Raw genomic sequence first — 113989 nt, 5'->3', positions numbered from 1 at the left:
GCTCACCGCGCTGCTGCTGGCGCGTGCTGCCGCCGGCGGTGCGGGCGAGGCCGCGCACACCGCGCCGGTGCGTTCCACGGCCGGCTGGCGCCGTCTCGAGCGCACCCCGGGCTTCCGCGCCCCCCACTCCTGGCAGGGCTGAGGGCGCCTGACCCCCCGGCTGCCCCGTCCTGCGTGACACGGGACCTCGCGGTCCGCGGTGGCTGGTCGCGCGGTTCCCCGCGGCCCTGAAACAAGTGCGGCTCCCTCCATGCTCAGCATGGAGGAAGCCGCATTACTGCGTCGGGTCAGGCCAGCTTCGCCAGAGCCGCGTCGATACGGGTCAGGGTGCGGTCGCGGCCCAGGACCTGGAGGGACTCGAAGAGGGGCAGGCCGACCGTGCGGCCGGTGACCGCGACGCGGACCGGCGCCTGGGCCTTCCCGAGCTTGAGACCGTGCTCCTCGCCGGCCGCGAGCACCGCGTCCTTGAGCGACTCGGGGGCGGACCAGTCCGCCCCAGCCAGCTTCTCCCGGGCCGTGCGCAGCAGCGCGTCGGAGCCCTCCTTCATCGCCTTCGCCCACGACGCCTCGTCGTCGACCGGCTCGTCGAGGAAGAGGAAATCGACGTTCGCGGTGATGTCGGAGAGCACCGTCACCCGGGTCTGGGCGTACGGCGCGATCGCCTGCCACGCGGCCTCGTCGAAGGACTCCGGCGCCCAGGGCGCGAAGGGGGCGCGCAGCCACGGCGCGCACGCCTCGGTGAACTCCTTCACGCCGAGCCGCCGGATGTGGTCGGCGTTGATCGCCTCGGCCTTCTTCAGGTCGAAGCGGGCCGGGTTGGCGTTGACGTCGGCGATGTCGAACTTCGCCACCATCTCCGCGATCGAGAAGACGTCCTGGTCGGCGGAGTACGACCAGCCCAGCAGCGAGAGGTAGTTGAGCAGCCCCTCGGGCAGGAAGCCGCGCTCCCGGTACAGGTTGAGCGACGCCTGCGGGTCCCGCTTGGAGAGCTTCTTGTTGCCCTCGCCCATCACGTACGGCAGATGGCCGAAGGCCGGGACGGCCTTGGCGACGCCCAGTTCGATCAGCGCGTCGTACAGCGCGATCTGCCGCGGGGTGGAGGAGAGCAGGTCCTCGCCGCGCAGCACGTGGGTGATCTCCATCAGCGCGTCGTCCACCGGGTTGACCAGGGTGTACAGCGGCGCGCCGTTGGCCCGCACGATGCCGTAGTCCGGCACGTTGTCCGGCGTGAAGGTCAGCTCGCCGCGGACCAGGTCGGTGAAGACGATCGGGCGGTCCGGCATCCGGAAGCGGACGATCGAGGCGCGGCCCTCGTCCTGGTACGCGCCGATCTGCTCGGCGCTGAGGTCCCGGCAGTGGCCGTCGTACCCGGAGGGGCGGCCGGCCGCGCGGGCGGCCTCACGGCGGGCCTCCAGCTCCTCGGTGGTGCAGTAGCAGTCGTACGCGTGCCCGGCCTGCTTCAGCCGCAGCGCGACGTCGGCGTACAGGTCCATCCGCTGGGACTGCCGGTAGGGCGCGAACGGGCCGCCGACCTCGGGGCCCTCGTCCCAGTCCAGGCCGAGCCAGCGCATCGAGTCCAGCAGCGCCTGGTACGACTCCTCGGAGTCGCGGGCCGCGTCGGTGTCCTCGATGCGGAAGACCAGGGTGCCCTGCTCGTGCCGGGCGAAGGCCCAGTTGAACAGCGCGGTGCGGACCAGCCCGACGTGCGGGTTGCCGGTCGGGGAGGGGCAGAACCGGACGCGGACGCCGGTGCCGCCGGAGGTGGGGGAGGAGGGTGCAGGAGCGGATGCGCTAGCCACGCGAGATCACCTTGTTGGTGAGAGTGCCGATGCCTTCGATGGTGACGGCGACCTCGTCGCCGGGGAGCAGCGGGCCCACGCCCGCGGGGGTGCCGGTGAGCAGGACGTCACCGGGCAGCAGCGTCATCGCCTCGGTGATGTTGACGATCAGGTCCTCGACCGAGTTCAGCATCTGCCGGGTGCGGCCGGCCTGGCGCAGTTCGCCGTTGACCGTCGCGGTGATCGCGAGGTCGCCGGCGGCGTCGAGGTCGAGGCCGGTCTCGATCCACGGGCCGAGCGGGCAGGAGGAGTCGAAGCCCTTCGCCCGCGCCCACTGCTTCTCGGTGCGCTGGGTGTCGCGGGCCGTCACGTCGTTGGCGCAGGTGAAGCCGAGGATCACGTCCTTGACCCGGTCCCGCGGCACATCCCGGCACAGCCGGCTGATCACGACGGCCAACTCCGCTTCGTGGTGCACCTCGTGGGAGAACGAGGGGTACACGATCGGGTCGCCGGGGCCGATCACCGAGGTCGACGGCTTGAAGAACGCCCAGGGCGCGTCCGGCACCTCGTGGCCCAGTTCCGCGGCGTGGGCCGCGTAGTTGCGGCCGATGGCGACCACCTTGTTGGGCAGGACGGGCGACAGCAGCCGCACCTTGTCCAGCGGGACCTTCGTGCCGGACAGCTCGAAGTCCGCGAAGGGCACGCCCTTCATGATGTCGACGACAAGACCCTCGGGGCCGCCGGTGGGGTCGCCCTCGACCGCTCCGAACGCCACGTTGCCGTCGATGGAGAACCTGACGATGCGCATGCGCCCAGCCTAGCGGCCGGCCCGGCCTCCGCTGACTCGGTGATCGCCGCAGGTCAGCGTCGGACTCAGGGGGCGACGGGCGTCTGCGGCAGTTCGTTGAGTACCGTACGACGCGGGTTCGCGGTGCGCTGCGGCAGCGTGTTCACCGCGGGTTCGGCGGATTCGCCGGCGGTCGGGTCCGCCACGGCCGGCGTGCCGGTCAGTTCGGACGCGTCCTTGAGGTGCGCGAGAGTGGTGCGCCGCGGGTTGGCGATCATCTGACGGAACATCAAGGTGGTCTTCATCTGCCGTGTGGACCTCGGGTCTCGGTGGTGGGAGCGGGCCGCGGTTGACATCACCGCGACTTCTGTAAAGCACCAGGCTAGTGCCGCCCATTCCCGCCGTGGCCGGGCGCAGACATCTGACGCTCTGTGATTTTGCTCACGAACTACGGATCATTTCCCGCCATTCGGACAATCGGCGCGCGCGAGCGAATCGGGCAAAGCGTACGGCGGTGCGGAAATGGTCGTTTGTCGCCGGGGTGGACGCGGCCTGACACCGGTGCAACCAGTTACCATCGCGGCCCGTAATCGCCCCATATCGCCGCCCTGGCGCTCGACGCTGTGTGTATGGACCATCGCGACGAGTGACACATTCCAAGAGGACGGCTGCGGGCCTTGTTGGGAGATCCGGCACTGTGCTGGAATTCCCCGGACCGCCGCATCACAACGAACCGGCGCGCAGGGGGCGCGGACGGAACACCGAGCGGCGGTGAAGGGCACATCAGCCGTCCCGCGACCCGGGTCGGCCTGAGCCCCCATGACTCGACACCGTCCCTTCAGCCTTACGGCGAGGGGCGCCTGGTCCAGAGGTTGCGACGCTAGTGCAGGGACGTTTCAAGAGGGACAGCGGCGCTGCGGGCGACTCGGAGCGGCAGCCCGGCGGGGCCGGCAACGGCTCCCAGGCCGCGGCCGACTCCGGAACCGCCACGCCGGGTACCACTGCGGCCCCCGGGCGGATGAGCATGCCCAGCGGCCTCGAAGCCGGCAAGATCACCGGCCTCGACGGCAAGCCCGGCCCCCGAATAGCCATGCGCAACTGGCGCATCAGCACCAGACTCATCTCGCTGCTCGCCCTCCCCGTGGTCACCGCCTCCGCCCTCGGCGGCCTGCGCATCAACAACTCGGTGGACAACATCCACCAGCTCGAGCACATGAAGACCCTGACCGACATCACCGAGCAGGCCACCAACCTGGCCGCCGCCCTCCAGGAGGAGCGCGACAGCTCGGCGGGCCCGCTGTCGGCCAACCAGAAGAGCAACGACGCGGTGGCCGCCTCCCGCCAGGCCACCGACCGCGACCTCAAGCTCTACGAGCAGTCGACCGACAACATCTCGGACTCCGACCCGGTCTTCAGCGGGGTCCGCGCCACCCTGGTCGCCATCGGCGGCCAGCTCGCCAACCTCAACGAGATCCGCAGCGAGGCGTACACCTCCCAGTCGGGCATCGCGCAGACCGTCTCCGAGTACGACGGTCTGGTCACCTCGCTGCTGTCGCTCTCCCAGGACATGGCGCAGGCCACCAGCAACTCCCAGATGATCAAGGCGACCCGCGCGCTGTCGGCGTTCTCCTCCGCCAAGGAGTACGAGTCGATGCAGCGCGCGGTGATCAGCGCCGCGTTCGCCAGTGGCGGCAAGCTCAACGCCGACGAGTACCAGTCGGTGAAGTGGGCGGCCGTCGACGAGAACACCGCGATCACCCGGTTCATGAAGGTCTACGGCACCGACGCCGCCGCGCTGCTGCGCCCCATCCAGGGCGACAACGACACGATCGCCGCCCACGACAACGAGCGCGAGCGGATCGCCAGTTCGCAGACCGCGATCACCAAGATCAACAGCTCGTACCTGGACTGGGACGACGCGGCGAAGACCAAGATCGACGCGATGAACCAGATCGAGCGCTCGCTGCTCAGCGAGATGCAGCAGAAGTCGCTGCACCTGCAGAGCGAGGCGAAGCGCGAGGCGCTGATATCCGGCGCGATCATCCTGCTGGTCCTCGGCGTCGCCGTGGTCGGCGCGTTCGTCGTCGGCCGCTCGATGGTCCGCTCGCTGCGCCGGCTGCAGCAGACCGCCCAGGACGTCGCCCAGAAGCGGCTGCCCGAGCTGGTCAAGCAGCTCTCCGACACCGACCCGCAGGACGTCGACACCTCGGTCGAGTCGATCGGCATCAACAGCCGCGACGAGATCGGCCAGGTGGCCCGCGCGTTCGACGAGGTCCACAGCGAGGCGGTCCGGCTCGCCGCCGAGCAGGCGCTGCTGCGAGGCAACGTCAACGCGATGTTCACCAACCTCTCCCGCCGCAGCCAGGGCCTCATCCAGCGCCAGCTGTCGCTCATCTCCGAACTGGAGTCGCGCGAGGCCGACCCGGACCAGCTCTCCTCGCTGTTCAAGCTCGACCACCTCGCGACCCGCATGCGCCGCAACGGTGAGAACCTGCTGGTCCTCGCCGGTGAGGAGCCCGGCCGCCGGTGGACCCGCCCGGTCCCGCTGGTCGACGTGCTGCGCGCCGCCGCGTCCGAGGTGGAGCAGTACGAGCGGATCGAGCTGACATCGGTGCCGTCGGCCGAGGTCACCGGCCGCATCGTCAACGACCTCGTGCACCTGCTCGCCGAGCTGCTGGAGAACGCCACCTCGTTCTCCTCGCCGCAGACCAAGGTGCGGGTCACCGGTCACTCGCTGCCCGACGGCCGCGTGCTGATCGAGATCCACGACACCGGCATCGGCCTGTCCCCGGAGGACCTCGCCGACATCAACGAGCGGCTGGCCAACCCGCCCACCGTGGACGTCTCGGTCTCCCGCCGGATGGGCCTGTTCGTGGTCGGCCGGCTGTCCCTGCGGCACGGCATCCGCATCCAGCTGCGCCCGTCGGACTCCGGCGGCACCACCGCGCTGGTCATGCTGCCGGTCGACGTCACGCAGGGCGGCGCCAACGCGAACGCGAAGAACGCGGGCCCCGGCGCGCGTCCCGCGGGTGCCGTCGCGGGCGGTGCCGGCACCGGCATCGCGGGTGCGTTCGGCAACGCGGGCCAGGCCGGCGGCAGCCGCGCAGGGCAGCGCGGCCAGGTCGGCGCGGGCGCGGCACGCCCCGCGCTCCCCGGCGCCGGGCGACCGGCCGCCGGCCCTGGCGACCAGGGCGGCACCGGCGGTCCCGGTGGCCAGCAGGGCGGCCCGCGCTGGGCCGCGCAGGACAACCAGCAGCAGGGCTTCGGCGAGGACACCCCGCGCGGCCACGAGGACGTCGAGGCGCCCGCGTTCGACGCCTTCGACCAGTCCGGCCCCGCCGGGCGGCCGCAGTCCGGCCCCGGCCGGCACGGCCAGCACGGGCAGCCGAACGGTCCCGGCGCCCCCGGGCCCCAGGGCCCCGGCGGCTTCCCGGTCCCGCAGCCGCAGAACACCGGTCCCTCCGGCTTCCGCTCCGACGTCTTCGGCGGCCGCTCCGGCCCCGCGCCGCGGCACAGCGGCGGCCCCGGCGCCGGGGAGTCCCCGGCGGCGGCCCCCGGCGGTCCCGGCGACACCAGCCAGTTCCCGGCGGTCCGCGCCGACGGTGGCGCGCCCACCGGCCAGGACGACGGCTCGCAGAACCGCCTCCCGCAGCGCGGTTCCCGCGGCCCCCAGGGCACCCCCGGCTGGAACTCCGACGACCAGCGCGGCGGCCGCCCGGGTGACACGGGTTCCTTCCCGGTCCCCGGTGGCTCGGGTGGTCCCGGCGACACCAGCCAGTTCCCGGCGGTCCGGAACGACGGTTTCCCGCAGGGTCAGGGTGGCGGTCGTCCGGGTGACACGGGTTCCTTCCCGGTCCCCGGCGGTCCTGGTGACACCAGCCAGTTCCCGGCGGTCCGCGCCGAGGACGGTTTCCCGCAGGGTCAGGGTGGCGGTCGTCCCGGTGACACGGGCTCCTTCCCGGTCCCCGGCGGTCCTGGTGACACCAGCCAGTTCCCGGCGGTCCGGAACGACGGTTTCCCGCAGGGTCAGGGCGGCGGTCGTCCGGGTGACACGGGTTCCTTCCCGGTCCCCGGCGGTCCTGGTGACACCAGCCAGTTCCCGGCGGTCCGCGCCGAGGACGGTTTCCCGCAGGGGCAGGGCGGCGGCCGTCCCGGCGACACCGGTTCGTTCCCGATCCCCGGTGGTCCCGGCGACACCAGCCAGTTCCCGGCCGTGCGCAGCGACGGTTTCCCGCAGGGGCAGCGTCAGGGTGGCGGTCGTCCGGGTGACACGGGCTCCTTCCCGATTCCCGGTGGCTCGGGCGGTCCCGGTGACACCAGCCAGTTCCCGGCGGTCCGCGCCGAGGACGGCTCCGGCTCGTACCCGGCGCAGCAGCCCGGGCCCGCGCGGCCCGGCGGGATGCCGCAGCGCGGGCCGCGCGGCCCCCAGGGCACTCCGGGCTGGAACCCGCAGGGCCAGGGCGGCCAGCCGCAGCAGCGGCCGGACGCGTACGACACCGGCTCGCAGCCGATGCCGGGCCTCGGCGACACCAGCGGCCAGTACCCGATGCCGCACCAGCCGCAGCAGCACAACGGGCAGCCGTACCAGGGCCAGCCGGGCGGGCCGCAGCACGCGCCGCGCCCCGAGCCGCAACTCCCCGGCCCGGCCGAGCCGATGGCGCTGCCGCCGGCCCCGACCCGGGGCGACGAGCCGACGCCGATCTTCGCGTCGATCGAGTCCGACTGGTTCCGTACCGGCCAGGCCGAGCGGATGCAGCAGATCCACGTCGAGCAGAGCGCGCGGGGCCAGCAGGCGCCGCCGCCCCGCCCGGTGGGCCGCACCGCCCCGCCGCAGCGCCCGCGTACCGACCGGCCGGGACCGAACCCCGCCGGCGGCCCGCAGCGCCTCACCGGCGGCCCGCAGCCGGCCACCCAGGCCACCGCGCCGGCCGGCCAGGGCCAGCAGACCCAGAGCCAGGGCCAGGACCCCGCGGCACACCACAGCGCGCAGAGCGGCGCCCACATGCCTGCCGCACCGAGCGCCCAGCCGCTGCCGCGGGAGACCCCGAACTGGCGTACCTCGCCCAACGACGCACTGCGCCAGCGGGCCGAATCCATCCGGGAACCCACCGCGGGCGGGGTCACTCCCTCCGGCCTGCCGCGGCGGGTCCCCCGGGCGAATCTCGTCGCGGGCGGCGCGGCTCCCCAGCAGGCCCCCCAGGGCGGCCCGCAGGTCTCCCGCTCCCCCGACGACGTGCGCGGACGTCTGACCAACCTCCGCAGGGGCATCCAGCAGGGCCGCCAGGCCGGCGGTACCGGTACCACCGACGGCCGTGGTCTCGGCATGAACAACCAGGAGCGCTAGTTGAGTGCGATGAGCCAGGCGGCACAGAATCTGAACTGGTTGATCACCAACTTCGTGGACAACACCCCGGGGGTGTCCCACACGGTGGTGGTCTCCGCCGACGGCCTGCTGCTCGCGATGTCTGATGGTTTTCCGCGTGATCGTGCGGATCAGTTGGCGGCGGTGGCCTCGGGGTTGACGTCGTTGACCGCTGGTGCCTCCCGGATTTTCGAGGGGGGCAGTGTGAACCAGACGGTGGTGGAGATGGAGCGGGGCTTCCTCTTCATCATGTCGGTGTCGGATGGTTCGTCGCTGGCGGTGCTGGCGCATCCGGAGTGCGACATCGGTCTGGTCGGCTACGAAATGGCCCTGCTCGTCGACCGCGCGGGTGCCGTGCTGACCCCCGACCTTCGGGCCGAACTCCAGGGCAGCCTGTTGAACTGAGCACCGCACCCCGCCGCCGGGTGGCCCGCACGCAGCCGCGGACAACCGCCCGCACAACAGAACGTTCCCGTACTTCCGCACCAGCCATAGCACTGCCCGGACACGGAGGACCCTCATGACCCCGCCACCCGCCTCGCCGGGCCCGTACGGCGCGTCCCACCACGCGCCGTACGGGGTGGAAGGCGACCAGCCGCTGGTGCGGCCGTACGCCATGACCGGTGGCCGTACCCGGCCTCGCTACCAGCTCGCGATCGAGGCGCTGGTCAGCACCACCGCCGACCCGGCGCAGTACGCGGGACTGCTTCCAGAGCACCAGCGGATCTGCCATCTGACGCGTGAGATCAAGTCGGTGGCCGAGATCTCCGCGCTGCTCGCGATACCGCTCGGTGTGGCCCGGATTCTTGTGGCCGACCTCGCCGAGGCCGGCATGGTCGCCATCCACCAGCCCGGCAGCGGCGAATCGGGCGGCCAGCCAGATGTGACATTGCTTGAGAGGGTGCTCAGTGGACTTCGGAAGCTCTAGGCCGCAAGCGCAGCAGCCGGCGTACGGCGCGCCGCCGGTGCGGTCGACCACCTCCGCGAAGATCGTGGTGGCGGGTGGCTTCGGCGTGGGCAAGACCACGTTCGTGGGTGCGGTGTCGGAGATCAACCCGCTGCGCACCGAGGCCGTGATGACCTCGGCGTCGGCCGGGATCGACGACCTGAGCCACGTGCAGGACAAGACCACCACCACCGTGGCGATGGACTTCGGGCGCATCACGCTCGACGACGACCTGATCCTCTACCTGTTCGGCACCCCGGGCCAGGACCGCTTCTGGTTCATGTGGGACGACCTGGTGCGCGGCGCGATCGGCGCCGTGGTGCTGGTGGACACCCGGCGGCTGGCGGACTGCTTCCCGGCGGTGGACTACTTCGAGAACAGCGGGCTGCCGTTCGTGATCGCGCTCAACGGTTTCGACGGCCACCAGCCGTACCGGCCGGAAGAAGTGCGCGAGGCGCTGCAGATCGGTCCCGAGGCGCCGATCATCACCACCGACGCCCGGCACCGTGGCGAGGCGAAGAGCGCGCTGATCACGCTCGTCGAGCACGCGCTGCTGGCACGTCTCAAGTAGCTTGTGCCGCCGGCGATTTCGCCGGCCGGTAACGCGAGGACCCGTTATGTCGCACGACGTAACGGGTCCTTGGTCTTCATAACATTTCGAGAGAGTTTCCGGGAGGTCGCGAACACGGCTCGCGCTCGGCCGGTGCCACCGCGTGTACGTCTGTCTTATGGTTTGCTCAGCCTTTGGACTTATGCCCTTTTTATCTCTAGCCTTCTCACGGAGCCCGCCGGACGCCAGACGTTTGGCGTGCACCTGTATGACGTGCTGGAATTCGCAGAACCTGAGCGTAGGAACGGCCGTCGTTGTTGCGCCGTCGCCGAGAGGTTGTTGGTCCAGTGAGGAACACGAGGCGAGCTGAGGCGGGTACCGGGCAGGGCCCGCGTGGGAACTTCACTCCGCCACAGCGTCCGGGCAGCAGCCCGGAGCCGGTGGCCGAGGACGTGCCGGGGCCGGGCGGCCGGTTCAGCGCGCGCAACTGGCGGATGGCCACCCGGCTGAACGCCATCCTCCTCATCCCGGTCCTCGTCGCACTCGTGCTGGGCGGCTTCCGCGTCAACAGCGCCGTCAGCACCTGGCAGCAGGCCGACGACGCGGTGCACATCGCCAACCTCGTCCGCGCCGCCGCCACCTACGGCAACGCGCTGGAGAACGAGCGCGACACCACCGTGGTGCCCCTGCTGGAAGGCCACCGCGACGCGCAGGAGGTGTCGTCCGCCTACGCCACCACCGACGCCGCCGCCCGCGCCTTCGACAAGGCCGCGATCGGCATACCCGACGGCGCCGACCTCAAGCGCCGGATGGCCAGCTTCCGCAGCGTCGAGCCACAGCTCCCCTCGCTCCGCAAGTCCGCCTTCACCGGCCAGCTCTCCGGGGTGCAGACCGAGGAGTGGTACGTCAGAATCCAGCACCCGCTGAGCGAGCTGTCCAACGAACTCGGCTTCGGCACCGGCAACAGCGCCTCCTACGGCCGCACCCTGTACGCCATCTCGCTCGCCAAGGCCGCCGAGTCGCTGACCCGCTCCATCGGCGTCCACATCCTCGTCGAGAAGCACCCCTCCGCGCAGGAACTCGCCCTCCAGAAGACCGCGCTCGGCTCGTACCAGTACCTGGAGGGCATCGCGCTGGAGGAGTACGACGGCGGTGGCAGCACCGCGGACCAGGCCCGGCTCAAGGCCGCGCAGGACAACGCGGTGAAGCAGGGCCAGGCGCGGATCACCACGGCGCTGAACAAGGCGAAGGCCGCGCACACCGCCTACGTCGTGCCGCCGGACCTCACCAAGATGGTCACCGACCTGACGGACCCGGCGTACACCGTCGCCCGGCTCGACGCCGAGGGCGTCACCCCCGCGTCCTACCTCTCCGCCGCCACGCTCTCCTTCGACGCCTACCGCTCGGTCGAGACCCACCTCGCCGACCAGGCCGCCGCGGACGCCTCGCACCTGGCCTCCCACGCCAAGCGCGACGTGTTCATCAACTCCGCGATCGTGCTGGTCGCGCTGATCATCGCGTTCATCGTGGCCGCGCTGATGGCCCGCTCGATGTCCCGCAACATGCGGCGGCTGCGTGCGGCCGCCTTCGACATCGCCGAGACCCGGCTGCCCGCACTGGTCGACCAGCTCTCCCGCACCGACCCGGGCCGGGTGAACACCCAGGTCGCGCCGATCCCGATCAACACCCGGGACGAGATCGGCGAGGTCGCCCGCGCCTTCGACCAGGTGCACCGCGAGGCGGTCCGGCTCGCCGCCGAGCAGGCGCTGCTGCGCGGCAACGTCAACGCGATCTTCACCAACCTCTCGCAGCGCAACCAGGGCCTCATCCAGCGCCAACTCAGCCTGATCACCGAGCTGGAGAACAACGAGGCCGACCCCGACCAGCTCGAGAACCTCTTCAAGATGGACCACCTCGCCACCCGTATGCGGCGCAACGGCGAGAACCTGCTGGTGCTCGCCGGCGAGGAGCCCGGCCGCCAGTGGAACCAGCCGGTGCCGCTGGTGGATGTGCTGCGCGCGGCGGCCTCCGAGGTGGAGGCGTACGACCGGATCGAACTGGTCGGCATCCCCGAGACCGACATCCACGGCAGCGCGGTCAGCGACCTGGTGCACCTGCTCGCCGAGCTGCTGGAGAACGCCACCTCGTTCTCCTCGCCGCAGACCAAGGTGCGGGTCACCGCGACCCGGCTGCCGGACGGCCGGGTGATGGTCGAGATCCACGACAAGGGCATCGGCCTGACCGCCGAGGACTTCGCGGACATCAACCACAAGCTCGCCGACCCGCCCACGATCGATGTCGAGATCGCCAAGCGGATGGGCCTGTTCGTGGTCGGCCGGCTTTGCGAGCGGCACGGCATCCGGGTCCAGTTGCGCCCCTCCGGCGAGCAGGCCGGCACCACCTCGCTGGTGATGCTGCCCGAGCCGATCACCCACGGCGGTGGCGGCGACCCGGTCGAGCCCGACAGCGACTTCACCGTCTCCCGGATCGTCCCGGAACACGCGGCCGACCAGCCCGGCCGGCCCGGCGAGCCCGGCCTGCTGCGGCCCGAGGTCAACGGGCAGCGCACCGCGGCCGAACTCGGCTTCGACGACTCCCGCTACGACGAGAACGGCCCGCGCGCGCTCGACCCGGTCGGCCGCTCGCTGCTGCGCGAGGAGCGCCGCGCCCAGCTGGAGGCCGCCGCCTCGGACCGTCAGGACGGCGAGCAGCCGGTCGAACTGCCCCAGCAGCGAAGGGAACCGGCCGACTTCGACCCGACCGGCCAGGACCTCGGGAACCAGAACCTCGGCAGCCAGAACCTCGGGGGCCAGGACCACCTCGGCGGACCGGACTTCGGCACCCAGCAGCCGGCCGCCGGGGACTTCGCCGGCCAGGGCGGCTACCCGCAGGGATACGCCCAGGAGTACCCGCAGGGATACACCCAGGGGTACGACCCCAGCTTCGACCCGGCCTACCAGCAGCAGGCGTACGAACAGGGCTTCCAGCCCGGCTACCAGCAGCAGGGCTACACCGAGCCGGCGGGCGGATGGGGTCAACCCCCGGCCGAGACCCCGGCGGAGAACGGCTTTTCGGCCGGTCCCGCGCAGAACGGTTTCTTCGAGCAGCCGTACGGGACCGGTTCCGGCCAGACCTACGACCCCGCGGCGCCCTATGCCGAGCAGCCCGGATACGGCACGGAGTACCAAGACGGCGGTCAGCAGGCCGGGTTCCCGGGGGCTCCTGGTTACGGCCCTGCTCAGGAGGGATGGCCGCAGGACACACCGGAGGTAACGGAATCCGTTCCGCCGCTCCCCGAGGGACCCTCCGAGAGCGTAGTCTCGCCTTCGCTGACGGACGCCGGTCTACCGCGCCGCGAACGGCAGCGCACCAGCCCCTCCGACCAGCAGTCCGATCAGCAGCCCAGCGAGCCGAGCCGGCAGCCGGGTCCGAACCCGCAGGCCGCGCCGCCCGCGGGGGAGCAGCCCGCCCAGGAGTCCACCGATCCCCACGAGCAACCCCAGCCGGACGGCACCGACTGGCGGTCGACGAACGACGAGCACTGGCAGCGGGCCGAGTCGGTCCGCGAGCCCAAGGCAGGCGGGGTCACCCCCTCCGGCCTGCCACGGCGGGTACCCAAGGCCAACCTGGTCCCGGGTGCCGCGGCACAGACCCCGCAGGGCGGCCCACAGGTCTCCCGCGCACCGGAGGACGTACGTGGCAGGTTGAGTAATCTGCGACGTGGCGTCCAGCAAGGGCGCACTGCTGGAACTGACACGAACGGACAGGCCACCGACAGCCGATTCGGCGGCCCCCAGAACCAGGAGCGCTAGTTGAGTCCGATGAGCCAGGCGGCACAGAATCTGAACTGGTTGATCACCAACTTCGTGGACAACACCCCGGGGGTGTCCCACACGGTGGTGGTCTCCGCCGACGGCCTGCTGCTCGCGATGTCTGATGGTTTTCCGCGTGATCGTGCGGATCAGTTGGCGGCGGTGGCCTCGGGGTTGACGTCGTTGACCGCTGGTGCCTCCCGGATTTTCGAGGGGGGCAGTGTGAACCAGACGGTGGTGGAGATGGAGCGGGGCTTCCTCTTCATCATGTCGGTGTCGGATGGTTCGTCGCTGGCGGTGCTGGCGCATCCGGAGTGCGACATCGGTCTGGTCGGCTACGAAATGGCCCTGCTCGTCGACCGGGCAGGAAGCGTACTCACCCCCGACCTTCGGGCCGAACTTCAGGGCAGCTTGCTCAACTAACGCATGGGCGGCGGGCACGCCCGGGCACCTGCCAGGTGCTCGGGTGGCAGCGCGGCCGTTTCAGGAGGAGGACTCGTGAGCACTTCCCCCGGTGGAGACCCGTACGGCAACCAGCCCCAGCAGCCGGCGAACCCGTACACCTACCCGTCGGCGCCCGACCCGGAGCAGCAGCCCGGGCAGCCCGGCACGCCCTACCGCCAGCCCCGCATCCAGCCGTACGCCCCGCCGCAGGCCCCGCCACCGCAGGGCCAGGCGCCGGGGCAGCGCCAGGGCCAGCACGGCCGCCCGCCGGCGCAGGGCCAGGGATACGGCCAAGGTCAGGGCCAGGGGTACGGCCAGGGGCAGGGCCGGCACGACGCGGGCCGCTCACGCACGCCCTCAGGACTGGTCCGCCCCTACGCCATGACCGGCGGGCGGACCCGGCCGCGCTACCAGCTCGCCATCGAGGCACTGGTCAGCACCACCGCCGACCCGGAGCGCCTGCGCGGGCAGCTCCCCGAGCACCAGCGGATCTGCCTGCTGTGCCGCGAGGTCAAGTCGGTGGCCGAGATCTCCGCGCTGCTGACCATCCCGCTCGGTGTGGTCCGCATTCTTGTCGCCGACCTGGCCGAGGCCGGACTGGTCGCGATCCACCAGCCCGGCGGCGACGAGGCCGCGGGCGGCCAGCCAGATGTGACACTGCTTGAAAGGGTGCTCAGTGGACTTCGGAAGCTCTAGCGGTCCGGCCCGCGCCACCACCTCCGCGAAGATCGTGGTGGCGGGCGGCTTCGGCGTGGGCAAGACCACGTTCGTCGGTGCCGTCTCGGAGATCAACCCGCTGCGCACCGAAGCCGTGATGACCTCCGCGTCAGCCGGCATCGACGACCTCACGCACGCGCCGGACAAGACCACCACCACGGTGGCGATGGACTTCGGCCGCATCACGCTCGACGAGGACCTGATCCTCTACCTGTTCGGCACCCCGGGGCAGGACCGGTTCTGGTTCATGTGGGACGACCTGGTGCGCGGCGCGATCGGCGCGATCGTCCTGGTCGACACCCGGCGGCTGGCGGACTGCTTCCCGGCGGTCGACTACTTCGAGAACAGCGGGCTGCCGTTCGTGATCGCCCTCAACGGCTTCGACGGCCACCAGCCGTACGGCCCCGAGGAGGTCCGTGAGGCGCTGCAGATCGGTCCCGAGGCGCCGATCATCACCACCGACGCCCGGCACCGCGGCGAGGCGAAGAGCGCGCTGATCACGCTCGTCGAGCACGCTTTGATGGCCCGGCTGCGCTGACGCCGGCGGGTCCGCCGGTGCGTCCGAGGGGCGCACCGGCCCGGTTCCGGGGGGACTTGGCGATACTCGTTTTGGAGCGCCGTCCCGGATCGGGTAATGTTCTTCCTGCGCCGCCGGACAGGGCCAAGGCCCGAACCGGAGACGCACACCGAACAAGATCCCTTACCGGGATTGCGTTTTGGTGGGGTATGGTGTAATTGGCAACACGGCTGATTCTGGTTCAGTTGTTCTAGGTTCGAGTCCTGGTACCCCAGCAGCACTTCAGCAAGTGCGAGCCCCCGTTGTGTAGCGGCCTAGCACGCTGCCCTCTCACGGCAGTAGCGCCGGTTCGAATCCGGTCGGGGGTACAGATCCTTTCATTCCGTCCACGTCGGGTCGCTCCCGGCCTGGACGACGCGAGGATCGCCAGGGCCCCCGTTGTGTAGCGGCCTAGCACGCTGCCCTCTCACGGCAGTAGCGCCGGTTCGAATCCGGTCGGGGGTACAGAGTTCGACCCGAAGCCCGCCGCGGTCCGCGGCGGGCTTCGTCGTTCATCCGGAGCGGCGCAGTGCCTCGCTGAGCCGGCCGGCGGCGTCGACCACGGCCTGGGCGTGCATCCGGCCCGGGTGCCGGGTGAGCCGCTCGATCGGCCCGGAGACCGACACCGCGGCGACCACGCGGTTGGACGGCCCGCGCACCGGCGCGGAGACCGAGGCGACCCCGGGCTCGCGCTCGCCGATCGACTGCGACCAGCCCCGGCGGCGCACCCCGGACAGCGCGGTGGCGGTGAAGCGGGCGCCCTGCAGGCCCCTGTGCAGCCGCTCGGGCTCCTCCCAGGCCATCAGGACCTGAGCGGCCGAGCCGGCCTTCATCGGCAGCGTGGAGCCGACCGGCACGGTGTCCCGCAGCCCGGACAGCCGCTCCGCCGCGGCCACGCAGATCCGCATGTCGCCCTGGCGGCGATAGAGCTGCGCGCTCTCGCCGGTCATGTCGCGCAGGTGCGTCAGCACCGGCCCCGCGGTGGCCAGCAGCCGGTCCTCGCCGGCCGCGGCGGCCAGCTCCGACAGGCGCGGGCCCAGGATGAAGCGGCCCTGCATGTCGCGAGCCACCATGCGATGGTGTTCGAGCGCGACCGCCAGGCGGTGCGCGGTGGGGCGGGCCAGGCCCGTGGCACCGACAAGCCCGGCCAGGGTGGCCGGACCCGACTCCAGCGCACTGAGCACCAGAGCCGCCTTGTCGAGAACGCCGACGCCGCTAGAGTTGTCCATGAAACGATACTTGCGTCTCAGAGTGTGAAACGCAAGTTCAATTTTCCCGGGAACGCGTCACGCTGGGAGCACAGCGCAGGACCAACACCTAGTGGGCCCCGCGACGACGCGGGCCGGAGGGACAGCGATGGGTAGGACACTCGCGGAAAAAGTCTGGGACGACCATGTCGTCCGCCGCGCCGAAGGCGAACCTGATCTGCTTTTCATCGATCTCCACCTCCTGCACGAGGTGACCAGCCCCCAGGCGTTCGACGGGCTGCGGATGAACGGCCGGCGGGTGCGCCGTACCGACCTCACCATCGCCACCGAGGACCACAACACCCCGACCCTCGACATCGACAAGCCGATCGCCGACCCGGTCTCCCGGACCCAGTTGGAGACGCTGCGCAAGAACTGCGCGGAGTTCGAGGTGCGGCTGCACCCGCTCGGTGACGTCGAGCAGGGCGTGGTGCACGTGGTGGGGCCGCAGTTGGGCCTGACCCAGCCCGGCACCACCGTGGTCTGCGGCGACTCGCACACCTCCACGCACGGCGCTTTCGGCGCGCTGGCGTTCGGTATCGGCACCTCGCAGGTCGAGCACGTGCTGGCCACCCAGACGCTGCCGCTGGCCCCGTTCCGCACGATGGCGGTCACCGTCGACGGCGAACTGCCCGACGGCGTCACCGCCAAGGACCTGATCCTCGCGGTGATCAGCCGGATCGGCACCGGCGGCGGCCAGGGCTACGTCATCGAGTACCGCGGCTCGGCGATCGAGAAGCTCTCGATGGAATCCCGGATGACCGTCTGCAACATGTCGATCGAGGCGGGCGCCAGGGCGGGCATGATCGCCCCGGACCAGACCACGTTCGACTACCTGGAGGGCCGCGCGCACGCCCCCAAGGACGCCGACTGGGACGCGGCCGTCGCGTACTGGAAGACGCTCAGGACCGACGACGACGCCGTCTTCGACCACGAGGTGCGGATCGACGCGGCCGAGTTGGCGCCGTTCGTCACCTGGGGCACCAACCCGGGCCAGGGCGCGCCGCTGAGCGCGTCCGTGCCGGACCCGGCGTCGTACGCCGACGCCGGCGACCGGATCGCCGCCGAGAAGGCCCTGGAGTACATGGGCCTGACCGCGGGGCAGCCGCTGCGCGAGGTCGCCGTGGACACCGTCTTCGTCGGCTCCTGCACCAACGGCCGGATCGAGGACCTGCGCGCGGCCGCCGCCGTCGTGCAGGGCCGCCGGATCGCCGACGGGGTACGGATGCTCGTGGTCCCCGGCTCGGTGCGGGTGGCGCTGCAGGCCGTCGAGGAGGGCCTGGACAAGGTGTTCACCGCCTCCGGCGCCGAATGGCGGCACGCGGGTTGCTCGATGTGCCTGGGTATGAACCCCGACCAACTCGCGCCCGGCGAGCGCTCCGCGTCCACCTCGAACCGCAACTTCGAGGGACGGCAGGGCAAGGGCGGCCGTACCCACCTGGTCTCCCCGCAGGTGGCCGCCGCCACCGCGGTGCTCGGCCACCTCGCCTCGCCCGCCGACCTGTCCGACGCCCCTGTCCTGACGGAGGTCTGAGCCGCCATGGAAGCCTTCACCACCCACACCGGCCGGGCCGTGCCGCTGCGCCGCAGCAACGTGGACACCGACCAGATCATCCCCGCGCACTGGCTGAAGAAGGTCACCCGCAACGGGTTCGAGGACGGCCTGTTCGAGGCGTGGCGCAAGGACGACTCGTTCGTGCTCAACGCGCCGCAGTACGCGGGTGCCACCGTCCTGGTGGCCGGCGCCGACTTCGGCACCGGCTCGTCCCGCGAGCACGCCGTCTGGGCGTTGCAGAACTACGGCTTCAAGACGGTGATCTCGTCCCGCTTCGCGGACATCTTCCGCGGCAACTCGCTGAAGAACGGGCTGCTGACGGTGGTGCTGCCGCAGGAGACCGTCGAGGAGCTGTGGCAGCTCGTCGAGGCCGACCCGACCGCGGAGATCACCGTGGACCTGGTCGCCCGAGAGGTGCGCGCCGACCGCCCGCAGGGGCCGCTGACCGCGCCGTTCGAGCTGGACGACAACGCCCGCTGGCGGCTGCTGGAAGGGCTGGACGACATCAGCCTGACGCTCGCCAACGAGCCGGACATCGCCGCGTTCGAGAGCACCCGGCCGTCCTGGAAGCCCAGTACCGCAAGGGTCTGACGCCCCTGGCCGGGCCCCTGGGTCCGGCCGCCGCACGCACCGCGCAAGCGCCCCTCACGTCCTCGTGGGGGGCGCTTTCGCGTGTCCGGACGACCCGGACACCACCCCGCCATGGGTACTGGAAAACAGGCTCGGAACACCCGGTTGGCCCTGTCGCGCTCGACAACTCGCCGCAGATGGCACAATCGACGCATGGAACGCGACGGCCAACTGGAGCTCTACGGGGTCCTCGCCGCGCGTTTGAAGCAGGCGCACACGCGCGTCGCCAATCCCGAAGTCCCGGACGGGACAAGGCGGGAGTTGACCCGGCGACTGCTCGCGGTGACCGCGGTGGCGAAGCACGATCTCGCCGACGCGGCACGGCGCCTGGAGGTGTTAACGGCTGAGTTGGACGAGCTCGGAATCCCCGATCACTGATCACGCGGAGTACCGAGTTCGTTGCGGCACAAGGGTGATTCGCCCGTTTCGTATTTGATTTGCGGTATATATCCGCCTAGCGTGCGAAATCAGCCCGTACTCATTCGCCGGGCAAGTTTCCGAAGGGGAAGACGTGAACAAGGCGCAGCTCGTAGAAGCGATTGCCGACAAGGTGGGCGGCCGGCAGGCCGCCGCGGACGCGGTTGACGCGGTTCTCGACGCGATCGTCCGCGCGGTGGTCTCCGGTGACCGGGTCTCGGTCACCGGGTTCGGTTCGTTCGAGAAGGTCGAGCGTCCCGCCCGTTACGCTCGCAACCCCCAGACCGGGGAGCGGGTCCGGGTCAAGAAGACCTCCGTGCCGCGGTTCCGTGCGGGGCAGGGCTTCAAGGACCTGGTCAGCGGGTCGAAGAAGCTTCCGCGTGGCGGCGAGGTCTCGGTCAAGAAGGCGCCCAAGGGCAGCCTGAGCGGCGGTGCCTCCACCACCGCCCGCACCGCGACGAAGAAGGCCGCCGCGAAGAAGGCGACCACCGCGCGGAAGGCGGCCACCGCCAAGACCGCGGCCGCGAAGAAGACCACGGCGGCCAAGAAGACCACCGCGAAGAAGGCGTCCACCGCGAAGAAGTCCGCCACGAAGAAGGCCACCACCGCGAAGAAGGCCGCCGCCAAGAAGGCGCCCGCCAAGAAGACCACCGCGAAGAAGGCGCCGGCCAAGCGCTCCGCCCGCAAGACCGCGAAGCGCGCCGCCGCCAGGTGACAGCCGCGTTACGGCTCCACCGCTCCACCCGCTCCACCCGTTTCACCGCGCCGGGCCGGGCCCCCTTCCCACGGGGCGCCCGGCCCGCGCTATTTCGCGTCCGCGGGTCGGACGGGATCGGGCTCCGGCTCGGACGGGGTCGGGCTCCGGGTCAGGCCGGGTCGGGACCCGGGTCCGGGAAGGTCTGCAGGGTCAGGAACGTCACGCGGCGGGCCGAACCCGCGCCCTCGGTGCGGATACGGACCCGCTGGCCCGGGCGCAGCAGCAGCAGCCGCCCCGCGTCGAACGCCGCGGCGTCGAACTCCAGCGGGGTGCCGTCGTCCAGCAGCACACTGCCGGCGCGGCTGACGGGATCGAACGTGAACGCGGTGGCCTGCATGGTGGCAAGCCTAGACCGGACCCTCCGGGGCGGTGCGTTCTGTCGGTTCCGGGACCCCTTGCCGGTGGACAGTTGGCCCGCGCGACAAGCCACCCACCGACAGCTGGTCCCGGAACCGGCGGGACTACCCGCCCTGGGGGGTCAGGCTCGCCGCAGCCGCGGCCGTGTGCGGGCCGACGCCCAGCGCGAGCGCAACGGCGAGGTCTTCCAGGGTGTCCACGTCCTGCCGCACCGAGGGCGCCGCGGGGAGCGTGATCTCGGCGGCCCCGGACGCGAGGTGCCGCGCACGCGACGCCCCGCCGAACCCGGGAGCGAGCGGCAGATACGGCACCGTGGTGAGCAACGTTGTCCCCACGCCGGTCGCATCGGCGAGGAACGCCCGCTCACAGGCCCCCGCGGCCGCGCGCAGCACTTCCGCCAGTTCCCCCGGCCGCAAGGCCGGGAGATCGCCGTTCAGGGCCGCGACCGGAGCATGCGGCCGGCGCGCCCTGACCGTCTCCGCGCCGTGCCGCAGCGCGGCGTTCAGCCCGGCGGCGGGGGAGTCCGCCACGACGAAGGCGCCGAGCCCGGCGAGTTCGGCACCGGCGGTCGCGTCGTCGGTGACCACCGTGACGTCCTCGACCTCGGCGCAGGCCAGCGCGGCGCCCACCGTGTCCAGCGCGAACGCCAGTGCCAGCGCGGGTCGTACCGCCCCCGCCGCCGCCAGCCTGCTCTTGGCCACCGCGAGCGGCTTCAACGGCACGACCAGCGACCACCTCGCCTCATCCACGTCGTCCATTGTGCGGGCCACCACCGACAAAGCCGCCGGGCCAGGGCGCGGCCGGCCCCGCGGCACCGTCGGCGCCCGGTACCAACCCGGTACCCGCCCGGTGACAGAGGTGCCCCGCCGGACGTGAACCGCTGGCGTTAACCTCTCGGTAGCCGCGATCCTTGAGCGGCGCCACCGGCAACGAAGAGGAGTCCCGGGTGTCCCGCCGCAGAATCGGTTTCTGGTACCGCCTGGCGGCCGCCATCGCCAAGCCGCCGCTCATCGTGCTCTTCAAGCGGGACTGGCGCGGAATGGAGAACATTCCGGCCGAGGGAGGATTCCTCACCGCGGTGAATCACAACTCCTACCTCGACCCGCTGCTGTACGCGCATTTCCAGTACAACACCGGTCGGCTTCCGCGCTTCCTGGCGAAGGCGGCGCTGTTCAAGCCGTTCTTCGTCGGCGCGGTGATGCGCGGCACCGGGCAGATCCCGGTGGTGCGGGCCACCGCCGACGCCGCGGCGGCGTACCGCTCGGCGGTCGAGGCGGTCAACAAGGGGGAGTGTGTGGCGTTCTACCCCGAAGGCACCCTCACCCGGGACCCGGACCAGTGGCCGATGGTCGGCAAGACCGGCGTCGCCCGTGTCGCGCTGCTCACCCGGGCACCGGTGATCCCGATCGCCCAGTGGGGCGCCAACGAGTTCCTGCCGCCGTACGCGAAGAAGCCGAGCTTCCTGCCGCGCAAGACGCACCGCGTGCTGGTCGGCCCGCCGGTCGACCTCAGCGCCTGGTACGGCAAGGAGCCCACCGCCGAGGTGCTGCGCGAGGTCACCGGGGCCATCATGTCCGATGTGAAGCAACTCCTGGCAGAAGTCCGCGGCATCCCCGCCCCGGCCGGCCTGTACGACCCGCGCAAGGCGGCCAAGGACGCCAAGGGCAACGACGGCAAGGGGGCGGCGTGACGGCTCGCTGCGCCGTGTACGGCACCGGGTCCTGGGGCACCGCGTTCGCGATGGTGCTGGCCGACGCGGGCTGCGAGGTGTCCTTGTGGGGGCGCCGGCCCGACCTCGCCGCCGCCATCAACACCACCCGGATCAACCCGGAGTACTCCAGCGAGATCACGCTGCCGCCGGCCGTGACGGCGACCACCGACCCGGCCGAAGCCGCGGCCGGCGCCGAATTCGTCTTCCTGGCCGTGCCGTCGCAGGTGCTGCGCGCCAACCTCGCCGACTGGGCACCCCTGATGCGTCCCGACGCGGTCCTGGTCAGCCTGATGAAGGGCGTCGAACTCGGCACCGCCAAGCGGATGAGCGAGGTGATCGAGGAGGTCGCCAAGGTCGATCAGGACCGCGTCGCGGTGCTGACCGGCCCCAACCTCGCCCCCGAGATCGCCGCCCGCCAGCCCGCCGCCGCGGTGGTCGCCTGCCGTGACGAGTCCGCCGCCCGCCGCATCCAGACCGCCTGCCACACCGCGTACTTCCGGCCGTACACCAACACCGACGTGACCGGGTGCGAACTCGGCGGCGCGGTGAAGAACGTGATCGCGCTTGCGGTCGGCATCGCCGGCGGCATGGGCATGGGCGACAACACCAAGGCGTCCCTGATCACCCGCGGCCTCGCCGAGACCACCCGGTTGGGCCTGGCGATGGGCGCGGACCCGTACACCTTCGCCGGCCTCGCCGGGATGGGCGACCTCGTCGCCACCTGCTCCTCCCCGCTGTCCCGCAACAACACCTTCGGCCACAACCTCGGCCGCGGCATGAGCCTCGCCGAGACCATCGCCGCCACCAGCCAGACCGCCGAGGGCGTCAAGTCGTGCGAGTCCGTCGCCGACCTCGCCCGCAGGCACGGCGTCGACATGCCGATCACGGAGACCGTGGTCGACATCGTGCACAACGGGAAGTCACCCGTCGTGGCCGTCAAGGAGTTGATGTCACGTTCCGCGAAACCCGAACGGTAAGGTCAACGCGACATGAGCAACCTGCCATCGCCCCAGAGCCCGGATCAGCACTCCGAGCGGCCGAGTTACGACCGCAAGCCGCGCGTCGCCGTCGTGTTCGGCGGGCGCAGCTCCGAGCACGGCGTGTCCGTGGTGACCGCGGCCAGCGTGCTGCGCGCCATCGACCGCGACAAGTACGACGTCCTGCCGATCGGCATCACCACCGAGGGCCGTTGGGCGCTCACCGCCGACGAACCCGAGCGGATGGCCATCGCCGACCGGCGGATGCCCAGCGTCGAGCAGGTCACCGACCACGACGGCGCGGTCCTGCTGCCCGTCGACCCGGGCAACCGGGAGGTCGTCTACACCGAGGTCGGCGCGGTGCCGAAGGCACTCGGCGAGGTCGACGTCGTCTTCCCCATGCTGCACGGCCCCTACGGCGAGGACGGCACCCTCCAGGGGCTGCTGGAACTGTCCGGCGTGCCGTACGTCGGCGCGGGTGTGCTCGCCTCCGCGGTCGGCATGGACAAGGAGTACATGAAGCGGATCTTCACCTCGTTCGGGTTGAAGGTCGGCCCGTACACGGTGATCCGCCCGCGCGAGTGGGAGCAGGACCAGGCCGCCGCCCGCCGCAAGGTGCTGGACTTCGCGCAGGTGCACGGCTGGCCGCTGTTCATCAAGCCGACCCGGGCCGGCTCGTCCATCGGCATCAGCAAGGTCGAGGGCCCCGACGAACTCGACGCCGCCCTCGCCGAGGCCCGCAGGCACGACCCGAAGGTGCTCGTCGAGGCGCTGCTGCGCGGACGCGAGATCGAGTGCGGCGTGCTGGAGTTCGCGGACGGCCCGCGCGCCTCGGTGCCCGCCGAGATCCCGCCGGCGTCCAGCAGCGACTTCTACGACTTCGACGCGAAGTACATCGACTCCGCCGAGGGCATCGTGCCGGCCCCGCTCACCGAGGAGCAGACCGAGCGCGTACGGCGGCTGGCCGTCGAGGCGTTCGAGGCCGCGTCCTGCGAGGGCCTGGTCCGCGCGGACTTCTTCCTGCTGGACAGCGGGGAGTTCGTGATCAACGAGATCAACACCATGCCCGGCTTCACCCCGATCTCGATGTACCCGCGGATGTGGCAGGAGAGCGGTGTCGGCTACACCGAACTGATCGACCTGCTCATCCAGGCGGCGCTGCGCCGCTCCACCGGCCTGCGCTGACCGCGGCGCCGGCCCCGACCCGCCGTCCGCACCGATCCCCGCCGAGCCGAGCGTGCCGCGCTCAGATTCCGGCGGGGATCGTGTGCTTGACCGCCGAGGCCAGATCGGTCAGCGGCCCGAGGTCGGTGGCGTACTTCTTCGGCAGCACCACCTCGACGTACGCCTTGCGCAGCGTCGTGGTCAACCGGAAGGAACCGTCCGACTGCGGTTCGATGGACCAGCCGACACCGTCGACCTCCACCCCGTCGGTGTTCTCCGAGTCGTCCGCGGCCGGACGCGGCACACCGCAGCGCAGCACGATCGTAGGATCACCCCATCCGGCGGTCAGCGGGGACACCGGCTTGAGATCATGGCCGGGCAGTCCGTTGACCTTCTTCGGCAACTGCGCGTGCAGCGCCTTGCAGTAGGCGGTGACCTGGGAGTCCGGAACCGGGACGGCGACCGACTCGTCGTCGCTACCGGAAGCGGTGAACACGTAGACCGCCGCCGCGGACAGGCACGCGGCGGCGGACACGGAGATCAGCACGACCCGGCGGTAGAACATCACCGGGAAAGCATAGGGAGAGCCCCGCTTCCAGGGCTCGGCGGGGGCTATATATGGACGACCGGGCAGGTCAGCGTGCGGGTGATGCCTTCCGCCTGCTGGACCTTGGCGACCACCATGCGGCCGAGTTCGTCGACCGTGTCGGCCTGGGCGCGGACGATGACGTCATAGGGACCTGTGACGTCCTCCGCCTGAATGACTCCGTCGATCTTGGAGATCACCTCCGCTACTGCCGAGGACTTCCCGACCTCGGTCTGGATCAGGATGTACGCCTGTACCACGGAACCTCCAGGGCGGCTTCGAGGATCATGTGGGAGGGGAGACGCCACGTTATCGCGTCGCCGCGCGCAGCGGGGAGACCCGCGCGGTACCAGACCCCCGTATTGGCGGGAAACACGCAGTGGAACGGACCGGAGCACGGGCACCGGCCGAGAATCGAGGGGACGACGATATGAAGGGGACTGTGGGCGAGCTGGGGGAGTTCGGGCTCATCAGGGAACTGACCTCCCGCCTCACCTCTACCCCCGCGGTGCAGATCGGCCCCGGCGACGACGCCGCCGTGGTCGCCGCACCCGACCGCCGGGTGGTGGCCACCACCGACGTGCTCCTCGAAGGACGGCACTTCCGCCGCGACTGGTCCACCGCCTACGACGTGGGCCGCAAGGCCGCCGCGCAGAACCTCGCCGACATCGCGGCCATGGGCGCGGTGCCCACCGCGGTGCTGCTCGCCCTCGTGGTGCCCGCCGAACTGCCCGTCACCTGGCCGGTCGAGTTGATGGACGGCATCAGGGACGAGTGCCAGGTGGCCGGTGCGGCGGTGGTCGGCGGCGACGTGGTGCGCGGCGACACCATCACCGTGTCCATCACCGCGCTCGGCGACCTGCGCAACCGCGCCGCCGTCACCCGCGCCGGCGCCCGCGCGGGCAACCTGATCGCCGTCACCGGCTGGCTCGGCTGGTCCGCCGCCGGACTCGCCGTGCTCTCCCGCGGGTTCCGCTCGCCGCGCGCCTTCGTCGAGGCGCACCGCCGGCCCGAGCCGCCGTACCACGCGGGCCCGGCCGCCTCGGAGCTCGGCGCCACCGCGATGACCGACGTCAGCGACGGCCTGGTCGCCGACCTCGGCCACATCGCCGCCGCCAGCGGCGTGGACATCGACCTGCGCTCCGCCGCCATCGACGTACCCGCGCAGATGACGGACATCGGCCAGGCCGTCGGTGTCGATCCGCTGCACTGGGTGCTCACCGGCGGCGAGGACCACGCCATCGTGGCCGCGTTCCCGCGCGACGTGAAACTCCCGGCCCGCTGGCGGATCATCGGCGACGTCACCGCGCCCGCCGGGCGCACCCCGCGGGTCACCGTCGACGGCGCTCCCTGGGACAAGGCCGGCGGCTGGGACCACTTCGGGTCCGACGCGTGAGCGGCCCGGACGCGGCCGGCGCCACGGGTGAGCCGGCCGCGCCCCGGCAGCAGCGCACCGCGCCACCGCGGGTGCTGACCGTGGCCGGCTCCGACTCCGGCGGCGGCGCGGGCATCCAGGCCGACCTCAAGACGATGCTCGCGCTCGGCGTGCACGGCATGAGCGTGCTCACCGCCGTCACCGCGCAGAACTCGCTGGGCGTACAGGGTGCCTGGGAACTGCCGGTCGACGCGGTCCGCGCGCAGTTCCGCGCCGTCGTCGACGACATCGGGGTGCAGGCGGTCAAGACCGGCATGCTCGCCTCCGCGGCGACGGCCGGCACCGTCGCCGACCTGCTCGGCGGGCTCGACCGCGACGTACCCGTGGTGGTCGACCCGGTCGCCGTCTCCAAGCACGGCGACGCGCTGCTGGGCGAGGAGGCGGTCGACGTGGTGCGCGGCCGGCTGCTGCCGCTGGCCACGGTGGCCACCCCGAACCTCGACGAGGTGACCCAGCTCACCGGTGTCGTGGTCGCCGACGAGGCGGGGATGCGCGTGGCGGCCCGCGCGGTGCTCGGGTACGGCCCGCGCTGGGTGCTGGTCAAGGGCGGGCACCTGCCCGGCGCCGAGCGGCACGCGGAGGCCGTGGACCTGCTCTCCGACGGCCGCACCGAGCGGTGGTACCGCGCGCCCAGGTACGCCAACCGCCACACCCACGGCACCGGCTGCACCCTGGCCAGCGCGCTCGCCTCGTACCTGGCGCTGGGGCACGACGTGCCCGCGGCGGTCGGCTACGCCAAGGAGTACGTCAGGGGCGCCATCGAGGCGGGCTTCCCGCTCGGGGCGGGCATCGGCCCGGTCGACCACGGCTGGCGGACCCGCACCGGGTAACGCTGAAAAGCCGATCCACCGTGAGGTGGATCGGCTTCAGGTAGCCACCAGGACTGCGCTGCGGTCAGCGCGTGACCTTGCCGGCCTTGATGCACGAGGTGCAGACGTTGAGGCGCTTCGGCGTCTTCCCGACAACCGCACGCACGCGCTGGATGTTGGGGTTCCAACGACGCGGAGTACGGCGGTGCGAGTGGGAGATGCTGTTGCCGAAGCCCGGCCCCTTGCCGCAGACGTCGCAGTTAGCAGCCACGGGTCACTCCAAAGACTTCAGATGCTCAGATGCATTTACGGTGAGAAAACCCGGGAGAGCCCCAGGCAACCGGAGCAGCATACAACGACCGCTCCCGTAGAACGAAACTACCACGGTCCGGACGCCCTCCCGGCCGGTGGCCGCCCGGACCCCGCCGGTGACCACCCGGTGACCGTACGGGAGATCGGCAGGTGACGGCCAGGTTGCCGGCAGGGAGCGCGCCCGCCGGCCGCCGGACGCCCGCACCACCCGGCCGTCGCCTTCTGCCCGCCCTCCCGCCCGGCAGTACGCTCACCAGCAGCCCCATCCCAGGACGCCGGACCCCCGGCCCCCGACGCCCGGACCGCCGACGTCCGAACGGCGCCGACCGCAGAACCGCCCGTCCGCTCGACCGCCCGACGTCCGAACCGCCTGACCGCCGAACTCCCGACCCCGGCGCCCCCGGTGCCCCGCAAGGAGGACCTGTTGCCCCCCACGCTCGACGCGGCCGCGGTGCGTTCCTGGTGCCGGCTCTCGCTACGGGCGCTGGGGCGGGCCCGCGAGGAGATCGACGCGATCAACGTCTATCCGGTCGCCGACGGGGACACCGGCACCAACCTCTACCTGACCGTCGAGTCGGCCGCCCAGGCCGTCGAAGCGGTCTTCGACGCGCACGCCGCCGGCCGCGCCGACCCCGACGGCGCCCCCGCGCCCACCCTCACCGAAGCGTTCCGCGCCCTGTCGCACGGTGCCCTCATCGGCGCCCGCGGCAACTCCGGCACCATCCTCGCCCAGTTGCTGCGCGGCGTGAACGAGGCGCTCTCCGCGCCTCCGGGACCGGACGGCCGGATCGCGGCGGACGACCTGCGCCGCGCGCTCGCGGCCGCCGCGGAGGCCGGTTACGCGGCCGTGGCCCGGCCGGTGGAGGGCACCATGCTCACCGTCGCCACCCGCGCCGCCGAGGCGGCCCGCGCCGCCGAGGGCGGCATGACCGAGGTGGCACGGGCCGCCCACGCCGCCGCTCTCGCCGCGCTGGCCGCCACCCCCGGCCAACTCGGCGCGCTGCGCAGGGCCGGTGTGGTGGACGCGGGCGGCCTCGGCCTGGTCGCGCTGCTCGGCGCGCTCTGCGAGGTCGTCACCGGCGAGCCCCCCACCGACCGGCCGGTCTCCGGCACGGGCACCTCCTTCCGCCACGCGCACGTACCGGAAGCCGGCGACCCCGACGCCGAGCCCTGCGCCGACGGTTCCGCGTTCGGCGCCGACGGACCCGCGTTCGAGGTGATCTTCCTGCTGGAGGGCACCGACGCCACCGTGGACGTGCTGCGCGGCCGGCTCGACGCGCTCGGCGACTCGCTGGTCGTGGTCGGCGGCGACGGCCTGTGGAACGTCCACGTCCACGTGGACGACGTCGGGGCCGCGCTGGAGGCCGCGATCGACGCCGGGCGGCCGTACCGGATCAGGGTCACGCACTTCGGCGACCAGGCCCGGCGGCCGCGCGGCGAGCGAGCCGTACGCGCCGTGGTCGCCGTCGTCCGCGGCGACGGCCTCGCCGAACTGTGCGCCCAGGCCGGCGCGACCGTGGTCGCCCTACGCCCGGGGGAGCGGCCCGCCAGCGGCGAGATCGCCGCCGCCATCCGCCGCGCGCACGCCCGCGAGGTCGTCCTGCTGCCCAACGACACCGAGTTGCGGCACGTGGCGGGCGCCGCCGCCGAACAGGCCAGGGCCGACGGCGTACGGGTCGCCCTGATCCCCACCCGCTCGGCCGTGCAGGGCCTGTCCGCGCTCGCCGTCCACGAGCCGAGCCGCCGCTTCGACGAGGACGTGGTCGCCATGACCGCGGCCGCCGGCGCCACCCGCTACGCCGAACTCGCCGTCGCCGAGCACCAGTCCTGGACCACCGCCGGGATCTGCCAGGCCGGCGACATCCTCGGCCTGATCGAGGACGACGTCGCCGTCATCGGCGCCGACCTCGCCGAGACCGCGGTCGCCACGCTGGAACGGATGCTCACCGCCGGCGGCGAACTCGTCACCCTCGTCCTCGGCCCCACCGCCCCACCCGACCTCGCCGACCGCCTCCGCGCCCACGTCCACGACCACCACCTCGCGGTCGACACGGTCACCTACGAAGGCGGCGACACGGCCACCCCTCTCCTCATCGGCGTGGAATAGGTCCGCCGTCACCGGCAGGTGGAAGGGTTCCGGGAGCGGGCACCCGCAAATCGGGTGGAGTAGCGAGGGTCCTACGGTGGTCAGGACCGGTTCCCGGAGTGGGCGCCGTTACGTGCGAGCCGTTCTTACGTGTGGGGCACCCGCTCAGCCCCTTTTTTGCCGCCGGCTCGCCTCCGGGCGCTTAGACCCGGTGTCGACGGTCGATCGTGCTCGATCGCTCGTTCCTCACGATCTCCGCGCGTTCTCCACTTTCGACACCGGCGCGCCCTTTGGCTCGCCGGCTACAACGGCGAACCGTTCTTACGCGTAGGCACCCGGTCCGGGGCGGCGCAGCGTAAGAACGGCTCCCCACGTGAGGGTGCCCCACACGTAGGAACGGCACCCCCGTCACCGGGCCGGCCCGTGTGGCTCGTGCCGTTGTCGGCGCGGTGCGCAAAGATTGGGCGTGATGACTGGGAACCCGCTGGACGACCCGCTGCGCAAGCTCGTCGGTGACCGTACGGCCAAGGTGCTCGACGAGCACCTCGGGCTGCGCACGACGGGGGATCTGCTGCACCACTACCCGCGGCGGTACGCGGAGCGCGGCGAGCTGACGCGGCTGGCGGACCTGCCGGTCGACGAGTACGTCACCGTGGTCGCGCAGATCGCGAAGGCGGACAAGCGGACGTACGGCGGAGGGTCCGGGGTGCGGTTGGAGGTCGTGGTGACCGACGGCAGCGGCTCGCTCACCCTGGTCTTCTTCAGCAAGGCCGCGCACGCCCACGCGCACCGGCTGCTGCCCGGCCGCCGCGGAATGTTCTCCGGCAAGGTCTCGGTCTTCAACCGCACCCGGCAACTCGCCCACCCGGACTACCAGTTGCTCGACGCGGAGGCCGATGACGGCCCGGACGCGAAGGACGCGGTCGACGCGTTCGCGAACCGGCTGATCCCGCTGTACCCGGCGGTGAAGCAGATCACGTCCTGGCGGATCGCCCAGGCCGTGGACACCGCGATCGACTCGCTCGGCGCGATCGGCTGGGCCGGGGTCGGCGAGCCGCTGCCGGCGGAGCTGCGGGCCGGGCGGGACCTGGTGGCGCTGCCCGAGGCGCTGGAGAAGGTGCACCGGCCGCGCACCAAGCGGGACATCGAGGTGGCCCGGCAGCGGCTGAAGTGGGACGAGGCGTTCGTGCTCCAGGTGGCGCTGGCCCGGCGCCGGGCCGACGAGTCGGCGCTGCCCGCGGTGCCGCGGGTGCCGTGTGAGGACGGGCTGCTGACGGCGTTCGACGGGCGACTGCCGTTCACGTTGACCGAGGGCCAGCAGGCGGTGTCGGCCGAGGTCTTCGCGGACCTGGCCACCGACCACCCCATGCACCGGCTGCTCCAGGGCGAGGTCGGCTCCGGCAAGACCCTGGTGGCGCTGCGCGCGATGCTCGGTGTGGTGGACACCGGCGGCCAGGCGGCGATGCTCGCGCCGACCGAGGTGCTCGCCCAGCAGCACCACCGCTCGATCACCGAGATGATGGGCGACCTGGCGGAGTCCGGCATGCTCGGCGGCTCCGAACTGGGCACCAAGGTGGTGCTGCTGACCGGCTCGATGGGCGCGGCGGCCCGCAGGCAGGCGCTGCTCGACCTGATCAGCGGGGACGCGGGCATCGTGATCGGCACCCACGCCCTGATCGAGGACAAGGTGAAGTTCCGCGACCTGGGGCTGGTGGTCGTGGACGAGCAGCACCGCTTCGGGGTGGAGCAGCGCGACGCGCTGCGCGCGAAGGCCGAACAGCCGCCGCACCTGCTGGTGATGACGGCCACCCCCATCCCGCGCACGGTCGCGATGACCGTCTTCGGCGACCTGGAGACCTCGGTGCTCGACCAGTTGCCCGCCGGGCGCTCCCCGATCGCCACCCACGTGGTGCCGGCCGCGGAGAAGCCGCACTTCCTCGCGCGGGCCTGGGAACGGGTCCGCGAGGAGGTCGAGTCCGGCCACCAGGCGTACGTGGTCTGCCCGCGGATCGGCGACGAGGAGGACGCGAAGGCCGTCGCGAAGGCCGCGGGCGGCAGCGGGAAGGCGAGCGGGAAGGCAAGCGGCAAGTCGGCCGCGAAGGGCGCCGCCGACGAGGGCGAGGAGCGCCGCCCGCCGCTGGCCGTGCTCGACGTCGCCGACCAGCTCGCCAAGGGCCCGCTGAGCGGCCTGCGGGTCGAGGTGCTGCACGGCAGGATGGCCCCCGACGCCAAGGACGACGTGATGCGCCGGTTCGCCGCCGGCGGCGTCGACGTGCTGGTGGCGACCACCGTCATCGAGGTGGGGGTCAACGTGCCGAACGCCACCGCGATGGTGATCATGGACGCCGACCGGTTCGGCGTCTCCCAGCTGCACCAGCTGCGCGGCCGGGTCGGCCGCGGCAGCGCCCCCGGGCTGTGCCTGCTGGTCTCCGAGGCGCCCGAGGCGAGCCCGGCCAGGACCCGGCTCGACGCGGTCGCCCGCACCCTCGACGGCTTCGAGCTGTCCCGGATCGACCTGGAGCAGCGCCGGGAGGGCGACGTGCTCGGCCAGGCCCAGTCCGGTAGCCGCTCCAGCCTGCGGGTCCTCGCCGTCATCGAGGACGAGGACGTGATCGCCGCGGCCCGCGACGAGGCCACCGCGCTGGTCGCCGCCGACCCCGACCTGGCCGGACACCCCGACCTGCGCAGCGCGCTGGAGAGCCTGCTCGACGCGGACCGCGAGGAGTACCTGGAGAAGGGCTGACGACCCCGCGCACCAGGTCGTACGCCGGAAGGTTCAACCGCCGCCTCCCGGGGCCGCGACCGCCCGGACCGCGATCCCCGGGCGGCGCCCGCACACCCGACGGGTAGGGTCGGAGCTGTGAGCAAGTCATGACCCGCGTGATCGCCGGAGCGGCCGGCGGCCGGCGGCTGGCCGTCCCCCCGGGCAACGGCACCCGCCCCACCTCCGACCGGGCCAAGGAGGCGCTCTTCTCCACCTGGGAGTCGCTGCGCGGCACCCTGGAAGGGGCCAGAGTGCTCGACCTGTACGCGGGTTCGGGCGCGGTCGGCCTGGAGGCGCTGTCCCGCGGCGCCGCCCACGTCCTCCTGGTCGAGGCGGACCCGCGCGCCGCCCAGGTGGTCCGGGAGAACGCCACCGCCCTGAAGCTGCCCGGCGCCGAGGTGCGTCCGGGCCGCGCCGAGAAGGCGGTGGCCGGGCCGCCGTCCGGCCCCCCGTACGACACGGTTTTCCTCGATCCGCCCTACGACGTGCCGGACGACGAGCTGCGGGAGATCCTGCTCACACTCCTGGCCAACGGCTGGTTGACCACGGACGCACTCGTCACCGTGGAACGCAGGACGCGCGGCGGTGTCTTCGGCTGGCCCGACGGCTTCGCCGGGCTGCGCTCGCGCAAGTACGGCGAGGCGACTCTTTGGTACGGTCGCGCCGCCGAAGTTACCGCCGGGTCATGAAGTCGTGCGCCCGGCAGCGCAGATGCGGGTCGGCCCGGCCCGCACGAGTCCCTGTGAGCCCGCCATGAACCGCAGCACCCGCCCGACCGGTACGGAGAGCGAGGAGCCAGTCTTGCGCCGCGCAGTCTGTCCGGGGTCCTTCGACCCCATCACCAACGGACACCTCGACATCATCGCCCGCGCCTCCCGGCTGTACGACACCGTGTACGTCGCCGTGATGATCAACAAGGCCAAGCAGGGCCTGTTCGACATCGACCGGCGGATCGCGCTGATCGAGGAGGTCACCGCGGACCTCGGCAACGTCCGGGTGGAGTCCTTCCACGGCCTGCTCGTCGACTTCTGCAAGCAGCGCGAGATCCCCGCCATCGTCAAGGGACTGCGGGCGGTCAGCGACTTCGACTACGAGTTGCAGATGGCCCAGATGAACATCGGCCTGTCCGGCGTGGAGACGCTCTTCGTGCCCACCAACCCCGCCTACAGCTTCCTGTCCTCCAGTCTGGTCAAGGAAGTCGCCCAATGGGGCGGCGACATCTCCCACTTGGTCCCCCCGCCGGTCCTCGACGCGCTCAACGCCCGGCTCCGGCAGCAGTAGGCTTTGCCGCTGTGGACGTCCAGAAGAAGCTCGATGAGATCACGGCGACCGTCAGCAGTGCGCGGTCCATGCCGATGTCGGCCTCCTGCGTGGTGAACCGGGCCGAACTGCTCGCGATGCTCGAAGAGGTCGCCGCGGCGCTCCCGGACTCTCTGTCCCAGGCCCAGGAACTCCTCGGCGACCGCGAGCAGATGGTCCAGCAGGCCCGCGCCGAGGCGCAGCGGATCATCGAGTCCGCGCACGCCGAGCGCGGCTCCATGGTCTCGGACACCCAGATCGCCCGGCAGTCCCAGGACGAGGCCGAGCGGATCATCGCCGAGGCCCGCCGCGAGGCCGACGAGATCCGTGCCGAGGCGGACGACTACGTCGACAGCAAGCTCGCCAACTTCGAGGTGGTCCTCACCAAGACCATCGGCTCGGTCGACCGGGGCCGCGAGAAGCTGCTCGGCCGCGACCCGTACGCCGAGGACGGCCAGGGCGGCGCGGGCTTCGCGGAGGACGACCCGGAGGCCCCCGAGCGCAGCTCCGACCCGGAGACGCTGCGCCGCCGCGCCGACGAGTACGTCGACACCAAGATGCGCGCCTTCGAGGCGGTGCTCAGCAAGACCCTCCAGGCGGTCGGCCGGGGCCGGCTCAAGCTCACCGGCCACAACCCGATCGACGACCTCGCCGCGCAGATGGCCGCCGCCGACGCGGCCGAGGGCGGCCCCGAGGTCCACCGGCAGTCCGACGACGAGTTCATGGCCGGCCTCGCCGCGCCCTCCGCCGACGGCCAGGCCGACCTGTCGCAGTACGGCTACACCCCGGCCGCGGCCGCCGCCGCTGCCGCGCAGCCGGCCCCGCCGCAGCAGGCCGAGCCGGGCTACGACCCCGAGCCGGGTTACGAGCCCGACCCCGCCTACGAGCCCGACCCCGCCTACGGCTACCAGCAGCAGGACGTGTACGCGCAGCAGCCCCAGCAGGGCGCCTATCCGCAGGTCCCGCAGCCGCTGCCGCCCCAGCAGGGCCAGCAGGAGTACGCGCAGGCCGGCTACGACCCGTACGGCGGCCAGCAGCAGGGCTACGACTACCCGCAGCTGGGGGTCCCCCCGACGGAGGCCGGGGGATACGACCCGCAGTACCCGCAGCAGCAGCCGCAGATCCCGTACCAGCAGCAGGGCCAGGAGTACGGCCAGCAGCAGCCGGGCCAGCAGCCCGGGCAGCAGCCCGCCGCGCTGGACGAGACCAGCTTCTTCGACACCGGGATGATCGACCTCAACCGGCTCCGGGAGCTGGAACAGGGGTTGTGAGCAGCCCGCCGAGCAGGGGCTGAACCCTCCGGGACCGCTCTGTTTGGGTCCGGGCGAAGTGTCCAGTATCCTGTTGGCTCCAGCCGTGTCACGCACCGGCGCTTCGGCCTGCCCGTCCATCCGGGCCCCCTCACCGGGGTTCGCGCGGACGCGGCCGTATCGTTGCAGGCCGTACCGATGAAAGCAGGAAGCCCTGAACACCCGCCTCGACCACCGCAACCCCCTCGTGTTCGACACACACGAGCTGGGTCGGCGTCCTGGTGCGATGAAGAAGGTCTCCCGCACGGTCTCCGCGCCCAAGGACCTCGGTATCGCCGATGTCATCTGGGTGCCGGAGGGCAATGACGTCGAGCTGGAGCTCCGCCTGGAGTCGGTCATGGAGGGTGTGCTGGTCACCGGCACCGCCCATGCACCGCTGACGGGGGAGTGCACCAGGTGCCTGGAGCCGCTAGAGCGCGAGCTGGACGCGGAGTTCCAGGAGATGTTCTCCTACCCCGACGCCGACACCCGGACCGCCCGCAGGGACGAAGCCGGTGACGACGCCGCGGCCTCCGAGGAGGACGACGTGCTGTATCTCGAGGACGACCTGTTCGACCTCGAACCCGTGCTGCGGGACGCGGTGGTGCTCGCACTGCCCATGCAGCCGGTGTGCCGGGAGGACTGCCCGGGCCTGTGCTCCCAGTGCGGAGCGCGGCTCGCCGACGACCCGGACCACCACCACGAGGCGACCGACATCCGTTGGGCCGCCTTGCAGGACTTCCAGCAGAACGGCACCGGAGACGGTGCCGACGAGAACCAGGAGAAGTAGCCGTGGCTGTTCCGAAGCGGAAGATGTCGCGCAGCAACACGCGCCACCGCCGTTCGCAGTGGAAGGCTGCGCCCGTGAGCCTGGTGGCATGCGAGCGCTGCCACGAGCCGAAGCTCCAGCACATCGCGTGCCCGAGCTGCGGCACCTACAACCGTCGTCAGGTCCTCGAGGTCTGATCGGCAGGTGACAGGCTCAGTGTCCTCCACGTCCTCCACGCCCGACGCTCCGGTGTCGAAGAAGGCCGCCACGGACAAAGCCTCGTCCCACACGCTTCTGGAAGGGCGGCTCGGGTACCACCTCGAGCCCGCCCTTCTGGTGCGTGCGCTGACCCACCGCTCGTACGCGTACGAGAACGGCGGGCTGCCCACCAACGAGCGGCTGGAGTTCCTGGGGGACTCCGTGCTCGGCCTGGTGGTCACCGACACCCTCTACCGCACCCACCCCGATCTCCCCGAGGGCCAGTTGGCCAAGCTCCGGGCAGCGGTGGTCAACTCGCGGGCCCTTGCCGGGGTCAGTCGCGGGCTCGACCTGGGCGCGTTCATCCGGCTCGGCCGTGGTGAAGAGGGAACCGGTGGACGGGACAAGGCATCCATCCTGGCGGACACCCTCGAAGCGGTCATCGGCGCGGTCTATCTCGACCAGGGCCTCGACGCGGCTTCGGCTCTTGTCCATCGACTCTTCGACCCCCTGATCGAGGAGTCCTCCAATCTCGGCGCCGGCCTGGACTGGAAGACCTCTCTCCAGGAACTCACCGCCGCCGAAGGTCTCGGCGTCCCCGAGTACGTCGTCTCCGAGTCCGGCCCCGACCACGAGAAGACCTTCACGGCTGCCGCCCGCGTCGGTGGTGTCGAGTACGGCACCGGCACCGGCCGCAGCAAGAAGGAAGCGGAGCAGCAGGCCGCGGAAGCGGCATGGCGCTCCATCCGAGAAGCGTCCAACTCGCCTGCGGGCTGAACCGCGTCTCATCCGCCGGGCGGGCTGATCCTCATCAGCCCGCCCGGCGTCTGAGGACCAAGGGGCGGGCGGGGAAGGAAACCGTGCCCGAACTACCAGAGGTGGAAGTCGTCCGCCGCGGCCTCGCCAAGTGGGCCGCCGGCCGTACCGTCGCCCGGGCCACCGTCCTGCACCCGCGTGCCGTCCGCCGCCACCCCGCGGGCGCCGACGACTTCACGCACCGCCTCACCGGTGTCACCCTCGCCGCCCCGCACCGCCGCGGCAAGTACCTCTGGGTCCCGCTCACCGAGGACACCGCGATGGTCGCCCACCTCGGCATGAGCGGCCAGTTCCTGATCCGCCCCGAGGACGCCCCCGCGGAGAAGCACCTGCGGGTCCGCCTGGAGTTCGAGGACACCGAGGGCACCGACCTGCGCTTCGTGGACCAGCGCACCTTCGGCGGGCTCTCCGTGCACGACACCGTCCCGGGCGACCCGGAGCAACTGCCGCAGCCGCTCGCGCACATCGCCCGCGACCCGATCGACCCCGCCTTCGACGACGACGCCTTCCACGCGGCGCTGCGCCGCAAGAAGACCACGATCAAGCGGGCGTTGCTCGACCAGACGCTGATCAGCGGCGTCGGCAACATCTACGCGGACGAGGCGCTGTGGCGCACCAAGCTGCACTACGACCGCCCGACCGCCACGCTGACCCGCCCGCGCACCGCCGAACTCCTCACCCACATCCGGGAGGTGATGGGTGACGCGCTGGCCGCCGGCGGCACCAGCTTCGACAGCATGTACGTCAACGTGAACGGCGAGTCGGGCTACTTCGACCGCTCCCTGGACGCGTACGGCCGCGAGGACGAGCCGTGCCGCCGCTGCGGCACCCCGATCCGGCGCAGGGCGTGGATGAACCGCTCCAGCTACTTCTGCCCGCGCTGTCAGCCGGTGCCGCGCGCCTCGTCGTAGCGCCCGCGTGCGGCCAGCACGTCGGGCATCCGGTCCTCGACCAGCGTGATGAGGGCGAGCAGCCGGTCGGTGGTCTCCCGCCCGAGCGGGCTGAGCCGGTACTCGACGTGCGGCGGGTTGACCGGCTGCGCGTCGCGGATCACCAGCCCGTCGCGCTCCAGTGCCTGGAGGGTCTGGGAGAGCATCTTCTCGCTCACCCCGTCCACCCTGCGCCGCAGCGCGTTGAACCGCAGGGTGTCGTGGGCGAGCGCGGTCAGCGTGAGGATGCCCCAGCGCCCGGTGACGTGCTCCAGCGTGGCGCGCGAGGGGCAGTTCCGCGAGAACACGTCGAAGGCGTCCGGCGGCCCGCCCCGCTCGGTCCCGGGCTCTGCCGCCTGCTCCACCACCTCGCTCATGGCTCCCAGCTTAACCGGGTCGGCGCTTTCCGCCAGGTTGCGCTTTCGCCGGAGCAGCGTGTCCGATCGCGGGCGGAGGGCGGAGGGCGGAGGGCGGAGGGCGGAGGGCGGAGGGCGGCGGGCGTGGCGGGTGAGTGCGAGGGGCCGTCTGCGGGTGGCGGGGGCCGTCCGCGGCGCGGGCATGCCGTTGCCCCCGGCGACAAGCCGCCAGGGGCAACGCGGTGGGACGCGAGAGGCGGCCGAGGCGGGCGCACGCCCGCGGCGGTCGCGTGGCTACTCGGCGCCGAGCACCTTGAAGCTCTTGCTGACGAAGACGTGGTGCGGCCAGTTGATGCTGATGTTGTGGACTTCGTACTCGCCGTCGGCCAGCTTCACCACGCGGTCGACGATGCCGCCGGCGAAGACGGACTGCGCGGCCGTGGTCGCCTTGTCGGCGGCCGTGCCGCTGACGACCGTTCCCTCGCCCTCGGTGTAGTCCGACGGGACCTTGCCATCCGACTTCGTGGGCGACGGCGTCCCCTGCTGGAAGGGGATCACCCCGGACTTCTTGGCGGCCGCGGCCCCGCCGTCGCCACCGGGCTGCACCACGACCCGGGTGGCCGTGATGGTCGCGGTGTCGACCGTCCCCAGCACCAGGACACTCGAGCCCTTGTGCACGGCGCTCGCCGAGGTGGGGTGGGTCCCCCGCAGGTAGGCCGTACCGGCCGTCTCGTCGACGGTCACCTTCACACCGGTCGCGGTCGCGAAGGTGAAGCCCGATGCGGAGGTGGTGTCGACGATGCCGGTGGAGCCTCCGGCGGTCGGCCCGGACCGGGCGCCGCCACCGGAGCCCGGCGCGGTCGGCGTCGCCGTCGGGGTGGACGTGGCGGCGGCCGAGGTGCCGGACGCCGAGGTGCCGGACGCCGACGCGGCGGACGACGTCGACGCCGAGAAGACGCCGAGGCCGGCCACCGCGCAGGTCATCCCGGCGGCCACGATCCACGTCCCCTTCTTCTTCGGCAGCGATCGCCAGGCGCTCGGCCGGTGCGCTTGCGCGGCGGTGGTCGCCGGGTCCGAACCGGCGGTCGAGCGGCCTGTCGTGTCGTGGTCGTTCATGATGGCGCTCCTCTTCGCTTGGTCAACACGCAGAACCTGGCAGCCGCCGATATGAGGAAGCTGTGATGTGAGGGGCAGCTGTGCCCGGTGGGCCGTCGCCGCCGGACGTTGTGGCAGGTCAGACGGAGGAGGGTGTGCGGGGGCGGTCAGGGATTCCCAGCGGATTCGCAGCCGGCACCTAGGGTCTGCCAGGGAGCTGTCGGGCGGGCGTCGTCCGATTACCCCCGGGCTCCCGGGTCAATCCCGAGCGGAACGCGCGGAGCCGAGCAGGGCGGAGTCGGTGCCTGATCCCCGGGCTGTGCCCGCGCCGCGTCCGATCCCGAGCGCGCCCGATCCCGATCCCGACCCGCGCCCGAACCGTTCCTGCCCCGCCGCGGACCGACGGACGATCAGCACCCGAACGCGATCAGTATCCGAAGTCCTGGGTCCACCAGGGGCCGCCGGTGCCGAAGTGGATGCCGACGCCGAGGGTCTTGTAGTCGCAGTTGAGGATGTTGGCGCGGTGGCCGGGGCTGTTCATCCAGGCGGTCATCACGGCCTGGGCGTCGGCCTGGCCCATGGCGATGTTCTCGCCGCCGAGGTTGGTGATGCCGAGCTTCTTCGCGCGGTCCCACGGGTCGTTGCCGTCGGGGTCGGTGTGGTCGAAGAAGCCGCGGGCGGCCATCTCGTCGCTGAAGTTCTGCGCGAGGGTGTCGAGGGAGGAACTGGCGGTGAGCGGCTGGCAGCCGGCGGTGGCGCGCTGCTCGTTGACCAGGGTGAGGATCTGGGCCCGCGCGGAGGTGACCGCGTTGGTGGTGGCCGGGCGCACGGTGGAGGGCGCGGTGGTGGTGTGCGGCGCGGTCGTCTTCACCGGGGTGGTGGGCGCGGCGGTGGTGCGGGTGGGGGAGGGCGCGGCGGCCTTGGTGGTGGCCGGGTGGGACGGCGAGGCGCCGCGGGTCGTCGACGGGGAGCCGCCGGGCGTGGTCGCGGTGGGCGAGCCGGGCGCGGTGGTGCTGGTGCCGTCGGACGTCGGGGTGTTGGTGTCGGTGAGGGAGGAGGGCGAGTCGCCGCCGTCCGGGCCGGCCCCGTCCGCCTGGGTCACCCCGCCGTCGCCGTCGAGGTGCCCCAGCTCGCCGCTGATCTCGGACAGCAGACCCGAGGACGCGGCGACCGCGCCCACCGCGAGCGCCGCCGACGAGGCCAGCAGCCCCGTCCGTACCGGGTGGTGCCTGCGGCGGCCGCGGTGGCCGCGCGGCCCTGGCTGCGGGGCCGCGGGCTGGGCATGTCGGCTGTGACGCCCCATCGCCGCACTCCTCACTGCTCTCACTGCTCGCCTGGACTACTCCGAACGGGTGAAGCCGTTGAGGGGGGACTGTAGCGAATGTTGGCCATGGCGGACGAGGTTCGGAGGTCAGGCGGCCGCGACCGGGTGGATCGGGGCGGGATAGCGTGCCCTCATGAACGAAGAGGTCCGGCTCACCGCCTGGGTCCGCGGCCGGGTGCAGGGCGTCGGCTTCCGCTGGTGGACCCGGGCGACCGCCCTGGGGATCGGCGGCCTGGCCGGCTACGCGGGCAATCTCTCCGACGGCCGGGTCCAGGTGGTCGCGGAAGGCGCCTTCGAGCAGTGCGAGCGGCTGCTGGAATGGCTGCGGCACGGCGACACGCCCGGGCGGGTCGACGGGGTGACGGAAATCTGGGGGGTCACCCGGGGTGGATATCAAGGATTCGAGATCCGATGACCACAACCCGTTGCCTTCCGGCGATCGGCGTGTCAGGCTGCCCCCAAGCGAGGATGATCGTCAAGCCTCGCGAACCCCCACGCGGGCAGCCCGCGGCGCACGTCGGCGCCGTGTTTTCTGAGGCGGACCCGACGGCTGGGCTGTGATCGTGTTGACCGTCCCCCGTTTTGGTGAGACGCTGGAAGCCCCGCGCATCGCGGCACCAATGAATGATATGGAAGCCGCGGCATCGAGCTTTGTGCGGGAGTGTACCCCTCACCCACGACCCACCCGCCCCGGTCGGTCACTCAGCGTGGAGGACCATTCATCATGGCAAAGGCGCTTCTCGGTTACGTCGGCGGTCCCGACCCGCGACTCCTCGCCGAGATGCGAAGGCTTCAGCAGCGCGTCCAGGACCTGGAGTCCGAGCTGATCCGCATGCAGGCGGAGAACGACGCCCTGACTGTCGCATCGCGTGAAGAGTCGCTGCTCAACAGCATCGACGTCACTCGCGCGGAGCCCGCGCTCGCCTGATCCGGCGGGTGACGGGTCACTTCCCCCACCGATATCGCCGGACGGCGTCCCCAGGACCCGCCGCCCCTTTCACCACGGCTCTCATCACGGTTGTGATCACGGCTTTCACCGTGGTGTTCACCGTGGTTCTCACCCGCGGTTGTTTCCTCGGTTCTGCCCCACCGCGTTCGCGGTCGGCTTTCACCGCTGGAACTCCCGCGCCGGACGTTCATCGCGTGTACAGACCACGCGACATGCCCTCGCCTGTCACCGCTGCGCATCGCCGCAAGGAGATATGACTACGGCACTTCAAGGGACGCCTTCTCGGCGTCCCTTCGTCGTGTCGCGAACTGCTCGCCGCCCCGGCTCTTCCTTACCCCTGGCCTCCCCTTGGGAACGCTTCCCATGCTCGACGATCACCCGTTGCCCCGGTTCTACGTCTGATCTGCCCTGCATATTCCTCGGTGAAACCGCACCCGGCGGGTAGAGTCGACCGGCGTGCATCTCAAGAGCCTCACGCTGCGCGGATTCAAGTCGTTCGCCTCCGCGACGACGCTGCGCTTCGAACCCGGAATCACCTGCGTCGTCGGGCCCAACGGCTCCGGCAAGTCCAATGTGGTGGACGCGCTGTCCTGGGTGATGGGCGAGCAAGGTGCCAAGTCGCTGCGCGGCGGCAAGATGGAGGACGTGATCTTCGCCGGCACCACCGGCCGCCCCCCGCTGGGCCGCGCCGAGGTGTCGCTGACCATCGACAACACCGACGGCGTGCTGCCCATCGAGTACGCCGAAGTCACCATCACCCGGATCATGTTCCGCAACGGCGGCAGCGAGTACCAGCTCAACGGCGACACCTGCCGGCTGCTCGACATCCAGGAACTCCTCTCCGACTCCGGCATCGGCCGCGAGATGCACGTCATCGTCGGCCAGGGCCAGCTGGACTCGGTGCTGCACGCCGACCCGATGGGCCGGCGCGCCTTCATCGAGGAGGCGGCCGGCGTCCTCAAGCACCGCAAGCGCAAGGAGAAGGCGCTCCGGAAGCTCGACGCGATGCAGGCCAACCTTGCCCGCGTCACCGACCTCACCGGTGAACTGCGCCGCCAGCTCAAGCCGCTGGGCCGCCAGGCGCAGGTCGCCCGCCGCGCCGCCGTCATCCAGGCCGACCTGCGCGACGCCCGGCTGCGGCTGCTCGCCGACGACCTGGTGACGTTGCGCGAGGCGCTGCGCGCGGAAGTCGCCGACGAGGCCGCCCTCAAGGAGCGCAGGGACGCCGTCGAGAGCGAACTGGCCGCCGCGGTGCAGCGCGAGGCCCGCCTTGAGGAGCAGGTGCGGGCGCTGACCCCGCGGGTGAACGACGCCCAGGCCACCTGGTACGCCCTGTCCCAGCTCACCGAGCGGGTGCGCGGCACCATCGGGCTGGCCGAGCAGCGCCACCGGCACGCCGTCGGCCAGCCCGCCGAGGAGCGGCGCGGCCGGGACCCGGAGGACATGGAGCGCGAGGCCGCCCGTATCCGGGAGCAGGAGGCCGAACTCACCGAAGCGCTCGACGCGGCCGAGCGTGCCCTGGAGGACACCGTCGGCCACCGCGCGGAACTCGAACGGCGGCTCGCCGAGGAGGAGACCCGGCTACGGGTCGCCGCCCGCGCCATCGCCGACCGCCGTGAGGGCCTGGCCCGGCTGAACGCGCAGGTCAACGCGGCCCGTTCGAAGGCGGGTTCGGCCGAGGCCGAGATCGGCCGGCTCGCCGCCGCCCGCGACGAGGCCCGCGACCGCGCCGAGTCCGCGCAGGCCGAGTACGAGGAACTGCGCGCCCAGGTGGAGAGCCTGGACGCCGACGACACCGAACTCGAAGCCCGTTTCGAGGCCGCCCGCGCCGCCCAGGCCGCCGCGGAGGAGGAGTTCAGCGCCGCGCGGGAGGCCGCCACCACCGCCGAGCGCCGCCGCGCCGCGGTGGCCGCCCGCCGCGACGCCCTCGCCCCGTCGCTGCGCCGCAAGGACGGCACCGGTGCGCTGCTCGCCCGGGCCGGCGCCCCCGACGGGCTCGCCGGCGTGCTCGGTTCCGCCGCCACGCTGCTGCGGGTCACCCCTGGGTACGAGGTCCCGGTCGCCGCCGCGCTGGGGGTCGCGGCCGACGCGGTCGCCGTCACCGGTCCGGCCGCGGCCGCGGAGGCGCTGCGGCTGTTGCGCAAGGAGGACGGCGGCCGGGCCGCGCTGCTGCTCGCCGCGCCGCCCGCGACCCCCGAGGCGGTCCTGCCCGGCCAGACGGCGGGGGACCGTACGGACCCCGGCCGTGACACGGGCCGCGATGCGGCTCGCGCCTCCGGCGGGGGAGTTGCCGCACCTGACGGCGGGGACGCGGACCGCAGGGTCCAGGAGTCCGGCGCGCCGGCCCACGCGGCGGGCGATCGTACCGCCGCGGATCGTACCGCCGCGGACCGTACGGCATCGGCTGTCGCCGCGCCCGGGCTGCCGGCGCCGCGACCCGAAGGCGCCGGGCTGCCCGCGCAGGCGCGCGACGCCGTGGACCTGGTGGCCGCGGACGCCGGTCTGCTGCCCGCGGTGCGGCGGTTGCTGCACGGGTTCGTGGTCGTGCCGACCCTGGAGGACGCCGAGGCGCTGGTCGCCCGGCACCCGGAGCTGACCGCGGTGACCGCCGAGGGCGACGTGCTGGCCGCGCATCTCGCGCAGGGCGGTTCGGCGAAGGCGCCCAGCGTGCTGGAGGTGCAGGCGCAGGTGGACGAGGCGAGCGCCGAACTGGAGCGGCTGGCGGAGGAGTGCGCGGAGCTGGCCGAGCGCCAGCAGGCGGCCAAGGAGCGCAGGGCCGAGGCGGCGCGGGAGGTCGACGAGTCGGGGCAGCGGCGCCGGGCCGCGGAGAAGGCGAAGTCGTCGGTGGCGCAGCAACTCGGCCGGTACGGCGGCCAGGCGCGGGCGGCGGCGGGGGAGGCGGACCGCGCGGCGGCGGCCGTGGTCCGTGCCGAGGAGTCGCTGGCCGCCGCGCGTGAGGAGTTCGAGGAACTGTCGTACCGGCTGAGCGAGGCGCAGCAGGAGCCGGGGGAGGAGGAGCCGGACACCTTCGCCCGGGACCGGCTGGCCGCCGACGGCGCCAACGCGCGGCAGACCGAGATGGAGGCGCGCTTGCAGGTGCGCACCCACGAGGAGCGGGTCAAGAGCCTGGCCGGGCGGGCCGACGGACTGGACCGGGCGGCCCGCGCCGAGCGGGAGACCAGGGCGCGGGCCGAGCGGCGCCGGGCCCGGCTGGCGTACGAGGCGTCGGTGGCGGCGGCCGTGCTGGCCGGTGCGCGCGGGTTGCTGGAGTGCGTGCAGGTCTCGCTGGGCCGGGCCGAGGCCGAGCGGCTGGCGGCCGAGCAGGCCAGGGCCGAGCGGGAGGCGGAACTCGGCGCCGAGCGGCGGCGCGGCCGGGAGCTGAAGTCCGAGCTGGACCGGCTGACCGGTGACGTGCACAAGGGCGAGGTGCTGGGCGCCGAGAAGCGGCTGCGGATCGAGCAGTTGGAGGCGAAGGCGCTGGAGGAGCACGGCATGGAGCCGGCCGGGCTGGTCGCCGAGTACGGCCCGGAGCTGCCGGTGCCGCCCTCGCCGCCCGCCGAGGGCGAGGTGCTGCCCGACGACCCGGAGCACCCGCGCAACCAGCCCGTGCCGTATGTCCGTGCCGAGCAGGAGAAGCGGCTCAAGGCGGCGGAGAAGGCGTACGCGCAGCTCGGCAAGGTCAACCCGCTGGCGCTGGAGGAGTTCGCGGCCCTGGAGGAGCGGCACAAGTTCCTCACCGAGCAGTTGGAGGACCTGCGCAAGACCCGCGCCGACCTGCTCCAGGTGATCAAGGACGTCGACGAGCGGGTGGAGCAGGTCTTCGCCGCCGCCTTCCACGACACCGCCCGCGAGTTCGAGGGCGTCTTCTCCCGGCTCTTCCCCGGTGGTGAGGGCCGGTTGCTGCTGACCGACCCGGAGAACATGCTCACCACGGGGGTGGAGGTTGAGGCGCGGCCGCCGGGGAAGAAGGTGAAGCGGCTGTCGCTGCTGTCGGGTGGTGAGCGCTCGCTGACCGCGGTGGCGATGCTGGTGTCGATCTTCAAGGCGCGGCCGAGCCCGTTCTACGTGATGGACGAGGTCGAGGCGGCGCTCGACGACACCAACCTGCAACGGCTGATCCGGATCATGGAGGAACTCCAGGAGAGCTCGCAGCTCATCGTGATCACCCATCAGAAGCGCACGATGGAGGTCGCCGATGCCCTGTACGGAGTATCGATGCAGGGTGACGGTGTGTCCAAGGTGATCAGCCAGCGGCTCCGGGACGGCAAGCGGACGGCCGCCCAAGCCGTCTGATCGTTCACAAGCCGAAGTCGCCAGCCGTCTTTTCCTTGCTTTCCATGGTGAGATCCGCCACTGACGCCTCTTTGCCAGCCTTCTCGGTTTTTTATCTTCCAAACATGTAGGCATAATCTCCGAACGCCTGACCATACGTTCGGGTGGTGGCCGCTACGTCGTCCGCCAACACTGGAAGATCCGAACCCTCCATGTGAGGGCTCACCGCCGAGCCCGAGGAGCGCACTTTGACCAGCACCACGACAGCGGCCGGCACGTCGGGCCAGGTGCCGCCGCCGACCGAGCACCTCGGCCACGTCATCTTCATCACCGCGGCCGCTGCGATGGGCGGCTTCCTCTTCGGCTACGACAGTTCGGTGATCAACGGCGCGGTTGAGGCGATCCGCTCCAAGTACGACATCGGTTCGGCGGCCCTCGCCCAGGTGATCGCGATCGCGCTGATCGGCTGTGCGATCGGAGCCGCCACGGCGGGCCGGATCGCCGACCGGATCGGCCGCATCCGCTGTATGCAGATCTCCTCGGTGCTCTTCACCATCAGCGCGATCGGTTCCGCGCTGCCGTTCGCGCTGTGGGACCTGGCGATGTGGCGGATCATCGGCGGTTTCGCGATCGGCATGGCCTCGGTGATCGGCCCCGCCTACATCGCCGAGGTCTCGCCGCCCGCCTACCGCGGCCGGCTCGCCTCCTTCCAGCAGGGCGCCATCGTGCTCGGCATCGCCATCTCCCAGCTCGTCAACTACGGCATCCTGCAAGCCGCGAACGGCGACCAGCGCGGCCATGTGATCGGCCTGGAGGCATGGCAGGTCATGCTCGGCGTGATGGTCATCCCCGCGGTGATCTACGGGCTGCTCTCCTTCGCCATCCCCGAGTCCCCGCGCTTCCTGCTCGCCGTCGGCCGCGACAAGGAGGCCCGGTCGGTGCTCGCCGAGGTCGAGGGCAAGGGCACCGACCTCGACGCGCGCATGAACCAGATCCGCACCGCGATGCACCGCGAGCACAAGGCGAGCTTCCGCGACCTGCTCAGCTCCAAGCGCGGCCGGATGCCGAACTTCATGCCGATCGTCTGGATCGGCATCGGGCTCTCCGCGTTCCAGCAACTCGTCGGCATCAACGTGGCCTTCTACTACTCCGCCACGCTCTGGCAGTCCGTCGGCATCGACCCGACCAGCTCGTTCCTCTACTCCTTCACCACCTCGATCGTGAACATCATCGGCACGGTGATCGCCATGATCTTCGTGGACCGGATCGGCCGCCGCCCGCTCGCCCTGATCGGCTCCACCGGCATGACGATCGCGCTCGCGCTCGAAGCCTGGGCGTTCTCCTCCAAGCACGGCGCGACCCTCCCCAACGCCGAGGGCACCGTCGCCCTCGTCGCCGCCCACTGCTTCGTGCTCTTCTTCGCGCTGTCCTGGGGCGTGGTGGTCTGGGTCTTCCTCGGCGAGATGTTCCCCAACAAGATCCGCGCGGCCGCCCTCGGGGTCGCCGCCTCCGCGCAGTGGATCGCCAACTGGGCCATCACCGCGAGCTTCCCGAGCCTGGCGGACTGGAACCTGTCGGGCACGTACGTCATCTACACCTGCTTCGCGCTGGCCTCGATCCCCTTCGTGCTGCTCTTCGTGAAGGAGACCAAGGGCAAGTCCCTGGAGGAGATGGGCTGACCGGCTCCCGTGGGGGCGCGCGTTCGGCCGTACCGGGTGGGGATTCGGCCGTACGTGCGGGGATTCGGCCGTACGTCAGCGGCGGCCCTCGATCGTCAGGCCACCCGCGGTCACGTTGCGGATGTGGTCGCCGGAGAGCACGTCGTGCGGGTAGCCGAGGTCGATCGCGCTGACCTCGTCGAGGCGGGCCAGCTGGCCGGCGGTGAAGTCGACCTCCAGGGCGGCCAGGTTCCCCACCAGCTGCTCGTGGGTGCGCGCGCCGATGACAGGCGCCGTCACGGCCGGGTTGCGCAGGGTCCAGGCCAGCGCGACCTGGGCGGGCGTGTGCCCCACCTCCTCGGCGACCTCCCGTACGACGTCGGCGATGTCCAGCGTGCGTTCGGTGACCATGCCCAGTCCGGCGTTGAAGCTCTTGCGGGTGCTCTCAGCGGAGTCGGGGTTCGTCGCGGTCAGGTCGGCGCGGCTGTACTTGCCGGAGAGCACGCCGCCGCCCAGCGGCGAGTACGGGGTCACGCCCAGGCCCATCGTCCGCGCCATGGGCATCAGGTCGCGTTCCCCGCCCCGGTTGATCAGGCTGTACTCGATCTGCAGCGAGACCAGCGGCGACCATCCGCGCAGGTCGGCGATGGCCTGCATGCGCGAGATCTCCCAGGCCGGGGTGTTGGACATCCCCACGTACAGCACCTTGCCCTGCCGGACCAGGTCGTCCAGGCCGCGCAGGATCTCCTCGACCGGGGTCGTGAAGTCCCACACGTGCAGCAGGAGCAGATCGAGGTAGTCGGTGTCGAGCCGCCGCAGGCTGGCCTCCACCGACGCGAACAGGTTCTTGCGGTGGGCGCCGCCGGAGTTCGGGTCACCGGGCCGGCGCAGCGTCGTGTACTTCGTCGCCAGCACCAGGCTTTCGCGGCGGTCGCGGGTGAACTCGCCGAGCATCCGCTCGGAGCCGCCGTAGCCGCTGGCGGTGTCGATGAAGTTGCCGCCGCGCTCGACGTAGGTGTCGAAGAGCCTGCGCGCGTCGTCCGGGTCGGCGGCCCAGCCCCACTCGTTGCCGAAGGTCGCCGTGCCCAGGGCCAGCGGTGACACCCGCAGTCCTGAGCGGCCCAGCAGCCGGTAGGTGTCGAGGGTGAGTGACATCAGGTACTCCCGTGCTCGTGAACGTCGCCGTCTCCGCCAGCCTGCGACCCCCGCGGGCCAGGGGTAAGGGAGGGATCTTCCTGGGAATAGCAGTCCCAGTCAGCCGGTTGGCCCGACCATGACCCGTGGCACCGTGGACGCGACGCAGGAGCTGGCCGCGTTCCTGCGGACCCGGCGCGAACGCCTGGACCCGGGGGACTTCGGCCTGCCGACGCGCCGGCAGGCCCGGCGCACCCCCGGACTGCGCCGCGAGGAGGTCGCCGAGCTGGCCGGGGTCAGCACCGACTACATCGTGCGACTGGAACAGGCCCGCGGGCTGCGCCCCTCAGCGGGCGTGGTGGAGGCGCTGGCACAGGCGCTGCGCCTGGCCCCCGACGAACGCGCCTACCTCTTCGGCCTGGCGCAGCAGCGCCCCCGCGGCGCCGACAAACCCGCCACCGCCGCGGACCCGTCGCTGGCCCGGTTGGTCGCCGACCTGTCGCCGCGACCGGCCATGCTGATGAACCACCGCTACGACATCCTCGCCTGGAACGGCGAGATGGCGAGGCTGCTGCCGGCCTTCGACCGGCTGCCGCCGAACGAGCGCAACGCGATGCGGCTGTGCCTGCTGGACCCGGACATGCGGGAGCTCTACGACGACCGCGAACGGGTCGTGCGGGACGGGATCGCCCACCTGCGCGCCGCGTGGGCCACCCACCCGGAGGACCCGGCGCTGAGCGCCCTCATCAGCGAATGCCTCGCCGGCGACGAGGAGTTCGCGCGGCTGTGGGCCGAGCGGGACATCAAGGCCAACGGGCGTGGCCGCAAGGTGCTGCGGCACCCCGACGTGGGTGTGGTCGCCCTGCACTTCGAAGTGCTCGTGCCACTCCAAGACCCGGATCAGCGGTTGCTGATCTACCGCGCCGCGGACGACGAGAGCCAGGCGGCGTTGGACCGGCTGTTTACGGGGTGACCTCGCGGCTCGGCCGTTCGCGCACTGAGCCGCGTCGTCATTCCGACAGCGCGGCGCGCTCCGCGGACCGTTCTCCGGTTGCCTCCGCACGGTAGTCGGCCGCGGCGTTCTCGATCAGGGCGAGCGACTGGGCCGGGGGCAGGGCGGCGCCGGCGAGCAGGTCGTGGGTGAGGTGGGCGAGGGCGACGGCGGCGGGGTCGGTCTGGTGGGTGCCGGTGTGGTGGGCCGTGAAGTGCAGCGTGGGGTTCTCCTCGGCGTACGTCATGACGCGCAACGCCCCGTCGGTGGCGGCGGGGTGCGGGGTGGCGGTCAGCGGGAGGACGTACAGCGTGATGCGCTCGCGGCGGACCAGATCGGCGAGGTGGTGGAGTTGCCCGGCCATGGCGGCGGGACCGCCGAGCGGGCGGCGTAGCGCGGCCTCGCCGAGCACCCCGGTGTAGCGGGGGCCGCGCGGGTCCAGCAGGACGGGGGTCCGCGACAGCCTCGCGTCCCAACGGTGCCGGGTGGGGCGGTCCGCCAGCAGCGCGGCGTACGTCTTCGCGACGGCCTCGGCGTATGCGTCCGTCTGGAGCAGGCCCGGCACGAGCGCGGCGTCCCACTCCCGGATGGCGGTCGCCAGCCACTCCCACTCCGCGAGCGGGGTGAGCCGCCCGGGAGCAGGCGCGGAGCGGGCGACCACCAGGTTCCGTGCGAAGAAGCCGCCGGTGCCGAGGATGTCGTCCACCGCCCGCGCCAACTCGTCGGACAGCCGTCGCTCCCCCTGCTCGATCCGGGCGAGGAACGACATCTCGATGTGCAGCCGGTCCGCCAACTCCTCCAGAGTCAGCCCGGCCCGCTCCCGGTAGTACCTCAACTCGGCCCCGTACAGCGACCGCGCGGACAGCGTCGGGTCCAACAACTTCGCCGAAAATCGGCCGGCGTTCAGAGACATGACAGGGCTCCTTCGGATGGGTTTCGGGTGCGGGAGGCGCGTGGATGTGGCCGTTGGCCAGGACTGATGGCGTCCCATTTGCATGACGCCGGTCCCTGACTCAACGTCAACTACGTTGGCGCATGTGCGAATTACTGTGCAAGCGAGTCGGCTGTTTGGCTAAAATTGGCAATTGCTCGATCGGGGGCAGCCACACAGCCAGTACCGAGCTACGGATGGAGCGCACCCCGGCACGACCCACGTCGGCACCCGACAGACGCCTTCCGGGGTACCCGCACGAGCCCTGCTGGGCCTGACATGGAAAGGAGGGGATGTCGCGTGGCGGCCAAGCGCGGAGCGACGTTCCGACGGCGAGAGCTGGGCAAGGAGTTGCGCAAGCTCCGGGAGAAGAGAGACCTCACCATCCAAGAGGTCGCCAGGGAGCTGAAGTTCTCCCACAGCAAGCTCGCCAGGGTCGAGATCGGGGAGAACGACCTGCCCCGCGTCGGCGCGGAGGCGATGCGGGCATACCAGCCGAGCTTCGTGTTCGGGTTCTTCCAGACGGAGGCGTATGCCCGAGCTCTCTATCAGCTCGCCAAACCGATCGACGAGACGACGACGGAGTATGTCGATACGAACGTACAACTGCGCATGGAGCGCAAGGAGTTGATTACGCGCTCGGTGGACCCCGTCAAGTTGCGCGTCATCATGGACGAGTCGGCGGTCCGTCGTATGGTGGCGAGCCGGGAGGTGATGCGCGAGCAGTACGCGGAGATCGTGGCGATGGGCGAGCTGGAGAACGTGACCATCCAGATCCTGCCGCACGATGTGCTGACTTACCGCACAGAAAGTAACTTCGTTCTCATCGACTTCTCTGAGACGCTCGCACCCGTCGTGCAGATCGACCAGTGGAACACGATCAGTGTGTCCGACGAGCGCAGTGACGTGCTGCGGACCATCCGCCGGTTCGACGCGATGCGCGACAGCGCCCTCCCGCCGGCTCACACGGCCGGTTTCCTGAAGAAGCTCACGACAGAATGGACGTAGTCATCAACGCGAACATCCTGGCCCCCGAACTGGCCGACGAGTCCGTCTGGTTCAAGTCCTCCTACAGCAACGACTCGGGCGGCGTCTGCGTCGAGGTCGCGCCGCTCGCGCACGCGGTCGGCATACGGGACTCCAAGGACAAGGCGGGCCCCGCCCTCCTCGTCGCCCCCGCGGAGTGGGCTTCCTTCGTGGACCTGGTCCGTTCCGGCGCCGTCGATTTTGGGGTGGTCTGAGGCCGGCCGGGCGGGCAACGGCCGTGTCGTACGGTTTTGGCGCGTTCGGTGCTCCCCGCAAGGGCGTTGTGCCGTCACGGTCGAAGCAGCGCCTTTCGCGCGGACGGAGGAGTGGTGATGGAGATGCCGAGGAACGAGTACATGCGCGGCCCTTCGACGGAGGTGGTCCCGGAACGGGCGTGGCGGAAGTCCTCCTACAGCAATGACTCCGGGGGTGCCTGCGTCGAGGTGGCGCCGCTCGCGCACGCGGTCGGCGTACGGGACTCCAAGGACAAGGCGGGTCCCGCCCTCCTCGTCACCCCTGTGGAGTGGGCCTCCTTCGTGGAGTTGGTCCGTTCCGGCGCCGTCGACTTCGGCGTCGTCTGAAGCCGGGCGGGAACGAGTACATGCGCGGCCCTTCGACGGAAGCGGCCCTGGAACGGGCGTGGCGCAAGTCCAGCTACAGCGGCAGCACGAACAACTGTGTCGAGATAGCGGACGTGCCTGGTTGTGTCGGCGTGCGCGACTCCAAGGACAAGGCGGGCCCCGCCCTCCTCGTCACCCCTGTGGAGTGGGCCTCCTTCGTGGAGCTGGTCCGTTCCGGCGCCGTCGACTTCGGCGTCGTCTGAAGCCGGGCGGGCGCCCGCAGCGCGGGCATGGGAACGGGAGGAGCCGGGCTGATGGGCGCCGGAGAAGAATGGGTGCACGGGTCGGCGCCTTACGTGCGGGCGCGGGGGGAAGGTGAGCGGGACGCGTGGAGCGAGGAGACGGCGGCGCGCGGCCGGAGCGGCTCGCAGCGGATCGTGCGGGCCGGGGAGACGGCGGCGCCCGCGGAGGTGGCGAGACTCCTCGGCGTGGGTGAGGGCGAAGCCGTGGTCGAACGGTGCCGGGTGATCCTGCTGGACGGCGAACCCACCGAAGTGACCGTGACCTACTACCCGGTGAGCGTCGCGCGCGGCACCGCGCTGGCGGGCACCGCGAAGATCCGCGGCGGCGCCGTCACCCTGCTTGCCGCGCTCGGCCACCGCGCCCGCACCGTACGCGAAGACGTCCGTGCCCGGCTGCCGCTGCCGGCCGAGCGGGAAGCCCTCGGCCTCACCGCGGCCGACCCCGTCCTCGAACTGGTCCGCGTCACCCTCGACGCCGACGGCACCGTCTTCCAAGTCGACGTATCGGCATTCTCCGCCGCCACCCAACGGCTCCACTACGAGTTGAGGGTCGACTGAGGCACCCGAGCCTCGCGGAACGCCGTACGGGCCGCCGAGGCGTTAGCGGGCGAGGGTGTGCGTCTTGCGCGTCCCCGGGTGCCGGATCTGCCGCCGGCGGCGCTGTGACCTGCGGGTTCGCCGGGTGGGGTGCGGGGCGGGACGCTGGGAGAGGTGGATCGTCGTGGGGGGCGTTGACAAGGTTGGTTAATGAGATTAGCTTTTAGCTAACGGAATTAGCTAGATCCGAGTGTCAGGGGATGCCATGACCGAGTACCTCGCTGTCGACGGCGGCACGATCGCGTACGAAGTGGCGGGAGACGGCCCGCTGATCGTCCTCGCGCACGGAATGGGGAACAGCCGCGCCGCGTACCGCAAGGTGATGCCGGCGCTGGTGGCGGCGGGCTACCGGGTCGCCGCCGTGGACCTGCGGGGCAGCGGCGAGTCCAGCGTCGCGTGGCCGGCCTGGAGTCGTACCGCCATCGCCGGTGATCTGCTCGCCGTGATCCGGCACCTGGGCGGCCCGGCCGTACTCGTCGGGCACTCGATCTCCGGCGGCGCCGCCACCATCGCCGCGGCCCAGGAGCCCTCGCTGATCAGCGCGGTCGTCGAGCTGGGGCCGTTCACCCGCAAGCAGTCGATCCGCCTGGGCGACCTGCGGGTGAAGCGCTTCCGGCGGGGCATGCTGCGGCTGGTCGGCGCGGGGATGTTCGGCAGCGTGCGGCTGTGGAAGGCGTACCTCGACGTGGCCTACCCCGGCGTGAAGCCGGCCGGCTGGGACGAGTACCTCGGCCGGATCGACACCATGATGCGCGAGCCGGGCCGGATGAAGGCGATGCAGGGCATGGGCCGCAGCGCCCCGACCGACGCCGGCGCGCAACTCGGCCACGTCAGCTCCCCGGTCCTGGTCGTGATGGGCACGCTCGACCCCGACTGGGCCGACCCGCACGCCGAGGGCACGGCGATCGTCGAGGCCCTGCCGGCCGGCCTCGGCCGCCTGGAGATGATCGAGGGCGCCGGGCACTACCCGCACGACCAGTTCCCCGACCAGGTCGTGTCGCTGGTGCTCGACTTCCTCCGTACGGTCACCGCCCGTGCCTAGGGCCGGCCTGGACCGGGCGACCGTGGTCGCGGCCGGCGCCGCCCTCGCCGACGAGGTGGGCCTCGCCCAGCTGACCATGGGTTCGCTGGCCGAGCGGCTGGGCGTGCGCACCCCGTCCCTGTACAAGCACGTCGCCGGCCAGGACGACCTCAACCGGCGCATCGCGGTCCTGGCGCTGGGCCAGGCCGCGGACGTCATCGGCGGCGCGATCCAGGGCTACGCCGGCCGCGACGCCCTGGCAGCGGCGGCACGCGCCTTCCGCGCGTTCGTCGTGGAGCACCCCGGGCGGTACGCCGCGACGATCGGCGTGGAACCGTCCGGCCCGGACGACCCGCTGGCGGTCGAGGGCCAGCGGTCGCTCGACGCGTTCAGGGCGGTGCTGCGCGGCTACGACGTCGCGCCGGCCGACGTGGACCACGCGCTGCGGATGCTGCGCAGCCTGTGCCACGGGTTCGCCACCTTGCAGGCGTCCAACGGCTTCCAGTGGAGCGCCGACATCGACGAGAGCTTCGAGTGGCTGATCGCCTTCGCCGACCGGGGCCTGCGGCCAAGTTGAGCGCACGGGAGTGGCAGGCCGTGGTCCGGAACCCGTGGGCCGCCAGTGTCCGGAGCCCGGGGTCCGGCTGAGGCCGCTTCCGTCGGGCACCCCGTCTCCGCCGCGCTCCTCGCTTCCGCTGAGCACCCTGTTTCCGCCGCGCCCCCTGCTGCCGCCGCTTCTCCGACGCACCCGTGCTCGTCGCCCGGCCGTTTCCGCCACCTCCGCGGCGCGGAAGAACCCGGGTGAGACGGCGGCGACGCCGGAGTAGGGATACTAGGGAGGCTATGGAAACCGTCATCCTTGTCGTCGTCATTGCCCTGGTCGTGCTCCTTGGGGCCGGCGGGCTGGTGGTCGGCAGCCGCCGCAAGAAGAAGCAGCAGCTGCCGCCGTCCCCGCCGAGCACCCCGACGATCACCAAGCCTCCCGCCGAACCGCACGTCGGGGATGAGGCCGAGACCCCACGGGACGAGTCCCGCAGGACCATCGAGGAGGTCGAGCTGCCCGGCGCGACCGCCGCGCCCGAGGCCCCCGAGGAGGTGGGGGTCCCCGAGCAGCTCGTTGTCGAGCAGCCGGAGCCGACCGCGGGCCGGCTGGTACGGCTGCGCTCCCGCCTGTCCCGTTCGCAGAACTCGCTCGGCAAGGGCCTGCTCACCCTGCTGTCGCGGGAGCGGCTGGACGACGACACCTGGGAGGAGGTCGAGGACACCCTCATCACCGCCGATGTCGGTGTGACCCCGACCCAGGAACTCGTCGAGCGGCTGCGTACCCGGGTGCGCGTGCTGGGCACCCGCACCCCCGACGAACTGCGCACGCTGCTGCGGGAGGAACTGGTCACGCTGGTCGACCCGACCCTGGACCGTACGCTGCGCACCGAGAGCCACGAGGAGTCCCCGGCCGTCGTGCTGGTCGTCGGGGTCAACGGCACCGGCAAGACCACCACCACCGGCAAGCTCGCCCGGGTGCTGGTCGCCGACGGCCGCAGCGTGGTGCTGGGCGCGGCCGACACCTTCCGGGCCGCCGCCGCCGACCAGCTCCAGACCTGGGGCGAACGCGTCGGGGCGCGCACCGTGCGCGGCCCCGAGGGCGGCGACCCCGCGTCGGTCGCGTTCGACGCGGTCAAGGAGGGCATCGCCGAGGGTGCCGACACCGTGCTGATCGACACCGCCGGGCGGCTGCACACCAAGACCGGCCTGATGGACGAGCTCGGCAAGGTCAAGCGCGTGGTCGAGAAGCACGGCCCGGTCGACGAGGTGCTGCTCGTCCTGGACGCCACCACCGGCCAGAACGGCCTGGTGCAGGCCCGCGTCTTCGCCGAGGTGGTGGCCATCACCGGCATCGTGCTCACCAAGCTCGACGGCACCGCCAAGGGCGGCATCGTGGTCGCCGTCCAGCGCGAACTCGGTGTCCCGGTCAAGCTCATCGGCCTCGGCGAGGGCGCGGACGACCTCGCCCCGTTCGAGCCGGAGGCGTTCGTCGACGCGCTGATCGGCGAGTAGCCCGCCCGGGTCCGGCCGCGGGTGTCGGCCGCTCGGCCACTCGATCGCTCGCCACGCCAGCCCACGTGTAAGGGGCGCCCACTAGGAGTGGGCGCCCCTTACACATGAGCCGAGCGCGTATACGTCCGGTACGTATACGCCGAGCACGTATCCGAGGACGCGACAGCCTTAAGCCTTACGCGCAGGCCCGCGCGCGGTGGGACACGTACGCCAGGGTGCCCAGGAGGAGGCGGGCCTCGGGGGGATGGGGCATCGAGTCCAGCCGGGGCTCGCGCAGCCAGCGGACCGGGCCGAGCCCGCCGAAGTCCGAGGGGGGAGCGGTGACATGGTCGCCGGGGCCGAGGCAGCGCAGGTCCAGCCGCGCGTCGTCCCAGCCCATCCGGTAGAGCAGGTGCGGGAGTTCGGCGGCGGCCCCCGGGGCCACGAAGAACTGCGCCCGCCCGGTGGGCGTCAGCAGCACCGGCCCCAGGTGCAGGCCCATCCGCTCCAGCCGCACCAGCGCTCGCCGGCCCGGCAGTTCGGCCACGTCGATGATGTCGAACGTCCGCCCGGCGGGCAGCAGCACCGACGCGCCCGGCATCCGCTCCCACATCCGCGCGACCGCCTCCGGCCCCGCGCCGGCCGGCACTTCGGCCGCCGGGTCCAGCGGGTGGGCGCCCGGCTCCTTGCAGCGCGGCTCCCCGCACGAGCACACCTCGCCGCCGCGCGCCGCCCGGGTTCCCGGCACCACCGCCCAGCCGCACAGCCCGGTGTACTCGGCGACCGTGCCGCACACCGTGGTGCGCGCCCTGCGGCGCGCCGCACTCCACGCGCCGGGGAGCGCTGCCATCCTGGCGGCGTGCCGCACGACGGTCCGGTGCTGCCGCATCTCACGCATTGTGCCGATCGTGAACACCATGACCCCTCCAACTGATCGCGCCCGCCGTTGGTTACGCACTCGCGAGCGCCGCTCCCAGCGGCATGTGTCAAGTGAATCGCCTGCGGCCGCAACAGAGTTCATCCGAAGGGGTGGCGAATGGTGGCGTTTCCGCAATTGCGGTCGCAGGAGGGGTGACCGTGGCGCTACTTTACGTTGGTAGAAGAGGCGGGATGGGGGCGTGGCCGTGACCGGTGCAGCGGACAAGCAGCCCAACGCGCAGTTGACCTCGTGGTTCGTGCGCAGCGGCTGGTCCAAGGGCGAACTCGCTCGTCAAGTCAACCGCCGGGCACGCCAGTTGGGCGCACACCACGTCAGCACGGACACGTCAAGAGTGCGGCGCTGGCTGGACGGCGAGCAGCCCAGGGAGCCCATCCCGCGCATCCTGTCCGAGCTGTTCTCCGAACGCTTCGGATGCGTCGTCCCCGTCGAGGACCTCGGCCTGCGCTCCGCCCAGCAGCCGCCCTCCGGCGGTGACATCGACCTGCCGTGGGCCGGCCCGCAGACCGTCCAGCTCATCAACGAGTTCTCCCGCAGCGACCTCATGCTCGGCCGCCGCGGATTCCTCGGCGCCTCCCTCGTCCTGTCCGCGGGACCCGCGCTGCTCGAACCCATGCAGCGCTGGCTGGTGCCCACCTCGTCGCCGGCCCGTCCCGCCGCCGCGCCGACCGCGGGCCGCGACGCCGGCCGCCCGTCCCGGCTGTCCGAGCAGGAGCTGCAACTCCTGGAGTCCACCGCCGCGATGTTCCGCGAGTGGGACAGCCAGTGCGGCGGCGGGCTGCGCCGTAAAGCCGTCGTCGGCCAGCTGCACGAGATCACCGACCTGCTCCAGGAGCCGCACCCCGAGCCCGTCGCCCGCCGGCTGTACCGGATCACCGCCGACCTCGCCGCCCTCGCCGGCTGGATGAGCTACGACGTGGGGCTCCAGCCCACCGCGCAGAAGTACCTGGTCCTCGCGCTGCACGCCGCCAAGGAGGCCGGCGACCGGCCGCTCGGCGCGTTCGTGCTCTCCTCCATGAGCCGCCAGATGATCCACCTGGAGCGCCCCGACGACGCCCTGGAGCTCATCCACCTCGCCCAGTACGGCAGCCGCGACTCGGCCGGCGCCGCCACGCAGGCGATGCTCTACACCCTGGAGGCCCGCGCCTACGCCAACATGGGCCAGGTCAACAAGTGCCACCGCGCGGTCCGGATGGCCGAGGACACCTTCGCCGACGCCCGCCCGGGCGAGGAACCGGCCTGGATCAACTTCTTCACCGAGGCCGAGCTGCACGCCGAGAACGCGCACTCCTACCGCGACCTCGCCTACGTCGCCGGCCGCAGCCCCACCTACGCCTCCCTCGCCCAGCCCGAGATGCTCGAAGCCGTCGACGGCTTCCGCGACGACCCGGTCCACCAGCGCGCCTACGCGCTCAACCTGGTCGGCATGGGCACCGTCCAGCTGCTGATGCGCGAGCCCGAGCAGGCCGCGCACTACACCGTCGAGGCGATGGAAGCCGCCAGGCGGGTCCGCTCCGAGCGGGTCAACACCCGCATCCGCAAGACCACCCACGCCGCCGTCCGCGACTTCGGCGACGTGCCCGAGGTGGTCCAGCTCGCCGAGCGGCTTTCCGAGGAACTCCCGGAAGTCGCCGAGTCGGCATAACCGCGAAACCGCCCGGCGCCGTCACCGCGTCGCCCGGCCGGTCGTCTTCTTTCCCACCCGTATACATCCTTCACCGAACACCCGGATGGTTCATCTCCGCGTAACACGGGTGACTTCTTCGTCACGGCGGTGAAACATCCTATGGCATCGGGTGAAACCCGCTTCGGCCAACCTCAAGGCCAATACCGGCCCACCCCTGCACCGCCCGCACGGGCCGTTCGGATGACGAGGAGACGCCGATGGCACCAGCCATCATCACACTGGCCGCGGATGCGCCCAAGCTCGACTCCGGTAATACCGCATTTCTGCTTCTGAGCTCCGCGCTCGTGATGCTGATGACACCGGGGCTGGCGTTCTTCTACGGCGGCATGGTCCGTGTGAAGAGTGCCCTGAACATGCTGATGATGAGTTTCATCAGCCTCGGGATCATAACGCTGTTGTGGACCGGTTACGGATTCAGCTTCGCCTTCGACGGCGACAACGGCGGATTCCTCGGCGGCACGCGCTGGCTGGGCCTTCGGGACATCGCACCGGACGACCTCTGGGGCGCGACCGGCACCCCGATCTTCGCGTTCGCCGCGTTCCAGCTGATGTTCGCGATCATCACCCCCGCACTGATCAGCGGCGCGCTCGCCGACCGGGTCAAGTTCACCGCCTGGTCGCTGTTCATCGCCGTGTGGGCGACCGTCGTGTACTTCCCGGTGGCCCACTGGGTGTGGGGCGGCGGCTGGCTCGGCCAGAAGGGCGTGATCGACTTCGCCGGCGGTACCGCGGTCCACATCAACGCGGGCGCCGCGGCCCTCGGCGTCATCCTCGTCATCGGCAAGCGGGTCGGCTTCAAGCGCGACCCGATGCGCCCGCACAGCATGCCCTGGGTGATGCTCGGCGCCGGCCTGCTGTGGTTCGGCTGGTTCGGCTTCAACGCCGGCTCGGAGATCACCTCCGACGGCGTCGCGTCGACGGTCTTCATCAACACCCAGATCGCCACCGCCGCGGCCATGGTCGGCTGGCTGGCCTACGAGCGGCTGCGGCACGGCTCCTTCACCACCCTGGGCGCCGCCTCCGGCGCGGTCGCCGGCCTGGTCGCGATCACGCCCTCCTGCGCCTCGGTCAGCCCGCTCGGCGCGATAGCGGTCGGCGTCATCGCCGGCGTGATCTGCGCGGCGGCGGTCAGCCTGAAGTACCGCTTCAACTACGACGACTCCCTCGACGTGGTCGGCGTCCACATGGTCGGCGGCATCGTCGGCTCCCTGCTGATCGGCCTGCTGGCCACCGGCGGCGTCGGCCAGGACGTCAAGGGCGTCTTCTACGGCGGCGGCTGGCACCAGTTCGGCATCCAGGCGATCGGGGTCTTCGCGGTCCTCGGCTACTCCCTGGTCTGCTCCGCGATCCTCGCCAAACTGATCGACATGGCGATGGGCTTCCGGGTCCCGGAGGAGGTCGAGATCAGCGGCATCGACCAGGCCGAGCACGCGGAGACCGCGTACGACTTCACCGGAGTCGGCAGCGTCTCCCACGCGGCCCCCGCCGGCCTCGAGACCGGCCTGACCAAGAAGGTGGACGCGTGAAGCTCATCACCGCCGTCGTCAAGCCGCACCGGCTCGACGAGATCAAGGAAGCCCTCCAGGCGTTCGGCGTCCAGGGCCTGACCGTCACCGAGGCCAGCGGCTACGGCCGCCAGCGCGGCCACACCGAGGTCTACCGGGGCGCCGAGTACACCGTCGACCTCGTGCCGAAGATCAGGATCGAGGTCCTGGTCGAGGACGCCGACGCCGAACAACTCATCGAGGTCGTGGTCAAGGCGGCCAGAACGGGCAAGATCGGAGACGGGAAGGTGTGGAGCCTGCCGGTCGACACGGCCGTCCGGGTCCGTACCGGCGAGCGCGGGCCCGACGCGCTCTGACGACCATCGCACCCCCGGTCGCAAGCCCCGGCCACCCCGAGCCGCGGCTCGACGACAAGACAGCGGAGCACCAGTGACCGAAAGCGTCGAAGCGCAAGGCCACGGTTACGCGGCGGCCCGGCTGCACCTCCTCACCGAGGAGGGGCAGTCCGGGCCGCCGCGCCGTGCCGCCCTGGCCACCCTCACCGACCGGTGGCTGGCCGCGCTGGCCACCGAGGCCGCCCAGGCGGTCGACACCACCGACTGGGCACTGGTCGCGGTCGGCGGTTACGGCCGCGGCGAGCTGTCCCCCCGCAGCGACCTCGACCTGGTGCTGCTGCACGACTCCCCGAAGTCCGTCGCCGCCCTCGCCGACCGGGTCTGGTACCCGGTGTGGGACCTCGGGCTGGCCCTCGACCACTCGGTCCGCACCCCGGCGGAGGCCCGTAAGACCGCCGCGGACGACCTGAAGGTCCAACTCGGCCTGCTGGACGCCCGGCACATCGCCGGCGACGCGGCCCTCACCTCCGGGCTGCGCAGCGCCGTCCTGGCCGACTGGCGCAACCAGGCACCCAAGCGGCTGCCCGCCCTGCACGAACTGTGCGCCGAACGCGCCGAACGCCAGGGCGAGCTGTCCTACCTGCTGGAACCCGACCTCAAGGAGGCCCGCGGCGGGCTGCGCGACGCCACCGCGCTGCGCGCCGTCGCCGCGTCCTGGCTCGCCGACGCCCCCCGCGAAGGGCTCGAAGAGGCCCGCACCCGGCTGCTCGACACCCGCGACGCCCTCCACCTGGTCACCGGCCGCGCCACCGACCGGCTCGCCCTCCAGGAGCAGGACCAGATCGCCGACGCCCTCGGCCTGCTCGACGCCGACGCCCTGCTCCGCCAGGTCTACGAGGCCGCCCGCCGCATTTCCTACGCCGCCGACGTCACCTGGCGCGAGGTCGGCCGGGTGCTGCGCGCCCGCGAGTCCCGCCCGCGCCGCCGCGGCCTGCTCGGCCGCGGCCGTACCCCCGCCCCGCAGACGGCGGCCGAGCGGGTCCCGCTCGCCGAGGGCGTCGTGGAGCAGGAGGGCGAGGCGGTGCTCGCGATGGCCGCCAAGCCCGACCGCGACCCCGTGCTGCCGCTGCGCGCCGCCGCCGCGGCCGCACAGGCCGATCTGCCGCTGTCCCTGCACGCGGTACGGCGGCTGGCGGCCGCATCCCGGCCGCTGCCCGTGCCGTGGCCCGCGGAGGCCCGTGAACAGCTGCTCACGCTGCTCGGCGCGGGCGAGTCCACCGTGCCGGTCTGGGAGGCCCTGGAGGCCGAGGGGCTGGTCACCCGGCTCATCCCCGACTGGGAGCGGGTGCGCTGCCGCCCGCAGCGCAACGCCGTGCACCGCTTCACCGTCGACCGGCACCTGGTGGAGACGGCCGTCCAGGCGTCCGGCCTCACCCGCCGGGTCGGCCGCCCCGACCTGCTGCTGACCGCGGCCCTCCTGCACGACATCGGCAAGGGCTGGCCCGGCGACCACAGCGCGGCCGGCGAGGTGATCGCCCGCGACGTCGCCGCCCGGATCGGCTTCGGCGCCGCCGACGTGGACACCCTCGCCCTGCTGGTCCGCCACCACCTGCTGCTGATCGACACCGCCACCCGCCGCGACCTCGACGACCCGGAGACCGTCCGCATGGTCGCCGAGGCCGTCCGGGACACCTCCACCCTCGAACTGCTCGCCGCCCTCACCGAGGCCGACGCCCTGGCCACCGGCCCCGCCGCCTGGAGCACCTGGCGTGCCTCGCTCCTGGCCGACCTCGTGGACCGCGTCGCCGGCGCCCTGGACACCGGCGACCTGCCCGACAACGGCGACCGCGAGTCCACCGCCGAGGAGGAGCGGCTGGCGATCGAGGCCGCCCGCACCCGCGGCCCCGTACTGGCCCTGCACGCCAAGGCCGAGCCGCAGCCGGAGGGCGACGCCCAGGACGAGGCGCTGGGCGTCGAACTGCTCGTCGCGGTGCCCGACCGGCCCGGTCTGCTCGCCCACGCCGCCGGGGTGCTCGCGCTGCACCGGCTCACCGTGCGCGCCGCCGACCTGCGCTCGGTCGACCCGGTGGGGGAGGGCCCGGTGGCCCTGCTGAGCTGGCGGGTGTCCGCGGCATACGGTGCGCTGCCCGAGGCGGCCCGGCTGCGCGCCGACCTGGCCCGCGCCTTCGACGGCTCCCTCGACATCGAGGCGCGGCTGGCCGAGCGCGAGACCGCCTACCCGCGCCGCCGCGGCATCGTGCCGCCGCCGGCCCGGGCCACCATCGCCCCCGGGCACACCTCGCACACCGCCACCGTGCTGGAGGTCCGCGCGCACGACGCTCCCGGGCTGCTGCACCGGATCGGCCTCGCGCTGACCGCGACCGCCGTCACCGTCCGCTCGGCGCGTATCTCCACCCTGGGCGCCAACGCGGTCGACGCCTTCTACCTCGTCGGCAAGGACGGCAACCCGCTGCCGCCGGCCCGTGCGGCCGAGGTGGCGAAACAGGTGGAGGCCGCCCTGCGGTGAGCGCCGATTCCGGCAGCTTCCGCCCGGGGCATCCGGCTCGGCGCGCGGGCCGGATACCCTGGAAGGCGACTGTCTCCGCCCCCGACCCCTGAGGACCTGCGACCACCGTGTTCGACACTCTGTCTGATCGCCTCGCGAATACCTTCAAGAGCCTCCGGGGCAAGGGCCGCCTGAGCGAGGCGGACATCGACGCCACCGCGCGCGACATCCGTATCGCGCTGCTGGAAGCTGACGTCGCGCTCCCCGCGGTGCGGGCCTTCATCGCCAACGTCAAGCAGCGTGCGCTCGGCGCCGAGGTCTCCCAGGCGCTGAACCCGGCGCAACAGGTGATCAAGATCGTCAATGACGAGCTGGTCACCATCCTGGGCGGTGAGACCCGGCGGCTGCGCTTCGCCAAGCAGCCGCCGACCGTGATCATGCTGGCCGGCCTCCAGGGCGCCGGCAAGACCACGCTCGCCGGCAAGCTGGGCCAGTGGCTGAAGAAGGAGGGCCACACCCCGCTGCTGGTCGCCTGTGACCTCCAGCGCCCGAACGCGGTGAACCAGCTCTCCGTCGTCGGCGAACGCGCCGGCGTCGCGGTCTACGCGCCCGAGCCGGGCAACGGCGTCGGCGACCCGGTCAAGGTCGCCCAGGACTCCATCGAGTTCGCCAAGACGCAGCAGTACGACATCGTCGTGATCGACACCGCCGGCCGGCTCGGTGTCGACCAGGAGATGATGCGGCAGGCCGCGGACATCCGCGACGTCACGCACCCCGACGAGATCCTGTTCGTGGTCGACGCGATGATCGGCCAGGACGCGGTGAACACCGCGGAGGCCTTCCGCGACGGCGTCGGCTTCGACGGCGTGGTGCTCTCCAAGCTCGACGGCGACGCCCGCGGTGGCGCCGCCCTGTCGATCGCGCACGTGACCGGCAAGCAGATCATGTTCGCCTCCAACGGCGAGAAGCTGGACGACTTCGACACCTTCCACCCGGACCGCATGGCGTCGCGGATTCTGGGCATGGGCGACGTCCTGTCGCTGATCGAGAGGGCCGAACAGACCTTCAGCCAGCAGCAGGCCGAGGAGATGGCCGCCAAGCTGGCGAAGGGCCCCAAGGAGTTCACGCTCGACGACTTCCTGGCGCAGATGGAGCAGGTCCGCAAGATGGGCTCCATCTCCAAGCTGCTCGGCATGCTGCCGGGCATGGGCCAGATCAAGGACCAGATCAACAACCTGGACGAGAAGGACGTCGACCGCACCGCCGCGATCATCAAGTCGATGACGCGTGCCGAGCGGGCCGACCCGCACATCATCAACGGCTCGCGCCGGGCCCGGATCGCCAAGGGTTCGGGTGTCGAGGTCAGCGCGGTCAAGAGCCTGGTGGAGCGGTTCTTCGAGGCGCGCAAGATGATGTCGCGGATGGCGCAGGGCGGCGGCATGCCGGGGATGCCCGGGATGCCGGGCATGGGCGGCGGTCCCGGCCGGCAGAAGAAGCAGCAGAAGCAGGCCAAGGGCAAGCGGCAGTCGGGCAACCCGATGAAGCGCAAGGCCGAGGCGGCCGCGGCCGCTGCCAAGCGCGAGCAGCAGCAACAGGGCGGCGAGGACGGTGGGCTCGGCCTGCCCGGCGGCAAGGACTTCGAGCTGCCGGACGAGTTCAAGAAGTTCATGGGCTGACGCCGCTCGCCTCCAGGGCGCGCGGCCGTGGCGGCCGGGCCCCTGGAGAGCGCCCGGCCGGCGTGTCCGGCCGGGCGGGCGGGGCTGCGGTGGGCGGCTCTCCGCACGTGGACGGCGCGCGGCGTCAGGGGGCTTCCTGCGATGATGTGACCATGCGTATTTCGATCCGCGAGCCCCGGGCGGGTGACGCCGAGGCCCACCGCGCCGCCGTCCTGCGGTCGGACCGGCACCTGCGGCCGTGGAACCCGGTCGAGCCGGACGCGCTGCCCGAGCTGCTGCGGCGGCAGGGCGCCGGCCTGCGGACGTACCTGATCGTCGATGACGACGACGCGGCCGGGAACCCGGACGGGGCCGGGGGCGCCGGCGCGGCCCGTGGGACCGGCGGGTTGGTGGGTACCTGCAACGTCGCCAACATCGTGCTGGGCCGCTTCCGCAACGCCGCGCTCGGCTACGACAGCTACCTGCCGTACGCGGGCACCGGGCGGATGACGCTCGGTCTGCGGCTGGTGGTCGACCGCTGCTTCAGGGCGCGGCCCGACGGGCTCGGGCTGCACCGGCTGGAGATCAACGTCCAGCCGGACAACACCCGTTCACTCGCGATGGCCCGCCGGCTCGGCTTCCGCCACGAGGGCTTCTCGCCGCGGATGCTGTTCATCAACGACGCCTGGCGGGACCACGAGCGCTTCGCGCTGACCGCCGAGGAGTGGGAGGGCCCGACCGCCTAGCGCGGCAAGGCAGCCGGTCAGTGCGGCAAGTCAGCGCGGCAAGGCAGGGCGGCAAGGGCGCCTGGTTGGCGCGGCAAGGGCCCCGGCCGGCTCACAGCAGGGACGCCAGCCCGGCGTCGGTGGCCACCCGCTCCAGCTCGTCCAGGGCGCGCACCGCCGCCTCGGCGGCCGCCGGGTCCCGCCCGGCCAGCCCGCTCGCCTCGAACTCGTCCTCGTCCAGGCGCAGGACGTCGCCGCCGTCGGCGGACACCCACAGGTCGAGGTCCAGGTCCTCGGAGAGCAGCGTGGCCTCCTCGACGGCGACCGGGCGGGTGATGTCGCAGTACCAGCCCTTCAGGGCGCCGGCCGGGTCCCGCACCTCCTTGATCGCGTACCAGCGGTCGCGCCAGTAGTGCTCGGTGAAGACGTCGCCGGGTTCGAAGCGGACGAAGCCGAAGTCGCGGACGGTGGGCAGCGACCAGGGCGCGGTGACGGTCACGCGGACTCCGTCGTCGGAGCGCACGGTGGCGTCGTAGCGGACCTTCTCCCGTCCGGCCTTGACCAGGCGGACGACGGCGGGGGTGTCGGGGGACAGGGGAGCGGGGTGCGTCGGCATGCGGCCACTCTCGCCCGAAGGACTCGGGAGCGGCCAGCCGTTTTCCGGGTGGCGGGCGGTGGTGCGGAGCTGCCGTGCCGCGGCTGGGCGTTCCCGGATTCGGGGTCAGGTGCGGGCGATCAGGTAGCGGAAGACGTTCTCCATCCGTACCGACCCGTCGGGCCGGCGGTAGGGGTGCAGGGCCTCGGCGAGTTCCTTGTCGACCTGCTGGTGGTCGGTGGCGGCGACGGCCGCGTCGAACAGCCCGGTGGACAGCAGGCCGCGGACCGCGCTGGGCAGGTCGGGGTAGCCGAAGGGGCACGAGACGCGCCCCGAGCCGTCGGGCCGCAGTCCGGCCGTACGCGCCAGGTCCTCCAGGTCGTCGCGGCCGCTGAGCCGCAGGGCGGGGGCCGCGGCGCCGCGTGGCTCGGCCAGCCGTGTGGCGACCTTGAGCACGTGGGAGGTCGCGCAGCGCTCGGGCGGGCCCCAGCCGGCCAGCACGACGGTGCTGCCGCGCCGCGCGGTGCGTGCCACCGCGGCGAGCGCGGGCCCGAGTTCGGCGGCGGGCGCGGCCGGTTCGAAGGCGGTGACGACGTCGTAGCCGCGGCCGGGCCAGGAGCCGGGCCGCTCCACGGCGGGCTCCCCCGCGCCGCTGGGGGCGTCGGGCGCGGGCGGCGGTGTCCTGCCGTTTCCGGCGCTCGCGGCCCCGCTGAGCGCGGGGGTCCTGGCCGCCAGGGCGACCGTGCCGCGCGGTCGGTCGGTGCGCGGGTCCGCCGTGCGCAGGTCCGCGAGGCGCAGGTCGCCGGCGAGCAGTCGCGTACGGTGCTCCGGCGGGCGGTCGCGCTCCCTCGCCGCCAGGCGTTCGCGGGCCAGGGCCAGCCGTTCGGCGTCACGGTCGTGGCCGATGACGGCGGCGCCCCGCGCGGAGGCGAGCATCAGTGCCAGACCGCTGCCGCACCCCAGGCCGAGCAGCCGGGTGCCGGCCCCGACCTCCAGCCGGTCGTACACCGTCTCGTAGAGCGGAACGAGCATCCGTTCCTGGATTTCCGCCCAGTCCCGCGCCCTGCCCCGCGTGCCGGGCCTGGAGCCGCGATAGAGCGTAGCCGTCATGGAAGAGCTCCCATCAGCCGACCGGAACCGCTTTCTGCTCCCCGTGCTGTGGTGCCAGGGGCCGTACTCGTCCCTGCATGCCAGACAACTGCCGTTTCGCGCCCCCGTCCAGAGGGCGGGGGACGCGTTCTCGTGAACTTCCGGCGACGCCCGTGTTTCACGCGGCTCGCGTGCGCCGGCGTGCGCTCGGCGATGGCCGATTCACGCTGGGGTGGCACGGGGCCTTACCATCGGCCCATGGCTAAGGCTCCCGTTCTCACCCCTCAGGCGGACGACTTCCCGCGCTGGTACCAGGACCTGATCAACAAGGCCGAGCTGGCCGACAACGGACCGGTGCGCGGCACCATGGTGATCAGGCCGTACGGCTACGGTCTGTGGGAGCGGATGCAGGCCGACATGGACGCGCGGATCAAGGCGGTCGGCGCGCAGAACGCGTACTTCCCGCTCTTCATCCCGCAGTCCTACCTCACCCGCGAGGCCGAGCACGTGGAGGGCTTCGCGCCGGAGTTGGCGGTGGTGACGCACGGCGGCGGCAAGGAGCTGGAGGAGCCGATCGTCGTCCGGCCGACGTCCGAGACGATCATCAACGAGTACTTCTCCAAGTGGGTGCAGAGCTACCGCGACCTGCCGCTGCTGATCAACCAGTGGGCGAACGTGGTGCGTTGGGAGCTGCGGCCGCGGCTGTTCCTGCGCACCACGGAGTTCCTGTGGCAGGAGGGGCACACCGCGCACGCCACCCAGGACGACGCCCGCGAGTTCGCCTCCCGTATCCAGTACGACGTGTACGGCGACTTCATGGAGAACGTCCTGGCGATGGACGTGGTGCCGGGCCGCAAGACCGTCAAGGAGCGGTTCGCGGGCGCGATCAACACCCTCACCCTGGAGGGGATGATGGGTGACGGCAAGGCGCTCCAGCTGGGCACCAGCCACGAGTTGGGGCAGAACTTCGCGAAGGCGTTCAACACGTCGTACCTGTCCAAGGAGGGCACCCAGGAGCACGTCTGGCAGACGTCCTGGGGGAGCACCACGCGGATGATCGGCGCGCTGGTGATGATGCACGGCGACGACAACGGGCTGCGGGTGCCGCCGCGGCTGGCGCACGTGCAGGTCGTGGTGATGGCGATCAAGGACGACGAGGCCGTCGTGGCGAAGGTGCACGAGGTCGGCGAGAAGCTGCGCGCGGCCGGGATGCGGGTGGTCGTGGACGACCGCACCGACACCCCCTTCGGGCGCCGCGCGGTCGACTGGGAGCTCAAGGGCGTGCCGCTGCGGGTCGAGATCGGCCCGCGCGACCTGGCCGGCGGCACCGCGATGGTCGCCCGCCGCATCCCCGGTGGCAAGGAGCCGGTCTCCCTGGACGCGCTGGAGACCCTGCTGCCCAAGGCGATGGAAGAGGACCAGGCGCGGCTGCTCCAGGAGTCCCGCGACCGCCGGCTGTCCCGGACCGTGGACGTGGCCACGGTCGCCGAGGCCGCCGAGGCCGCGGCCACCGGCTGGGCCCGCATCCCGTGGGCGGACCTGGGGTCGGAGGGCGAGGCGAAGCTGGCCGAGCAGGGCGTCTCGGTGCGCTGCCTGGTCGCCGAGGACGGATCGGTGCCCGTCGCCGACGACGCCCCCGGGACCGTGGCCATCGTGGCCCGCGCCTACTAGGGCCGCGGCAACCAGGCCGGCGCCACCGGGCCCGCCAGGCCCGCGTCGGGCCACGGGCCGGGCCTCGGGTCGGGCGTCGGGCCTCGGGCTCATCCGCGCCGGCCGGTTCCCTCCGGCGTCCGCTGACCGATCAGCGGTGTACGGAATATGTTCATACGTCCGCGCTTGGGGCGGGTGCGCAGGTTCACCGGTGTTACTCCGGTCCCTCCGCACCCGCCCTGCGTCATGCGTATCCATGCGCAACATCCGGAACTGACCGATCAGTGCAAATTAATTGGGCTAGCCCGGAATCGGAACACCGGGGGCGCCCGGCTCGTTGTCACGGCGTGAGCACGACACCACCTGTTCTCGCCGCCGAGCTGGCAGTCGCCTGGGCCGATATTCAACGGCACCATCCCGAGCTGCCCGATCTGGCCGCGCCCGAGTCCCTGATCGGAGAGTCCTCGTCCGCCTGCGGCACCGAGCTCTCCTTCGAAAGGCTGCTGCACGAGGCTGTGCACGGGATCGCCGCGGCCCGCGGCATCCGCGACACCTCACGCGCCGGCCGCTACCACAACCGCAGATTCCTCGCCATCGCCGACGAGATGGGCCTGGACCACGCCGACGAGCCGCATCCCAGCAGCGGCTTCTCGCTCGTGGTGATGCGCCCCGACACCCGTAAGCGCTACCGGGGCACCATCGAGCGGCTCCAGCGCGCTCTGAAGGCGCACACCGTGGCCACCACCGCCGACACCGCCCGCTCCTTCCGTGGACCTGCCGCCCGGCACGGCTCCTCGGGCGGCGGCGTGCGCGTCAAGGCCGTCTGCGACTGCGGGCGGAATGTCCGGGTGGTGCCCTCGGTGCTGGCCCAGGCCCCGATCATGTGCGGAGCGTGCGGGCAGCCGTTCCGTATCCCGGAGGTCGTTGGGGTCGGCTGACTGTGGCACAATGTTTAGCTGAGAACTCGACAGCCGTGCAGGAACCCTCTCTCCTTCGGCTGACGCGTCCGTCGGGCGCACGACTTCCACAACCCCACGTGGGCCGTCCGTGTGCCCAAACACGTCAACTTCAGGAGAACCCACTCCCGTGGCAGTCAAGATCAAGCTGAAGCGCCTGGGCAAGATCCGCGCGCCTCACTACCGCATCGTCGTCGCCGACTCCCGTACCCGCCGTGACGGCCGGGCCATCGAGGAGATCGGTCTGTACCACCCCGTGCAGAACCCGTCGCGCATCGAGGTCGACTCGGAGCGCGCGCAGCACTGGCTCTCCGTCGGCGCGCAGCCGACCGAGCCCGTGCTCGCCATCCTGAAGCTGACCGGCGACTGGCAGAAGTTCAAGGGCGAGCCCGCCCCGGCCCCGCTGCTCCAGCCGGAGCCGAAGGCCGACAAGCGCGCGCTGTTCGAGGCCGCCGCCAAGGACACCGCCGACGAGCCGAAGGGTGAGGCGATCACCCCCAAGGCCAAGAAGGCTGACAAGAAGGCCGACGACGCCGAGGCCACCGCCTCTGCCGAGTCCACCGGGGCCTGAGCGTGCTTGAGGAGGCCCTTGAGCACCTCGTGAAGGGCATCGTCGACAACCCCGACGATGTGCAGGTCGGCATGCGGACCCTGCGCCGAGGCAGTGTGCTGGAGGTCCGGGTGCACCCCGACGACCTCGGCAAGGTCATCGGGCGCAACGGCCGCACGGCCCGCGCGCTGCGCACCGTCGTCGGCGCTCTCGGCGGCCGTGGTGTCCGCGTCGACCTCGTCGACGTGGACCAGGTGCGCTGAGCGCGCCCTGCCGTGCCCCGCACGTGCCGGCGTTCGCCGCGGGCACATCGGGTTTTCGTTGCACCGGGCCGGAGGCGGCTACACCGCCTCCGGCCCGGTGCGTTTCCGCCGCGCCCCTCAGGTGCGGTTCCCACCGTTCCCACAGCGGGAGTTGAGCAGGACGTGCAGCTCGTAGTCGGCCGGATCGGACGCGCCCACGGCATCAAGGGCGAGGTGAGCGTCGAAGTGCGCACCGACGAGCCGGAACTGCGGCTCGCGCCCGGCGCCGTACTGGCCACCGACCCGGCCGCCACCGGGCCGCTCACCATCGCCACCGGCCGGGTGCACAGCGGCCGCCTGATGCTGCGCTTCGAGGGCGTCAGCGACCGCAACGGCGCGGAGGCGCTGCGCGGCACCATGCTGATCGCCGAGGTCGACCCGGAGCAGACCCCGGAGGACCCCGAGGAGTTCTACGACCACCAGCTCATCGACCTCGACGTGGTGACCGTGGACGGCCGCGAGGTCGGCCGGATCACCGAGGTCTCGCACCTGCCGTACCAGGACCTGCTGGTGGTGGCGCGCACCGGCGGCGGCGAGGTGCTGGTGCCGTTCGTCATGGAGATCGTGCCCGAGATCGACCTGGACGCGCAGCGGGCCGTGATCGACCCGCCGCCCGGGCTGCTGGACGAGGCGGACGCCCAGGTGGCCAGTGCTCAGGCCGATGCCGATGCCGATGCCGAGGTCGAAGCCGAGGTCGAAGCCGGTGAAGGTGCCGGCGCGGGCGCCGAGAACGCCGCCAGGGACGAGGGTGACGCGTCCGGTGCGGGCGACGCGCGGCGCGAGAGCGACGGCGCCTGACATGCGGATCGACGTCGTCACGATCTTCCCCGAGTACCTCGAACCGCTGGACGTCTCCCTGGTCGGCAAGGCCCGCGCGGCCGGCCGCCTCGACGTCCGCGTGCACGACCTGCGCGGCTGGGCGGGCGACCGCCACCACACCGTGGACGACACCCCGTACGGCGGCGGCCCCGGCATGGTGATGATGACCGGCCCCTGGGGCGAGGCCCTCGACCAGACCATCGCCGACGGGTACGAACAAGGCGCCCACGAGCCCGTGCTGGTCGTCCCCACCCCCAGCGGCCGCCCCTTCACCCAGGCGACCGCCGTGGCGCTGTCCCGGCGCCCCTGGCTCATCTTCACCCCGGCCCGCTACGAGGGCATCGACAGCCGCGTCACCGCCGAGTACGCCACCAGGATGCCGGTCCACGAGGTCTCCATCGGCGACTACGTCCTGGCCGGCGGCGAGGCCGCCGTCCTGGTCGTCACCGAGGCCGTCGCCCGGCTGCTGCCCGGCGTCCTCGGCAACGCGCAGTCGCACGCCGACGACTCCTTCGCCCCCGGCGCCATGGCCGACCTGCTGGAGGGCCCGGTCTTCACCAAGCCGCCGGCCTGGCGCGGCCGCGGCATCCCCGAGGTGCTGCTCAGCGGCCACCACGGGAAGATCGCCCGCTGGCGCCGCGACGAGGCGCTGCGCCGTACGGTCGCGCACCGGCCCGACCTGATCGAGCGCGCCGACCCCGCGGCCTTCGACAAGAAGGACCGCGAGATGCTCAGCATCCTGGGCTGGCAGCCGGGTCCCGACGGCCGATTTGGGCGCAACCCCGACGCCGTGGAAGAATGACCCGCTGTTGCCTGCCCGGCGCGCGCCCCTGCCACAGGGGGACAGCCGCCGCCCGGTGCCGGGCGACCGCACCGTAGGACAACCCGAACATCCAAGACGACATGCCGTCGATGACCTGTGGCATCGGCGAGGAAGCGACGAACGACCATGACCAACCTCATCGAGAGCGTCAACAGCGCCAGCGTGCGCACCGACGTGCCGGCCTTCCGCCCCGGCGACACCGTCAACGTCCACGTGCGCGTCATCGAGGGCAACCGCTCCCGTGTGCAGCAGTTCAAGGGCGTCGTCATCCGCCGCCAGGGCGCGGGCATCAGCGAGACCTTCACGGTCCGCAAGGTCAGCTTCTCCGTCGGCGTCGAGCGCACCTTCCCGGTGCACACCCCGATCGTCGAGAAGATCGAGGTCGTCACCCGCGGCGACGTGCGCCGCGCGAAGCTGTACTACCTCCGTGAGCTGCGCGGCAAGGCCGCGAAGATCAAGGAGAAGCGCGACAACTGATCGTTTGACTCTCCCTTGGGGCGGGCCGGATAAGCTTCCGCCCCGATGGACAGCGAAGCAGTGACCCCGGAGCGCGACCGTTCCCCCACCGCCGACGAGGCGGACTTGGAGGAGCGGTCGCGTTCCGTCATGAGGGAGCGCCTCGCCGACTGGTGGGACGACTGGAACCGCACGCTGCTGCTCGCTCTCGCCTGCTGCGCGGCGCTGCTGCTGGTCAGCCACTTCGTGGTGGAGCCTTTCGAAGTGCCCAGCTCCTCCATGGAGAACACGCTGCGGATCGGCGACCGGGTGCTGGTCGACAAGCTGGCGTACCGTTTCGGCGGCACGCCCCGCCGGGGAGACGTGATCGTGTTCGACGGCAAGGACTCCTTCTCCACCACCAGTGGCACCGACTACGTCAAACGCGTGATCGGTGTCGGCGGCGACCGCGTCACCTGCTGCGACGCCCAGGGCCGGGTCAGCGTCAACGGCCACGCGCTCGACGAGACCTACCTGCACCCCGGGAACGCGCCCTCCAGCGAGCCGTTCGACATCGTGGTGCCCCCGGGCCGGCTGTGGGTGATGGGCGACCACCGCGCGGACTCCGCCGACTCCCGCGAGCACCTCGGCGACCCTGGCGGCGGCACCGTACCGGTCGGCGAGGTGATCGGCCGCGCCGAGTGGATCGCCTGGCCGCCCGGCCACTGGACCCGGGTGCGCCGCCCCGCCGTCTTCTCCGACGTGCCCGCGCCGGCCGGCTCGCATGGGTAACCGGGGGCGGCCGCGTGGCACCGACGCGCCGCCCGCGCCGCCGGTCAGCGGCAGCCGGGTGGAGCGGCGCAAGCTGGCCCGCAAGGTCAAGCGCAAGAGGCGCCGTTCGATGGCCCGCGAGGTGCCGCTGCTGATCGTGGTGGCGCTGGTGATCGCGCTGGTGCTGAAGACCTTCCTGCTCCAGGCGTTCGTGATCCCGTCCGGCTCGATGGAGCAGACCATCCGGATCGGCGACCGGGTGCTGGTGGACAAGCTGACCCCGTGGTTCGGCGCCGAGCCGCACCGCGGTGACGTGGTGGTCTTCAAGGACCCCGGCGGCTGGCTCCAGGGCGAGCCCGCGCCCAAGCCGGACCCGGTGGTGATCAAGCAGGTCAAGCAGGTGTTCACCTTCATCGGGCTGCTGCCGGCCTCCGGCGAGCAGGACCTGATCAAACGGGTGATCGGCGTCGGCGGCGACACGGTGAGCTGCTGCGACGCCCAGGGGCGGCTGACGGTCAACGGCAAACCGCTGGACGAGCCGTATCTGTATCCGGGCAACCCGCCGTCGATGATCAAGTTCACCGTGCACGTACCGCTCGGTCGGTTGTGGGTGATGGGCGACCACCGCTCGGACTCGGCGGACTCGCGCTACCACATGCAGCAGGTCATCGACGGCAAGCGCACCGAGGGCACCATCGCGCAGAACCTGGTGGTCGGACGGGCCTTCGTGATCGGCTGGCCGATCGGCCACTGGGGGCGGCTGAAGGAGCCCTCGACCTTCGGTTCGGTGCCGCAGGCGGACGCGGCGATCCCCGCCCGCACAGCCGGCACCACTATGGTGGATGGGGCCGGCGGCTCGGCCAACAATGCTCAAAGGACCGACCCGCTCCCGACTCCTGCGGAACTCCCGCTCGTTATGGGAATGGTGGGCCTGCGCCGGTTCCGGGGCAGGCGTCGATATCGAATGAGGAGTGGATGTGGGGGACCTGGTGGTCGGCGCGCGGTCCGGTTCCGGCGAGCCCGAGAAGGGGGACGGCCCGGTGCCCCCTGCGGACGGCACGGAGGCCGATGGCGTGGTCCCCGAGGAGACGACTCGGAACGGTGCGCATGGCGTCCCGTCCGCCGGCAGGGTCCCCGGACCTTCCGACGGCGGCTACGCCGGCGGCTATGACCCCGGCCGGGACGCCGGGGCGGAGGGCGGATACCCACCCGTCGGCGCGGGCGGCAACGGATACCAGGCCGGCTACGACCAGGGCCCGGACTACGGCCAGGGCGCGGGGTACGAACCCGGGTACGTCCCGGTGGCGGGCACCAGGCCGGAGGACGTGGGCGGCGTGAGCGGCGACGGCGCGCGGCGCCACGACTCCGGCGGCCCCGACGAGCCCGGCGCCGCAGGTGGCGGCGGCGACTCGTCCGGCGGCGAGCCCGCACACGCCGCCGAGCGCAAGCCCCGCTCCTTCTGGAAGGAGCTGCCGCTGCTGATCGGCATCGCGCTGGTGCTGGCGCTGATCATCAAGACCTTCCTGGTGCAGGCGTTCTCCATCCCGTCCGACTCCATGAACAACACCCTGCTCAAGGGCGACCGGGTGCTGGTCGACAAGCTGACGCCGTGGTTCGGCTCCACGCCGAGCCGTGGCGAGGTCGTGGTCTTCCACGACCCCGGCGGCTGGCTGCCGGAGAACCCGCCGCCGAGCAGCAACCCGGCGGTGCGCGGCCTGCAGAAGACCCTCAGCTTCGTCGGCCTGATGCCGTCGGCCGAGGAGAAGGACCTGATCAAGCGGGTGATCGGGGTCGGCGGCGACACCGTCAGCTGCAAGGGCACCGGCCCGGTGATGGTCAACGGCAAGCCGCTGAACGAGCCCTACGTCTTCCCGGGCAATACCCCGTGCACCCCGGACATGCCGTTCACCGTCCACGTGCCCAAGGGCCGGATCTGGGTGATGGGCGACCACCGCCAGGACTCGCTCGACTCCCGCTACCACGTGGGCATGTACAAGGGAAAGCACACCGACGGCACCGTCTCGACCAAGCAGGTCGTCGGCCGCGCGGTCGTGGTCGCCTGGCCGATCAACCGCTGGGACTGGCTGGGCATCCCCGGCACCTTCTCCCAGTCGGGGATCAACGCGGCCGGCACCGCGGGCCCGGCCGCGGTGGGCGTGGCGGGTGCGATCCCGCTGGTGATGCTGCGGCGGCGCAGGCTGCTGCGCAAGCATGAGGCGGCGGGCGCGTCCGAGGGCGCGGAGGGCTGACCGGGGCGCGTACCGACGGGTAGGGTGCGGCTCCATGAGCGCGACACGTACGAGCAGCGGCAGAGCGATAGCCCAGGGCCGCGGCGGGACCGGGCACAGACTGTCCGGGATCGCCGTGGCCCTGGGCTGCGTGCTCTTCCTGGGCGGTTTCGGCTGGGCCGCGGTCGTCTACCGCCCCTACACGGTGCCGACCAGCTCGATGGAGCCCACGGTCAGCCCCGGCGACAAGGTGCTGGCCCAGCGGATCTCCGGCGACCAGGTGCACCGCGGCGACATCGTGGTCTTCAAGGACAAGCTGTGGGGCGACCTGCCCGAGGTCAAGCGGGTGGTCGGGGTCGGCGGTGACACGGTCTCCTGCTGCGACGCGCGCGGGCGGCTGATGGTCGACGGCAAGGCCGTCGACGAGACCTATCTGGCCGCGCCCGGCCTGGCGTCGGCGTCGAAGTTCGACACGAAGGTGCCCAAGGGCGAGCTGTTCCTCGTCGGCGACAACCGCGCCGTCTCCGAGGACTCCCGGCTGCGGCTGGACGACGCCCAGCGTGGCTCGGTGCCGGCCTCCGACGTGAAGGCCCGGGTGGAGGCCACCGCGTGGCCGCTGAGCCGGGTGGGGACGGTGCAGCGCACCTCCGCCTTCGACGGGCTCTCCGGCGGCGGAGCGTCCCCTCACGGCCCGCTGCGCTGGCTGGCGGCGGCGATCGTGGCCGGGGTGCTGCTGATCCTGGGCGGGGCCGCGTACACCCCGCTGGCCGGCCTCGTCCGGCGGCGGGCGGGCTGACGCTCCCACAGCGATACGGCGGTGTGCGGCTCCGGTGGTCTTCCGGTAGCGCACAATGGGGTCACGTACGGCTGAAGGGGAACATGCCATGAGCGCCGAGGACCTCGAAAAATACGAGACCGAGATGGAGCTGAAGCTCTACCGGGAGTACCGCGACGTCGTCGGCCTGTTCAAGTACGTGATCGAGACCGAGCGGCGTTTCTACCTCACCAACGACTACGAGATGCAGGTGCACTCGGTCCAGGGCGAGGTGTTCTTCGAAGTGTCGATGGCCGACGCGTGGGTCTGGGACATGTACCGGCCGGCTCGCTTCGTCAAGCAGGTCCGGGTGCTGACGTTCAAGGACGTGAACATCGAGGAGCTGAACAAGGCGGACCTCGATCTGCCGTCGGACGACTCGGGATTCAACAGCTGAGGATGGGATGGGCTCGGGTTGAGCCGGGACGGCCGGGCCGGGGTGGGTCGGCCGTCCCGGGTGGGTCGGGCCGGGGTGGGCCGGCTGTCCGGGGTGGGTCGGGCCGGCCCGGTGGGAGCGTCGTGGCGCGGCGCGGAAAGTTATCCACAGGCTGAGGTTCAAGATCATCTTCGTGAGGCCGCCTTCTGTCACAGTGAGTGACGGAGGTGGTACTCATGAACGCACGAGGTGCGCTGGGGCGGTACGGAGAGGGCGTGGCCGCCAGGACGCTGCGGGACGCCGGGCTGGACATCCTGGAGCGGAACTGGCGGTGGGGCCGGCGGGGCGAGATCGACATCGTCGCGGCCGACGGCGACGCGGTGGTGGTGTGCGAGGTGAAGACCCGCCGGGAGGGCGGCCACCAGCACCCCATGGCGGGGATCACCCCCGGTAAGGCGGCCAGGCTGCGGTCGCTCGCCGAGCGATGGACCGCCGAGCACGGCGGGGCGCCGCCGGGCGGCGTCCGGATCGACCTGGTCGGAGTCGTGCTGCCCGCGCGCGGCGCGCCCCGGGTCGAGCATGTGCGGGGGGTGGCGTGATGGGCTTCGCCCGCACCTGCTCGGTCGCCCTGATCGGCGTGGAAGGCGTCGTCGTCGAGGTCCAGGCCGATCTGGAGCCGGGCGTGGCCGCCTTCGCCCTGGTCGGGCTGCCGGACAAGAGCCTGGTGGAAAGCCGCGACCGGGTGCGCGCGGCGATCGTGAACAGCGGCGAGACCTGGCCGCAGAAGAAGCTCACCGTGGGGCTGAGCCCGGCGTCGGTGCCCAAGGGCGGCTCCGGTTTCGACCTGGCCGTTGCCTGTGCCGTGCTGGCCGCGAGCGGCCGGATCGCGCCGAGCGCCATCGCCGACCTGATGATGATCGGCGAGCTGGGGCTCGACGGGCGGGTCCGCCCGGTGCGCGGCGTGCTGCCGGCCGTGCTCGCCGCCGCCGACGCGGGATACCGGCAGGTGGTGGTGCCCGAGCGCACCACGTCCGAGGCGGCCCTGGTGCCCGGCGTCTCGGTGCTGGGCGTGCGCAGCCTGCGCCAGCTTGTCGCGGTGCTCAACGACGAGGCGGTGCCCGAGGAGCCGGACGAGAGCGCCGGGCGGGAGCGGCCCGACCCGATGCTGGCGGGTCTGGCGGTGCCCGGCGGAGGAGCCGGCGCGGGGCTGGGCGCCGGCGGCGGACCGGGCGCGTTCGCCGGGACCGGGTTCGGCGGCGGGGGATTCGGCAGCGCGGAGTTCGCGGCCGCGGGAGGCGGCGGCCCCGGCGGGGACCAGCACCGTCCCGACCTGGCCGACGTCGCCGGGCAGCGGGCGGCCCGGCTCGCCCTGGAGGTCGCCGCGGCCGGCGGCCACCACCTCTATCTGAACGGTCCACCGGGCGCGGGCAAGACGATGCTCGCCGAGCGGCTCCCGGGCATCCTGCCGCCGCTGACCCGCCAGGAGTCGCTGGAGGTCACCGCGGTGCACTCGGTGGCGGGCATCCTCCCGACCGGCCGTCCCATGGTCGACACCCCGCCCTACTGCGCGCCGCACCACTCGGCGACCATGCCCTCGCTCGTCGGCGGCGGCAGCGGCCTGCCGAGGCCGGGCGCGGTCTCGCTCGCCCATCGCGGAGTGCTGTTTCTGGACGAGGCGCCGGAGTTCAGCTCGCAGTCGCTCGACGCGCTGCGGCAACCGCTGGAATCGGGCCATGTCATCGTGGCCCGGGCCGCCGGGGTGATACGGCTTCCGGCCCGCTTCATGCTGGTGCTGGCCGCGAACCCCTGCCCGTGCGGGCGGTATTCGGTGCTCGGCGGGGGCTGCGACTGCTCGCCGAGCGCGGTGCGGCGCTATCAGGCCCGGCTGTCCGGCCCGCTGCTGGACCGGGTCGACCTGCGGGTGGACGTCGAGCCGGTCAGCCGAGCCGAGCTCATCGGACCGGGTGGCGTGGGCACATCCGGGGAGTCCTCGGCCGCGGTCGGCGCGCGGGTCCTCGAAGCCCGGGCCCGCGCCGCCGCCCGCTACCAGGACACCCCCTGGCGGCTGAACAGCGAGGTGCCGGGACATGAGCTGCGCACCCGCTGGCATGTCGCCGCGGGCGCCCTGCGCGCGGTCGAGCGGGACATGGAGCGTGGCCTGCTCACCGCCCGCGGCCTGGACCGGGTGCTGCGCGTGGCGTGGACGGTCGCGGACCTCGCGGGCGCGGACTGCCCGACTCCCGAACACGTGCTGCTGGCACTCCAGTTGCGCACCGGGGTGAACAGGGGAGTGCCGGCCGTGGCGGGAGGGGTGTGATGGCGGGGGAGGAGGGCGCCGAGGCGGAGTGGGCCGGGCGGTTGGGTGCGGCCGGGGAGCCGCCGGAGGCGGGCGCGGGGACCGATGCGGTGGCCGCGGGCGCCGGCGCGGATACCGGTGGAGGCGGTGCCGGAGACAGCGGGAGCGGTGGCGGGGTCGGTGGGGCCGGCGGGGGTGGTGCCGCTGGTGTCCGGGGCCGTGCCGGCGGGCGGGCGGCTGCCGAGGAGGAGCTGCGGGCGGCTTACGGGAGCGGTGAGTTGACGGGGGCCGGCGGCGCGGGTGCGGCGGTGGGGTGGCAGGAGCGGCTCGCCCGGGTCGCGCTGACCCGGGTGGCCGATCCCGGTGACAAGGTGATGGGCCGGGCGGTGCGGGATCTGGGTCCGCGGGCGGCGTTGCGGGCCGCACTCGGCGGGCGGCGGCTGCCCGGGGCCGGTGTCGGGCGGACGGAGAGCTACGGGATCAGGGCCGCGCGGGCCGACCCGGTGGCGGACCTGGCCGCGGCGCACCGGGCGGGTGGTCGGTTCCTGTGCCCGGGCGACGGCGACTGGCCCGGCCAGCTCGACGACCTGGACGTGCAGCGGCCGTACGGACTGTGGGTGCGGGGGAGACCGTCGCTGCGGCTGTGGGCCCTGCGTTCGGTCGCGGTGGTCGGCGCCCGGGCCTGCACGGACTACGGCAGGCACATGGCGGTCCGGCTCGGTGCGGGGCTCGCGGGCGCGGGGTGGGCGGTGGTGTCGGGGGCGGCGTACGGCGTGGACGGCGCCGTGCACCGCGCCGCACTGGAGGCCGACGGTGCCACGATCGGCGTGGTGGCCAGCGGGATCGACGTGGCGTACCCGCGGGGGAACACCGACCTGATCGCGGGGATCGCCGAACGGGGCCTGCTGGTCGGGGAGTTGCCGCCGGGCGAGCATCCGACCAGGTCGAGGTTCGTGCAGCGCAACCGCGTCATCGCCGCGCTGACCCGGGGCACGGTGGTGGTCGAGGCCCGCTACCGCAGCGGGTCGCTGATCACCGCTCGGCGGGCGGCGGAGCTGGGCCGGATCACCATGGGCGTGCCGGGGCCGTGCACCAGCGCCATGTCGGAAGGGGTGCACGAACTGCTGCGCGGCGGCGCGGTGATGGTCACCGACGCGGCCGAAGTGGTCGAGCTGGTGGGGGAGATCGGTGCCGACCTCGCCCCGGTGCGGCGCGGACCCGTGCTGCCCAGGGACCTCCTGCGACCAGGCGCCGCGCGGGTGTTGGAGGCGCTGCCCGGCCGCGGGGACGCCGCGGAGCAGGACATCGCCGACACGCTGGGCATCTCGGCCGCCGACACGCTGAGCGGGTTGCACGAGTTGCGGGCCCTCGGGTTCGTCGTACGCGAGTGCGGGCGCTGGAGGTTGGTCCGTACCGCGCGTGACAACCCGGGAAGTGGGGCAGGTTGACGCGGCCGACACCCCATCAGGTGACAGGAAACCTCGCTGACCTGCGGTGTTCGCAGGGCGGACGGCGCGGCGGCGGGATGCGGCGCATTATTGCCCTCACGCCCCCACACGGTCCGGTGCGTTACCCCGCGCCCTTTCCGGACCACCCGCACCCGTAGAGGAACGTATCTGCGCATGTCCCACACGGATGCCGTAGCAATCAGCGACACTATGGTCACGCTACGCTCGCGGAGGTTTGATCTCCCGCCCACGCCAAGGCAGAACGGCTCACGACAACGTATGCCCCAGCACACCCCCGGGTCCGAACAGGCGACGGCAGTGGCCACCGCCCGGGCCACCCCCCGGCCCGCCGCACCCACCTCGCTCGACGCGTTGTGGCGGACCTACAAGTCCACGGGGGACGCGCGGCTGCGGGAACAGCTCATCCTGCACTACTCGCCGCTGGTCAAGTACGTGGCCGGCCGGGTCAGCGTCGGGCTGCCCGCCAACGTGGAACAGGCCGACTTCGTGTCCTCCGGGGTCTTCGGGCTGATCGACGCGATCGAGAAGTTCGATCCGGACCGGGCGATCAAGTTCGAGACCTACGCCATCACCCGCATCCGCGGCGCCATGATCGACGAACTGCGTGCCCTGGACTGGATTCCCCGTTCGGTCCGGCAGAAGGCCCGCGCCGTGGAGCGCGCCTACGCCACCCTTGAGGCGAAGCTGCGCCGTACCCCCAGCGAGCCCGAGGTCGCCGCCGAGATGGGCGTCGGCCTGGAGGAGCTGCACGGCGTGTTCAGCGCGCTCTCCCTCGCCAACGTGGTCGCCCTCGAAGAGCTGCTGCACGTCGGCGCCGAGAGCGGCGACCGGCTCAGCCTGGTCGACACCCTGGAGGACACCGGCGCGGACAACCCGTCCGAGGTCGCCGAGGACAGAGAGCTGCGCCGCCTGCTCGCCCGCGCGGTCAGCACCCTCCCCGACCGGGAGAAGACCGTGGTCACCCTCTACTACTACGAGGGGCTCACACTCGCGGAGATCGGTCAGGTACTGGGCGTCACCGAAAGCCGGGTCAGCCAGATCCACACCAAGTCCGTGCTCCAACTACGGGCGAAGCTCGCCGACATGGGAGCACGCTGAGCCGGACTGTCTACAGTGGGGTAATGCCGAGAATTCGAGCGGCCTCGGTGGCCGAGCACCGGACGATGCAGCGCCGCGCCCTGCTGGACGCCGCCCGCACCCTGCTGACCGAGGGCGGCACCGAAGCCCTCACCTTCCCCGCGCTCGCCGAGCGGACCGGGCTGGCCCGTTCGTCGGTCTACGAGTACTTCCGTTCGCGGGCCGACGTCGTGGAGGAGCTGTGCGCGGTCGACTTCCCGGTCTGGGCCGCCGAGGTCGAGGCCGCGATGCAGGCCGCCGAGACCCCCGCGGACAAGATCGAGGCGTACGTCCGCAGCCAGCTCACCCTGGTCGGCGACCGCAGGCACCGCGCGGTCGTGGCGATCTCCGCCGGTGAGCTGGACGCCGGCGCGCGGGAGAAGATCCGCGCGGCGCACGGCGGCCTGGTCGCCATGGTGGTGGCCGCGCTGTCCTGCCTCGGCCACCCCGAGCCGCGGCTGACCGCCATGCTGCTGCAGGGCGTGGTCGACGCCGCCGTCCGCCGGATCGAGCTGGGCGCCGCCGAGCTGCCCACCGAGATCGTCGAGGCAGCCGTCGCCATGGCCCTGCACGGAGTCACCCGGTCGGCGGACAGCCCGGAATAGCCTGCCCGCACTGCCCTGTTGCCGCAGCTATGACTTCAGGAGCACAGCAACAGGACATCGGCCGGGTCGGCGTGTGGAACATGCGGCTGGGCCAAGGCGACAGCGAGTTCCAGGGTGAGAACCGCGAGGCCGCCGCCGAGCTGGACGAACTCGGCTACGGCGCGATCTGGCTCGGCGGATCGCCGCCCGTCGCCAGCGCGGTGCCGCTGCTCGCCGCCACCCGCCGCCTCACCGTGGCCACCGGCATCCTCAGCGTCTGGAACCAGCCCGCGGCGGAGGTCGCCCAGAACATCGCCGACCTGGAGGCCGGCGCGGCCGAGCGGTTCCTGCTCGGCCTCGGGGTGAGCCACGCCCCGATCACCGAGGGCTACGCGCACCCGTACGCGAAGATGGTCGAGTTCCTCGACGGCCTCGACTCGGCCCCCGCCCCGGTCCCGGCCGGACGGCGGGTGCTCGCCGCGCTCGGTCCGCGGATGCTCAAGCTCGCCGCCGACCGCTCCGCCGGCGCGCACCCGTACCTGGTCACGGTCGAGCACGTCGCCCAGGCGCGCGCCGCCCTCGGCCCCGGCAAGCTGCTCGCGCCCGAGCTGGGCGTCGTCCTCGACTCCGACCTGGGCCGGGCCCGCGCGACGGCCCGCGGCGCCCTGTCGATGTACCTCCAGCTCCCCAACTACGTCAACAACTGGCGGCGGCTCGGCTTCACCGAGGAGGACTTCGCGGACGGCGGCAGCAATCAACTGCTCGACGCGCTCTTCGCCATCGGGGACGCCGCCGATGTCCGCACCCGGGTCGCCGCCTACCACGAGGCCGGCGCCGACCACGTGGCGATCCAGGTGCTGCGCCCCGACACCGTCCTCCCGCGTGCCGAATGGCGCGAACTGGCCGCCGCGATGCCGCTGGACTGACCTCTGGACCGACCGGTTCCGCTACGCCCGGGCCGCCCCGTCCACCGGCAGCAGCCGCGACGGTCCGGCCCGGCGCAGCGCCGGCGGGAGCAGGGTGAGCGGGTCGAGGTAGACGTCGCCGCGCAGCAGGCCCCAGTGCACGCAGGCCGCCGGGCAGTGCGCCGGCATCTCGGCGGCGGCCTCGCCCAGCCGGTCCCCGGCGGCCACCCGCGCGCGCACCGCGACCGCGGCCCGTACCGGTTCGTAGGTGGTGCGCAGGCCGCCGGGCAGCGCGACGACCACCACCGGGACTCCGGCGACCGGTCCGGCGAAGGCGACCTCGCCCGCGGCTGCCGCCCGCACCTCCGCGCCCGGCGCGGCCGACAGATCGACACCGCGATGCCCCGCCGCCCACGCGGTCGCCGGCGGCTCGAAGCCGCGCAGCACCAGCGGCCGCCCCCGCGCCCCCGGCCCCGCCACCGGCCAGCACCGCGCCGCCGGCCCGGGCGGCCCGGTGCAGCCCGCGCGCACCCGCGCCCCGGCGCCGTACCCCGACCGGACCGGAGCCGGGGCACCACCACCGGCGGCCCCACCGCCGGGCCGGCCGCCGTCCCCAACTCCCGCGCCGGCCCCGGGCCCCACGCCTCCGCCCGCCGCCAGCACCGCCACCATCACCGTCAACCACGCCGCCGTGTACGCCATGTCCCCACGATGACGCACCGCGCCCACCCCGCGATGATCTTGGTCCGCGGCCTGTGGACAAGTCGAGTGTCGCCTGCGACTCCAGCGGTCCCGTACACTTTCTCTGGCGACTCGGGTCACCGGGTCGACTTCGCACGCCCCGCCACCAACCCCGGACCTTGATGGTCACGGGCGGTGGCCGCGCCCCTCGGTCCCTTGTGGCACGGCGCGTCGGGACGTCAGGCGTGGCCGCCGTCCGGTGGCCACGGTAACCGAGCACATCAAGGAGTACGGCCATGGCCGTCGTCACGATGCGGGAGCTGCTGGAGAGCGGCGTCCACTTCGGGCACCAGACCCGCCGCTGGAACCCGAAGATGAAGCGCTTCATCTTCACCGAGCGCAACGGCATCTACATCATCGACCTGCTCCAGTCGCTGTCGTACATCGACCGCGCCTACGAGTTCGTCAAGGAGACCGTCGCGCACGGCGGCTCCATCATGTTCGTCGGCACCAAGAAGCAGGCGCAGGAGGCAATCGCCGAGCAGGCGTCCCGCGTCGGCATGCCGTACGTCAACCAGCGCTGGCTGGGCGGCATGCTCACCAACTTCTCGACCGTCTACAAGCGCCTCCAGCGCCTGAAGGAGCTCGAGGAGATCGACTTCTCGGACGTGGCCGCCTCCGGCCTCACCAAGAAGGAGCTGCTGGTCCTCTCCCGCGAGAAGGACAAGCTGGAGAAGACCCTCGGCGGTATCCGCGAGATGCAGAAGGTGCCGAGCGCCGTCTGGATCGTGGACACCAAGAAGGAGCACATCGCCGTCGGTGAGGCGCGCAAGCTCCGTATCCCGGTGGTCGCGATCCTCGACACCAACTGCGACCCCGACGAGGTCGACTACAAGATCCCGGGCAACGACGACGCGATCCGCTCCGTCACGCTGCTCACCCGCGTGATCGCCGACGCCGTCGCCGAGGGCCTCATCGCCCGCTCCGGCGCCGCCACCGGCGACAAGAAGGCCGAAGGCGTCGCCGAGCCGCTCGCCGAGTGGGAGCGCGACCTGCTCGAGGGCGAGAAGAAGGCCGACTCCGAGCCGGCCACCGAGGCCGCCGCCCCGGCTGCCGAGGCCCCCGCTGCCGACGCCGCCGAGGCCGCTGCCCCGGCCGACGAGGCGCCCGCGGCTCCGGCCGCCGACGCCGCGCCCGCGGCCACCGAGGGCGACGACTCCACCGGAGCCTGATCACCCGCGGACGCGAGCGTCCGGGAACAGCACCACGCGTGACGACGGCGGGGGCCCAGCGCCCCCGCCGTTCACCCGTAGATCCACCGACCATCCGGGAAGAGACTCACACCCATGGCGAACTTCACCGCCGCCGACGTCAAGAAGCTCCGCGAGCTCACCGCCGCGGGCATGATGGACTGCAAGAACGCCCTCACCGAGGCCGAAGGCGACCTGGACAAGGCCGTCGAGATCCTCCGTGTGAAGGGCCAGAAGGGCGTCACCAAGCGCGAGGGCCGCTCGGCCTCCAACGGCGCGGTCGTCTCCCTCATCGCCGCTGACAACTCCGAGGGCGTCCTCGTCGAGCTGAAGTGCGAGACCGACTTCGTCGCCAAGGGCGACAAGTTCGTCGCGGTCGCCGACGCGATCGCCGCGCACGTCGCCGCCACCAAGCCGGCCGGCATCGACGCGCTGCTCAACTCCGAGATCAAGGACGGCCAGACCGTCCAGGCGTTCGTCGACGAGGCCAACGCCACCCTCGGCGAGAAGATCGTGCTGGACCGCTTCGCGCAGTTCACCGACGGCTACGTCGCCTCCTACCTGCACCGCACCAGCCCGGACCTGCCCCCGCAGGTCGGCGTGCTGGTCGAGCTGGACAAGGCCGACCCGCAGACCGCCAAGGACGTCGCGCAGCACATCGCCGCGTTCGCCCCGAAGTTCCTCAGCCGCGACGAGATCGACGAGGAGACCGTGGCGAACGAGCGCCGGGTCGCCGAGGCCACCGCGCGCGAGGAGGGCAAGCCGGAGGCCGCCCTGGCGCGTATCGTCGAAGGACGGGTGAACGGCTTCTTCAAGGAGAACGTCGTCCTGGAGCAGGCGTTCGCCAAGGACTCCAAGAAGACCGTGCAGAAGGTGCTCGACGAGGCCGGGGTCACGCTGAAGCACTTCGCGCGCTTCCGCGTCGGCGTCTGACGTCCGCTCGCACCGGCACCCGCCGGTCCGGCCGCGGACACCACTCGGCCGCGGCGGGCTGCCACCCACGTCCGCACGGTCGCCCCGCGGCCGCGCGGCGCAAGACAGACGGTCCCGCTGGGGCCGTACGCGGCCGGTCGCCCGCCGGCCGGCCGCAGAGGTGACGAGGAGGCCATTGCCGTACCGGGAACCGACAAGGACCCACGGCAATGGCCTCCTCGGTACGTGCACGAGGAGACCTCCCATGGATGATGGTGCCGAAGGCGCCGGCAAGGCCCGCGACCACACCCCCACCCACGACGACGACGGCGGACGGCGTCACGAAGGCCGCGACGGGTCCACTCCCCGCCGCTACCTGCTCAAGCTCTCCGGTGAGGCGTTCGCCGGAGGCGGCGGTCTCGGCGTCGACCCCGACGTCGTGCACGCCATCGCCCGGGAGATCGCCGCGGTGGTCCGCGAGGGCTACGAGATCGCGGTCGTGCTCGGCGGCGGCAACTTCTTCCGCGGCGCCGAACTCCAGCAGCGCGGCATGGACCGGGCCCGCTCCGACTACATGGGCATGCTCGGCACCGTGATGAACTGCCTCGCGCTCCAGGACTTCCTGGAGAAGGAGGGCATCGAGACCCGGGTGCAGACCGCCATCACCATGGGCCAGGTCGCCGAGCCGTACATCCCGCTGCGGGCCGTCCGGCACCTGGAGAAGGGCCGCGTGGTGATCTTCGGCGCGGGCATGGGCATGCCCTACTTCTCCACCGACACCACCGCCGCCCAGCGCGCCCTGGAGATCGACGCGGTGGCGATGCTGATGGGCAAGAACGGGGTGGACGGGGTCTACGACTCCGACCCCAAGCACAATCCGAACGCCGTCCGCTTCGACGCCCTGGAGTACGGCGAGCTGATCGCCCGCGACCTGCGGGTCGCCGACCTCACGGCGATCACCCTCTGCCAGGACAACAAACTGCCCATCCTGGTCTTCGAACTGCTCGCCGAGGGCAACATCGCCCGCGCCGTCAAGGGTGAGAAGATCGGCACGCTGGTCAACGACCAGGGCACCAGGGCGTGACCGGCGCGGCCGGTATGGACAACAGGCTGCCCGGTCCGAGACCGTGCAGGAACACGTGCGCAGGGGCCCCGACCCGACGGCTCTGCCTTCTGAATACCAGGAGCACATGGTGATTGAAGAGACCCTCCTCGAGGCCGAGGAGAAGATGGAGAAGGCCGTCGTCGTCGCCAAGGACGACTTCGCGGCGATCCGCACCGGCCGTGCGCACCCGGCGATGTTCAACAAGATCGTCGCCGAGTACTACGGCGCGGTCACCCCGATCAACCAGCTCGCCTCCTTCGCGGTGCCCGAGCCGCGGATGGCCGTGATCACCCCCTTCGACAGCAGCAGCCTGCGCAACATCGAAGAGGCGATCCGCAACTCCGACCTCGGTGTGAACCCCAGCAACGACGGCCGGATCATCCGGGTGGTGTTCCCGCAGCTCACCGAGGAGCGCCGGCGCGAGTACATCAAGGTCGCCAAGACCAAGGGCGAGGACGCGAAGATCTCCATCCGCAGCGTCCGGCGCAAGGCCAAGGAGACCCTGGACAAGCTCGTCAAGGACGGCGAGACCGGCGAGGACGAGGTGCGCCGCGCGGAGAAGGAGCTCGACGACACCACGTCGAAGTACGTGGCGCAGATCGACGAGCTGCTCAAGCACAAGGAAGCGGAGCTGCTGGAGGTCTGACCTCCGCGCGGCACACCGCGTGGAGATTCGCTTCTCCGCGCACACCGCCCCCTGCCCGGGTCGCACACCGGGGCGCGCATCTCCCGGCCGACCGCACCCGCCGACCGCACCCGCCGACCACACCCGCCGACCACACCCGCCGACCACCACGCCGACCACCACCCTGACGACGACGCGAGGCGACGCTCCGTGAACGATTCTTCCTGGGGCGTTTCGCCACGTGCAGGTCACGCGGCGGGTTCCGCCACGGAGCCCGGGGTCAGGAGGAAGATCTCCACCATGCCGCCGCCACCCCCTTCGCCGCCCCAGGACCCGCCGCCACCGGGCCGGGGCCCCGGACCCGGCTCCGAGCCGCCGGCCGCCCCCGCGAAGAAGTCCGCCGGCCGGGACCTGCGGGCGGCGATAGGGGTCGGCGTCGGCCTCGGCGCGGTGGTGGTCGCGGCGCTCTTCGTCGTCAAGGCGGTGTTCGTCGGCATCGTGGTGGTCGCGGTGGTGATCGGCCTGTGGGAGCTGACCTCCCGGCTCGCCGAGCGCAAGCAGATCCAGGCGCCGCTGATCCCGCTGGCGATCGGCGGCACCGCCATGGTGATCGCGGGGTACCTGAAGGGCGCCGACGGCGCGTGGATCGCGATGGCGCTGACCGCGCTCGCCGTCCTGGTCTGGCGGATGGCCCAGCCGCCGGAGGACTACCTGCGCGACGTGACCGCGGCCGTCTTCGCCGCGTTCTACGTGCCCTTCCTGGCCACCTTCGTCGTCATGATGCTCGCCGCCGACGACGGCCCGCGCCGGGTGCTGGTGTTCCTCCTGCTCACCGTGATCAGCGACACCGGCGCCTACGCGGTCGGCTGGCGCTTCGGCAGCCACAAGCTCGCCCCCCGGATCAGCCCCGGCAAGACCCGGGAGGGGCTCTTCGGCGCGATCTCCTTCGCCATGGTGGCCGGCGCCCTGCTCATGCAGTTCTTCGTGGACGACGGCCGCTGGTGGCAGGGCCTGCTGCTCGGCCTCGCCGCCGCCGTCAGCGCCACCCTCGGGGACCTCGGCGAGTCCATGATCAAGCGCGACCTCGGCATCAAGGACATGGGCACCCTCCTCCCGGGCCACGGCGGCATCATGGACCGCCTCGACTCCCTCCTCCCCACCGCCCCGGTCGTCTGGCTCCTCCTCGTAGCCTTCGTCGGCCAGGGCTGACCACCCACCCGCGCCCGGCCCTGGCACGGCGCCGGCCGTACGAACAGGGCACTGCGCGGAGTCTGCGACACTGGTAGGCATCATGCCTGTACCCGGAGAACTGACGTTTGCCGTGCCGCGCGGGGCCAAGAAGCCGCCGCGGCATCTTGCCGACCTGTCGCCCGCGGAGCGGAGGGAGGCGGTGGCGGAGCTGGGGGAGAAGCCGTTCCGGGCCAAGCAGTTGTCGCAGCACTACTTCGCGCGCTACGCGGACGATCCGGCGGCCTGGACGGACATTCCGGCCGGGGCGCGGGGGAAGCTGGCCGGGGATCTGCTGCCGGAGCTGATGACGGTGGTGCGGCACGCGTCGTGTGACGACGGGGAGACCCGCAAGACGCTGTGGCGGCTGTTCGACGGGACCCTGGTCGAGTCGGTGCTGATGCGGTACCCGGACCGGGTGACGATGTGCATCTCGTCGCAGGCGGGCTGCGGGATGAACTGCCCGTTCTGCGCCACCGGCCAGGCGGGTCTGGACCGCAACCTGTCGACCGCGGAGATCGTGCACCAGATCGTCGCCGGGATGCGCGCGCTGCGCGACGGCGAGGTGCCCGGCGCGGGCCCCGGCGCCCCGGACCGGCTGTCGAACATCGTCTTCATGGGCATGGGCGAGCCGCTGGCGAACTACCGCCGGGTCATCGACGCGATCCGCCGCCTCACCGACCCGGCGCCCGACGGCCTCGGGCTCTCCCAGCGCGGCATCACCGTCTCCACGGTCGGCCTGGTCCCCGCGATGCACCGGTTCGCCGACGAGGGCTTCAAGTGCCGCCTCGCGGTGTCCCTGCACGCCCCCGACGACGAACTGCGCGACACCCTCGTGCCGGTCAACACCCGCTGGAAGGTCCGCGAGGTGCTGGACGCCGCCTGGCACTACGCCGATGTCTCCGGCCGCCGCGTCTCCATCGAGTACGCCCTGATCCGCGACGTGAACGACCAGGCGTGGCGTGCCGACCGGCTCGGCAAGCTGCTCAAGAACCACCGGGTGCACGTCAACCTGATCCCGCTCAACCCCACCCCGGGCTCGAAGTGGACCGCCTCCCGCCCGGAGGACGAGCGGGCGTTCGTCGCCGCCCTCCAGGCGCACGGCGTGCCCGTGACCGTACGGGACACCCGCGGTCAGGAGATCGACGGGGCCTGCGGTCAGCTGGCCGCGTCCGCGCGCTGATACGGTGCGCAGGTGCGCTGGTCGCACCGCTTGAATGGACATCTGCACAAATGAACATCCGACAGGGGAGCGCCTGAGACGGCGCTGAGAGTGCGGCTGGGGCGACGGCGAGACCGTCGAGAAGCCCAGGCCGCAGACCCTCCCACCTGATCCGGGTCATACCGGCGTAGGGAGTCAGCACAGTGAAGAGCACCATTCGTCGGCGTGCCGTGGGCGCGCTCGTCCTCGCCACCGCGGGCGCCACCGTCCTCGCCGGCTGCGGCGGCTCGGGGTCCGGCTCCGGCTCCGGCAAGGCGTCCGGCGGCAAGCCGTCGAAGACCGTCACCCTGGTCAGCCACGACTCGTTCGCGGCATCCAAGTCGGTGATGGCGGAGTTCACCAAGGAGACCGGCTACACCGTCAAGGTGCTGCGCGGCGGCGACGCGGGCGCCGCGGTCAACCAGGCCATCCTCACCAAGGACCACCCGCGCGGCGACGTCTTCTTCGGCGTCGACAACACCCTGCTCTCCCGCGCCCTCGGCAACGGCCTGTTCGACTCCTACACCGCCAAGGGCCTGGACCAGGTGCCCGCCGACGTCCAACTCGACGCGGGCAAGCACCGGGTGACGCCGATCGACTCCGGCGACGTCTGCGTCAACTACGACCGCGCCTACTTCACCTCCCACCACCTCGCGCCGCCGCAGACCTTCGCCGACCTGATCAAGCCGCAGTACAAGAACCTGCTGGTCACCGAGAACGTCTCCACCTCCTCGCCGGGCCTGGCCTTCCTGCTGGGCACCGCCGCCACCTACGGCGACGCGGGATGGCAGGCGTACTGGAAGAAGCTGAAGGCCAACGGCGTCCAGGTCGTCGACAGTTGGGAGCAGGCGTACGACAGCGCCTTCTCCGGGTCGGCCGCCGGGAAGAAGGCCAAGGGCGACAAGCCGCTGGTGGTCTCCTACGCCTCCAGCCCGCCCGCCGAGGTGGTCGGCGTCAACCCGCCGCCCGCGCAGTCACCCGTCGGGGTGGCCACCGGCACCTGCTTCCGCCAGATCGAGTTCGCCGGAGTGCTGCACGGCGCGAAGAACCCGGCGGGCGCCGAGGCGTTCATCGACTTCATGCTCAGCAGGACCTTCCAGCAGGACATGCCGCTCCAGATGTACGTCGACCCGGTGGTGAAGGGCGCCACCGAGCCTGAGGTGTTCACCAAGTACGGCGCGAAGGTCCCGCACCCGACGACGCTCGCGCCCGACAAGATCGCCGCGAAGCGGGACGACTGGGTGAAGTCGTGGAACTCGATCGTCCTGTAGCCGTCCGGAAGGCGGGACCCGGCAACGGCGACCTGGAGGCGGGGTCCGGCGCGCTGGAGGCGGGACCCGCCAAGCCTGAGGCGGGACCCGCCGATCGGAGGGCGGGGCGCCGCCGCACCGCGACCGGGCTCGCCCTGGCCGCCCTGCCGCTGGCGTTCTTCGCCGCCTTCTTCGCCTACCCGGTGGCGTCCATCGTCGGCCGGGGCCTGCACCCGGGCGGCCACTGGCGGCTGGGCCGGATCGGCGACGTGCTCGGCGACGGCTCGGTACGGCACGTGCTGTGGTTCACCTGCTGGCAGGCCGGCGCGTCCACCGCGCTGACCCTCGCGGTCGCGCTGCCCGGCGCGTACGCCTTCGCCCGGCTGGACTTCCCCGGCAAGCGGCTGCTGCGGGCGGTGGTCACCGTGCCGTTCGTGCTGCCGACCGTCGTCGCCGGCTCGGCGTTCCTCGCGCTGCTCGGGCAGGGCGGCTTCACCGACAGCCTCTTCGGCGTACGCCTGGACACCTCCGTGTGGGCGATCCTGATCGCGCACGTCTTCTTCAACTACGCCGTGGTCGTCCGCACCGTCGGCGGCCTGTGGGCGCAACTCGACCCGCGCCAGGAGGAGGCCGCCCGCATGCTCGGCGCGGGCCGCCTCGCCGCCTGGCGCCGCGTCACCCTGCCGGCCCTCGCCCCCTCCGTCGCGTCGGCCGCGGTGATGGTCTTCCTGTTCACCTTCACCTCCTTCGGCGTGATCCAGATCCTCGGCGGCCCCACCCGCGCCACCCTGGAGGTCGAGATCTACCGGGAGACCGCCGAGATCTTCGACCTGCCCACCGCGGCCGTGCTCACCCTGCTCCAACTCGTCGCGGTCGTCGCGATCCTGGCCGTGCATGCCTGGACGGCCCGCCGCCGCGAGTCCGCGCTGCGGCTGGTCGACCCGGCCGGCACCGCGCACCGCCCGCGCGGCGCGGGCGAACGGATGCTGCTCGCCGCCGTCCTCGGGTCGATCGCGCTGCTGATCCTGCTGCCGCTCGGCGTGCTCGCGGCCCGCTCCCTCGACGGCCCGAACGGCTACGGCTTCGCCTTCTACCGCGCGCTCGGCTCCACCAGCGCCGACGGGACCTTCCTCGTCTCACCGCTGCACACGGTCTGGAACTCGCTGCGCTTCGCCGCCGCCGCGACCGTCATCGCCCTGCTGGTCGGCGGGCTGGCCGCGGCCGCGCTCACCCGCCGCAGCGGGCGGCTGATGCGCGGCTTCGACGGGCTGCTGATGCTGCCGCTGGGCACCTCCGCGGTCACCGTCGGCTTCGGCTTCCTGATCACGCTCGACAAGCCGCCGCTCGACCTGCGCGACTCCTGGCTGCTGGTGCCGCTCGCACAGGCGCTGGTCGGCGCGCCGTTCGTGGTACGGGTGATGCTGCCGGTGCTGCGGGCGGTCGACGAGCGGCTGCGGGAGGCCGCCGCGGTGCTCGGCGCGTCCCCGCTACGGGTCTGGCGCGAGGTCGAACTGCCCCTGGTCGGGCGGGCGCTGGGCATCGCGGCCGGGTTCGCGTTCGCGGTGTCGCTCGGCGAGTTCGGCGCCACGGTCTTCATCGCCCGGCCCGACAGCCCGACCCTCCCGGTGGCCGTCTCCCGCCTGCTCGGCCGGGCCGGCGAGATGAACTACGGCCAGGCGATGGCCCTGAGCACCATCCTCATGGTGGTCTGCGCGGCCAGCCTGCTGATCCTGGAGTACCCGCTGTCCGGGCGTACGACGCCGCGCCGTAAGGACGTGCCGGGCGGTAAGGACGTAACGGCCGCCGCACAGGGCCTGGCTGCGGCTCCCCGGGCCACCGCATCCCGCACGGCGCCCGAAGCTCCCGCCGTGCCCGAGGCCCCCGCTACCCCTGCCCGCTCGGAGAGCCCACGATGACCGATGCCCTGCTGAGCCTGGACGCCGCCACCGTACGGTTCGGGGCGCGCACCGCACTGGACGCGGTGAGCCTGGACGCCGCCGCGCACGAGATCGTCTGCGTGCTCGGGCCTAGCGGCAGCGGCAAGTCCACGCTGCTGCGCGCGGTCGCCGGGCTGCAGCCGCTCGACGGGGGCCGGGTGCTGCTGGACGGCGCCGACCAGGCGGGCGTGCCCGCGCACCGCCGCGGGGTCGGGCTGATGTTCCAGGACCACCAGCTCTTCCCGCAGCGCGACGTCGGCGGCAACGTGGCGTTCGGGCCGCGCATGCACAAGATGCCGCGCGAGGCCCGGGACCGGCGGACCGCCGAACTCCTCGACCTGGTCGGCCTGCCCGGGGCCGCCACCCGCCCGGTCGCCACGCTCTCCGGCGGCGAGCAGCAGCGGGTCGCCCTGGCCCGCGCGCTCGCGCCCGAGCCGCGCCTGCTGATGCTCGACGAGCCGCTGGGCCAGCTCGACCGTTCCCTGCGCGAGCGACTCGTGGTCGAACTGCGCCGGTTGTTCGGGCAGTTGGGCACCACCGTGCTGGCCGTCACCCACGACCAGGGCGAGGCGTTCGCGCTCGCCGACCGGGTGGTGGTGATGCGGGACGGGCGGATCGAGCGCAGCGGCACCCCGCTGGAGGTGTGGCAGCGGCCCGGCTCCGAGTTCGTGGCCCGCTTCCTCGGGTTCGACAACATCACCGGGGGCACGGTCAGCGGCGCCGTCGCCGTCACCGCCTGGGGCGAACTGCCCGTCCCGGACGGGACCCCCGACGGCGAGCACCTGATCCTCGTCCGGCCCTCCGGGGTGCGGCTCGGCCCGCCCGACACCGCCGGGCTGCGCTGCGAGGTCACCTCCCGGACCTTCCGGGGCGGCCACGTCGGCGTCATGCTCCGGCCCGAGCGCGGCCCCGGCCTCGAAGCGGAGTGCGCCCTGCGCGAGGCCCCGGAACTCGGGGCGTCCGTGGGTGCCTCGTTCGAGGCGGCGGACGTCGTCGTGCTCAGCCCTGCGGGAGGCTGAGCCGGTCCGCCCGTCCCGCCCGGTCCCGTAGGTTCCGGGACCGTCCGCCGGTGGTGGGCCGGTCGCGCAGTTCCCCGGGCCCCCGTTGACGGCTGCTCGCCATCGTGGTCCGCACGGACAGGGGCGCGGGGGCACCTCCCAGGCGAAGCTCTGGCGGGCCGGGTGCGCTTACGCGGAACCCAGGCGTTCCAGGGCCGCCGGGACATCGTCCACGCTGTCCACGAGGGCGACCCGTCCCCCCATCGAACGGCCCGCCGCCAAGGCGTTGAGCAGCGGCCAGACCGGCAACTCGTCCGTCCAGTACGCATGGTCCACCAGCACCATCGGCGCGGGCTCACCGTGCGAACCGTAGTAGTTCGCGGTGGCCGCGTCGAAGACCTCCTGGACGGTGCCGGCGGCGCCCGGGAGGAAGACCGCGCCGGCCGAGCAGCGCGAGAGCAGGCCGTCCTCACGGGTGGCGTTCGCGAAGAACTTCGCGATGTGCGCGGCGAAGGCGTTGGGCGGCTCGTGGCCGTAGAACCAGGTCGGCAGGCCGTAGGACGGCCCGCCGTCCGGCCAGCGGTCGCGTACCTCGAAGGCCGTCGACGCCCAGGCGTCGACGGACGGGCTGAAGGAGGGGGTGCCGGCCAGCACGTCGAGCGCCTTGCCGAGCATGACGTCGTCGTACGCGGCCGCGTACGCCCCGAAGTTGGCCGCCTCCATCGCGCCGGGCCCGCCACCGGTCGCCACCGTCAGCCCGGACTCCGCCAGCGACCGGCCCAGCCGCGCGGCGCCCGCGTACGCCTCCGTGCCGCGCTCCATCGCGTGCCCGCCCATCACCCCCACGACCCGCGCGCCGCCGAGCTGTTCGTCCAGCACGTCGGAGACCGCGTCGTCGTGGATGGAGCGCAGCATCGAGGCGAACACGTCGCCCTCCGCGGAGGTCCGCAGCCACCACGCGTACGTCAGCGCGTCCGGCGTCGCGGCGTACCCGCCCTCAGCCAGGTCCGCGTACAGCTCCTCGGGCCGGTAGGGCGCCGCGCGGTACGGGTCGAACGGCAGGCCGGGCACCGGCGGGAAGACCAGCGCGCCGCCGGCCCGTACGTGCGCCAGGGCCTGCGGCTCCATCGGGCAGCCGAGGAACACCGCCTCCGACGTGTCGGTCACCAGCAGCGCGAAGGTCCGCGAGGTGAGGTCCACGGCCCGCACCCGGCAGTCCGCGAACGACCCGCCGAGCGCGACCGCGTCGAACTCCTCCAGCGTCTCCACCCCGCGGGCCCGGTGGATGGGCTCGGGTGCCGCGTCCGAGGGCTCCTTCGGCGGCTCCGGCGGGCCCGGCGGACGGCGGGCGCCGCGCGTGGGGCGGGGCAGCCGCGGATGGGGCGGATGGGGCGAATCGGGGGGAGTAGGCGCTGGCACGCGAGCACGATAGCGCGCTCAGGTGTGCGCCGGGCCGTGGCGAAGGAGGACCTCTGCGTCGCGCTGTTGACGCGGCGCCGCGCGGATGACCGCAGGCGCCGCCGCGTCATGTGCCCGGCGATCCGGGATACGGCGCTACGGCGTCGGGGACAGCGCCGCGACCAGCAGCGTGGGCACCAGGAAGGCGACCACCAGGGCGCCCGTGCGCACGGCCGCCGAGGCGCGCAGCATGGTGGCGGGCACCGCCAGCTCGCGGAGCGCGGCGGTGGTGGAGGCGCGCTCGGTGCGGGACTCCATCGCGGCCACCGCGGTCGAGGCCAGCACGCACACGCAGACCAGCGTCGCCGCGAACGTGGTCACCGGGCCCAGCGTCCGGCCGTTGTGCTGGTGCAGGCCGTATCCGGACAGCGCCACGGCCGCGGTCGCCGAGAGCAGGCCGAGCGGGCGGCCGAGCCGGCGCGCCTCGTGCTGGAGGCCGCGGCCGGACAGCAGCCGCAGCCCGCCCGGCCGGTACGCGGCGATCAGCCGCCCGCAGCCGTAGACCAGTCCCGGTCCCGCCAGCACCAGGCCCGCCGCGGTCAGCACCCAGCCGCCGACCGCGGCCGGGGCCATCGAGCCGAGCCCGCTGGGCAGCGGGAAGCTGTGCCCGTCGGGCGCCGTCACCTCGATCGCCAGACCCACGGCGACCAGCGCGACCCCCCACGGCAGCCCGCCCGGCATGTCCTCGGCGGACTTGCCTTCGGCCCGCAGCCGCGCCGCGCTCACGACACCGGCGGTCAGCGGGACCAGCGCGAGCAGCGTCACCGCGCCGGCCGGCGGCAGGCTCCGGCCCGCCGCGAGCAGCCCGGGCCCGACGCCGTGGTACGGCACACCCGTCACGTCGCCGCGCAGTTGGAGGAAGGCGAGCAGGGCCAGCACGCTGCCGAACGCGCTCACCACGGTCACCGTCGCCGCGGTCAGCAGCACCACGCCGTTGCGGCCGAGACCGACCGCGGCGAGGCCGGCCCGGGGCCAGCCGCCGGACTGCGCGCGGCCCACCGCGACCGCGAGCTGCACGGTGACCACGAGGGGGGCGACGCACCAGCCGAGCCGCGCGACCGCGTCCGACGTCCCGCCCTTCGGGTGCGCCAGCGCCCAGCCGAGGGCCGCCAGCAGGAGCAGGCCGCTGCCGCACGACGCGAGCGCCACCAGGGCCCATCGGCCCAGCGCGGCGGGCCGGGCCCCGCGCAGCAGCCGCAGGCTCAGCACGAGCCGCTCCGCGCCGCGGCGCCGCCGTGCCGACCCGGGTGCGCGCCGGGGGCGCTCATACGGTCGCCGGGCGGGGCGCGGACAGGTCCTGGTCCTGATCCTGGGCAGCAGTTCCGGCGCGGCCGTCGGCGAAGGGGATGACGCGGTCGGCGTGCGCGGCGATGTCGGGGTCGCTGGTGGCCAGGACGACGGTGATGCCGTGCGTGCGGGCCGCGCTGGTGAGGGTGCGCAGGACGTGGGCGCGGTCGTTGCGGTGCAGCGGGGCGGTCGGCTCGTCGGCGAAGACCACCGCCGGTCCGGTGACCAACGCCCTTGCCACGGCGACCCGTTGGCGCTTCGCGGCGGGCAGCCCGGTCGGGCGCCGGCGGGCGATGTCGCCGATGTCCAAGCGATCCAGCCACTCACAGGCGGCGGCCCGGGCGGCCCTGCTGCTCTCGCCGCGCAGCAGCAGCGGCAGCGCGGCGTTCTCCCAGACGTTCAGCTCGGGCAGCAGCTGCGGGTCGGCGCCGATCCAGCCGAAGCGGTCGCGGCGCAGCCGCTCCCGGGCGGTCTCGGGCAGCGTGTGCACGGGGCCGCTGTTGAACCACACCTCGCCCTCGTCCGGGACGAGCTGCCCGGAAAGGCAGCGCAGCAGGGTCGACTTCCCCGAGCCGCGCGGACCGGCGAGCGCGAGGATCTCCCCGGCCCGCACGCTCACGGACACGCCGAGCAGCGCGGGCGAGCCCTGGTAGGAGTGGCGCAGGGCGCGAGCCCAGAGCACGTCGTTGTCGGGCGGGGCCTCCATGCCGTACCTCCGCGGATTGCGAGTTCACTCGGCCAACGAGCCCGGCGCCTGTCCGGTCACTCCCCGGCACGGTATGCATCCGACCCCAGCGATTCCTTGCAGGCGCAGCGGCGAACCCCCCGATCGGCCGAGCGCCCCCGCCCGGCCCTGCGGCCCCCTACCGGAAGCAGGGTGCCCTACAGGGGCGCGGGGAACTGCGCGATCAGCCACTGCCGTGGCGCGCCGGGCCCGCAGGTCCAGCCCTCGCGGCGGGATCGCCGGACCACCGCGGCGGGGTGCCCTGCAGGGGCGCGGGGAACTGCGCGATCAGCCATCGCCGTGGCGCGCCGGGCCCGCGGGCCCAGCCCTCGCGGCGGGATCGCCGGACCACCGCGGCGGGGTGCCCTGCAGGGGCGCGGGGAACTGCGCGATCAGCCACTGCCGTGGCGCGCCGGGCCCGCGGGCCCAGCCCTCGCGGCGGGATCGCCGGACCACCGCGGCGGGGTGCCCTGCAGGGGCGCGGGGAACTGCGCGATCAGCCATCGCCGTGGCGCGCCGGGCCCGCGGGCCCAGCCCTCGCGGCGGGGTGCCCTGCAGGGGCGCGGGGAACTGCGCGATCAGCCACCGCTGTGGCGCGCCGGGCCCGCGGGCCCAGCCCTCGCGGCGGGATTGCCGGACCACCGGCTGGTCGCGCAGTTCCTCCCCAAGAGCCTCGCCGGGGAGGTACCCCAGCGCCCCTCACGGGGTGAACGTCCTCCGCGAAAGTGCCCAGCGCCCCTGGGCACCGCCGCCCGCCAGGGCACCCCCGCCCCGGGGAGGGGGCGCCGTCAGAGTTTGGTCCAGGCCGTCCGCAGGACATCGCGGAGGATGTCCTCGATCTCATCGAAAAGCGGCTGCTCCGAGATGAGCGGCGGGGCGAGCTGGATGACGGGGTCGCCACGGTCGTCGGCGCGGCAGTAGAGCCCGTTGTCGAAGAGCGCCTTGGACAGGAAGCCGTACAGGACGCGCTCGGTCTCCTCGTCGGTGAACGTCTCCTTCGTCGCCTTGTCCTTGACGAGTTCGATGCCGTAGAAGAAGCCGTTGCCGCGTACGTCGCCGACGATCGGGAGGTCGCTCAGCTTGTCGAGGGTGGCGCGGAAGGCGGCCTCGTGGTCGAGCACGTGCTGGTTGAGCCCTTCGCGCTCGAAGATGTCGAGGTTGGTGAGGGCCACGGCGGCGGAGACCGGGTGGCCGGCGAAGGTGTAGCCGTGCAGGAAGGTGTTGTCGCCGCGGTAGAACGGCTCGGCCAGCCGGTCGGAGATGATGCACGCGCCGATCGGGGAGTACCCGGAGGTCATGCCCTTGGCGCAGGTGATCATGTCGGGGACGTAGTCGAACTTGTCGCAGGCGAACATCGTGCCCAGCCGCCCGAACGCGCAGATCACCTCGTCGGAGACGAGCAGGACGTCGTACCGGTCGCAGATCTCGCGGACCCGCTGGAAGTAGCCGGGCGGCGGCGGGAAGCAGCCGCCGGCGTTCTGCACCGGTTCGAGGAAGACCGCGGCGACCGTCTCGGGGCCTTCGAAGACGATCTCCTGCTCGATCTGGTCGGCGGCCCAGCGGCCGAACGCCTCCGGGTCGTCGCCGTGGATCGGGGCGCGGTAGATGTTGGTGTTGGGCACCTTGCGGGCGCCGGGCACCAGCGGCTCGAACGGGGCCTTGAGCGCGGGCAGTCCGGTGATCGACAGCGCGCCCTGCGGGGTGCCGTGGTAGGCGACCGCACGCGAGATCACCTTGTACTTGGTGTGGTTGCCGGTGAGCTTGTGGTACTGCTTCGCCAGCTTCCAGGCGGTCTCCACCGCCTCGCCGCCGCCGGTGGTGAAGAAGACCTTGTTGAGGTCCCCGGGGGCGTATCCGGCCAGCCGCTCGGCGAGTTCGACCGCCTTGGGGTGGGCGTAGCTCCAGATCGGGAAGAAGGCCAGCTCCTGCGCCTGCTTGTAGGCGGTCTCGGCCAGTTCGTGCCGCCCGTGCCCGGCCTGCACCACGAACAGCCCGGACAGGCCGTCGATGTAGCGCTTGCCGTGCGCGTCGTAGATGGAGGAGCCCTCGCCGCGGACGATGGTCGGCACCGGGGCGTCCTGGTAGTCCGACATGCGGGTGAAGTGCATCCACAGGTGGTCGTACGCGGACTTCGACAGATCAGGCTGATCGGCGTTCGGAGCGGTCATGGCTATCTGGTTCCCCAGGTGTAGGTCTGCTTGCGGAGCTTGAGGTAGACGAAGGTCTCGGTGGAGCGGACGCCCGGCAGCGCGCGGATGCGCTTGTTGATCATCTCCAGCAGGTGGTCGTCGTCCTCGCAGACGATCTCCACCAGCAGGTCGAAGGAGCCGGCGGTGAGCACGACGTACTCGACCTCGTCGAGGGCCGCGAGCGCGTCGGCGACCGGTTCGAGGTCGCCCTCGACGTTGACGCCGACCATCGCCTGGCGGCGGAAGCCCACGGTGAGCGGGTCGGTCACCGCGACGATCTGCATCACGCCCTGGTCGAGCAGTTTCTGCACCCGCTGGCGCACCGCGGCCTCCGACAGCCCCACGGCCTTGCCGATCGCCGCGTACGGGCGGCGCCCGTCCTCCTGGAGCTGTTCGATGATCGCCTTCGACACCGCGTCGATCGAGGCGGAAGCGCCGTTCATGTCACGAGTGGCCACGCGCACCACTGTGCAGGAGAGGTCGACGGTCCCGCAAGCCCTTCACGATGAATTCCGTTGTGTTAAGCCTTCTGTAACACCGAATCGGTTGTTCTGGCCGGGCGGGTGTGTCGAATACGGCAGTTCTGGCGCTAAGCTGGGCAGCGTCTCACCCCATGGACATGGACCAGAAGGACCAGGGAGCAAGCGCCGTGACCGAACTCCGTACTCTGCGCAACCACATCGACGGAGAATTCCGCGACGCCGCCGACGGGCGTACCACCGAGGTGGTCAGCCCGGTCACCGGGCGGGCGTACGCGACCGCTCCGCTGTCCGGCCAGGCCGACGTCGACGCGGCGATGGCCGCCGCCAAGGCCGCCTTCCCGGGCTGGCGCGACACCACTCCCGCCGAGCGGCAGAAGGCGCTGCTCAAGATCGCCGACGCGATCGAGACGCGCGCCGACGAGCTGGTCGCGGTGGAGAGCGAGAACACCGGCAAGCCGCTCGCGCTGACCGCGAGCGAGGAGGTCCCGCCGATGGTGGACCAGATCCGGTTCTTCGCCGGCGCCGCCCGGATGCTGGAGGGCCGCTCGGCCGGCGAGTACATGGAGGGCCTGACCTCCATCGTGCGGCGCGAGCCGGTCGGGGTGTGCGCGCAGGTCGCGCCCTGGAACTACCCGATGATGATGGCGGTGTGGAAGTTCGCCCCGGCGATCGCGGCGGGCAACACCGTGGTGCTCAAGCCGTCCGACACCACCCCGGCCTCCACGGTGCTGCTCGCCGAGATCATCGCCGGCGTCCTGCCCAAGGGCGTCTTCAACGTGGTGTGCGGCGACCGTGACACCGGCCGGCTGATGGTCGAGCACCCGGTGCCGGCGATGGCGTCCATCACCGGCTCGGTACGGGCCGGCATCGAGGTCGCCGGGTCCGCCGCCAAGGACGTCAAGCGGGTGCACCTGGAGCTGGGCGGCAAGGCCCCCGTGGTGGTCTTCGACGACCTCGACAGCGCGGCGCTGGCCAAGGCCGCCGAGGACATCGCGGTCGCGGGCTTCTTCAATGCCGGCCAGGACTGCACCGCCGCCTGCCGGGTGCTGGTACAGGAAGGCGTGCGCGAGGAGTTCACCGCGGCGCTGGCCAAGGCCGCCGCCGGCACCAGGACCGGCCTGCCCGACGACGAGGACGTGCTCTTCGGCCCGCTCAACAACGCCAACCAGCTCGCCCAGGTCACCGGCTTCATCGAGCGGCTGCCCGCGCACGCCAAGGTCGAGGCGGGCGGCCACCGGGTCGGTGAGGAGGGCTACTTCTACGCGCCCACCGTCGTCTCCGGGCTGCTGCAGGACGACGAGGCCGTGCAGCGCGAGGTGTTCGGCCCGGTCATCACCGTGCAGTCGTTCACCGACGAGGAGCAGGCCGTCACCTGGGCCAACGACGTGGACTACGGCCTGGCCTCCTCGGTGTGGACCAAGGACCACGGCCGGGCGATGCGGATGTCCAAGAAGCTGGACTTCGGCTGCGTGTGGATCAACACCCACATCCCGCTGGTCGCCGAGATGCCGCACGGCGGGTTCAAGCAGTCCGGCTACGGCAAGGACCTGTCCGCGTACGGCTTCGAGGACTACACCCGGATCAAGCACGTCATGACGTCGCTGGAGGCGTGAGCAGGCGGTAGTGCCGTGACCGCACCGGCCCGGCCGTCATCCCGGTGACGGTCGGGCCGGGCCGGGCCGGGCCGGGCCGGGGCGGGCCGAGGAAGGCCGCCCGCTCGGGCACCGGCCCGCGCTCACCCGTCCCGCGTTCACCCGTCCCGCGTTCACCCGTTCCGCGCCCCCGGCGGGCCGCCGACCACCCCGGTCCTGGCGGCGGCCCGTCGCAGGTGCGGCAGCACCCGCGCCAGGGGCACCGTGGACGCCACGGTGACGCCCAGCGCGGCGGCCACCCCGCCCTCCTCCGTACGCAGCGGCACCGCCGCGGCCACCTCGCCGAGCCGGAACTCCTCCTTGGCCAGCGCGAATCCGGCCTGCCGTATCCGCCGCAACTCCCGCTCCAGCGGCCCACCCGCCGGACGGGTGTGGGCGGTGAAGCGCTCCGTCGGGCCGACCGGGGCCGGCGGGCCCCAGGCGAGCAGCACCTTGCCGAGCGCGGTGGCGTGCAGCGGCAACCGGTCCGCCCCGCCGCCCGCGCCCGGGCCCGCGCCCTCCAGCACCAGCGCGGTGCCGCGCTCCAGCACGGCCACCTCGGCCCGGCCGCCGGTGGAGGTGGCGAGGTCCCGCAGCGGCTCGCGGGTCACCGCGCGCAGGCGGTGCGGGCACGGTGAGGTCCCGCCGATCGCCCACAGCCGGGTGCCGAGCCGGTACGAACCGTCGGCGAACCGCTCCAGGCCGCCCCACGCCACGAGTTCGCGCACCAGACGCAGGGCGGTGGGCGCGGGCAGGTCCGCGCGCCGCGCGATCTCGCTGAGCCGCAGACCGCCGTCGGGTGCCCGGCCGGTCCCCGTCCGCTGCGTGAACGCGTCGAGCACCGCCAGCAGCTTCGCGGACACGGTGCGCCCCGGGGTACGGGAGTTGCCGGACATCTCATTCGCCCTTCGCCGACTCGGCCGGGGGTACCCCGCTTCCAGGGCGGAAGCGGCTTCCACCAAGCGGCCTCCACCGGGCGGACCTCCCCCGGGCAAGGCTTCCACCGGCCGCCTTCCACTGGGTGGAATGCGGCGCTGGCCGCCGAGCGCGCCCGCCCGCCACCCTCAACACCATGAACCTGGACCTGACTTCCGACCAGCTGCTGTCCACCACCCGCGCGGTACGGCTGCGGCTCGACCTCGACCGCCCGGTACCGCGGCACCTGCTGGAGGAGTGCGTCGACCTGGCCGTCCAGGCGCCGACCGGCCGCAACCGGCAGCGCTGGCACTTCGTGATCGTCACCGACGAGGACAAGCGCCGCGAGGTCGCCGACATCTGGCGGGCCAGCGCGGCCGCGCCCGGCGACGCCGAGCCGCTGACCGCCCGCGACGTCCGGCGCGCCAACGTGGCGTCCGGCCGGATGGCGCGGGTCGGCGCCGGCTTCGCCCACCTCCACGCGAACCTGCACCGGGTGCCGGCACTGGTCGTCCCGTACGTGGAAGGACGCACCGACGGCGCCTCCGTGGAACGCCAGGCCGGCACCTGGGGCTCGATCCTCCCCGCCGTGTGGAGCTTCATGCTCGCCGCCCGGGAACGCGGCCTCGGCTCCTGCTGGACCACCGGCGGCCTGGCGTACGAGCGCGAGCTGTCCCGGGCGCTGGGCGTGCCCTACGAGCGGCTGATGCAGGCGGCGTTCATCCCCGTCGCCTACACGATCGGCACCGAATTCCGGCCGGCCCGGCGGGTGCCGCGTGCGGAGGTGCTGCACTGGCAGGGGTGGTGAGGCCGGGCGGTCAGGCGGGCCGGGACGCCACGCGCAGCAGCGCGTCCAGCCGGTTGCTGGTGATGGCGTCCACCCCGGCCGCGACCAGGCGGGACATCGAGCGCTGCCAGTCCGCGGTCCAGGCGGCGACCAGCAGGCCGCGGTCGTGCGCCCAGGCGACGGTGGCCGGATTCGCCAGCCCGAAGCGGAGGTTGAGCCAGCGCGGGCCGAGGCCGTCGATCAGCGAGTCGGCGGGGCGCGCGGAGGTCGTCCAGGTCATGGCGACCTCGGCCGACGGCTCCAGGACGCGCACCTCGCGCATCGCGGCCAGCTCGCCGCAGTAGTAGACCCGGTCGGCCGCGCCCGCCTCCCGCACCGCGGTGATCGCCGCGGCCGCCTGCGGGACCTCGGTGAGGTCGATCAGCATCCGGGCCGGGCCGGGCCGCCGCAGGAGTTCGGCGAGCGCGTCCGCGAAGGCCGGCACGCCGCCGCCGGTGGCCTCGGCCACCTCGTCGTAGGTCAGCGAGGTCACCGGCGCCGGGCGTCCCCACAGCCGCTCCAGGGTCGCGTCGTGCAGCAGCACCGGCACGCCGTCCCGGGTGAGGCGGACGTCCACCTCGACGACGTCGGCGCCCTTGTGCAGGGCGGAGCGCACCGAGGGCAGGGTGTTCTCGCGGTGTACGTAAGGGTCGCCCCTATGGGCGACGACCGTTACCCGGTGTCCAGGGCGCGGGGCCATGGCGTCAGCTCCGCGCGGCGGGGACGCCGGTACCGCCGGTGGAGGCGTCGCCGGACGCGGCGGTGTACGCGTCGATCTCCGCCGCCAGCCGCGCCTTGCCCGCCGGGTCGAGGAACGACGCGTGCACCGCGTTCTTCGCCAGGTCCGCGAGGCCCGCCCGGTCCAGCTCCAGCAGCCGGGCGGCGACCGCGTACTCCGTGTTCAGGTCGGTGCCGAACATCGGCGGGTCGTCGCTGTTGACGGTGACCAGGACACCGGCCTCGACCATCCGCCGGATCGGGTGCTCCTCCAGCGTGGGCACCACCCGGGTGGCGATGTTGGAGGTCGGGCAGACCTCCAGCGGGATGCGGTGCTCGGCGAGGTGGTCCAGCAGCCGGGGGTCCTGAACGGCGCTGGTGCCGTGGCCGATCCGCTCCGCGCCCAGGACGTCCAGCGCGTCCCAGATCGTCTGCGGGCCGGTGGCCTCCCCGGCGTGCGGCACGCTGTGCAGCCCGGCCGCCCTGGCCCGGTCGAAGTACGGCTTGAACTGCGGCCGCGGCACCCCGATCTCGGGCCCGCCGAGCCCGAAGGAGACCAGGCCCTCCGGCCGCAGGTCCACCGCCAGGTGCGCGGTCTCCTCGGCCGACTCCAGGCCCGCCTCGCCGGGGATGTCGAAGCACCAGCGCAGCACCACGCCCAACTCCGCCTCCGCGGCCTTGCGGGCGTCCTCGATCGCCTCCATGAACGCCTGCTCGGGGATGCCCCGCCGGGTCGAGGAGTACGGCGTCACGGTCAGCTCGGCGTAGCGGATCTGCTGCCGGGACATGTCCCGCGCCACCTCGTAGGTCAGCAGCCGTACGTCCTCGGCGTCCCTGATCAGGTCCACCACGGACAGGTAGACCTGGATGAAGTGCGCGAAGTCCTTGAAGGTGAAGTACTCGGCGAGCGCGGCCGGGTCGGAGGGCACCTTGGAGTCCGGGTGCCGGGCGGCCAGTTCGGAGACGATCCGCGGAGAGGCGGAGCCCACGTGGTGGACGTGCAGCTCGGCCTTCGGCAGCCCGGCGATGAAGGAGTCAAGACCGGCGCCGGCGGCGGGTACGGCGGCGGGGGAGGGGCCGGGGACGGTCTCGGGCATGCGGGGTTCCTCCGGAGGGGCGTGCGGGACGGGCCGGCGCGCGGCCGGTGCCGTTCATCGTAATGCGCCCCGCCCCCGGGTACGGGTCCTGCCGGCGCGGGGCGCAGCGAAAGGTCGGAGCACAGATTTCGTCGATTAACCAAAAGGCAACAACGGAATCCCTTGTTGGAGGCGGTCGGCTCTGCCAGGATCAGCCATCAATCCAGGCTTTGACCACGCTGGTACATGGATTCGCGACCCCGGCGGGGCGCCCCGGCCACCCCTGGCCGGTCCTCCCGGCCGGCCCCCGGCCACCCGCCCGGCGCCACCCGGCCGATCCCTCGGAAGGGCACCACCCATGGAGCTGTTCGAGACCCTCACACCGCCCCAGCGCGCCGCCATGGCGCGCAGCATGACCAGCGGACGAGGAGCGCTCGCCCGCCGTTCGCTGCTGCGGGCCGCCGGGCTCGGCGCGGTCGCCACCGTCGGCCTCACCGGCTGCGGCATCCCCGCGGCCGGCCGCAAGGGCGACACCGTCTCCACCGACCACTCGGCGCAGGAGAGGGTGGTCGACTTCTCCAACTGGACCGAGTACATCGACGTCACCGACGACGGCAAGCACCATCCGACCCTCGACGCCTTCACCAAGCGCACCGGGATCAAGGTCAAGTACACCGAGGACATCAACGACAACGTCGAGTTCTTCGGCAAGATCAAGCCGCAGCTCGCCGCGGGCCAGGACACCGGCCGCGACCTGATGGTGCTCACCGACTGGCTGGCCGGCCGGATGATCCGGCTCGGCTGGGTGCAGCAACTCGACTCCGCGAACCTGCCGCACGCCTACGCCAACCTGGAACAGCGCTTCCGCAGCCCCGAGTGGGACCCCGGCCGCGCCTACTCCTATCCGTGGCAGGGCATCGCCACCTGTATCGCCTACAACAAGAAGGCCACCGGCGGGCGGAAGATCAGCTCCGTCTCCCAACTCCTCGACGACAGCTCGCTCAAGGGCAAGGTCGCCATGCTCTCCGAGATGCGCGACACCATCGGGATGACCCTGCTCGACATGGGCGAGCTGCCCGAGAAGGTCACCGACGACACCTTCGACGCGGCCGTCGCCCGCATCCAGAAGGCCGTCGACAGCCAGCAGATCCGGAAGTTCACCGGCAACGACTACACCGACGGCCTCAGCAAGGGCGACATCGCCGCCTGCCTGGCCTGGGCCGGCGACCTGGTGCAACTGCGCCTCGACGACCCCGACATCGAGTACGTCTTCCCCGACTCGGGCTTCCTGTCGTCCACCGACAACCTGCTGATCCCCGACAAGGCCCGGCACAAGACGAACGCGGAACGGCTGATCGACTACTACTACGAGCCCGCGGTCGCCGCGCAGGTCTCGGCGTACATCAACTACGTGTGCCCGGTCGCCGGGGTGAAGCCGTACCTGGCGAAGATCGACCCGAAGCTGGCGAGCAACCCGCTGATCATCCCCGACGCGGCCATGGACGCCAAGGGCCACGACTTCCGCTCGCTCACCGACGCCCAGGACGCGCGGTACGAGGACAAGTTCTCCAAGCTCATCGGCGCCTGACCCCGGCCTGCTCCCGCACCCCCCGAGGACAACCCATGACGACCCCCAGCACGAGCACAGCGAAGTCCGCCGACGCCGCCGTCCGCCTCACCGGGATCAGCAAGTCCTACGGCGCCTTCACCGCCGTCCACCCGCTCGAACTGGCGGTGCCGGCCGGCTCGTTCTTCGCGCTGCTCGGCGCGTCCGGCTGCGGCAAGACCACCACGCTGCGGATGATCGCCGGCCTGGAGACGCCCAGCACCGGCGCGGTGCACCTGGGCGGCCAGGACGTCACCGCGCTGCCGCCGTACAAGCGCCCGGTCAACACCGTCTTCCAGAACTACGCGCTCTTCCCGCACCTGGACGTCTACGAGAACGTGGCGTTCGGGCTGCGCCGGCGCGGCATCAAGCCGGTGAAGAAGCAGGTCGGCGAGATGCTCGAACTGGTGCAGCTCGGCCCGCTGGCCCGGCGCCGGCCGCACCAGCTCTCCGGCGGCCAGCAGCAGCGCGTCGCGGTGGCCCGCGCGCTGATCAACCAGCCGAAGGTGCTGCTGCTCGACGAGCCGCTCGGCGCGCTCGACCTGAAGCTGCGCCGCCAGATGCAGCTCGAACTCAAGCGCATCCAGACCGAGGTGGGCATCACCTTCATCCACGTCACCCACGACCAGGAGGAGGCCATGACGATGGCCGACACCGTCGCGGTGATGAACGCCGGCCGGGTCGAGCAGATGGGCGCGCCCGCCGACCTCTACGAGAACCCCTCCTCCACCTTCGTGGCGAACTTCCTCGGCACCTCCAACCTGATAGAAGCCGAGGTCACCGGCGTCGCCGACGGCACCCTCACGCTCACCCGCGCCGGGCAGGAACTGGCGCTGCCCGCCGCCCGCTGCCGTACCGAGGCGGCCCGCGGCGACCGGGTGCTGGCCGGGGTCCGCCCGGAGAAGATCACCCTCGTGCACCGCGACGACGCGGCCGGCGTGCCCGCCGGCCGGAACCGGATATCCGGCCGGATCGTGGACTCCAGCTTCATCGGCGTGTCCACCCAGTACGTGGTCGACAGCCCGGTCGGCGCCGACCTGGAAGTCTTCGTGCCGAACGTGGAGCGCGACGCCCGGCTGGTGCCCGGCGCGCCGGTCGTCCTGCACTGGAACCCCGAGCACACCTTCGGTCTCGACGCGGGACAGGACATCGGCGCCGGCCTGGACGCGGGGCTGGACGACGCGGCCGGCGACGGCAGGACCGGCGGCGCCGAGTCGCGGGGCGGCGGCACCGACCGCACCGAGTCCGCCGAGGGGGCCGCCGTATGACCGCCGCCACCGAACCCCTGCCGCCGCCCGCCGCCGCGGCGCCCCGGCCGCCCAAGGCGCTGCGCCGGGCCGCCGCCCGCCGGCGCCGGGTGCCGTACCTGCTGCTGCTGGCCGGGGTGGCCTGGCTGCTGGTCTTCTTCGTCGCCCCGATGGTCTACCAGGCGTCCACCTCGGTGCAGACCGGCACCCTGGAGGACGGCTTCAAGGTCACCTGGCACTTCGCCACCTACTGGGACGCGCTGAGCGAGTACTGGCCGCACTTCGTGCGCTCCCTGGTCTACGCCGGCATCGCCACCGTGCTGTGCCTGGTGATCGGCTACCCGCTGGCGTACACCATCGCCTTCCGGGCCGGGCGGTGGCGCAACGTGCTGCTGATCCTGGTGATCGCGCCGTTCTTCACCAGCTTCCTGATCCGCACCCTCGCCTGGGAGACGATCCTCGCCGACCAGGGGCCGGTGGTGTCCTTCCTCAACGACGTCCACCTGCTCGACGTGACGTCCTGGCTGCGGATCACCCAGGGCGACCGGGTGCTGGCCACCCCGCTTGCCGTGGTGTGCGGCCTGACCTACAACTTCCTGCCGTTCATGATCCTGCCGCTGTACACCTCGCTTGAGCGGGTCGACGGCCGGCTGCACGAAGCGGCCGGCGACCTGTACGCCACCCCGTTCACCGTCTTCCGCAAGGTGACCTTCCCGCTGTCGATGCCCGGCGTGGTGGCCGGCACCCTGCTGACCTTCATCCCCGCCTCCGGGGACTACATCAACGCCGAGTTGCTGGGCTCCACCAACCAGCAGATGATCGGCAACGTCATCGAGTCGCAGTTCCTGCGGGTGCTCGACTACCCGACGGCCGCCGCCCTCTCGTTCCTCCTGATGGCCGTCATCCTCGCCGTCGTCACCCTCTACATCCGCCGGGCCGGAACGGAGGAGCTGGTCTGATGCGCCTGATCCGCCGGCTGCGCGCCAACCTCGTGGTGATCGCGGGCGTCCTCGCCCTCGGCTACCTCATCCTGCCGAACCTGGTGGTGCTCGCCTTCTCCTTCAACAAGCCCAAGAGCCGCTTCAACTACACCTGGAACCAGTTCTCCACCGACGCCTGGCAGCACCCCTGCGGCGTCGCCGGCATGTGCGGCTCGCTCACCCTCAGCCTGAAGATCGCGGTCTACGCCACCCTCGCCGCCACCGTGCTCGGCACCATGACCGCCTTCGCACTGGCCCGCTACCGCTTCCGCGGCCGGGCCGCCACCAACATGCTGATCTTCCTGCCGATGGCGATGCCCGAGGTGGTGATGGGCGCCTCGCTCGGCACCCTCTTCCTCAACATGCGCATCCAGTTCGGCTTCTGGACCATCCTCATCGCGCACATCATGTTCTGCCTGAGCTTCGTGGTGACCGCGGTCAAGGCCCGCGTGATGAGCATGGACCCGCGGCTGGAGCAGGCCGCGCAAGACCTCTACGCCACCCCGACGCAGACCTTCCTGCGGGTCACGCTGCCGCTGGCCGCACCCGGCATCGCGGCCGGCGCGCTGCTGTCGTTCGCGCTGTCCTTCGACGACTACATCATCACCAGCTTCAACGCCGGCAACAGCGTCACCTTCCCGATGTTCGTCTGGGGCTCGGCGCAGCGCGGCACCCCGGTGCAGGTCAACGTGATCGGCACCGCCATGTTCGTGCTCGCGGTGCTGCTGGTGCTGGCCGGGCAGCTGGTCGGGGGCCGCAGGAAGGCGCGTGGCTGACATGGACCCGGCCCGCGCGCTCGCCGCCGCCCGCCCGCTGCCGTACTGGCTCGACGACCCGGCCCGGCCGGACGCCGAACCGGCCCTGGCCGGCGCCGAGCACTGCGACCTGCTGGTGATCGGCGGCGGCTACAGCGGGCTGTGGACGGCGCTGCTGGCGAAGGAGCGCGACCCGGACCGGGACGTGGTGCTGGTCGAGGGCGGCCGGATCGGCGCGGCCGCCTCCGGCCGCAACGGCGGCTTCTGCGCGGCCAGCCTCACCCACGGCACCGCCAACGGACTGGCGCGCTGGCCCGAGGAGTTCGCGACCCTCCAGGCGCTCGGCGAGCGCAACCTCGACGCCATCGAGGCCGCCGTCGCACGCTACGGCCTGGACTGCGAGTTCGAGCGGACCGGCGAGATCGACGTGGCCACCGCCGACCACCAGGTCGAGGAGTTGCGCGAGGCCCACGCCACCGCCGTGCGGCACGGCCTGGACCTGGAACTGCTCGACCGCGACCAGGTGCGCGCCGAGGTCGACTCGCCCACCTTCCGCGCCGGCCTGTACGACCGGAGCGGCGTCGCGCTGGTCCACCCGGCCAAGCTCGCCTGGGGCCTGAAGCGCGCCGCCACCCGGGCCGGCGTGCGGATTCACGAGCACACCCCCGCCACGGCCCTGGTCCGGCACGGCGCCGCGCTCGCCGTGCGCACCCCGTACGGCAGGGTGCTCGCCCACCATGTGGCCCTGGGCACCGGCGTGTTCCCCTCCCTGCTGCGCCGCACCCGGCACCACACCGTGCCGGTCTACGACTACGCCCTGACCACCGAACCCCTCACCGCCGACCAGCGCGCCGCGATCGGCTGGCGCGGCCGGCAGGGCCTGGGCGACAGCGCCAACCGCTTCCACTACTTCCGGCTGACCGCCGACGGCCGCGTGCTGTGGGGCGGTTACGACGCGATCTACCCGCGCGGCGGCCGGATGAGCGCCGCGTACGACCACCGCCCGGAGACGTACCTGCGGCTGGCCCGGCACTTCTTCGCCTGCTTCCCGCAGTTGGAGGGGGTGCGGTTCAGCCACGCCTGGGGCGGCGCGATCGACACCTGCACCCGCTTCTCGGCGTTCTTCGGCACGGCGTACGGCGGGCGGGTCGCGTACGCGGCCGGGTACACCGGACTCGGCGTCGGCGCCACGCGGTTCGGCGCCGAGGTGATGCTCGACCTGCTGGCCGGGCGGCCCACCGAGCGCACCGCGCTCACCATGGTGCGCGAGCGCCCGCTGCCCTTCCCGCCCGAGCCGCTGGCCACCGCCGGGATCGGGCTGACCCAGTGGTCGCTGGCCCGCGCCGACCGCGCGCGGGGGCGGCGCAACCTGTGGCTGCGCGCCCTGGACCGGGCCGGTCTTGGCTTCGACTCGTGAGCGGCCCGCACCCGGCCCGCGCCGCCCCGGCTGTGAGCCGGATCACTACCAATGGGTAGTGGAACCCGCGTAATGATCCGGCCCCACCCCTGTCTCTCGTGTGACGGCAGACGCGTCACACGAGAGACGGAGGGGGCCCACGATGGCCGACACGGGCGCGAAGAGCGCGGTGGAGTGGCTGGCTTCGGTAGCGGACGACCCGCGGGGGTGCAGGTGGGAGTGGGAGCGCAGCGCGCTCGGGGTGGCGCTGCTGCCCGCCGGGCGGCAGTGGGACGTGCTGATCCTGCCCGGCAGGATCGGCTACCCCACGCTCGACGTGCTGACCCGGCTGATGGGCCGGACCGGCCCGGTGCTCGCCGACTTCGGCGACGCCCGGATGGGGTTCTTCGTGCCGCCGGGCACCGCCGCCCGCTGGCTCGGCACCGGGGTGCGGGGGGCCGGGCGCGGCACCTGGATCGTGGTGCCCTACCCCGGCCGGCCGACCGGGGGAGTGCGCTGGCTGGTCCCCCCGGACGGCTCCGGGCACCTCACCGACCCGGTGGTGCTGGAACTGGCGATGCACGAGGCGGCCGCCCAGCTCGCTGGCGGGTAGGTCCCGGGCCCTCCGGCCGGGCCCGGGTGCTTGTGGCACCCCGCCGCCCGTGGCGACACTGGCGGCAGACGACGACGGAAGGGTTCACCCCGTGACGACCTCGCACCTCACCCACTGGATCGCCGGCCGCGCCTGGACGGGCACCGCCGAGCGGCACGGCGACGTCTACGACCCGGCCACCGGCCGCATCACCGCGCAGGTGGACTTCGCCGGACCCGAGGTCGTGGACGAGGCGGTCGGCGCCGCCGTCGACGCCTTCCGCGAGTGGCGGAACACCTCCGTGGCCAAGCGCACCGGAGTGCTCTTCGCCTTCCGCGAGCTGCTCAACGCCCGGCGCGACGAACTGGCCGCGCTGATCGTCTCCGAGCACGGCAAGGTGCACTCCGACGCGCTCGGCGAGGTGGCCCGCGGCCTCGAAGTCGTCGAGTACGCCTGCGGTATCCCGCAACTGGCCAAGGGCAGCTACACCGAGCAGGCGTCCACCGGCGTCGACGTCTACTCGCTGCGCCAGCCGCTCGGCCCGGTCGCGATCATCTCGCCCTTCAACTTCCCCGCCATGGTGCCGATGTGGTTCTTCCCGCTCGCCATCGCCACCGGCAACACCGTGGTCGTCAAGCCGTCGGAGAAGGACCCGTCCGCCGCGAACTTCCTCGCCGGGCTGTGGCGCGAAGCCGGGCTGCCCGACGGGGTGTTCAACGTCGTGCACGGCGACAAGGCGGCCGTCGACCGGCTGCTGGAGCACCCCGACATCAAGGCGGTCTCCTTCGTCGGCTCCACCCCCGTGGCCCGCCACGTCTACGAGACCGGCACCCGCCACGGCAAGCGCGTCCAGGCCCTGGGCGGCGCCAAGAACCACATGCTGGTGCTGCCCGACGCCGACCTGGACCTCGCCGCCGACGCGGCCGTCAACGCCGGCTACGGCGCCGCGGGCGAGCGCTGCATGGCGGTGTCCGTGCTGGTCGCGGTCGACCCGGTCGGCGACGACCTGGTGGCGCGGATCAAGCAGCGCATCGCCACCCTCACCGTCGGCCCCGGCTCGGCGCCCGGCTCGGCGATGGGCCCGCTCGTCACCGGCGCGCACCGCGACAAGGTCACCGCCTACCTCGACGCCGGCACCGCCGACGGCGCCGTCCTCGCCACCGACGGCCGCAAGCACGCGATCGACGGCGACCCCGGCGGCTTCTGGCTCGGCCCGACCCTCTTCGACCACGTCCGCCCGGGCATGTCCGTGTACGACGACGAGATCTTCGGCCCGGTGCTCTCCGTGGTCCGCGTGCCCAGCTACGACGCGGGCCTGGCTCTGATCAACGCCAACCCGTACGGGAACGGCACCGCGCTGTTCACCTGCGACGGCGGCGCCGCCCGGCGCTTCCAGCACGAGGTGGAGGTGGGCATGGTCGGCATCAACGTGCCGATCCCGGTGCCGGTCGCGTACTACTCCTTCGGCGGATGGAAGTCCTCGCTGTTCGGCGACGCGCACGCCTACGGCGAGGACGGGGTGCGGTTCTTCACCCGCGGCAAGGCGGTCACGCAGCGGTGGCCCGACCCTTCGCACGCGGGCCTGAACCTGGGCTTCCCGACCAACTCCTGACCCCCTGCCGACCCCGCGGGCGACGTTCAGACCCCGTCGTGGCCCGCGCGGGCGCCGTCCTCCGTGGTGTCGCCGCCCGTGCCGTCCCCGCCCGTGCCGTCCCCGTCCGCATCCCCGTTCGCCTGCTCGTCGCTGCCGCCGCCGCGGCCGGCCGCCCCCGGCACCAGCCGCGCGGCCGCCGCGGCCGACAGCAGCGCCACCGCCAGGCACCAGCTCGCCAGCACGTCCAGCGGCCAGTGGAAGTCGCACCACACCAGCGCCACGCCCACCAGCAGCGCCAGCAGCACGGTGCCCGCGGCCAGCAGCGCGCGCACCGCCGTACGCCGGACGAACGGCAACAGCACCAGCGCGGCCAACCCGAACGCCATGGAGGACGTCGCGGTGTGCCCGGAGGGGAAGTAGCCGTAGTTCGGGTCGGCGTGCACCCGGCCCGGCGCCGGGCGGTCCACCCCCGACTTCACCGCACCCACCAGCACCGGCAGCAGGCACATCGCCAGCGCCGCCGCGCCTGGCGGTACCCACCAGCGCGGCAGCCCCGCTCGGTGCCCCAGACGGGCGGCCAGGACCAGCGCGACCAGCAGCACCGGCACGGCCACCGCGATGTCGCCGAGGTCGCACAGCAGGTGGGCGAGCCGGTCGTAGCCGGGATGCGCGGCGGCCGTGCGCCGTACGTCGCGCAGCAGCCGCCCGTCGTCGGCGACCAGCCGGCCGCCGGCCGACACCTGCCAGGTCAGCAGGCAGAAGGCGGTGACGGCGACCGCGAAGACGGTGAGCAGCGCGAAGAGCGCCCGGAAAGGAGTCAGCCGCCCCGGAACAGGGGGGAGAGTTCCGGGGCGGCCAGGGCGATCGCCGTACCGTCCGTCCCGGGGGGTT

General features: G+C 72.4%; 108 protein-coding genes, 3 tRNA genes, 1 pseudogene and 1 riboswitch (1 of these 113 only partly in view). Of the genes and pseudogenes, 85 read left to right on the top strand and 27 right to left on the bottom strand.

Annotation, left to right across the window (positions count from 1 at the left end; genetic code table 11):
- Window positions 1-142 carry the 3' portion of an acyl-CoA carboxylase epsilon subunit gene (locus tag OG896_RS10085; RefSeq protein ID WP_329373864.1) on the top strand. The gene continues 71 nt to the left of window position 1, outside the view, so the window shows 142 of its 213 coding nt (coding positions 72-213); the start codon falls outside the window, past its left edge; its stop codon occupies window positions 140-142.
- Between the two features lie 145 nt (window positions 143-287).
- Here the strand turns inward: OG896_RS10085 and gltX are convergent, their stop codons facing one another.
- The 3 genes from gltX to OG896_RS10070 all read right to left on the bottom strand — a co-directional run bounded on the left by gltX (window position 288) and on the right by OG896_RS10070 (window position 2870).
- Window positions 288-1799: a glutamate--tRNA ligase gene (gltX, locus tag OG896_RS10080; RefSeq protein ID WP_329364289.1), complete on the bottom strand. Its 1512-nt coding sequence runs from the start codon at window positions 1797-1799 to the stop codon at window positions 288-290.
- A complete protein-coding gene (locus OG896_RS10075; RefSeq protein WP_329364287.1) occupies window positions 1792-2586 on the bottom strand; it encodes a fumarylacetoacetate hydrolase family protein in 795 nt (264 codons plus the stop codon). The genes gltX and OG896_RS10075 overlap by 8 nt, the downstream gene beginning before the upstream one ends.
- Window positions 2587-2651: 65 nt before the next feature.
- Window positions 2652-2870, bottom strand: a complete 219-nt coding sequence (locus tag OG896_RS10070; protein ID WP_329364286.1) for a hypothetical protein — start codon at window positions 2868-2870, stop codon at window positions 2652-2654.
- A gap of 578 nt (window positions 2871-3448) precedes the next feature.
- Between OG896_RS10070 and OG896_RS10065 the strand changes: the two genes are divergently transcribed.
- The 11 genes from OG896_RS10065 to OG896_RS10015 all read left to right on the top strand — a co-directional run bounded on the left by OG896_RS10065 (window position 3449) and on the right by OG896_RS10015 (window position 15417).
- The gene (locus tag OG896_RS10065) at window positions 3449-7909 is read left to right on the top strand and encodes a sensor histidine kinase (protein WP_329364284.1); all 4461 of its coding nucleotides are present in this window, start codon (window positions 3449-3451) and stop codon (window positions 7907-7909) included.
- 9 nt (window positions 7910-7918) lie between these two features.
- Window positions 7919-8332, top strand: coding sequence for a roadblock/LC7 domain-containing protein (locus OG896_RS10060; RefSeq protein WP_037917495.1), 414 nt, complete (start codon window positions 7919-7921; stop codon window positions 8330-8332).
- A gap of 115 nt (window positions 8333-8447) precedes the next feature.
- A complete protein-coding gene (locus OG896_RS10055; RefSeq protein ID WP_328469901.1) occupies window positions 8448-8855 on the top strand; it encodes a DUF742 domain-containing protein in 408 nt (135 codons plus the stop codon).
- Entirely contained in the window at window positions 8836-9444 is a 609-nt protein-coding gene (locus tag OG896_RS10050) for a GTP-binding protein (RefSeq protein ID WP_402446689.1), read from the top strand. The genes OG896_RS10055 and OG896_RS10050 overlap by 20 nt, the downstream gene beginning before the upstream one ends.
- A gap of 473 nt (window positions 9445-9917) precedes the next feature.
- Window positions 9918-13235, top strand: coding sequence for a sensor histidine kinase (locus OG896_RS10045; protein WP_329373860.1), 3318 nt, complete (start codon window positions 9918-9920; stop codon window positions 13233-13235).
- Window positions 13236-13244: 9 nt separating this feature from the next.
- Window positions 13245-13658, top strand: coding sequence for a roadblock/LC7 domain-containing protein (locus OG896_RS10040; protein WP_093787504.1), 414 nt, complete (start codon window positions 13245-13247; stop codon window positions 13656-13658).
- 75 nt (window positions 13659-13733) lie between these two features.
- A complete protein-coding gene (locus OG896_RS10035; protein ID WP_329364280.1) occupies window positions 13734-14375 on the top strand; it encodes a DUF742 domain-containing protein in 642 nt (213 codons plus the stop codon).
- Window positions 14356-14934 carry a GTP-binding protein gene (locus OG896_RS10030; protein WP_328469907.1) on the top strand — a complete coding sequence of 193 codons (579 nt, stop codon included), beginning with the start codon at window positions 14356-14358 and terminating at the stop codon, window positions 14932-14934. The genes OG896_RS10035 and OG896_RS10030 overlap by 20 nt, the downstream gene beginning before the upstream one ends.
- A 182-nt stretch (window positions 14935-15116) precedes the next feature.
- Window positions 15117-15188 (top strand) — tRNA-Gln (locus OG896_RS10025).
- Between the two features lie 20 nt (window positions 15189-15208).
- A tRNA-Glu gene (locus OG896_RS10020) sits at window positions 15209-15281 on the top strand.
- A gap of 63 nt (window positions 15282-15344) precedes the next feature.
- Window positions 15345-15417 (top strand) — tRNA-Glu (locus tag OG896_RS10015).
- A 47-nt stretch (window positions 15418-15464) separates the two neighbouring features.
- Here the strand turns inward: OG896_RS10015 and ndgR are convergent.
- Entirely contained in the window at window positions 15465-16181 is a 717-nt protein-coding gene (gene ndgR, locus OG896_RS10010) for an IclR family transcriptional regulator NdgR (RefSeq protein ID WP_328469909.1), read from the bottom strand.
- A gap of 127 nt (window positions 16182-16308) precedes the next feature.
- Here ndgR and leuC point away from each other — a divergent pair, with 127 nt between their 5' ends.
- From leuC to OG896_RS09990, 4 genes are all read left to right on the top strand, one after another.
- Entirely contained in the window at window positions 16309-17733 is a 1425-nt protein-coding gene (leuC, locus tag OG896_RS10005; protein WP_329364278.1) for a 3-isopropylmalate dehydratase large subunit, read from the top strand.
- A gap of 6 nt (window positions 17734-17739) precedes the next feature.
- Window positions 17740-18345 carry a 3-isopropylmalate dehydratase small subunit gene (gene leuD, locus OG896_RS10000; protein WP_328469913.1) on the top strand — a complete coding sequence of 202 codons (606 nt, stop codon included), beginning with the start codon at window positions 17740-17742 and terminating at the stop codon, window positions 18343-18345.
- 192 nt (window positions 18346-18537) lie between these two features.
- The gene (locus OG896_RS09995) at window positions 18538-18762 is read left to right on the top strand and encodes a hypothetical protein (protein WP_329364275.1); all 225 of its coding nucleotides are present in this window, start codon (window positions 18538-18540) and stop codon (window positions 18760-18762) included.
- A 133-nt stretch (window positions 18763-18895) separates the two neighbouring features.
- Window positions 18896-19516, top strand: coding sequence for an HU family DNA-binding protein (locus tag OG896_RS09990; RefSeq protein WP_329364273.1), 621 nt, complete (start codon window positions 18896-18898; stop codon window positions 19514-19516).
- 151 nt (window positions 19517-19667) lie between these two features.
- Here the strand turns inward: OG896_RS09990 and OG896_RS09985 are convergent, their stop codons facing one another.
- Window positions 19668-19895, bottom strand: coding sequence for a hypothetical protein (locus OG896_RS09985; protein WP_329364271.1), 228 nt, complete (start codon window positions 19893-19895; stop codon window positions 19668-19670).
- Between the two features lie 124 nt (window positions 19896-20019).
- A complete protein-coding gene (cofC, locus tag OG896_RS09980) occupies window positions 20020-20673 on the bottom strand; it encodes a 2-phospho-L-lactate guanylyltransferase (RefSeq protein ID WP_328469921.1) in 654 nt (217 codons plus the stop codon).
- 188 nt (window positions 20674-20861) lie between these two features.
- Here cofC and OG896_RS09975 point away from each other — a divergent pair, with 188 nt between their 5' ends.
- From OG896_RS09975 to OG896_RS09965, 3 genes are read left to right on the top strand one after another with little or no spacing between them, the layout of a single operon-like run.
- Window positions 20862-21605: a lysophospholipid acyltransferase family protein gene (locus tag OG896_RS09975; RefSeq protein WP_329364269.1), complete on the top strand. Its 744-nt coding sequence runs from the start codon at window positions 20862-20864 to the stop codon at window positions 21603-21605.
- The gene (locus tag OG896_RS09970) at window positions 21602-22603 is read left to right on the top strand and encodes an NAD(P)H-dependent glycerol-3-phosphate dehydrogenase (protein ID WP_329364267.1); all 1002 of its coding nucleotides are present in this window, start codon (window positions 21602-21604) and stop codon (window positions 22601-22603) included. The genes OG896_RS09975 and OG896_RS09970 overlap by 4 nt, the downstream gene beginning before the upstream one ends.
- Window positions 22604-22615: 12 nt before the next feature.
- The gene (locus tag OG896_RS09965; RefSeq protein ID WP_329364265.1) at window positions 22616-23788 is read left to right on the top strand and encodes a D-alanine--D-alanine ligase family protein; all 1173 of its coding nucleotides are present in this window, start codon (window positions 22616-22618) and stop codon (window positions 23786-23788) included.
- A 61-nt stretch (window positions 23789-23849) separates the two neighbouring features.
- Here OG896_RS09965 and OG896_RS09960 read toward each other — a convergent pair whose 3' ends face one another.
- Window positions 23850-24332: a DUF3515 domain-containing protein gene (locus OG896_RS09960; RefSeq protein WP_329373855.1), complete on the bottom strand. Its 483-nt coding sequence runs from the start codon at window positions 24330-24332 to the stop codon at window positions 23850-23852.
- 47 nt (window positions 24333-24379) lie between these two features.
- On the bottom strand, window positions 24380-24613 hold the full coding sequence (locus tag OG896_RS09955; protein WP_328469928.1) for an Lrp/AsnC ligand binding domain-containing protein: 234 nt from the start codon (window positions 24611-24613) through the stop codon (window positions 24380-24382).
- Between the two features lie 170 nt (window positions 24614-24783).
- On the opposite strand from OG896_RS09955, the gene OG896_RS09950 reads away from it, so the two are divergent.
- Entirely contained in the window at window positions 24784-25749 is a 966-nt protein-coding gene (locus OG896_RS09950) for a thiamine-phosphate kinase (protein WP_328469930.1), read from the top strand.
- A gap of 71 nt (window positions 25750-25820) precedes the next feature.
- Window positions 25821-26618 carry a bifunctional hydroxymethylpyrimidine kinase/phosphomethylpyrimidine kinase gene (thiD, locus tag OG896_RS09945; protein ID WP_329373853.1) on the top strand — a complete coding sequence of 266 codons (798 nt, stop codon included), beginning with the start codon at window positions 25821-25823 and terminating at the stop codon, window positions 26616-26618.
- Between the two features lie 64 nt (window positions 26619-26682).
- Here thiD and rpmB read toward each other — a convergent pair whose 3' ends face one another.
- The gene (gene rpmB, locus OG896_RS09940) at window positions 26683-26868 is read right to left on the bottom strand and encodes a 50S ribosomal protein L28 (RefSeq protein WP_093737864.1); all 186 of its coding nucleotides are present in this window, start codon (window positions 26866-26868) and stop codon (window positions 26683-26685) included.
- Window positions 26869-27333: 465 nt separating this feature from the next.
- Between rpmB and OG896_RS09935 the strand changes: the two genes are divergently transcribed.
- The 9 genes from OG896_RS09935 (at window position 27334) to mutM (ending at window position 37041) form a co-directional block, all read left to right on the top strand.
- Window positions 27334-29016 carry a DAK2 domain-containing protein gene (locus tag OG896_RS09935; RefSeq protein WP_329364263.1) on the top strand — a complete coding sequence of 561 codons (1683 nt, stop codon included), beginning with the start codon at window positions 27334-27336 and terminating at the stop codon, window positions 29014-29016.
- A gap of 448 nt (window positions 29017-29464) precedes the next feature.
- Window positions 29465-31738 (top strand): ATP-dependent DNA helicase RecG, encoded by a 2274-nt coding sequence (gene recG, locus OG896_RS09930; protein ID WP_329364261.1) that lies wholly within the window; start codon window positions 29465-29467, stop codon window positions 31736-31738.
- Between the two features lie 128 nt (window positions 31739-31866).
- On the top strand, window positions 31867-32448 hold the full coding sequence (gene rsmD, locus OG896_RS09925; RefSeq protein WP_329364260.1) for a 16S rRNA (guanine(966)-N(2))-methyltransferase RsmD: 582 nt from the start codon (window positions 31867-31869) through the stop codon (window positions 32446-32448).
- A 112-nt stretch (window positions 32449-32560) separates the two neighbouring features.
- Window positions 32561-33040, top strand: coding sequence for a pantetheine-phosphate adenylyltransferase (gene coaD / locus OG896_RS09920; protein WP_328469942.1), 480 nt, complete (start codon window positions 32561-32563; stop codon window positions 33038-33040).
- A gap of 11 nt (window positions 33041-33051) precedes the next feature.
- Window positions 33052-34329, top strand: coding sequence for an ATP synthase F0 subunit B (locus OG896_RS09915; RefSeq protein ID WP_329364258.1), 1278 nt, complete (start codon window positions 33052-33054; stop codon window positions 34327-34329).
- A gap of 193 nt (window positions 34330-34522) precedes the next feature.
- Window positions 34523-35137: a YceD family protein gene (locus tag OG896_RS09910; protein WP_328474577.1), complete on the top strand. Its 615-nt coding sequence runs from the start codon at window positions 34523-34525 to the stop codon at window positions 35135-35137.
- 2 nt (window positions 35138-35139) lie between these two features.
- On the top strand, window positions 35140-35313 hold the full coding sequence (gene rpmF / locus OG896_RS09905) for a 50S ribosomal protein L32 (RefSeq protein ID WP_069465182.1): 174 nt from the start codon (window positions 35140-35142) through the stop codon (window positions 35311-35313).
- A gap of 7 nt (window positions 35314-35320) precedes the next feature.
- Complete coding sequence (gene rnc, locus OG896_RS09900; RefSeq protein ID WP_402446665.1) at window positions 35321-36091, top strand: ribonuclease III; 771 nt, start codon at window positions 35321-35323, stop codon at window positions 36089-36091.
- An 83-nt stretch (window positions 36092-36174) separates the two neighbouring features.
- Window positions 36175-37041 carry a bifunctional DNA-formamidopyrimidine glycosylase/DNA-(apurinic or apyrimidinic site) lyase gene (mutM, locus tag OG896_RS09895; RefSeq protein ID WP_329364256.1) on the top strand — a complete coding sequence of 289 codons (867 nt, stop codon included), beginning with the start codon at window positions 36175-36177 and terminating at the stop codon, window positions 37039-37041.
- Here the strand turns inward: mutM and OG896_RS09890 are convergent.
- The 3 genes from OG896_RS09890 to OG896_RS09880 form a co-directional block, all read right to left on the bottom strand.
- Complete coding sequence (locus OG896_RS09890) at window positions 37014-37436, bottom strand: winged helix-turn-helix transcriptional regulator (RefSeq protein WP_329364255.1); 423 nt, start codon at window positions 37434-37436, stop codon at window positions 37014-37016. The two genes, mutM and OG896_RS09890, sit on opposite strands and share 28 nt — an antisense overlap.
- Window positions 37437-37709: 273 nt before the next feature.
- On the bottom strand, window positions 37710-38531 hold the full coding sequence (locus OG896_RS09885) for a hypothetical protein (RefSeq protein ID WP_329364253.1): 822 nt from the start codon (window positions 38529-38531) through the stop codon (window positions 37710-37712).
- Between the two features lie 406 nt (window positions 38532-38937).
- Window positions 38938-39813 (bottom strand): CAP domain-containing protein, encoded by an 876-nt coding sequence (locus OG896_RS09880; protein WP_329364250.1) that lies wholly within the window; start codon window positions 39811-39813, stop codon window positions 38938-38940.
- 154 nt (window positions 39814-39967) lie between these two features.
- Here OG896_RS09880 and OG896_RS09875 point away from each other — a divergent pair, with 154 nt between their 5' ends.
- The 4 genes from OG896_RS09875 to OG896_RS09860 all read left to right on the top strand — a co-directional run bounded on the left by OG896_RS09875 (window position 39968) and on the right by OG896_RS09860 (window position 46734).
- Window positions 39968-40249 (top strand): acylphosphatase, encoded by a 282-nt coding sequence (locus OG896_RS09875; protein WP_329364248.1) that lies wholly within the window; start codon window positions 39968-39970, stop codon window positions 40247-40249.
- 309 nt (window positions 40250-40558) lie between these two features.
- Window positions 40559-40762, top strand: coding sequence for a hypothetical protein (locus tag OG896_RS09870; protein ID WP_329364246.1), 204 nt, complete (start codon window positions 40559-40561; stop codon window positions 40760-40762).
- Window positions 40763-41239: 477 nt separating this feature from the next.
- Window positions 41240-45076 (top strand): AAA family ATPase, encoded by a 3837-nt coding sequence (locus tag OG896_RS09865; RefSeq protein ID WP_329364244.1) that lies wholly within the window; start codon window positions 41240-41242, stop codon window positions 45074-45076.
- Between the two features lie 227 nt (window positions 45077-45303).
- A complete protein-coding gene (locus OG896_RS09860; protein WP_329364242.1) occupies window positions 45304-46734 on the top strand; it encodes a sugar porter family MFS transporter in 1431 nt (476 codons plus the stop codon).
- A gap of 75 nt (window positions 46735-46809) precedes the next feature.
- On the opposite strand, the gene OG896_RS09855 is transcribed toward OG896_RS09860, so the two are convergent.
- Window positions 46810-47868: an aldo/keto reductase gene (locus OG896_RS09855; RefSeq protein WP_329364241.1), complete on the bottom strand. Its 1059-nt coding sequence runs from the start codon at window positions 47866-47868 to the stop codon at window positions 46810-46812.
- A 118-nt stretch (window positions 47869-47986) separates the two neighbouring features.
- Between OG896_RS09855 and OG896_RS09850 the strand changes: the two genes are divergently transcribed.
- Window positions 47987-48820, top strand: a complete 834-nt coding sequence (locus OG896_RS09850) for a helix-turn-helix transcriptional regulator (protein WP_329364239.1) — start codon at window positions 47987-47989, stop codon at window positions 48818-48820.
- A gap of 37 nt (window positions 48821-48857) precedes the next feature.
- Here the strand turns inward: OG896_RS09850 and OG896_RS09845 are convergent, their stop codons facing one another.
- Entirely contained in the window at window positions 48858-49751 is an 894-nt protein-coding gene (locus OG896_RS09845; protein WP_329364238.1) for a helix-turn-helix domain-containing protein, read from the bottom strand.
- Between the two features lie 318 nt (window positions 49752-50069).
- Here OG896_RS09845 and OG896_RS09840 point away from each other — a divergent pair, with 318 nt between their 5' ends.
- From OG896_RS09840 to ftsY, 8 genes are all read left to right on the top strand, one after another.
- On the top strand, window positions 50070-50777 hold the full coding sequence (locus OG896_RS09840) for a helix-turn-helix domain-containing protein (protein ID WP_329364237.1): 708 nt from the start codon (window positions 50070-50072) through the stop codon (window positions 50775-50777).
- Window positions 50768-51010 (top strand): DUF397 domain-containing protein, encoded by a 243-nt coding sequence (locus tag OG896_RS09835; RefSeq protein WP_329364235.1) that lies wholly within the window; start codon window positions 50768-50770, stop codon window positions 51008-51010. The genes OG896_RS09840 and OG896_RS09835 overlap by 10 nt, the downstream gene beginning before the upstream one ends.
- 117 nt (window positions 51011-51127) lie before the next feature.
- Window positions 51128-51376 carry a DUF397 domain-containing protein gene (locus tag OG896_RS09830; protein ID WP_443056983.1) on the top strand — a complete coding sequence of 83 codons (249 nt, stop codon included), beginning with the start codon at window positions 51128-51130 and terminating at the stop codon, window positions 51374-51376.
- A gap of 20 nt (window positions 51377-51396) precedes the next feature.
- Window positions 51397-51618, top strand: coding sequence for a DUF397 domain-containing protein (locus OG896_RS09825; protein ID WP_329364233.1), 222 nt, complete (start codon window positions 51397-51399; stop codon window positions 51616-51618).
- Between the two features lie 51 nt (window positions 51619-51669).
- Window positions 51670-52215, top strand: coding sequence for a GntR family transcriptional regulator (locus OG896_RS09820; protein WP_329364231.1), 546 nt, complete (start codon window positions 51670-51672; stop codon window positions 52213-52215).
- Between the two features lie 244 nt (window positions 52216-52459).
- Window positions 52460-53296, top strand: coding sequence for an alpha/beta fold hydrolase (locus OG896_RS09815; protein ID WP_329364229.1), 837 nt, complete (start codon window positions 52460-52462; stop codon window positions 53294-53296).
- A gap of 22 nt (window positions 53297-53318) precedes the next feature.
- Entirely contained in the window at window positions 53319-53852 is a 534-nt protein-coding gene (locus OG896_RS09810) for a TetR/AcrR family transcriptional regulator (RefSeq protein ID WP_329373849.1), read from the top strand.
- 266 nt (window positions 53853-54118) lie between these two features.
- Window positions 54119-55330: a signal recognition particle-docking protein FtsY gene (gene ftsY / locus OG896_RS09805; RefSeq protein ID WP_329364227.1), complete on the top strand. Its 1212-nt coding sequence runs from the start codon at window positions 54119-54121 to the stop codon at window positions 55328-55330.
- 175 nt (window positions 55331-55505) lie between these two features.
- On the opposite strand, the gene OG896_RS09800 is transcribed toward ftsY, so the two are convergent.
- Entirely contained in the window at window positions 55506-56228 is a 723-nt protein-coding gene (locus OG896_RS09800) for a bifunctional DNA primase/polymerase (RefSeq protein WP_329364225.1), read from the bottom strand.
- Between the two features lie 199 nt (window positions 56229-56427).
- Here OG896_RS09800 and nsdA point away from each other — a divergent pair, with 199 nt between their 5' ends.
- The 6 genes from nsdA to OG896_RS09770 all read left to right on the top strand — a co-directional run bounded on the left by nsdA (window position 56428) and on the right by OG896_RS09770 (window position 64680).
- Window positions 56428-57891 (top strand): transcriptional repressor NsdA, encoded by a 1464-nt coding sequence (nsdA, locus tag OG896_RS09795; RefSeq protein WP_329364223.1) that lies wholly within the window; start codon window positions 56428-56430, stop codon window positions 57889-57891.
- Window positions 57892-58130: 239 nt separating this feature from the next.
- Window positions 58131-59459: an ammonium transporter gene (locus tag OG896_RS09790; RefSeq protein WP_329364221.1), complete on the top strand. Its 1329-nt coding sequence runs from the start codon at window positions 58131-58133 to the stop codon at window positions 59457-59459.
- Window positions 59456-59794 carry a P-II family nitrogen regulator gene (locus OG896_RS09785; RefSeq protein WP_328469991.1) on the top strand — a complete coding sequence of 113 codons (339 nt, stop codon included), beginning with the start codon at window positions 59456-59458 and terminating at the stop codon, window positions 59792-59794. The genes OG896_RS09790 and OG896_RS09785 overlap by 4 nt, the downstream gene beginning before the upstream one ends.
- A gap of 73 nt (window positions 59795-59867) precedes the next feature.
- Complete coding sequence (locus OG896_RS09780) at window positions 59868-62300, top strand: [protein-PII] uridylyltransferase (RefSeq protein WP_329364218.1); 2433 nt, start codon at window positions 59868-59870, stop codon at window positions 62298-62300.
- A gap of 107 nt (window positions 62301-62407) precedes the next feature.
- Complete coding sequence (gene ffh / locus OG896_RS09775; RefSeq protein ID WP_329364216.1) at window positions 62408-63955, top strand: signal recognition particle protein; 1548 nt, start codon at window positions 62408-62410, stop codon at window positions 63953-63955.
- 152 nt (window positions 63956-64107) lie between these two features.
- Window positions 64108-64680, top strand: a complete 573-nt coding sequence (locus tag OG896_RS09770; RefSeq protein WP_329364213.1) for a GNAT family N-acetyltransferase — start codon at window positions 64108-64110, stop codon at window positions 64678-64680.
- A gap of 91 nt (window positions 64681-64771) precedes the next feature.
- On the opposite strand, the gene OG896_RS09765 is transcribed toward OG896_RS09770, so the two are convergent.
- On the bottom strand, window positions 64772-65275 hold the full coding sequence (locus tag OG896_RS09765) for a DUF402 domain-containing protein (RefSeq protein WP_329364211.1): 504 nt from the start codon (window positions 65273-65275) through the stop codon (window positions 64772-64774).
- Window positions 65276-65380: 105 nt separating this feature from the next.
- Entirely contained in the window at window positions 65381-66364 is a 984-nt protein-coding gene (locus OG896_RS09760; RefSeq protein ID WP_329364209.1) for an SAM-dependent methyltransferase, read from the bottom strand.
- Window positions 66365-66601: 237 nt separating this feature from the next.
- Here OG896_RS09760 and proS point away from each other — a divergent pair, with 237 nt between their 5' ends.
- The 18 genes and pseudogenes from proS to OG896_RS09670 all read left to right on the top strand — a co-directional run bounded on the left by proS (window position 66602) and on the right by OG896_RS09670 (window position 82458).
- Complete coding sequence (gene proS, locus OG896_RS09755) at window positions 66602-68014, top strand: proline--tRNA ligase (RefSeq protein WP_329364208.1); 1413 nt, start codon at window positions 66602-66604, stop codon at window positions 68012-68014.
- A 326-nt stretch (window positions 68015-68340) separates the two neighbouring features.
- Window positions 68341-68931 (top strand): hypothetical protein, encoded by a 591-nt coding sequence (locus tag OG896_RS09750; RefSeq protein WP_328470008.1) that lies wholly within the window; start codon window positions 68341-68343, stop codon window positions 68929-68931.
- 148 nt (window positions 68932-69079) lie between these two features.
- A complete protein-coding gene (gene rpsP, locus OG896_RS09745) occupies window positions 69080-69520 on the top strand; it encodes a 30S ribosomal protein S16 (protein WP_329364205.1) in 441 nt (146 codons plus the stop codon).
- Window positions 69521-69522: 2 nt separating this feature from the next.
- Entirely contained in the window at window positions 69523-69762 is a 240-nt protein-coding gene (locus OG896_RS09740; RefSeq protein ID WP_093716568.1) for an RNA-binding protein, read from the top strand.
- 162 nt (window positions 69763-69924) lie between these two features.
- Window positions 69925-70599 (top strand): ribosome maturation factor RimM, encoded by a 675-nt coding sequence (rimM, locus tag OG896_RS09735; RefSeq protein ID WP_329364202.1) that lies wholly within the window; start codon window positions 69925-69927, stop codon window positions 70597-70599.
- Window position 70600: 1 nt separating this feature from the next.
- Window positions 70601-71422: a tRNA (guanosine(37)-N1)-methyltransferase TrmD gene (trmD, locus tag OG896_RS09730; RefSeq protein WP_329364200.1), complete on the top strand. Its 822-nt coding sequence runs from the start codon at window positions 70601-70603 to the stop codon at window positions 71420-71422.
- A 147-nt stretch (window positions 71423-71569) separates the two neighbouring features.
- Window positions 71570-71920 carry a 50S ribosomal protein L19 gene (rplS, locus tag OG896_RS09725; protein WP_328470019.1) on the top strand — a complete coding sequence of 117 codons (351 nt, stop codon included), beginning with the start codon at window positions 71570-71572 and terminating at the stop codon, window positions 71918-71920.
- A gap of 45 nt (window positions 71921-71965) precedes the next feature.
- Complete coding sequence (lepB, locus tag OG896_RS09720) at window positions 71966-72670, top strand: signal peptidase I (RefSeq protein ID WP_329364198.1); 705 nt, start codon at window positions 71966-71968, stop codon at window positions 72668-72670.
- Entirely contained in the window at window positions 72663-73820 is a 1158-nt protein-coding gene (gene lepB, locus OG896_RS09715) for a signal peptidase I (protein WP_329364196.1), read from the top strand. Before lepB (OG896_RS09720) ends, lepB (OG896_RS09715) begins: the two co-directional genes overlap by 8 nt.
- Entirely contained in the window at window positions 73723-74898 is a 1176-nt protein-coding gene (lepB, locus tag OG896_RS09710; RefSeq protein ID WP_443056982.1) for a signal peptidase I, read from the top strand. Before lepB (OG896_RS09715) ends, lepB (OG896_RS09710) begins: the two co-directional genes overlap by 98 nt.
- 34 nt (window positions 74899-74932) lie before the next feature.
- The gene (gene lepB, locus OG896_RS09705) at window positions 74933-75673 is read left to right on the top strand and encodes a signal peptidase I (protein ID WP_328470025.1); all 741 of its coding nucleotides are present in this window, start codon (window positions 74933-74935) and stop codon (window positions 75671-75673) included.
- Between the two features lie 88 nt (window positions 75674-75761).
- Window positions 75762-76088, top strand: a complete 327-nt coding sequence (locus OG896_RS09700) for a DUF2469 domain-containing protein (RefSeq protein ID WP_033173060.1) — start codon at window positions 75762-75764, stop codon at window positions 76086-76088.
- Between the two features lie 172 nt (window positions 76089-76260).
- Window positions 76261-76666 (top strand): annotated as a pseudogene (locus tag OG896_RS09695) (YraN family protein).
- Window positions 76666-78384: a YifB family Mg chelatase-like AAA ATPase gene (locus tag OG896_RS09690; RefSeq protein WP_329364193.1), complete on the top strand. Its 1719-nt coding sequence runs from the start codon at window positions 76666-76668 to the stop codon at window positions 78382-78384. The pseudogene OG896_RS09695 and the gene OG896_RS09690 overlap by 1 nt, the downstream one beginning before the upstream one ends.
- Window positions 78384-79811: a DNA-processing protein DprA gene (dprA, locus tag OG896_RS09685; protein ID WP_329364191.1), complete on the top strand. Its 1428-nt coding sequence runs from the start codon at window positions 78384-78386 to the stop codon at window positions 79809-79811. The genes OG896_RS09690 and dprA overlap by 1 nt, the downstream gene beginning before the upstream one ends.
- Window positions 79812-80090: 279 nt before the next feature.
- Window positions 80091-80930 (top strand): RNA polymerase sigma factor WhiG, encoded by an 840-nt coding sequence (gene whiG / locus OG896_RS09680; RefSeq protein WP_329364189.1) that lies wholly within the window; start codon window positions 80091-80093, stop codon window positions 80928-80930.
- A gap of 65 nt (window positions 80931-80995) precedes the next feature.
- Window positions 80996-81553 carry a TetR/AcrR family transcriptional regulator gene (locus OG896_RS09675; RefSeq protein ID WP_329373847.1) on the top strand — a complete coding sequence of 186 codons (558 nt, stop codon included), beginning with the start codon at window positions 80996-80998 and terminating at the stop codon, window positions 81551-81553.
- Window positions 81554-81582: 29 nt separating this feature from the next.
- Window positions 81583-82458, top strand: coding sequence for an LLM class F420-dependent oxidoreductase (locus tag OG896_RS09670; protein ID WP_329364186.1), 876 nt, complete (start codon window positions 81583-81585; stop codon window positions 82456-82458).
- Between the two features lie 21 nt (window positions 82459-82479).
- On the opposite strand, the gene OG896_RS09665 is transcribed toward OG896_RS09670, so the two are convergent.
- Window positions 82480-83139 (bottom strand): peptidoglycan DD-metalloendopeptidase family protein, encoded by a 660-nt coding sequence (locus OG896_RS09665; protein ID WP_329364184.1) that lies wholly within the window; start codon window positions 83137-83139, stop codon window positions 82480-82482.
- 275 nt (window positions 83140-83414) lie between these two features.
- On the opposite strand from OG896_RS09665, the gene rpsB reads away from it, so the two are divergent.
- From rpsB to OG896_RS09620, 9 genes are all read left to right on the top strand, one after another.
- Entirely contained in the window at window positions 83415-84350 is a 936-nt protein-coding gene (gene rpsB, locus OG896_RS09660) for a 30S ribosomal protein S2 (RefSeq protein ID WP_329364182.1), read from the top strand.
- Between the two features lie 114 nt (window positions 84351-84464).
- Window positions 84465-85301, top strand: a complete 837-nt coding sequence (tsf, locus tag OG896_RS09655; protein ID WP_329364180.1) for a translation elongation factor Ts — start codon at window positions 84465-84467, stop codon at window positions 85299-85301.
- A gap of 244 nt (window positions 85302-85545) precedes the next feature.
- Window positions 85546-86364: a UMP kinase gene (pyrH, locus tag OG896_RS09650; RefSeq protein ID WP_328470044.1), complete on the top strand. Its 819-nt coding sequence runs from the start codon at window positions 85546-85548 to the stop codon at window positions 86362-86364.
- Window positions 86365-86473: 109 nt separating this feature from the next.
- A complete protein-coding gene (gene frr / locus OG896_RS09645) occupies window positions 86474-87031 on the top strand; it encodes a ribosome recycling factor (RefSeq protein ID WP_103890462.1) in 558 nt (185 codons plus the stop codon).
- 270 nt (window positions 87032-87301) lie between these two features.
- Window positions 87302-88219, top strand: a complete 918-nt coding sequence (locus OG896_RS09640) for a phosphatidate cytidylyltransferase (RefSeq protein ID WP_443057240.1) — start codon at window positions 87302-87304, stop codon at window positions 88217-88219.
- 82 nt (window positions 88220-88301) lie between these two features.
- The gene (gene rlmN / locus OG896_RS09635) at window positions 88302-89420 is read left to right on the top strand and encodes a 23S rRNA (adenine(2503)-C(2))-methyltransferase RlmN (RefSeq protein WP_329364174.1); all 1119 of its coding nucleotides are present in this window, start codon (window positions 88302-88304) and stop codon (window positions 89418-89420) included.
- Window positions 89421-89473: 53 nt separating this feature from the next.
- Window positions 89474-89610, top strand: a riboswitch (TPP riboswitch).
- Window positions 89603-90709 carry a thiamine ABC transporter substrate-binding protein gene (locus OG896_RS09630; RefSeq protein ID WP_329364172.1) on the top strand — a complete coding sequence of 369 codons (1107 nt, stop codon included), beginning with the start codon at window positions 89603-89605 and terminating at the stop codon, window positions 90707-90709. It overlaps the preceding riboswitch by 8 nt.
- 134 nt (window positions 90710-90843) lie before the next feature.
- The gene (locus OG896_RS09625; RefSeq protein ID WP_329373845.1) at window positions 90844-92604 is read left to right on the top strand and encodes an ABC transporter permease; all 1761 of its coding nucleotides are present in this window, start codon (window positions 90844-90846) and stop codon (window positions 92602-92604) included.
- Complete coding sequence (locus OG896_RS09620) at window positions 92601-93644, top strand: ABC transporter ATP-binding protein (RefSeq protein ID WP_329364170.1); 1044 nt, start codon at window positions 92601-92603, stop codon at window positions 93642-93644. Before OG896_RS09625 ends, OG896_RS09620 begins: the two co-directional genes overlap by 4 nt.
- 168 nt (window positions 93645-93812) lie before the next feature.
- Here the strand turns inward: OG896_RS09620 and OG896_RS09615 are convergent, their stop codons facing one another.
- The 5 genes from OG896_RS09615 to OG896_RS09595 all read right to left on the bottom strand — a co-directional run bounded on the left by OG896_RS09615 (window position 93813) and on the right by OG896_RS09595 (window position 99724).
- Window positions 93813-94910 carry an LOG family protein gene (locus OG896_RS09615; protein WP_329373843.1) on the bottom strand — a complete coding sequence of 366 codons (1098 nt, stop codon included), beginning with the start codon at window positions 94908-94910 and terminating at the stop codon, window positions 93813-93815.
- Window positions 94911-95177: 267 nt separating this feature from the next.
- Window positions 95178-96290, bottom strand: coding sequence for a hypothetical protein (locus OG896_RS09610; protein WP_329364168.1), 1113 nt, complete (start codon window positions 96288-96290; stop codon window positions 95178-95180).
- A gap of 55 nt (window positions 96291-96345) precedes the next feature.
- Complete coding sequence (locus OG896_RS09605; protein ID WP_329364165.1) at window positions 96346-97074, bottom strand: ABC transporter ATP-binding protein; 729 nt, start codon at window positions 97072-97074, stop codon at window positions 96346-96348.
- A gap of 806 nt (window positions 97075-97880) precedes the next feature.
- Complete coding sequence (locus OG896_RS09600; protein WP_328470056.1) at window positions 97881-99260, bottom strand: aspartate aminotransferase family protein; 1380 nt, start codon at window positions 99258-99260, stop codon at window positions 97881-97883.
- 2 nt (window positions 99261-99262) lie between these two features.
- Window positions 99263-99724, bottom strand: coding sequence for an Lrp/AsnC family transcriptional regulator (locus OG896_RS09595; RefSeq protein ID WP_329373841.1), 462 nt, complete (start codon window positions 99722-99724; stop codon window positions 99263-99265).
- Between the two features lie 206 nt (window positions 99725-99930).
- On the opposite strand from OG896_RS09595, the gene OG896_RS09590 reads away from it, so the two are divergent.
- A complete protein-coding gene (locus OG896_RS09590; protein ID WP_329364163.1) occupies window positions 99931-101376 on the top strand; it encodes a gamma-aminobutyraldehyde dehydrogenase in 1446 nt (481 codons plus the stop codon).
- A 152-nt stretch (window positions 101377-101528) separates the two neighbouring features.
- Here OG896_RS09590 and OG896_RS09585 read toward each other — a convergent pair whose 3' ends face one another.
- On the bottom strand, window positions 101529-102290 hold the full coding sequence (locus OG896_RS09585; RefSeq protein ID WP_329364161.1) for an IclR family transcriptional regulator: 762 nt from the start codon (window positions 102288-102290) through the stop codon (window positions 101529-101531).
- A 176-nt stretch (window positions 102291-102466) separates the two neighbouring features.
- Between OG896_RS09585 and OG896_RS09580 the strand changes: the two genes are divergently transcribed.
- Window positions 102467-103117, top strand: a complete 651-nt coding sequence (locus OG896_RS09580) for a nitroreductase family protein (protein ID WP_329364159.1) — start codon at window positions 102467-102469, stop codon at window positions 103115-103117.
- A gap of 10 nt (window positions 103118-103127) precedes the next feature.
- Here OG896_RS09580 and OG896_RS09575 read toward each other — a convergent pair whose 3' ends face one another.
- Together OG896_RS09575 and OG896_RS09570 are read right to left on the bottom strand one after the other, a co-directional pair.
- On the bottom strand, window positions 103128-103751 hold the full coding sequence (locus OG896_RS09575; protein WP_443056981.1) for a glycerophosphodiester phosphodiesterase: 624 nt from the start codon (window positions 103749-103751) through the stop codon (window positions 103128-103130).
- An 88-nt stretch (window positions 103752-103839) separates the two neighbouring features.
- On the bottom strand, window positions 103840-104949 hold the full coding sequence (locus OG896_RS09570; RefSeq protein ID WP_329364155.1) for an adenosine deaminase: 1110 nt from the start codon (window positions 104947-104949) through the stop codon (window positions 103840-103842).
- 337 nt (window positions 104950-105286) lie between these two features.
- Here OG896_RS09570 and OG896_RS09565 point away from each other — a divergent pair, with 337 nt between their 5' ends.
- The 7 genes from OG896_RS09565 (at window position 105287) to OG896_RS09535 (ending at window position 113116) form a co-directional block, all read left to right on the top strand.
- Window positions 105287-106516, top strand: a complete 1230-nt coding sequence (locus OG896_RS09565) for a polyamine ABC transporter substrate-binding protein (RefSeq protein ID WP_329364153.1) — start codon at window positions 105287-105289, stop codon at window positions 106514-106516.
- Window positions 106517-106551: 35 nt separating this feature from the next.
- Window positions 106552-107802 carry an ABC transporter ATP-binding protein gene (locus tag OG896_RS09560; protein ID WP_329364150.1) on the top strand — a complete coding sequence of 417 codons (1251 nt, stop codon included), beginning with the start codon at window positions 106552-106554 and terminating at the stop codon, window positions 107800-107802.
- On the top strand, window positions 107799-108740 hold the full coding sequence (locus OG896_RS09555; protein ID WP_329364148.1) for an ABC transporter permease: 942 nt from the start codon (window positions 107799-107801) through the stop codon (window positions 108738-108740). The genes OG896_RS09560 and OG896_RS09555 overlap by 4 nt, the downstream gene beginning before the upstream one ends.
- Window positions 108740-109537: an ABC transporter permease gene (locus OG896_RS09550; protein ID WP_329364146.1), complete on the top strand. Its 798-nt coding sequence runs from the start codon at window positions 108740-108742 to the stop codon at window positions 109535-109537. The genes OG896_RS09555 and OG896_RS09550 overlap by 1 nt, the downstream gene beginning before the upstream one ends.
- Before the next feature lies 1 nt (window position 109538).
- Window positions 109539-110933 (top strand): NAD(P)/FAD-dependent oxidoreductase, encoded by a 1395-nt coding sequence (locus OG896_RS09545; RefSeq protein WP_329373839.1) that lies wholly within the window; start codon window positions 109539-109541, stop codon window positions 110931-110933.
- A gap of 142 nt (window positions 110934-111075) precedes the next feature.
- Entirely contained in the window at window positions 111076-111525 is a 450-nt protein-coding gene (locus tag OG896_RS09540; protein WP_329364144.1) for a hypothetical protein, read from the top strand.
- Window positions 111526-111616: 91 nt separating this feature from the next.
- Window positions 111617-113116: a CoA-acylating methylmalonate-semialdehyde dehydrogenase gene (locus OG896_RS09535; protein ID WP_329364142.1), complete on the top strand. Its 1500-nt coding sequence runs from the start codon at window positions 111617-111619 to the stop codon at window positions 113114-113116.
- Window positions 113117-113142: 26 nt separating this feature from the next.
- Here the strand turns inward: OG896_RS09535 and OG896_RS09530 are convergent, their stop codons facing one another.
- Window positions 113143-113838, bottom strand: coding sequence for a phosphatase PAP2 family protein (locus OG896_RS09530; RefSeq protein WP_329364140.1), 696 nt, complete (start codon window positions 113836-113838; stop codon window positions 113143-113145).
- Between the last annotated feature and the right edge of the window lie 151 nt (window positions 113839-113989).

Origin of the sequence: Streptomyces sp. NBC_00669, from assembly GCF_036226785.1 — a bacterium.
Classification (GTDB): Bacteria; Actinomycetota; Actinomycetes; order Streptomycetales; family Streptomycetaceae; genus Actinacidiphila.
The sequence above is the reverse complement of the archived record's forward strand: the minus strand, read 5'-3'. Positions and strand labels throughout refer to the sequence as shown.

Coding starts and splice junctions, on each gene's coding strand:
- OG896_RS10075 (WP_329364287.1), bottom strand. CDS start 2,586: ATGCGCATCGTCAGGTTCTCCATCGACGGCAACGTGGCGTTCGGAGCG.
- OG896_RS10070 (WP_329364286.1), bottom strand. CDS start 2,870: ATGAAGACCACCTTGATGTTCCGTCAGATGATCGCCAACCCGCGGCGC.
- OG896_RS10060 (WP_037917495.1), top strand. CDS start 7,919: ATGAGCCAGGCGGCACAGAATCTGAACTGGTTGATCACCAACTTCGTG.
- OG896_RS10055 (WP_328469901.1), top strand. CDS start 8,448: ATGACCCCGCCACCCGCCTCGCCGGGCCCGTACGGCGCGTCCCACCAC.
- OG896_RS10045 (WP_329373860.1), top strand. CDS start 9,918: ATGGCCACCCGGCTGAACGCCATCCTCCTCATCCCGGTCCTCGTCGCA.
- OG896_RS10040 (WP_093787504.1), top strand. CDS start 13,245: ATGAGCCAGGCGGCACAGAATCTGAACTGGTTGATCACCAACTTCGTG.
- ndgR (WP_328469909.1), bottom strand. CDS start 16,181: ATGGACAACTCTAGCGGCGTCGGCGTTCTCGACAAGGCGGCTCTGGTG.
- leuC (WP_329364278.1), top strand. CDS start 16,309: ATGGGTAGGACACTCGCGGAAAAAGTCTGGGACGACCATGTCGTCCGC.
- leuD (WP_328469913.1), top strand. CDS start 17,740: ATGGAAGCCTTCACCACCCACACCGGCCGGGCCGTGCCGCTGCGCCGC.
- OG896_RS09995 (WP_329364275.1), top strand. CDS start 18,538: ATGGAACGCGACGGCCAACTGGAGCTCTACGGGGTCCTCGCCGCGCGT.
- OG896_RS09985 (WP_329364271.1), bottom strand. CDS start 19,895: ATGCAGGCCACCGCGTTCACGTTCGATCCCGTCAGCCGCGCCGGCAGT.
- cofC (WP_328469921.1), bottom strand. CDS start 20,673: ATGGACGACGTGGATGAGGCGAGGTGGTCGCTGGTCGTGCCGTTGAAG.
- OG896_RS09965 (WP_329364265.1), top strand. CDS start 22,616: ATGAGCAACCTGCCATCGCCCCAGAGCCCGGATCAGCACTCCGAGCGG.
- OG896_RS09960 (WP_329373855.1), bottom strand. CDS start 24,332: ATGTTCTACCGCCGGGTCGTGCTGATCTCCGTGTCCGCCGCCGCGTGC.
- OG896_RS09950 (WP_328469930.1), top strand. CDS start 24,784: ATGAAGGGGACTGTGGGCGAGCTGGGGGAGTTCGGGCTCATCAGGGAA.
- recG (WP_329364261.1), top strand. CDS start 29,465: ATGACTGGGAACCCGCTGGACGACCCGCTGCGCAAGCTCGTCGGTGAC.
- rsmD (WP_329364260.1), top strand. CDS start 31,867: ATGACCCGCGTGATCGCCGGAGCGGCCGGCGGCCGGCGGCTGGCCGTC.
- OG896_RS09890 (WP_329364255.1), bottom strand. CDS start 37,436: ATGAGCGAGGTGGTGGAGCAGGCGGCAGAGCCCGGGACCGAGCGGGGC.
- OG896_RS09885 (WP_329364253.1), bottom strand. CDS start 38,531: ATGAACGACCACGACACGACAGGCCGCTCGACCGCCGGTTCGGACCCG.
- OG896_RS09880 (WP_329364250.1), bottom strand. CDS start 39,813: ATGGGGCGTCACAGCCGACATGCCCAGCCCGCGGCCCCGCAGCCAGGG.
- OG896_RS09875 (WP_329364248.1), top strand. CDS start 39,968: ATGAACGAAGAGGTCCGGCTCACCGCCTGGGTCCGCGGCCGGGTGCAG.
- OG896_RS09870 (WP_329364246.1), top strand. CDS start 40,559: ATGGCAAAGGCGCTTCTCGGTTACGTCGGCGGTCCCGACCCGCGACTC.
- OG896_RS09855 (WP_329364241.1), bottom strand. CDS start 47,868: ATGTCACTCACCCTCGACACCTACCGGCTGCTGGGCCGCTCAGGACTG.
- OG896_RS09850 (WP_329364239.1), top strand. CDS start 47,987: ATGACCCGTGGCACCGTGGACGCGACGCAGGAGCTGGCCGCGTTCCTG.
- OG896_RS09845 (WP_329364238.1), bottom strand. CDS start 49,751: ATGTCTCTGAACGCCGGCCGATTTTCGGCGAAGTTGTTGGACCCGACG.
- OG896_RS09835 (WP_329364235.1), top strand. CDS start 50,768: ATGGACGTAGTCATCAACGCGAACATCCTGGCCCCCGAACTGGCCGAC.
- OG896_RS09830 (WP_443056983.1), top strand. CDS start 51,128: ATGGAGATGCCGAGGAACGAGTACATGCGCGGCCCTTCGACGGAGGTG.
- OG896_RS09825 (WP_329364233.1), top strand. CDS start 51,397: ATGCGCGGCCCTTCGACGGAAGCGGCCCTGGAACGGGCGTGGCGCAAG.
- OG896_RS09820 (WP_329364231.1), top strand. CDS start 51,670: ATGGGCGCCGGAGAAGAATGGGTGCACGGGTCGGCGCCTTACGTGCGG.
- OG896_RS09815 (WP_329364229.1), top strand. CDS start 52,460: ATGACCGAGTACCTCGCTGTCGACGGCGGCACGATCGCGTACGAAGTG.
- ftsY (WP_329364227.1), top strand. CDS start 54,119: ATGGAAACCGTCATCCTTGTCGTCGTCATTGCCCTGGTCGTGCTCCTT.
- OG896_RS09800 (WP_329364225.1), bottom strand. CDS start 56,228: ATGGTGTTCACGATCGGCACAATGCGTGAGATGCGGCAGCACCGGACC.
- OG896_RS09790 (WP_329364221.1), top strand. CDS start 58,131: ATGGCACCAGCCATCATCACACTGGCCGCGGATGCGCCCAAGCTCGAC.
- OG896_RS09770 (WP_329364213.1), top strand. CDS start 64,108: ATGCGTATTTCGATCCGCGAGCCCCGGGCGGGTGACGCCGAGGCCCAC.
- OG896_RS09765 (WP_329364211.1), bottom strand. CDS start 65,275: ATGCCGACGCACCCCGCTCCCCTGTCCCCCGACACCCCCGCCGTCGTC.
- OG896_RS09760 (WP_329364209.1), bottom strand. CDS start 66,364: ATGACGGCTACGCTCTATCGCGGCTCCAGGCCCGGCACGCGGGGCAGG.
- proS (WP_329364208.1), top strand. CDS start 66,602: ATGGCTAAGGCTCCCGTTCTCACCCCTCAGGCGGACGACTTCCCGCGC.
- trmD (WP_329364200.1), top strand. CDS start 70,601: ATGCGGATCGACGTCGTCACGATCTTCCCCGAGTACCTCGAACCGCTG.
- rplS (WP_328470019.1), top strand. CDS start 71,570: ATGACCAACCTCATCGAGAGCGTCAACAGCGCCAGCGTGCGCACCGAC.
- lepB (WP_329364198.1), top strand. CDS start 71,966: ATGGACAGCGAAGCAGTGACCCCGGAGCGCGACCGTTCCCCCACCGCC.
- lepB (WP_329364196.1), top strand. CDS start 72,663: ATGGGTAACCGGGGGCGGCCGCGTGGCACCGACGCGCCGCCCGCGCCG.
- lepB (WP_328470025.1), top strand. CDS start 74,933: ATGAGCGCGACACGTACGAGCAGCGGCAGAGCGATAGCCCAGGGCCGC.
- OG896_RS09700 (WP_033173060.1), top strand. CDS start 75,762: ATGAGCGCCGAGGACCTCGAAAAATACGAGACCGAGATGGAGCTGAAG.
- OG896_RS09690 (WP_329364193.1), top strand. CDS start 76,666: ATGGGCTTCGCCCGCACCTGCTCGGTCGCCCTGATCGGCGTGGAAGGC.
- dprA (WP_329364191.1), top strand. CDS start 78,384: ATGGCGGGGGAGGAGGGCGCCGAGGCGGAGTGGGCCGGGCGGTTGGGT.
- whiG (WP_329364189.1), top strand. CDS start 80,091: ATGCCCCAGCACACCCCCGGGTCCGAACAGGCGACGGCAGTGGCCACC.
- OG896_RS09675 (WP_329373847.1), top strand. CDS start 80,996: ATGCAGCGCCGCGCCCTGCTGGACGCCGCCCGCACCCTGCTGACCGAG.
- OG896_RS09670 (WP_329364186.1), top strand. CDS start 81,583: ATGACTTCAGGAGCACAGCAACAGGACATCGGCCGGGTCGGCGTGTGG.
- OG896_RS09665 (WP_329364184.1), bottom strand. CDS start 83,139: ATGGCGTACACGGCGGCGTGGTTGACGGTGATGGTGGCGGTGCTGGCG.
- rpsB (WP_329364182.1), top strand. CDS start 83,415: ATGGCCGTCGTCACGATGCGGGAGCTGCTGGAGAGCGGCGTCCACTTC.
- tsf (WP_329364180.1), top strand. CDS start 84,465: ATGGCGAACTTCACCGCCGCCGACGTCAAGAAGCTCCGCGAGCTCACC.
- pyrH (WP_328470044.1), top strand. CDS start 85,546: ATGGATGATGGTGCCGAAGGCGCCGGCAAGGCCCGCGACCACACCCCC.
- rlmN (WP_329364174.1), top strand. CDS start 88,302: ATGCCTGTACCCGGAGAACTGACGTTTGCCGTGCCGCGCGGGGCCAAG.
- OG896_RS09620 (WP_329364170.1), top strand. CDS start 92,601: ATGACCGATGCCCTGCTGAGCCTGGACGCCGCCACCGTACGGTTCGGG.
- OG896_RS09605 (WP_329364165.1), bottom strand. CDS start 97,074: ATGGAGGCCCCGCCCGACAACGACGTGCTCTGGGCTCGCGCCCTGCGC.
- OG896_RS09600 (WP_328470056.1), bottom strand. CDS start 99,260: ATGACCGCTCCGAACGCCGATCAGCCTGATCTGTCGAAGTCCGCGTAC.
- OG896_RS09595 (WP_329373841.1), bottom strand. CDS start 99,724: ATGAACGGCGCTTCCGCCTCGATCGACGCGGTGTCGAAGGCGATCATC.
- OG896_RS09585 (WP_329364161.1), bottom strand. CDS start 102,290: ATGTCCGGCAACTCCCGTACCCCGGGGCGCACCGTGTCCGCGAAGCTG.
- OG896_RS09580 (WP_329364159.1), top strand. CDS start 102,467: ATGAACCTGGACCTGACTTCCGACCAGCTGCTGTCCACCACCCGCGCG.
- OG896_RS09570 (WP_329364155.1), bottom strand. CDS start 104,949: ATGCCCGAGACCGTCCCCGGCCCCTCCCCCGCCGCCGTACCCGCCGCC.
- OG896_RS09565 (WP_329364153.1), top strand. CDS start 105,287: ATGGAGCTGTTCGAGACCCTCACACCGCCCCAGCGCGCCGCCATGGCG.
- OG896_RS09560 (WP_329364150.1), top strand. CDS start 106,552: ATGACGACCCCCAGCACGAGCACAGCGAAGTCCGCCGACGCCGCCGTC.
- OG896_RS09555 (WP_329364148.1), top strand. CDS start 107,799: ATGACCGCCGCCACCGAACCCCTGCCGCCGCCCGCCGCCGCGGCGCCC.
- OG896_RS09550 (WP_329364146.1), top strand. CDS start 108,740: ATGCGCCTGATCCGCCGGCTGCGCGCCAACCTCGTGGTGATCGCGGGC.
- OG896_RS09545 (WP_329373839.1), top strand. CDS start 109,539: ATGGACCCGGCCCGCGCGCTCGCCGCCGCCCGCCCGCTGCCGTACTGG.
- OG896_RS09540 (WP_329364144.1), top strand. CDS start 111,076: ATGGCCGACACGGGCGCGAAGAGCGCGGTGGAGTGGCTGGCTTCGGTA.